Genomic DNA, 115,343 nt, shown 5'->3' on the forward strand with positions numbered 1-115,343 from the left:
GGAATCGCTGGCGCCCGAAGTCACGGCGCGAAACCTCGCGTATGTCATCTACACGTCGGGGAGCACGGGGCGCCCGAAGGGGACGCTGCTGACGCACCGGGGAGCCGCGAATCTGGCTGAGTCCTTCCCCTCGGTGCTCGGTGGCCTTGGCCCGGGCGACAGGACGTTGATGTTCGCGACGGTGAGCTTCGATGCCTCCGTGGCGGAGGTCTTCCCCGCACTGCTGAACGGGGCGACGCTGGTCCTGGCGCGGCGCGCGCAGATGGCACCTGGAAGGCCATTGACGGAGTTGCTCGCGCGCGAGCGAATCTCCGTGGCGACCCTGCCGCCGTCGGTCCTGGCGATGATGCCGGTGGTCGAGCTTCCCAGGCTTCGAGTCCTGCTCTCCGCCGGCGAGTCCTGCACCGCGGAACTGGTGGCACGGTGGAGCCCGGGGCGACGTTTCATCAATGGCTATGGCCCGACGGAAGGAACGGTGGCCGCGACCTGGGGCGAGTGCTTCCCGGGAACACGTCCCACGATTGGCAGGCCGTTGCGCAACGTGGTGGTGCGGGTGATGGATGACGCGGGCAATCTGGCTCCCACGGGAGTCTGGGGCGAGCTGTACCTCGGTGGCGTGGGACTGGCGCGAGGGTACCTGGGGCGTCCGGACCTGACGGCCGAGCGCTTCGTCCCGGACCCGTATGGTGAAGGGGGACGGCTATATCGAACGGGTGACGTGGTGCGGCTGCTCGAAGACGGAAGGTTCGAGTACCTGCGCCGTGCCGATGCCCAGGTGAAGGTGCGCGGTGTGCGCGTCGAGCCCGCGGAGGCGAGTGCCGCGCTCGCGGCGCATCCGGAGGTCCGCTCCGCCGTGGTCATGGGCCGGGAAGACACGCCGGGAGACATGCGGCTGGTGGCGTATGTGGTGCCGACGGAGGAGGCCACGTTGACGGCCGATGTGCTGCGCGCGTGGTTGAAGCGCTCGTTGCCGGAGCCGTGGATTCCGTCGGTGTTCGTGGTGCTGCGCGAGTTGCCGCTCACACCGAATGGGAAGGTGGACTGGAAGGTGCTGCCCTCGCCAGAGGCGCACCGGCCAGAGCTGAGCGGTGGCTACGTCGAGCCTCAAGAAGGCCTGGAGCAGGTGATCGCCCAACTGGTGGCGGAGGTGCTGAAGCTGGACCGCGTGGGCGCGGACGACAACTTCTTCGACCTGGGCGGCAACTCACTCCTGCTCCAGATGTTGCAGATGAAGCTGGAGGAGCGACTGGGGCGCAAGGTGCCGTTGGTGTCGCTGCTCCAGTTCCCCACCGTGCGCACGCTCGCTGCTCAGTTGGGGCCCGCCCCGGAGCCGGAGGCGCCTCGCCAGCCCGCGACTTCCGGAGACAGGCGTGAGGGCCTCCAGCGATTGGCACAGCAGCGGCGGCGGCGACCGGGCTCGGATTAACGCAGCAAGCGCGCCAACTTCGCTCCGAGCACCTCGACATGGGGTGCTTGCAGCATCGTGTGGTGGTCGCCAGGGACGACCTCCACGCGCGCCGCCGCGCCCAGGTCCAACCAGCCGAGTTCCGGGTGAGGTGGGAAGCCGGGAGGTGGCTGTTGGGCGCGGAAGTATTGGAACTCGCCCCCGCTCCAGCGCGGCGGCACGTAGAGACTCAATGCCCGCGTGTTCGCGCGCAGCACGTCCAGTTGTCTGCGGGCCGCTTCGAATTCCGAGAAGGGGGGCTCGATACCGTCCCGCGCCGCTTCCTCCTGGAGCAGGCGGAACTGCTCTTCGACGGACAAGTCCTTCGGCCACTCGGTGGAAGGTGTGAACGTCTTCCCCGCGCGGAAGGTCAGCAGCGAGACCTGGTCCGCGAGCTCCGCGGAGACGTGCCCAGGTGGCGGCGTGTCCAGGAGCGCGCACAGGGGCACGCTCTCGCCTTCAGCCGACAGTCGGCGCGCCATCTCGTAGGCGATGGTTCCACCCAGGGATGCACCCACGAGCAGATAGGGACCTCGGGGCCGTACGGTGCGAAGCGCCGTGAGGTAGTGCTCCGCCATCTGCTCCACGGTGGTGTGGCACGAGGTGCCCGAGTTGAGTCCCGCCGACTCGAAGCCGTACATGGGCCGCTCGGGAGCGAGGTGTCTCGCCAGCTCACGGTAGAAGAGCACCTGTCCACCGGCTGCATGCACGAAGAAGACAGGCACCCCGTAAGTTCCCTCCTGGAGTCGCACGAGGCAACTGGGGGCCGTGGGCGCGGCGTCGCGAGCACCTTCTCCAATGCGCGCGGCGAGTCGCGCGATGGTGGGAGATTCCAGCACGGCCTTCAGTGGAAGCCGCGCTCCAAGTCGGTCCTCGATACGGGCACTCAATCGCAAGGCGAGGAGGGAGTCGCCACCCAGCGCGAAGAAGTCGTCATGGATGCCGATGTTCTCCAGGTGGAACGTGAGCCGGAAGCACTCGAGCAACACCTGCTCCGTGGCATCGCGAGGCGCCGAGGCGCGCGGGCCCTCGTCGCGACCCATGGCGGGCCGCACTTCTTCGCGGGCTTCCACGGCACGAGTGGTCGAGGGCGCCGTGGGAGCCGTGGCGGGCTCAATCCAGTGTCGCTCCCGGTCGAAGCTGTAGCCCGGCAGTGGGACGCGTCGGCGCCGCTCTCCGGCGCGGAAGCGCTCCCAGTCGATGGTGATGCCCGCGAGCCAGGCCTCTCCGAGTGACGCGAGTGGATGCGGGGGCTGCTCGGCGGAGGCGGACGCCAACGTGGAGAGGACGGGCTGCGAGGTGCGGGTCGGATGTCGCCGCGCGAGCGAAGACAGCGCCGTGCCCGGGCCAACTTCGATGAAGGCGCGGTCTCCCGTGGAGAGCAGCAGGTGAAGTCCGTCGGAGAAGCGGACTGTCTCGCGCAGATGGCGGCACCAGTACAGTGGGTCCGCTGCTTCGCGCTCGCCGAGCCAGCGCCCGGTGACGCTCGACACCACGGGCAACTTGGGGGCACGGGGGGAGAAGCGGGAGACCACGCGTGCGAAGTCCGCCAGATGTGGTTCGAGCATCACCGAGTGCGCCGCGCGACTCATACGCAGTCTCCGCGTCTCGACGCCTCGCGTGGCGAGCGCGGTCTCCAGGGCATCGAGCGCCTCCAGCGGGCCCGAGAGGACGCAGTCGGAGGGTGTGTTGATGGCCGCCACGGACAGCAGGGGATTCAGCAGGGGCTCCACCTGGGCCAGCGGCGCGAGGACCGCCGTCATCCCGCCAGGAGGGAGCCGCTCCATGATTCTGCCGCGCGCGGCGACCAGCTCCAACGCCTCTTCGAGCGTGAAGACTCCGGCCAGACAGGCCGCGACGTACTCGCCCAGGGAATGGCCGAACAGCGCCTCGGGCTGGACACCCCGGGACAGCCAGAGCTGCGCCAGCGCCCAGTCACAGGTGAACAGCGCCGCCTGGGTCCACACCGGACGTGCCAGCTCACGAGCCGCAGTGTCGTAGCGCTCCGGGGGCGCGAACATCACCTCGCGCAGGTCACCACCGAGCGGGGCACGCAGCAATGCGGCACATCGGTCCACGGCTTCGCGGAACGCGGGCTCACCGAGCAGCTCCGCGCCCATGTTCACTCGCTGCGTGCCTCCGCCCGGGAACAGGAAGACGGCGCTTCTTCGCTCTGCTTCATCGAAGGCGGTGCGAGGTCGAAGTGGGTCGCCCTGGTGCCTCAAGCGCGCGGAGGTCTCCGAGAGCGTGCTCGCGGTGACGAAGCGTCGCCAGCCGAAGCGATTGCGTCCGACTTGAAGGGTGTGGGCCACGTCCGCGAGCGCGGCCTGGGTGTGGCCCAGGTGCTCGGACAGCTCCGTGGTCATCCGCTCCAGCGCGGTCTCGGACCTGGCCGACAGCAACACCAGTTGTTCTTCCGCACGAGGCGGGTCGCTCGCCGGAGTGGGGGCCTCTTCGAGCACGACGTGTACGTTGGTGCCGCCCATGCCGAACGAACTCACCCCCGCGCGTCGAGGGCCCGCGCTGTTCCAGGGACGAGGCTCGGCCACGACGTAGAAGGGACTGCCCGCCAGCTCCAACAGGGGATTGGGCTGACGGAAGTGGACGGTGGGCGGAAGCTGTCGGTGTTCCAGCGCCAGCACCGCCTTGATGAGTCCGGACACTCCGGCCGCCGCGTCGAGATGGCCCAGGTTGCTCTTCACCGAGCCCAGGCCGATGGTGCCGGGGGCCACGCCTTGGAAGACCTGCTTGAGCGCGGTGACCTCGACAGGGTCTCCCAGCGGCGTGCCCGTGCCGTGGGCTTCGATGAAGGAGATGGAGCGGGGTTCGACTCCGGCCAGGGCCAGCGCATCGCTGATGGCGGCGACCTGCCCGGAGACGGACGGCGCGGTGAAGCCCGCCTTGCTGCTGCCATCGTTGTTGGCGGCGGAGCCGAGGATGACCGCGCGAATCGGGTCTCCATCCGCGAGCGCGTCCTCCAGTCGCTTGAGGAGCACCACGCCGACACCGTTGCCCGGCACGGTGCCCGCCGCCTGGGAGTCGAAGGCGCGGCAGTGTCCATCAGGTGAGGAGATGCCTCCCTCCTGCGTGGGGTAGGCGACGAGCTGAGGAGAGCGCACGGCCGCGCCTCCCGCGAGCGCGAGGTTGCACTCCCCCGCGAGCAGAGCCTGACAGGCGAGGTGCACCGCGGTCAGCGATGTGGAGCACGCCGTCTGCACCGTCATCGCGGGCCCGGTGAGGTTCAGCTTGTACGCCACGCGCGTCGCCAGGAAGTCGCTGTGCGTCCCGAGGATGCTCTCCGTCCAGTCGCTGGAGCGCCGCTCCATGCTCGGCAAGACGTTCGTCAGGAGATAGGTGCTGAGCGAAGCGCCGCCATAGATGCCCACGTGCAGCGGCCGGGACCGCGCGGCATAGCCCGCGGACTCGAGCGCCCCCCAACAGCACTCCATGAAGAGGCGTTGCTGGGGGTCGAGTTGCTCGGCCTCGCGAGGGGAGTAGCCGAAGAAGCGCGCGTCGAAGAGGTCGGCATCCGCGATGACACCCGCCGCCGCGACCCAACCTTCGTCCGAGGGAAGTCCGGCCTTCGCGCGCTGCTCGGCATCCAGCACCGTGACGGATTCAACGCCCGAGATGAGGTTGGACCAGAAGCGCCGTGCGTCCGAAGCGCCCGGAAAGCGCAGCGACAGCCCGACGATGGCGATAGCCGTCGGGCCGGGCGGCTCATGAGACACGTTCTCACCCATCCCCGGACTAGAGCATGGCTGGATGCGCGAGTTGAACGTGGATGGCCTCGTACGCTGATAAAACTGATTTAAGCTGGAATAACAGTCGCTGCGGAGGGTCCGCCATGAGTGCGCCCGAGGTGAAGCGAGAGGTAGTGAAGGTGCGTGGCCTGCCCCCGTTGGTGCCCGTGCCGAGGGACTCGCCTCCGCCGTTGTCCTTCGCCCAGCAGCGCCTGTGGTTCCTCGCGCAGGTGGACGCGGGTGGCTACTCCTACAACGTGCCCTTCTTCGCGCGACTGAAGGGACGGCTCGACGTGGTGGCGCTCGAGCGCGCCCTGTCGGCGCTGGTGATGCGGCATGAAGTCCTGCGCACCACGTTTGGTGAAGAGGCGGGGCGGCCGGTGCAGCGCATCGCGCCCGACGCCGCGGTGACGTTGCTCGTGGAGCCCGTGGCAGGAGAGGACGAGGTCCTGCGCCACGCCGAGGCAGAGGCGCGTCGCCCGTTCGACCTGAGCGCCGGGCCGATGCTGCGCGCGCGGTTGTTGAGGGTGAGCGAAGACGAGCACGTGCTGATGTTGATGCTCCATCACGTCTCGTGTGACGGCTGGTCCATGGGGGTGATGGAGCGCGAGCTGCGAGAGCTGTATGGCGCCTTCACCGAGGGCCGCGCGCCGACGTTGCCCGGGTTGCCGGTGCAGTACGCGGACTATGCGCTGTGGCAGCGCGAGTGGCTGAAGGGGGAAGTGCTGGAGTCGCAGCTCGCGTGGTGGAAGGCGCTGCTGTCGGGAGCCTCGCCCGCGCTGGAGCTGCCCGTGGACCGGCCGAGGCCGCCGGTGCAGACGTTTCAGGGGGCCACTGTGGTGATGCCCCTCTCGCCGTCGCTCTCGCAAGCGGTGAAGACGCGAGGCCGCGCCGAGGGTGTGACGCCGTTCATGCTGTTGCTGGCGGGCTTCCAGGTGTTGCTGTCCCGGTACAGCGGCCAACGGGACGTGGTGGTGGGGATGCCCATCTCCGGGCGGAACCGACGCGAGCTGGAGAGCCTCATCGGCTTCTTCGTCAACACGCTCGCGCCGAGGCTGGACGTGGATGGGGAGGAGTCATTCCGGGCGATGCTCGGACGGGTGCGTCGGATGTGTCTGGGGGCCTACGCGAATCAGGACGTCCCGTTCGAGACGGTGGTCGAGGCGATGCGGCCGGTTCGGGACTTGAGTCGCTCACCGTTGTTCCAGGTGATGTTCGTCATCGAGGGACCGCGCGCCCTGCCGTCCCTGCCCGGGCTCACGGCGAGCCAGGTGGTCTTCGACTCCGGCATGGCGAAGTTCGACCTCACGTTCTTCCTGCGAGAGTCGGCCGAGGGCTGGGTCGGCATCTGGGAGTACAACAAGGCGCTGTTCGACGAGGCGACCCTGCGGCGGATGGCGGGTCACTACGTCACGTTGATGGAGGGACTCCTCGCGGACCCGGGGCGACGCGTCGGCGATGTGTCGTTGCTGGACGATGCGGAGCGGCGGGCGTTGCTGCGTGAGTGGAGTGGACGCGCGGATTCGAGCGCCGTGCCCGGCTTGATGCACGCGTGGGTCGAGGCGCAGGTGATGCGCTCGCCCGACGCGGTGGCCGTGACGGACGGACAGTCGTCGCTGACGTACGCGAGCCTGGAGCGGCGTGCGAATCAGCTCGCGCATCACCTGCTGGCGTTGGGCGTACGGCCCGGAGGCACGGTGGGCCTGTGCCTGGAGCGGGCCTCCCTGGAGATGCCGGTGGCGGTGTTGGCGACGCTGAAGGCCGGCGCGGCCTTCCTCCCGTTGGACCCGAGCTATCCGTCGCAGCGCCTGGAGCAGATGTTGGAGGACACCGGGGCGCCCGTGGTGCTGGTGCAAGGTGCGCTGGAGCGCGCGTTGCCCGAGCGCACGGGGACACGTCGCGTCCGGTTGGAAGAGGAGTCGGGACGGATCGAGGCGAGGCCCGTGCATGCTCCAGCCGTTCCGCTCTCACCGGAGACTCCCTGTTACTTCGTCTACACGTCGGGGAGCACGGGGCGGCCCAAGGGCATCCTCATGTCCCATCGCGCGGTGGGGAACATGCTGCGCTGGTTGCTCGCGCGCACCGTGGACGCGGGAGCGACGACGCTCCAGTTCGCCTCGCTGAACTTCGATGTGTCGTTCCAGGAGTTGTTCGGGACGTGGTGCCTGGGAGGCACCGTGCTGCTCGTGGGGGAGGAGGAGCGAAGGGACCCCGTGGCCTTGCTGCGACGAATGGTGACGCACGGCGTGGGGCGGTTGTACCTGCCCTTCGTGGCGCTCCAGGCGTTGTGCGAGGTGGCGCAACACGAGACCGTGCTGCCGCCGCTGCGCGAAGTGGTGACGGCGGGTGAGCAACTGCAGGTGACTCCCGCGCTGGTGTCCTTCTTCGAGCGGCTGCCGGGGTGCGTGCTGGAGAATCAGTACGGCCCTTCGGAGGCCCACGTCGTCACGGCCTGGAGGGCGCATGGACCGCCCGCGACGTGGCCCGCGCTGCCTCCGGTAGGCGTGCCCATCTCGAACGTGAAGGTGTACGTGCTCGACGAGCGGGGGGCTCCGAGTCCCGTGAGTGTGGTGGGAGAGGTGTACGTCGGGGGCGCGAGTCTCGCGCACGGTTACTGGGAGCGGGCGGAGCTGACGGCGGACCGGTTCATTCCGGATGCGCTGAGTGACGAGCCGGGCGCGAGGCTGTACCGCACGGGGGACAAGGCGCGGTGGTTGGGGGACGGGAATCTGGAGTTCCTGGGGCGGGTGGACGGGCAGGTGAAGGTGCGCGGCTTCCGAGTGGAGCTGGGCGAGGTGGAGGTGGCGCTGAAGGCGCTGCCGGGGGTGAAGGACGCGGTGGTGGTGGTGCGGCAGGAGGAGGGTGGGGAGAAGCGACTGGTGGGCTACGTGGTGCACGCGGAGCCGTGGGACGCGGAGGCGTTGAGGTCGCGACTGGAGCAACGGCTGCCGGAGTACCTGGTGCCGAGTGTCCTGGTGCGCCTGGAGGCCCTGCCGCTGGCTCCCACGGGCAAGGTGGACCGCAAGGCGCTGCCCGCACCGGGACGGCATCAGCTCGCGTCACGAAGGGCGCACGAAGGTCCGCGCGACGAGCTGGAGCGGATGCTGGTGCGCGTGTGGGAAGAGGTGCTGGGCGTGAGCCCCGTGGGGGTGACAGAGGACTTCTTCGCGCTGGGCGGCCACTCGCTGATGGCCATTCGATTGCTCGCACGCATCCGGGGCGCGGTGGGCAGGGTGCTGCCGGTGGCAACGCTCTTCCATCGCGCGACGGTGGAACATGTCGCGTCCGTGTTGCGTCGGGAGTCCGCGATGTCCGCTTGGAGTCCGCTGGTGCGACTCCAGGAAGGGCAGGGACAGCGCCCCTTCTTCTGTGTGCACGCGGTGGGCGGAACGGTCCTGAGTTACGCGGAGCTGGCGAAGTCGTTGGGGCCCGAGCAGCCGTTCTTCGGGCTCCAGTCGCGGGGGCTGGAGGGAGATGTGCCTCCGTGCGAGCTCATCCCGGAGATGGCGAGCCTCTATCTCTCATCGATGAGGGAGGTGCAGCCACGCGGGCCGTATCGGCTCGGAGGTTGGTCGATGGGGGCCAGCATCGCGTGGGAGATGGCGCACCAGCTCCAACAGCAAGGCGAGCGGACAGAGGTGCTCGCGCTCATCGACGGCTTCGTGCGTCCGTTCGATGGAGAGGGCGCGGCGCCTGGGCACGATGAGGCCCGGCGTTTCGGCGCGATGTTCTACACGGACCTGATGCGCGCGGCGGGGAACGCTGTCGCGATGACCGACGAGGAACTCGCCCGAGAGGACCCCGAGACGCTGATGCGCACCCTGGCGGCGGCGAACCCGAGCGGAGTCCAGTCACTCGAAGCCCTGCGCCGGGTCTTCGAGGTGAACCTCCTGGCGGCGTGGAGCTACGTGCCGCCTCCCTACTCGGGGCCTGTCATCTCCATCGAGGCCACGGGCACCACGCGTGTGCACGGCTGGGAGCAGGTGGCGACGGGCGAACTCACCGTCCACGCGATTCCGGGTGACCACTACTCCATCTTGCGCGGCCCCGACGTGACACGGCTGGCGTCACTGCTGCGTGAGCACCTTGGGCGGGCTCGGGGCCTGACGACGCTGTGAGGATGGCGGCACCCCGGAACTGCATCCCAGGCTCGAATGGCACGCCGCTGGATGCTCGAAGCAACCCCAGACTGCTCAGTACCGGCGGACGCTCGGCTCCGGGCCGGAGCCTCGGATGCGCCAGACGGTGAGGCGCTGCGAGTTGGTGTGGCTCACCACCATGCCGTCCTGCTGCATCTGCTCCAGCAGGCGGTTCGTCTTCAGGCGGTCCAGGCCCACGGCCTTCGCCAGCACGTCACCGGGCAGGCCGGTGATGTTGCGGCGCAGCTCGTTGACGATGGCCTTCTTGAACTCGTTCTTCTGCAGGCCGTCCAGGTCCTGCGTCTTCCACGCCTGGAGGACGCCCGCGGTGATGAGCACCAGCGTCAGCACCGCCACCAGCGGGTAGATGATGTGACTGTTCTGCTCCAGAATCTCGAAGTACTTCGGAGACATGGAGGAGACAGGACGGGTGTAGTCCGGAACTATCTGCGCGAGCAGGCCGGAGTGCTGCAAGGACAATGCGGGAAAGGTCGCCACGGCTCCCCAACTCTAGGGGGAGCCGCGCCTGCCCCGCAACTCGCACGCCGCGTCAGATGACGCCCATGGCCTCGGAGGCGCCCTCGGCGAACAGCGTCGTGTCCGCCTTGGCCAACAACGTGGCGAGCCCCTCTCGCGACTGGGCGCTGATGGCCACCCCGCCCCGCGAGCGCAGCAGCGCCTCCACTTCCTCCGCCGGCATCAGGTCCGCCTTGTTCCAGACCATCAACCGGGGCTTCTCCATCAAATCCAGCGACGAGAGGATCTTCTCCACCGCCTCCACCTGTTCGTCCCGCGCCGGGTCCGCCGCGTCCACCACGTGCAGCAGCAGCGTCGCGTCGTACAGCTCTTCCAGCGTGGCGCGGAAGGCCGCCACCAGGTCCTTGGGCAGGTCCCTGATGAAGCCCACCGTGTCGGTGATGATGACCTCGCGCTCCTGAGGGAAGCGCAGCCGGCGGCTCGTCGGGTCCAGCGTGGCGAACAGCTTGTTCTCCGCCAGCACCTGCGCGTTGGTAATCGCGTTGAGCAGCGTGGACTTGCCCGCGTTGGTGTAGCCGACGATGGAGATGACGGGCAGCTCGCGCCGGTTGCGCTGTGCACGCCGCACGCTGCGCTCCTTCCCAATCGCGTCGATGCGCTTCTCCAGATGCGTGATTCGCTCGCGCACCCGGCGTCGGTCGATTTCGAGCTTCGTCTCGCCAGGGCCTCGTCCGCCGATTCCACCCGCGAGCCGGCTGAGCGAGTCGTCGCTCTGCACCAGCCGGGGCAGCCGGTACTTCAGCTGCGCCAGCTCCACCTGGAGCTTGCCCTCCGCGCTCTGTGCCCGCTGCGCGAAGATGTCGAGGATGAGCTGCGTGCGGTCCAGAATCTTGAGGCTGGTGGCCTCGCCGATGTGGCGCCCCTGCGAGGGGGTGAGGTCCTTGTCGAAGATGAGCAGGTCCACCATGGACTGCATGGAGCGCAGGTTGAGGTCTTCCAACTTGCCCCGGCCGATGAGGTAGCGAGGGTCCGCCTCGCGCTTCACCTGGAGCACGCTGTCGACGACCTCCACCCCCGCGGTGCGGGCCAGCTCGCGCAGCTCCGCGAGGCTCGCTTCCGCCCGCCCCCGGTTTCCGTCCAGGCACACCGCGACGAGGATGGCCTTCTCCCTCCCGCCCACCGCGCGCGCCGCCGCCTTGCGGCTGAACTCCTCCTCCAGCGCGCCCAGCGTGTCCGTCAGGTCCGGCTGCTCGCCGTGTACGGAGGGCAGGGTGGAGACGTGCCAGAACTCGCCGGTGCCGTTCTCCGGCACCAGATAGGCGTAGTGCAGCACGCCCGGCAGGCCCTCCTGGCCCACGCCCACGGCGGCCACGCAGTCCAGGCGCAGGAGCGCGAGGTCCGTCAGGTCGTCCTTGGTGAGCGGCTCGCTCTTGAGGTGCGTGTGCACCAGCCGCAGGCCACGCAGACGCACCTGGCCCGCGCGGGCACGGCCAATGTCGGGCAACTCGAGCTTGTGGGCGTTGCCCACCACCACGTGCTCGATTTCACCCTTGCGGTTGATGAGCACGCCCACCTGGCGGTTCGTCTCGTGGGACAGCTCGGTGAGGTGGCGGGCGAGCTCGGGCGACACGATTTCGTGTGGAGACACGCGCCGGCGGAAGGTGTTGCGCAGCCGGTGTTGCTCGTTCGCCTTGAGGCCCAGGGTGTTGCCGAAGATTTCCTTCAAACGCTTGCTCCTCTGACGAGGACCGGCCGTCCTCGTCCTTCCCGGCACTGTATACGGCGCCGCGTCCGGGTGGCTGACACCGCCGTTGCCGGCCGGATTGCCGGAACCGTAGTGAACACACGGCCCTTGCGCGCTGTTTCCATTTCCGTCCTAGGCTGCCGTGCGTGAGTCACTCGGGACGTAACGCCCTGCTCGCCGCGAAGCGCGTGGTCGTGAAGATCGGCACCAACGCCCTCACCCATGCCACCGGCCGCTTCAACCGCGAGCACTTCGTGGCGCTGGGCAGGGATTTGCTGTGGGCGGCCCAGGGCCGCGAGCTGGTGGTGGTGTCCAGCGGCGCCATCGCCCTGGGCGTGGAGCGACTGGGCCTGTCCGCTCGGCCAAGGGACATCCCAGGCAAGCAGGCGTGCGCCGCGGTGGGACAGAGCCGGCTCATGCAGGCCTACGAGGACGTCTTCGGGGGGCAGGGGCAGGTGGTGGCGCAGGTGCTCCTCACCCACGAGGACATGCGCGACAGGCGGCGCTACCTCAACGTGAAGCACACGCTGGAGCGCCTGTTGTCCGCCAGTGTGGTGCCCGTCATCAACGAGAACGACACCGTCTCCGTGGATGAGCTGAAGTTCGGCGACAACGACACGCTCGCGGGGCTGGTCGCGGGCGTGGTGGAGGCCGATGCCCTCGTCCTCCTCTCCGACGTGGATGGCCTGCACACCGCCGACCCGCGACGGGACGCGGGGGCCCGCCTGCTGGAGACGGTGGAGGCGGTGACTCCCGAGGTCCTGGCACTCGCCGGAGGCACCTCCAGCGGCGTGGGCACGGGCGGCATGGCGACCAAGGTCCGCGCCGTCGCGAGCGCCGCGGAGCAGGGCATCCGGGGCGTCATCACCTCCGGCTCCGTGCCCGGTCGCCTGCGCGCCGTGCTGGAGGGCGAGCCCGTGGGCACCCTCTTCGAACCCACGGGAGCGCGCCGGGGTTCGCGTGCCGCGTGGATTGCCCATGCGCTGCGCCCGCTGGGCACACTCACCGTGGATGCCGGGGCACGCGAGGCCATCGTCCAGGGCAAGCGCAGCCTGCTGCCCAGCGGGGTGCGCGGCGTGGAGGGGGACTTCGACCGGGGCGACCCGGTGGATCTGGCGGACGAGTCGGGAGCGGTGTTCGCGCGGGGCCTCGCCTCGTACGACGCCCAGGAGCTGAGGCGCATCGCCGGACGGCGGACGTCCGACATCGAGTCGGTGCTGGGCTACCGCTACCTGGACGAAGCCGTGCACCGCGACGACCTGGCGGTGCTCTAGCGCTGGACGGGAGGGACGCGGGTCAGATGGAGCAGGCGGAGGAGCCGTTGCCGCCATCCGTGCCCAGCTGCATCAGCGCGCGGAACTCCGGAGAGTCCACCTTCATCAGGAGCAGTGACACTTCCAGCTCCCCGGGCACGCGGCCGAGCTGCAGCTTGCGCTGCTGCCCGTGGAGGAGCGCGAGCTCGGAGTGGCCCTTGGCTTCCGGCAGGAGCAGGTCCAACTGGAGGAGGAACGATTCGCCGTCCGCGCGGGGCATCAGCACCAGCCGGTAGTCGGCGAGCGGGGCTCCGGGACGGCGGCGCTCGGCGCGCAGCGTGCGACCCGTCTCTCCCAGGAGCTTGGGCTGGGCCACCAGTCGGCCTTCGCGCCAGACTTCCACGGCGAAGTAGAGAGGCTCGGCTCCAGCGGACGAAGGCATCACCCCACAGGCCAGCCCCAACAGCAGTGCCAGCCCGGCAACCACGTTACGGAAGGTGCGGTACATGGTGAGGTCCCTTCTGAAGCTGGCGCAGGAATATCCCAAGTCGCGCCCGTAGTGCGAGCCCTCCTTGGGAGGTCTTCGGGTTCCTACCCGAATGACAAATATCGCACAGATGAATACCTGCTTGCCTGTTCAGTCAAGGCCAGCTAACTGCCTGCCCCCCTCGCTGACCGGGCCGCTGTTTCCCACTGTCACGTACCCCTTCCTTGACCCCCCGGGGTCCGCCCGGCATCGTCGCCGATCTTCCCGAATGGACCGCACCGAACGCATCCTCGACCTCGTAGCCCTCTTGCTCGACGCCCGCGAGCCCATCTCATGGGCGGAGCTGCGCGAGCACTTCCCCGCTGACTACGGAGGTTCGGACGACGCCGCCGAGCGCAAGTTCGAGCGCGACAAGGCGGAGCTGGTGGAACTGGGCTTTCCGCTCACCTACGTCCAGGGCGATGACGAGCGCCGCGATGGCTACATCGTGGACCGTGACGCCTACTACCTGCCGGAGGCGGACCTGACGAAGGAGGAGCTGGCCGTGCTCTACGCCGCCGGCTCCGCGGCGCTCGCGTCCGGCGTCTTCCCCGGCAGGGATGACCTGGCGCACGCGCTGCGCAAGATTGGCTTCTTCGCGGGCGAGTCGCTGCCCACGCCCAGGGTCCGCATGGAACTGGGCGCCACCCAGGCGGGACAGGAGAAGGAGGTCTCCGCCCGCCTCGAGCAGCTCTGGGACGCCTGCGCCTCGCGCAAGTGGGTGGAGATGTCCTACGCCAGCCCCAAGCACCCGGGCACCACGCAGCGCAAGGTGGACCCCTACGGGCTCGCGTTGCGGCGGGGCGTCTGGACGCTCGTGGGCCACTGCCACCTGCGCGGCGGCCTGCGCACGTTCCATGTCCACCGCGTGCGCGAGCTGAAGGCGAACACCGCGCGTCCTCGCACGCCGGACTTCCAGGTGCCGGAGGACTTCTCGCTCGACAACCACGTGGCGTACTTCCCGTGGCAGCACCGCTTCCACGAGCCGCTGGAGGTCGTGCTGCGGCTGTCGGGTGCGCTGGCGTCGCGCGCCTCGGGCTTGTTCCCGGGCGCGGTGCTGGAGCCGGTGGCGGAGGGCGGTGTCACGCTCGCGCGGCTGAAGGTGAGCTTCCTGGATGGGCTCACGCGCTTCTGCCTCTCGCTGGGGGCGGACTGTGTCGTGGAGGGGCCGGAGAGTGCCCGGTCGCGGCTGCGGGAGATGGCCGCGCGCGTCGCCAACCGTCACGCGGACGCGCTGGAAGACAAGGTGAGCGCATGAGCAACGTCCACGAGCGGCTCCGCCGCCTGCTGTTCCTCGTCCCGTATGTGTCCAAGCACCCCGGCGTCACGGTGGAGGCGCTCGCGCGAGCCCTCAACATCAGCCGCGAGGACCTGCTGGAGGAGCTGGACCTGCTCACGTGCGTGGGCCGGCCACCCTTCAACCCGGACGACTACATCGACATCTACGTGGACAATGACCGCGTCTACGTGGACCTGGACCAGCGCCTGTTCGCGCCGCCCCGGCTGACCGCGGGAGAGGCCGCCGCGCTGGCCGCCTCGGCGGAGCTGTTGCGCCCGGCCTCCGGCGACGCGCTCCAGAGCGCCCTCCAGAAGCTGGAGCATGTGCTCCCACCCCAGGTGCGTGAGCGCTACCGGGAGATGTACCGGAAGATTGACGCCTCCACGGAGGCGCCCGAAGCGCTGGGGCCGCTCACCCGCGCCATTCTCGAAAGACGAGAAGTCACGTTCGGTTATGCCAGCCCGGGCCGGGCCGCCGAGCCGCGCCGGGTGCGTCCGTATGAGCTGCTCAGCCACCGGGGACAGTGGTATCTCCAGGGCTTCTGCCACACCCGGCAGGACGCTCGCCTGTTCCGGCTGGACCGGATGGAAGACCTCACCGTTACTGAAACGCCATTTCTCCCCCCGCCCGACGCCCGGGCGGACGTTCCCAACCCGGCCCGGAGCAGCTCCGAGGCGTCCGTGCGCGTGCGGTTCTCGCCCGTGGCGGCGCCCTATGTGAAGGAGCGCTTCGGCCAGGACGCTCGCCCGCTGGCCGATGGGGGCGTGGAAGTCCTCGTGGCCGGTGATAGCGAGCGCTGGCTCACGCAGTGGGTGCTGTCGTTTGGCGGCGAGGCGGAGGTGATGGAACCGGTCTCCGCGCGAGCGGCCGTTGCCCGAGCGGCGCGTGCCTCGATAGGATTGTAGGGCCCCCATGCCTTTCCAGCTGACGATCTCCGAGGGAAAAGACGCCGGCAAGGAGTTCGTCTTCGACCAGGACTCCGTGCTCATCGGTCGTACGTCCGAATGTGACGTCGTGCTGTACGACCCGGGCGTGTCCCGCAAACATTGCCGCCTGTTCCTCGATGGCGACGCCTACAGCGTCGAGGACCAGGGCAGCGCCAACGGCACCTTGCTCAACGGCACCGCGGTGCAGACGCAGGCCCTGGAGGACGGCGACAAGCTGACCCTGGGGCCGGTGACGTTCGTCTTCGCCCTGATGACGGATGAGCCCTCCACCGGCGAGGAGGAAGTGCCCGCGGGGGCGGAGGACGGCGCGAACAGCACCCGCATCGTCTCCGTGGACGCGCTGAAGCGTCAGCGCAACAAGGGCGTGGCCCTGGCTCCCGAGGGCGCGGACGAGGAGGCCCTGGAGGAGATGCGCCAGGGCGCCACGCGCAACAACCTGAGAGCGCTGCGGCCCGCGGGGCAGAGTGGTGCACGCGCGGCGCTGGCCGCGTCGTCGGAGCCCGCGGCCATCGAGAAGGCACCCTCGTCGGCCCCCGTGCCTCGCCGTCCTCCTGCGACCTCCGCGCCCGTGCGCGCGCGGCCGTCCTCCAATGCCGGTGCGGGCAGCGGCCTGTCCGCCGCCGAGCGCGCCCGCATCCGCCGTGAGTCTCCGGGCCTGGTGGCGAGCGCGAAGCTGTTCTGGGCGGACGCGAGCAACATGGTGCGAGGCGGCCTGGTGGGCGGCGCTGTCACCGTGGTGCTGGGACTCTTCGGCCTGTTGTACTGGCTGGTGCTCAGCGGCGCGGACACGGGACCGGTGGGCGAGGAGCCCTCGGTGCTCACCCAGCAGCCCATCCGCGACTCGTTCGGCCTGGGGCCCGACGTGACGTGGGCCCGGGCGGACATGAAGATTTTCGAGTGGGAGTACACCGCCGCCACCAAGGCCGTGGTCATCCTCCACTACCAGTCGCAGGGCATCTCCAAGGACGAGGTGATGGTCAGCGTCAACGGCGTGGACGTGGGCAAGGTGCCCCCGGACACGCTGGCCAGCCAGGACCGCTCGCTGGAGCTGATGATTCCGTCCCAGCACCTGAAGAAGGGCGAGCCCAACCGCATCGTCTTCGACAACACCAAGAATCCGCCGGGCGAGGACCCCTGGCGTATCTGGAACGTGTGGGTCGAGCGCGCGCTGTTGCCGGACCTGCTGCCCGAGGAGCTGCTGCGTCAGGCCACCGAGTCCTACAAGCGCGGCCGGAAGAACAACGACACGCCGGACATTGGCGCCCGCAACCGCTACGAGGCGTGGAAGTCCTTCCGCGAGGCGTGGCTGATGCTGGAGGCCCACCCGGAGCCCAAGCCGGACCTCTACTACGAGGCCCAGGAGCGCATGAAGGTGGCGCAGCAGGAGCTGGACCGGACCTGCGCCAAGCTGCTGCTGGAGGTGGAGGGCTACTACAACCAGGGCAACTACAAGGCCGCTTCCGCCACCCTGGACCACGTGAAGCAGTACTTCCCGGAGTTTGACCAGCCGTGTGCCACCCGCGCCGAGAACAAGCGCGGAGAGTACGGGCTGTAGCCGCCCCCCAGCTTTCGCGAGCTTGCACCGTCCCGCACCGGACGGTGCATCACCCTGGAGGGCCGTTCAGGCGGCCCTTCGGGTTGCCGCTCCGTGGCGCCGTCCTCACCGTGAGGACCATGCGCGACCTGGAGGTGATGAGCGAGAGGACGGGAGTGTCGGGAGAGGCGCTTCCCGAGCCCGGCTGTGCCCAGAGCCCCCTGCCAGAGCGAGCGCCCGTCTGGAGCCCCGGTGTCTCCGGCCTGCTCCTGGCGCGCTACTACCTGCCGCGCGGCCACGCGGTGACTCGGGGCAACGCGTGCGTGCTCCTGCGCGACGGCGTGGAGGCGTATCCGGCGATGCTGGAGGCCATCCGGCGGGCCCGGCGCTATATCCGCCTGGAGACGTACATGTTCATCACCGACGCCGTCGGTGAGCTGTTCGGCACGGCGCTCGCGGAGGCCGCCGAGCGCGGCGTGCACGTGAAGGTGCTCTACGACGCGGTGGGCTCCTGGACGAGCCGGAAGGGCTACTTCGAGGAGCTGCGCCAGCGCGGCGTGGACATCCGCCCCTTCAAGCCCTTCAACCTGTCGCACGGCTGGCGACACCTGCTGCGCCGGGACCACCGCAAAATCCTCGTCGTGGACGGCGAGGTCGCCTTCACCGGCGGGGTGAACATCTCCGCGCACTGGGCCCCGGAAGGGGAGGGCGCCGGGTGGCGCGACGACGTGCTGCGAATCGAAGGCCCCGCGGTGCACGCCCTGGAGCGGCGCTTCCTGGCCACCTGGCGGATGATGTTCCAGAACCGCATCCACCGCTGGGCGTCCGGGCTGCAGCACCGCCTGCGCCGGCGTCGGGCCGCGTCCCCGCGAGGCGCCACGGGGCTGGCGGTGCTGTCCAGCCGGCGGAGCATCCACCGCGCCTATCTGCACGCCATCCAGCGCTCCCGGCGCAGCGTGCTCATCGCCGCGGCGTACTTCGTGCCGGACCGCAAGCTCGTCGCCGCCCTGCGCGACGCGGCCCGGCGGGGCGTGGAGGTGAGCCTGCTCCTCAACGCCCGCAGCGACCACCCCTTGCTGGAGTTCGTCACCCGGGCCTTCTACGAGAAGCTCCTGGGGGCGGGGGTGCGCATCTTCGAGTGGCAGCGCGGTGTGCTCCACGCGAAGACGGCCGTGGTGGACGGGGCCTGGGGCACCATCGGCTCCTTCAACCTGGAGCGGCTGAGCCTGGCCTTCAACCACGAGGTGAACGCCGTGTTCGCCGACCCCAAGCTGGGCCAGGAACTGGAGGACTCCTTCCGAGCGGACTGCGGTGATTGCCGCGAGGTGACGCTGGCGGAATTCCGCCGCCGGCCCCTCTGGCGCAAGCTGCTGGAGCGCGCCCTGTACAGCCTGCGCAAGGTGTTCTGAGGGACGCGGTCTTGTCCCCGGCCCGCCGCGCCGTTACGGACAGGGTGTCTCAGACGACATTCCCCAGGGGGACGCATGGTTCCGATGAGCGGGGCTGGACTCTTGCTGGGTCAACAGTCCATCGCCGGATGCGCGTGCAGGAACCCTTTGCAACGCGTCAAAGGCGATCCTAGAAGTCCCCACATCCTGCGCACGGAAGGGCACCGCACATGACCGACAGTTTCGGCACGAAGTCCAAGCTCCAGGTGGGCTCGGCCACCTATGACTACTTCAGCCTGAGCAAGCTGGCCAAGGCACATCCCTCGGTGGATCGCCTTCCCTTCTCGTTGAAGGTGCTGCTGGAGAACCTGCTGCGCAACGAGGATGGCCGCGTCGTCAAGCGTGAGCACGTCGAGAAGATGCTGGCGTGGGACCCCAAGGCCACCCCGGACGTGGAGATTTCCTTCCACCCCGCGCGCGTGCTCCTCCAGGACTTCACCGGCGTGCCCGCCGTGGTGGACATGGCGGCGATGCGCGAGGCCCTGGCCACCATGGGTGGCGACCCCGCCAAAATCAATCCGCGCAACCCCGCCGACCTGGTCATCGACCACTCGGTGCAGATCGACTCCTTCGCCACGACGGCGGCCTTCAAGGAGAACGCGGAGCTGGAGTTCGAGCGCAACCGCGAGCGCTACGCCTTCCTGCGCTGGGGACAGAGCGCGTTCAAGGGCTTTGGCGTCGTCCCGCCGGACATCGGCATCTGCCACCAGGTCAATCTGGAGTTCCTGGCGCAGGTGACGTTCCGTCAGGGGACCACGGTGTACCCGGACACGCTGGTGGGCACCGACAGCCACACGACGATGATCAACGGCCTGGGCGTGGTGGGCTGGGGCGTGGGCGGCATCGAGGCGGAGGCCGCGCTGCTCGGCCAGCCGATTACGATGCTCATCCCCCAGGTGGTGGGCTTCAAGCTCACCGGCGCGCTGCCCGCGGGCGCCACCGCGACGGACCTGGTGCTCACCGTCACGCAGATGCTTCGCAAGAAGGGCGTGGTCGGCAAGTTCGTGGAGTTCTTCGGCACCGGCCTCAAGGGCCTGTCCCTCCCGGACCGCGCCACCATCGCGAACATGGCGCCCGAGTACGGGGCGACCATCGGCTTCTTCCCCGTGGACGAGGAGAGCCTCAACTACCTGCGCTTCACCGGCCGTCCCGACGCCGTCGTCGCCCTCACGGAGTCCTACGCCAAGGAGCAGGGCCTGTGGCGCAAGGATGACGCGCCGGAGCCGCTCTTCACCGACACGCTGGAGCTGGACCTGGCCACGGTGGTCCCCAGCCTCGCGGGCCCCAAGCGTCCGCAGGACCGCGTCCCGCTGACGGACATGAAGTCCGGCTACGAGAAGTCGCTCGTGGAGATGCTCGCGGCCGGCAAGAGCAAGGGCGAGGACGACGAGGGTGGCGGCAAGGCCAAGGCCCCCGCGGCCCAGGTCCCTCCGGAGCGGCTGGCGCAGACCGTCACCGTGAAGCAGGGTCGGGAGAGCTACCAGCTGGGCCACGGCGCGGTGGTGATTGCGTCGATTACGTCCTGCACCAACACGTCCAACCCGGCGGTGCTGGTGGGCGCGGGCCTGCTCGCGAAGAAGGCCGTGGAGAAGGGCCTCAACCCCAAGCCCTGGGTGAAGACGAGCCTGGCGCCTGGCAGCCGCGTCGTCACCGAGTACCTGCGTGACTCGGGCCTGTTGCCCTACCTGGAGGCCGTCGGCTTCCACGTGGTGGGCTACGGCTGCACCACGTGCATCGGCAACTCCGGTCCGCTGACGGAGCCCGTCGCCAACGCCGTCGTCGAGGGAGACCTCGTCGTCGCCGCGGTGCTCTCCGGCAACCGCAACTTCGAGGGCCGCATCAACCCGCACGTGCGCATGAACTACCTGGCCAGCCCTCCGCTGGTGGTGGCCTACGCGCTCGCCGGCGAGGTGGGGCTGGACATGGACAAGGAGCCGCTGGGCCTGGACCCCAATGGTCGCCCCGTGTTCCTCAAGGACATCTGGCCCACCAACGAGGAAATCAAGACGGTCATCCGCGCGTCGGTGAAGCCCGAGCAGTTCCGCAGCCAGTACGCCAACGCCATGGACGGCGACGCGCTCTGGCAGCAGCTGCCCGTGGGCAAGGGCTCCACGTTCCAGTGGGACATCAAGTCCACCTACGTGCGCAAGCCGCCCTTCTTCGAGAACCTCCCGAAGGAGCCCAAGGCCACGCAGGACATCAAGGGCGCGCGCGTGCTGGCGCTCCTGGGTGACTCCGTGACGACGGACCACATCTCGCCCGCAGGCAACATCGCCAAGACGAGCCCGGCGGCCAAGTACCTGATGGCGGAGGGCGTGGAGCCCAAGGACTTCAACTCCTACGGCGCGCGTCGCGGCAACCACGAGGTGATGGTGCGCGGCACCTTCGCCAACATCCGCCTGAAGAACCTGCTCGTGCCCGGCGTGGAGGGTGGCGTCACCGTGCACATCCCCACCCGCGAGCGGATGAGCATCTACGACGCCTCCATGAAGTACCAGGCGGACAACACCGCGCTGGTGGTGCTGGCCGGCGCCGAGTACGGCACGGGCTCCAGCCGTGACTGGGCGGCCAAGGGCACGCAGTTGCTCGGCGTGAAGGCCGTCATCGCCAAGAGCTTCGAGCGCATCCACCGCTCCAACCTCGTGGGCATGGGCGTGCTGCCCCTGCAGTTCGAGGCGGGCCAGGACGCGCAGTCGCTCGGCCTCACCGGCCACGAGACGTTCGAAATCACGGGCATCGCGCAGGATTTGGCGCCGCAGAAGAAGCTCACCGTGAAGGCCACGGGTGAGGGCGGCACCAAGGAGTTCACCGCGGTGTGCCGCATCGACACGCCGAACGAGCTCGACTACTACCGGCACGGCGGCATCCTCCAGTACGTGCTGCGCCAGCTCGCGAAGGCGTAGTCCTCCCGGAAGACAGAGACCGGCACCCGCTTTCCTCGGCGGGTGCGGGACTCGCACAGCGGCCCGGAGTGCCCATGTGGCGCTCCGGGCCGTCGTGTCTCAGAGCTCCTTGAGCCGGGCCCAGGCGGCGCGGTAGCGGGCCAGCCGCTCCGTGTCCCTGGCCGTCACCGCGGTGAGCCGGCGCACGTCCATGTTGTCTTCCAGGTCCGCGAGCTTCACCCGCCGCGCCAGCGCGTCCGGACGCAGGCGCTCGATGAAGGCCTCGTACGTCTCGTGCTCCCGCCGCGTGAGGCCCTCCAGCGCGCGCAGCACTTGCTCCGGATAGCCCTGCTCCCGCAGCCGCTCCAGCGTCCAGGGCGTGTCCTCCACCACATCGTGAAGGATTGCGACGGTGCGCTCCTCCTCCGTCTCCAGCCGCATCATCAGCCGCAGCGGGTGCAGGATGTAGGGCTGGCCCGCCTTGTCCCGCTGGCCGCGGTGCGCCTCCACGGCGAGGGCAATCGCGTCTTCGAGGGTGGGCATTCCAGGTGTCCTTCGTGAGGCGCGGCGTCGAGGCCAGCGGAAGTCAGGGCCGCGTCAGTTGTGGTTGCCGGAGCCCGTTCCCGTGGTGCCCTGGGACGTGTTGGCGCCGCCTCCGCCGTTGTAGCTGAGCAGTCCCTCGAGCGCGAGGGTGGTGGGGCTCTGCGTCCCGTCGCTGCGGCGGGGGCGCAGCGTCTTGGAGATGCACACCGCGCCAACGACGACCACCTGGTCATTGTCGCGCCGCCAGTTGGGGGCGACGGGGTCGAACTCGTCCTCGTTGTCGCGGATGTAGAGGTACACGTCGTCCTCGCCGTCACCGTCCACGTCGGCGAAGAGGGCGCGCTTCGCGGTGCGCAGCGCGGTGGAGAACGGGTCCGCGGGCGTCGGGTTGAACGTGGAGCGCACCGGGTCGTGGATGGTCGGCGCGGCGAGATAGGTGTTCCAGTTCGAGTAGTTGCGCCCGTAGTAGCTGCGCGCGAGCTGGAGACCGCTCTCCGCGCAGCTCTGCCGCTGGCCGGTGCGGCTGCTGGCGACGGCGCGCACGCGCTCACCGCCCGCGTACACCATGAGGCTGGCGACCAGGCCCAGCAGCACGGTGACGAGCATGACCACGACAATCAACGTGGCGCCGCGAGCGGCGCGGTGGAAGGGCTTGCGCGACTTGGGGCTCATGGCGCTCACAGGTTGGCGGCCGCCAGGTTGGGCAGCTCCAGACGGCGGGTGTAGAGGCTGCGGTAGAAGCCATCCGCGGCGACGGCGGCCGGCGGCACGTGGTTCTCCGTGGTGATGGGCTTGTCGTCCGCCAGCACCGCGGTGCTCTGCGTGTTGCGGCGCGGGTTGCGGCCGGTGGCCACCACGCTGACGCGCACCGTGCGCAGGCCCGGCTCGAAGCCGGAGCCCAGCCCGTGCCGCCATATGTACTGGGACGGGTCCTCCTGGCCCGAGGCGTCGAAGCCGAAGGCCACCTGCAGGTCCTCCACGTTCTCCTGCACGACGAAGGGCGGGGTCGCCGCCGGCTCCGAGAAGGGCCTGCCCAGCGCATCCGCCACCAGCGTGCCTTCCGTGCGCAAGAGCGACGGCCGGCCCGACGTGGGGTGGGGGCCGATGAAGAAGTGCACCAGCCGCACCGGATAGACGAGGTCCCCGCTCTGGTAGCCGCCCTTCTCCGGCGCGTTGGAGAAGCCGACCGTCCCCGCCTCGGCGTAGTTCACCTGGCCCGGCACTCCTGGAGACGGCGGAGTGACGACGATGTTGGAGATGAGCGCGGCGCTCGTCATGTTGCTGACCAGGTGGAGCGAGGTCGGCTTGAGGCTCTGCGTGCACGTCACCTGGAGCGCGCCCGTACCGGGGCGCACCACGGAGACCGCGGCGCCGGGCGTGACGCAGGGCTCGCCCAGGTAGTCGCGGTCCGGCACCACCAGCCACAAGTCGTCGCTGCCGTTGGCGGTGGGCGTGTTGGGAGTGGTGCCCAGGCCGGTGGTGCCGTCGCGGCCGAAGATGGCGCTGACACGCACGGGCACGCCGGCCTGGCGCACCCAGATGCCGCCGGGCGCGCCCGCGCCGGCCTGGCGCACCATGCTCATGATGGCCTCGCCGGCGAACCGGGAGGCGTCATGGCTGTCGGCCGTGTGCTCCGTGTTGTGGACGATGCGGCTGCCCGCCATCATCAGCGCCGCCGCGGCCGCGATGATGATGGCCGTGAGGGCCAGGGCGACCATCGTCTCCAGCAGGGTCATTCCTCGCCGGGCTCTCATTGGACGAACACCTCGTTGTGGAACTGGGCGCGCTCCGCGGTGTCGCCCTTGCGCACGACGCGGGTCCACACCGTCACGGGCCGCGAGCCCGCGGGAAGGAGCGCGGAGGCCGCGGTGGGCACGTCGAGCGGCAGGCCGGTCGTCACGAGAATCTCCCGGCAGTACGTGCCGTCCGGCAGCGAGGCGTCGTTGCACGCCGTGTTGGCGGGGATGCCCGCGAGCGGCTCCACCTGGCCGGTGGCGGACAGCTTGAAGTACGCCCCGGAGCTGGGGTCACCGGCCACGGGCACGCTCGGGTCCGCCCGCCACGGCGCGGTGCCGGGAGCAATCTTGGTGGGGGCCAGCGTGGGACGCGCCACCGCCTGCGCGAGCAGCGGGCCCTTGGCGGCCAGCCACAGCCGCTGCGTGCTCGCCTCGAGCAGGTGTCGCTTCACCTGGAGCAACTGCCCGTCGTGCACGTCGCGCGAGGCGAACACCATTCCGCCCACCGCGCCGGTGGCGGCGAGCGCCAACACCATCATCGCGATGAGCACTTCGATGAGACTGGAGCCCCGAGGGGCGCGAGGATGTGAGTTCATTCGAAGAACCTCTGGCTCCAGTTGAGCAGCCGGAAGATGAAGCCACCCTGGCCATTGACGCGCAGTTCCTCGTTCGGGCTGGAGGGGCCCTTGGCGCCGGAGTTGTCGATGCGCGTGTTGGTGATGCGGCTGACCTCCAGCCCCACCACGTAGTCTTGCGACGAGGCGCCGTTCTCGCGGTGGTACACCGTGACGCCTCCGAAGTTGGCCAGGTTCAGGCCGGACAGGTTCGTGGCCGCGGCGCTGGCCGAGGTGGCGGTGTTGCCCAAATCCAGCTTCCAGGTGTTGCCGGACATCATCCCGTCGAGCGCCATCAGGTCGCCCAGCTTCCCGTTGGCCGTGCTGAAGTACGCGGTGCGTCCCGCAACGGTGATGTTGCCGTAGATGTGTCGGGGACCCGCGAAGGACAGGGGGAAGGGGGCGGGCTCCTGGAGCACGCCCTGGTTCTCGGCCAGGGTGTGCGCGCTCGAGGCCGTAATCGGGGCGTTGTTCAGCTTGAAGCCGTCCACGCCCATGGGCAGCCGCCGCTTGCGGTCCAGCATCGCCAGGTGCACCTGGCCCGCGGCACCCGGCTGCACCCAGTCCACGCCGCCCGTGCCCACCATGGCGATGAGCTCACCCTCGTAGCCCTTCAGGGCGGTGCCGGTGGTGATGTCCTGCGGCAGCCGCGCCAGCGCCACGTTGGTGGTGATGGGCCGGCGCTCGGTGTCGGTGGAGTCGGTGTCCAGCGCGGAGTACTTGCACGGCGATGTCTCCGAGCACGAGGGGCCCAGGCGCAGCACGTTGGAGTTCTGCCCGGTGGCGCCGTCCAGCTCCCACAGCCGTCCCTCCATGTCGCCCACGTACAGGCGCGAGGCGCCGCCTGTGTCCGTCAGCACGGTGGGCGCGGTGGGCGAGGTGTTGTCCACCCAGCTCTGCGTGTAGTCCTGCTCCCACTGCCACAGCTTCTGGCCGGTGGCGGCGTCGATGGCGAAGACCTCCATGCCGAACGCGGGCGCGCCGGAGGCGCCCGAGCTGCTGGAGGCGACGAACACGGCATAGACGGGCTCCAGGCCCTGGCGCACCACGCCCACGGACAGACCGCGCGTGCCGCCCAGGCCCCCGTAGTTGTAGAGGCCGGAGGGCTCACGGCCCGGGTCCGCCTGGGGCGCCATGAGGAAGCGCGCGTCCTTCTCCTTCCACTTCACCGCCCACTGCGTGCCGCCCGTGTCGCGGTCCGCCAGCTCCACCGGCGCGAACGCCGGGACGGCGCCCGTCTGCGCGTGGCTGCCCACCAGGTGCCACAGCAGCACCGGGCGCAACGGGTTCGTGATGTCCATGGCGAACAAGTCCCGGCCCGGGTTGCCCACGTTGGCCACGAGCACCGTGTGCCACTCGCGCTTGCCGCTGCCCACGAAGTCCGCGAAGACGTCCATCACCACCGGCGCGCTGTTGACGCGCGCGTTGTTGCTGCGCAGCCACGGAATCTGCGTGGCCGGCAGGAAGCTCCACAGCTCCGTGCCCCGAGCCGGCGTCGCGCCGCCGAGGAAGCTCTGGCTCCAGTTCTTCGGGAAGGCGGAGGCCGCGGGGCTGACGTTCGGGAAGGACAGCGTCTCCGCCGGGCCGTCGTAGCCAGCGCCGCCCGACACGTAGAAGGCGTGGAGCTGGCCGTCCAGGCCCGCCGCGTACGCCACGGTGGGGCGGGGCGCGCCCTGGTCCGGGATGTTCGCGCTGGCCTTCACCACCGCGGGCGCGGAGTGGACGAAGCCGCCCAGGTGCGCGCGGTTGTCCGCCTCGTCGTTGTTGCACTGGCTGTCGGAGGGCTCGAGGATGGGCGTGCCCGAGGCGTCGTTCCCCGAGCTGGTGGCGATGCAGAAGCCGCGCACGCGCTGGAGCAGCTGCGCCACCGCGTCGAAGTCCGCGGTGTGCTTCGCCTTGTTGACGGCCTCCGTGCTCTGCCCGAAGTCGGTGCCCGGCAGCTGCGGGGAGTACTGCACCGCCTGCTGCAAGTCGCACACGCCATCGCCCGTCGGGGTGGTGATGAAGTCGAAGCGCGACGTGCCGTCGGGGTTCTGGGCCTCGCCCAGCTTCAGCACGTCCACGCAGCCCGAGTTGGGGGCGGTGCCGTAGTTGGCGTTGATGTCGGTGCCGTCCACGTTTTGCGGCTTCCAGCCCACCTGGAGCACCCCGCGCGGAGCGCGCAGGCCAGCGCCCAGCGAGGGATTGGTCCGCACCTGTCCACCGAAGTAGGTGAAGAGGTTGCGCTCGCCGGGGCGGGGCAGCGCGGTGTCCGCGTCCCACAGGGTGGAGGAGTCCAGGTTGCTCTCGCCCGTGGCGAGCGCGTCGCCGCCGATGAGCGAGTGGGCGCGCAGGTGGCCCGGGAAGTATGGGAACACCCACTGCGAACCCTGGGCGTGCACGTACGTGTCCACGCCGGGCGGATAACCCGACACCGCGTCGTAGGTGGCCGCGAACACCAGGGCGCGAGACCCGTCGGAGTCGCTGCCGTTGGTGTCGTCGAAGGCGACGGGCGCGGAGAGGGCGCGCTCGCTGCTCAGGGGCTCGGAGCCGAGGTTGAGCAGCGTGTTGAGCACGATGCGCGTGCCGGGGACGCTCGACTTGAAGTCGTGGCCCGCGAGATAGACGATGGTCGCCTTCTTCGGGTCATTGTCCTTCTGGTTGAAGCTGAAGAAGTCGTGCCCGCGCCGGTTGTCCTCCGCGACCTGGGCGGCGTTGTCGAAGACGTGCTCGTCCTTGTGGCCGTACCAGCTCACCGCCAGACGGCGCACCCCGTCCTTGTAAGTCACGCGGTAGTTCTCCGTGTGGCCCACCACGCTGTTGAAGCGGAAGTCTCCCATCTGGGAGAACGGGTCTCCGGCGTTGGGGTAGAGGATGCATTCCTGCCGGTTGGCCAGCGGCTGGGCCATGTAGTCCGGGTCCGTGCAGTTGCGCCCGTCCCAGTCATCGCCATCGCTGAGCTTGTTGTACTGGAAGTTGCTCGCCCCCTGGAACCGGGAGCTGAGCACCGGCGTGTTGTCCGGGCGCCTCGTCGTCTCGTAGGACCAGATGCTCGCGCACTCGGCGAACAGGCCGTTGCCGCGCTGGTTGGTGAAGTGCGCGATGTTGTTGAGGGCGTTCTCGCGCTGCGTCGTCGCGCCGTCGCCGTTGGCCACGTACTCATTGCGGGCTTCGTTTCCGATTTCCCAGTGGGGCGCCCAGAACACCTTGTAGCGAGGCTTCTGGGTGACGGGGTCCACCGCGTTGAGCAGCCCCTTGGTGAAGGTGGCCGTGGAGATGAGGTCCACGTTGGCGTGGAGCGCGTCGTAGATGAGGCCGGGCTTCTTGTTGTTGAGCGTGCAGCCCGACGTCGTCCCCTCGGGGCAACCACCGGCTCCCGGGAAGTCCAGGCCCGCGTTGCGCAGGTAGTCGTCCAACATGCCGCCCTTCACCAGGGGGTCTCCGTTGCTGTTCTTGCCGTCGGACAAGTCCAGCAGGGCGATTCTGGGCGGGACGCGGTTGATGCGGCGGGCCACTGGCGCGGTGAACTCGATGGTGGCCTGGTGCATGCGCACGTGGTGGCAGCCGCTGTTGTTCTTGAAGGTGGCGCAGTCGTTCGCGCACGCGGTGCGGAACTTCTCCGGGGACAGGTCGCCGGTGCCGTCGCGGATGAAGTCGATGACGTACTTGGCATCCGCCGCGTCGATGATGAAGGCGCCGCCCATGTACCGCACCGTGCTGAAGCGCGGGCCGGTGACGGTGTTGTTCAGCGTCGCGGCGGTGAAGAACGGGCGGGCGTTGGCGGCCGTGGTGGTGAAGTTCTCGATGGCGCCGTACGGATAGATGCCGGTGGCGGGGAGCGCGCTGCCGTAGTTCACCGGCACCACGGGCTGCTCCGCGGTGTTGGTGATGGTGAAGTCGCAGCCGTCGTTCCACCGCGTGTCGTTGACGGGCGCCGGCGGTGTGTGGCGGTTGGTGGGCACGCACCGGTTGGGCGACGCCTTCAAATCATTGATGGCCAGATACACCGTCACCGGGTGGCTGGCGTTGGCGCCTCCTGGCTGGTTCGACTGGAGGATGCGCCACACCAGTCCGTACGCGGACAGCGAGCCGCAGCCCCGCTGGAAGGTGGCCTGCTCGGGAATGATGAGCGCGCCGCGACTGAAGGTGACGAGGTCCGTCGCCGAGGCGGGCAGTGCCACCAGCAAGGACATGGCGACGAGCGCGCGCCACAGCGTGGAAGAAGGGGGCCGAGGAGTCATGGGGTGCTCCCACCGGGGGTGAACCGACCCAATCCGGGTCAGCTTCGCCACCTCTCTGCACGCCATATGCCCGGGTGCGCCGCGCGCTCGCCCCGAGGACCGCCTCGAAAAATTGCCAGTGCGCCTGTACGCCTGGGAGGTGTGCGGCTATGCAAAGTTTGCGAGTCCGCAATCGTTTGCGTAGCAGCGCCTTCAGGGGTGCGGGGCTGGTTTCACCAGTCCGACTTGCCCCGCAGCGTCTTCTTCTCCGACGTGCGCTTCTTGCCTTCCAGGCGTCGGCGCTTGGCGCCCGCGGTGGGGCGCGTGGCCCTGCGGACCTTGGGCACGAAGGTGAGGGCGCGCAGGCCCTCTCGGAGTCGGTCCAGCGCGACGCCCTTGTTCTGGGTCTGGCTTCGGCGCTCGGTGGCGGTGACGGAGAGCTCCGTGGCGCCGTGGGTGAGGCGCACGCCGCTGGCGGTGGTGTTGCGGTGCTGGCCGCCCGGACCGGAGGCGATGAAGTAGTCCACCTCGCACGCCTTCAGCAGGGCCTCGTCATCGAGCGCCAGGGCGTCCAGCGCGGCTTGTCGGCGTATCGGTGAGGTGGTCATGGCGTCTCTCAAAGTAGCCCTCGACGCCCGTGCCGTGCACCGACTGACTGCTCCCGCCCGGCGCGTACGCGGGCCCTCGGAGGCCCCCTGGTTTCCATCCTTCCGGGGGCGCTCTCTTCTTGAGAGGGTGATTGTATCAAATTGATATGGATGGTGGGCGTTCCCGAGGCGTTCTTAAGTAATTCCAGTGGGTTGGGGTGTGGCCCGGCTGTTGCTCTATGGGTGGCCAGACGCGGTAAGCACAGGAGAAACGAACATGGCCATCAAGACCTGGCAGCTGGATACGACGCACACGACGGTGGGTTTCATGGTTCGCCACATGGTGGTGGCGAAGGTGCACGGCCGCTTCACGCGGTTCGAGGGCAAGGTGGAGGTGAATGGGGATGACCTGGCGCAGGGCTCGGCCGAGGTGAAGATTGACGTGTCGAGCATCGACACGGGCGTGGAGCAGCGTGACAACCACCTGCGCTCGCCGGACTTCTTCGACGCGGCGGCCTTCCCCAAGCTCATCTTCCGCAGCAAGCGCGTGCAGGACGCGGGCAAGGGCCACTACCGCGTGGTGGGTGACCTGACGATTCGGGACGTCACGCGCGAAGTGGTGCTGGAGACGGAGCTGCTCGGGAAGGTGAAGGACCCGTGGGGCAACGAGCGACTGGCCTTCCAGGCGAGCACCAGCATCGACCGCAAGGACTTCGGCCTCTCATGGAACCAGGCGCTGGAGGCAGGCGGGCTGCTGGTGGGTGAGCGTGTGGATATCACCCTGGACGTGCAGGCGGTGGCGGTGGCGGCGGAGAAGGCGGCGTGAAGAAGCCGACGGCGGGACGCCCGCTCACCCGAAGGTCCGTGGCGGGCGGGTTGGTGGTCGGTGCTTCGGGCCTCGTGGGTGGCGGGCTCCTGTCGCGCCCCGCAACGCGGGGTGGGGTTGATGCATCTGAGTTGCAGTTTGAAAGGAAAGGGAGGCAGGCGATGATCTTCGTTCGAAATGCAGAGGAAAGAGGCCATGCCAACCACGGCTGGTTGGACACGCACCACACGTTCTCCTTCGCGGACTACTACGACCCGGACTTCATGGGGTACAGGACGCTGAGGGTCATCAACGAGGACACGGTGGCGCCCAACCGCGGGTTCGGGATGCACCCGCACCGGGACATGGAGATCATCACCTACGTGCTGGGCGGTCAGGTGGAGCACCGCGACAGCATGGGGACCGAGGCGGTCATCAAGCCCGGCGAGGTGCAGCGGATGAGCGCGGGGACAGGCGTGGTGCACAGCGAGATGAACAACTTCTCGGAGCCGCTGCACATGCTGCAGATCTGGGTCGTCCCGAGCGAGAAGGGCCTGAAGCCGGGTTACGAGCAGAAGGCGTTCGACGTGAAGGAGCGCCAGGGCCGCTTCCGGGTGGTGGCGTCGCCGGATGGGCGGGAGGGCTCGCTGACGGTGCACCAGGACCTGGTGCTGCACGGCACGCTGCTGGGCGCGGGTGAGAAGGCGGAGTACGCGCTCGCTCCAGGACGGCACGCGTGGCTGCAGGTGGCGCGGGGCTCGGGCACCCTCAACGGGGTGAAGGTGAAGGCGGGCGACGGGGTGGCGGTGTCGGCCGAGGACAAGCTGGTGCTCACCGCCGAGGCGCCGGTGGAGGCCCTGCTGTTCGACATGGCCTGAGCGTACGAATCGGGGCCGGGTGGCGAGGGCTGAGAGGCCCTGCTCCCCGGCCCTCGTGCGTTTCGAGGGGCGCGCGTGTCGTCCCAACTAGCGGATGTTGAGCGTGAGGCCCGTCTTGGCCTGGCGTCCGTCCTCGCTGGTGGCGATGACGGTGATGGGCACGGGGAGTCGCGTGAGGCTGCTCTGCGTGTAGATGAGGAAGTTGACGGTGGTCTGGTCCGCGGCGACGACCACGGGCTGGGCGGAGATTCTCCGGGTGGGCGACTCGACGGTGAGCGTCACCGGACCGGCGAACGGGGCAATCCGGTTCACCGTGACTCCGACGAACTCGTTCGCGCCCGCGAGCACGGTGATCTGCCGGGGCTCCAGGGTGATGGAGAAATCTGGCTGCGCCACGGTCGGCGGAAGGACGACGACGTAGAACGTGGCGCCCGACGCGAAGTCCTTCACGCTGTCCGTCGCCAGCAGCAGCATCCGCTGGGTGCCGGTGACCTGGATGTCCTGGGCGACGGCGACGGTGACGGGCGTGGTGATGGTCGTCTCGCCCTCGGGGAGCACGACCTCGGGCGTGAGGGTGATGCCGTCGGGTTGGGACTCCAGATTTACCCGGAGCTCTCCGGGCTGGTCTCCCACGCGGTCCAGCGTCAGGTCGAACTGCGCGGACTCACCTGGCATGAGGCTGACCGCTTCAGGCGCGGTGATTTGGACCCGGTAGTAAGGCGAGTTGCTGTTGCAGGAGGCGGCGAACAGGCAGCCGAGGATGAAGAGGCTTCGGCGGATGACGGGCATCATGGTCGTGGGTCTCCCGGGGTCGTCGCAGCATGAAACCCCCGTCTCCGTCGGGCAAGCCGGCTGGAAGGCCAGCGTGCGCGGAGCGACACCGGCCGTGCGCTCTGGAAAAGACGTGAGGGGCTTCGTGGGGAAAGTGACGACGTCCAACCCTCGCTGGGGCCGGACATTCCTTGGGGCGAGGTGTGGGGACCGGAGGCCTCGTGTCGGGGACGTAGAACTTCGGGCGGGGTGGTTCGTTCACTGAGACGAACAGACCCCTTCCATTCCCGGAGTACTTCATGGACCTCAAGTCCCTGTCGCGGGCCGTGCTGTCGGCCGCGCTCGCCACCAGTTTGTCCGCTGCCCCCGCCCTGGCCGAGTCCGCCGTCCCCGTGCGGCCTGGCGCCGTGGCTCCCAAGGCGCCCCCAGCGGTGAAGCCTTCCCAGGAGCAGCCCCCGGCGGTGAAGCCCACCCAGGAGGCTCCGGCCCAGGACGCGAAGGTGAAGGCGCCCCGCCCTGAAATCGAGGTGGTCTTCGTGCTCGACACCACCGGCTCGATGAGCGGCCTGCTGGAGGGCGCGAAGGCGAAAATCTATTCCATCGCGTCTCGCATCGCCCAGGGCCGGCCCACGCCGCACCTGAAGGTCGGCCTGGTGGCCTACCGGGACGTGGGGGACGACTACGTGACGAAGCGGTTCGACCTGAGCGACGACCTGGACACGGTGTTCGCGAACCTGCGGCGCTTCGAGGCGGGCGGCGGAGGCGACACGCCCGAGCACGTGGGCCGGGGGCTGGGCGAGGCGGTGTCGAAGCTGTCGTGGAACCAGGACCGGTCGGTGATGAAGGCCATCTTCCTGGTGGGCGACGCGCCTCCGGCGAAGCACAACGACGACTGGGACTTCAAGCACTGGGCGAAGCGCGCCCGTGAGCAGCACATCGTGGTGAACACCGTGCGCTGCGGCTCGGACGAGGAGACGCAGACGGCGTGGAAGTACGTGGCGAAGCTGACGGACGGCACGTTCGACTCCATCGACCAGTCGGGCGGCATGGTGGCGGTGGCGACGCCGTATGACGCGGAGCTGGCGAAGGTGAACTCGGCGCTGGCGTCGAAGACGCTCTACACCGGCAAGGCGGAGGTACAGACGGCGAACAAGGCCCGCGCCGAGGCCATGGCGGAGCTGGCTCCGGAGGCCGCGGCCGAGCGCATCAGCTACATGCGCAAGACGAGCGGCAGCGGCTCGCCCGGTGCGCCCGCGCCGAGCAGCGCGCCCAAGGCCGTGGGCGGAGCGGTGGACCTGGTCTCAGCGCCCGCGGCGTTGGCGAGTGTGCGTGACGACGAGCTGCCCTCGGAGCTGAAGGGCCTGAGCGTGGAGGGGCGGGCGAAGAAGGTGAAGCAGCTCGCAGACGAGAAGAAGGACCTGGAGACGCAGGCGTCCAAGCTCGCCGCCGAGCGCGAGGCGTGGCTCGCGAAGAACCGTCCGGAGAAGGAGGACGCCTTCGACGCCAACGTGATGAAGGGCGTCAAGGCCCAGGCCGCCAAGCACGGCGTGGCGTACTGAGCCGCGCTTCTCTCGAGACACCCAGGGGCCGTGGTTCGCCTTTCCAGGCGGCCACGGCCCTTTTCGCTATTCGCGCGTCACCGCCTGGAGGATGACTTCGCGGCGCCGGTCCAGCAGGCGCAGCGCCAGGGGCAGCGAGCCCCGGTAGATGACCAGGTTGAGGCCCGCGCACAGGGCAATCATCGCCGCGGACTGCCAGGAAGGGCCGTCCTTCCCCGCCAGCTTCAACGCCCAGCCAAAGGGCATGCAGCCGACGCTCGCCGCGACGATGCCCAGCATGGACGCCGTCAGCGGCACCTTGTCGCGCCGCTTGAGGCTCGCGTGGAACTTCACCGGGAAGTAGAGCGAGAGGAAGTTGCCGGCGGCCATCAGCACCGGCACGACGCCCAGCACCGCGGCCAGGGCGCACGCGATGTCCACCGCCGTCCCGAAGCCGAAGTACACCCGGTAGAAGACGGCCACCATCAGCGCCATGCCGAGCGCCGCCGCCGCCTGAACCTGGTTCTTCGCGCGCAGCACGTCCGCCAGGTCCAACGGTGCCGCGAGGAACGCCGCGAAGCCCTGGCCGTCATAGGCGAAGGTGTTCTGGGAGAACGTCGACGCAATCACCACCGCGCCGTAGATGCACAGGCCGCCCATCAGCCACGCGTCCGCGGAGCGACCCAGCAGGAAGACGAACAAGTCCCGCCCGGACAGGAGCTTCAGGAGGATGGCCAGGATGAAGGGCACCGACGCGAGCAGGCGCGCGCGCGGGTTGCGCCACAAGTCCAGCGCCTCGCGCGTCACCAGCGTGGAGAAGCGCGTGCGCGTGCGCTCGAACGGGTTGCTGTCCTTCGCGTCCTTCATCTGCGGCCCCGCGCGTCCCGACTGCCGGTGGAAGCGCATCAGCAGCGCGTATGCCACCGCCATGCCCACGGCCGCGAAGAACAGCAGGCCCAACGCCTCCGCCATCGCCACGCGCGGGCGGAACCAGGCGAGCTGTCCCAGGCCATCTCCGAAGAAGCCCGGAGGCACGCGGCCCAGCGCCACCGCCGCGTTGATGATGAGCGACATGTCCAGCGCGTCCACGCCGTCCTCGCCCACCGCCGTCAGCCACGAGGTGTCGATGGGCGGAATGAACGACGCGGCGATGAGGAACGCCAGCAGGCCGCCGCCCATGATTTCCGCGCTGCGCTTCTCTCGCAGCACGTTGATGACGGCGTACAGCGCCACGCGGCTCCACGCGGCGCAGAGGAACGCGAACAACACGTAGAGCACCACCGCCAGCCACGGTGCCCACAAGGGATAGACGGACGCGAAGCCCAGCGCGGCGCCCGTGAGCGGTGCGTAGAACACCAGCGCGCGCGGCTCGAAGAGGCTGGCCACCGTGGAGGCGATGAGCAGGCGGAAGGGCGAAATCGGAAACGCCGCGTACCGGCTCAGCTCCGAGTGGTCATCCACGCCGGCGGACAACAGCGGCCAGGTCACCCACACGGAGAAGGTGACGAAGCACAGCAGGTTGAGGATGAAGTACGGCCAGACGTCGCTCTCCACGACGGGCTTGAGCCGCATCAGCGCGAAGAAGAACAGGCCGAAGAACAGGCCCGGCGCGCTCGACGCGACGAACGAGCCCACCGCGAGCAGGCGGCTCTTGCCCGGCCCCTGGTTCAACCCGATGTTGAATCGCAGCCCCCACAACAACCACAGGTGCCGGAAGAAGCCGGGAACGGCGGGGCGGCTCATGCTGGCTCCCGCAGTGGGACGACGGGAGCGGGGGCCTCGCCATAGAACGACAGCCGCGCGTTGCGCGACGAGGGCACGGCGATGAGCTTCTCGAACACCGCCTCCAGCGAAGAACAGTCGTAGCGCTGAAGCAAAGAGGACACCGGTCCCTGGTCCAGCATGCGTCCGGCCTGGATGATGCCCGCGTGGGTGGCCAGCCGGTCCGCGATCTCCAGCACGTGCGTGGTGAGCAGCAGCGTGACGCCGCGCCGGCTCAGCTCGCGCAAGAGTTCGCGGATGACGCCCGCGGCCAGCACGTCGATGCCCTCGAAGGGTTCGTCCAGCAACACCAGCTCCGGTGCGTGGATCAACGCCGCGGCGATGGCGAGCCGCCGCCGCATGCCCTTGGAGTACTCGGAGACGAGCGAGCCCGCCTTGTACGTCAGCTCCGTCAGCTCCAGGAGCTCCGTGGCCCGCGCTCCGGCCTCGTCGCCGTCCAGGCCGTACATGCGCGCGCAGAAGGTGAGGTACTGCCGGCCGGTGAGCCGCTCGAAGAGGCTCAGCTCCTCCGGCACCACGCCCACGCGGCGCTTCACCTCCATGGGCTTTTGCACCGCGTCCACGCCGAGCATGCGGATGGAGCCCGCGTCGGGGCCGTACACGCCTGTCAGGAGCGCGATGCTGGTGGACTTCCCGGCGCCGTTGGGGCCCAGGTACGCATAGAAGGCCCCCTTGGGTATCTGGAGGTCCAGGCCGTTGAGCGCGGTGAAGCCACCAAAGCGCTTGATCAGCCCGCGCGCGTCGACGGCGAGGTCATCGGAAGGGGAGGGCGTCATGAAGTGACGCCATCACACCCGAGCCCGGCCCCCGGCGACAATCCCCACCCGGCGCGCCAGGCACGGAATCCTCAGTGGACGAAGGCCATCTCCGGCGGGCCGACAATCTGCTGCACCGTCATCCGCACCTTGTCCAGGTCCACGGGCTTGGAGATGTAGCCGGCCGCGCCCACCAGCTCCGCCTCCCACTCGAAGCCGTAGCCGGAGATGATGATGATGGGCAGCCCCCGGGCACGCGGCATCTTCTTCAGCGCGTCCAGGAGTCCCCATCCGCTCATCACCGGCATGCGCAGGTCGAGCAACACGGCGGCGGGCATGTCGCCCTCCAGATGGTCCAGCGCTTCGCGGCCGTTGGCGGCCTGAACGGTTCGGTAACCCATCTCCTCGAGGGCATCGCAGATGAGCGTGCGGTGACTCGCGTCGTCATCGACGACCAGGATGTGGGACATGGCAGGGCCTCAGAGGGGAGCTGCGGCGTCTCGGACCGCGGGATTCTATGGGCGGCAAGATGGGAACGGGGAGTTCATTCCGGAAGGGGGCGCCCCACTTTTCAACAGCCAACCACCCTCGCGATGCAACCCGCTTCGCGGCTACTCCTGGGGCTTCTTCTCCAGGTCTCCGGACCCGTCTGCCCCGTGGTCCGTCCGCCGCAGATACGTGTTGTGCGCATAGCCCTGGCGCGACAACCGCTGCGACTCGATGGCGTCCGCGACCTTCGTGCACACCTGTCCCAGCAGGCGCAAGGACTCCGCCAGCAGCTTCTCGGCGTGGTCCTGGGCGTCGGCGGCGGCGATGGTGGTTCGCTCTTTGCGGAACAGCCCTGGCAACTTCATCCCTCCGAATCTAGGAGACCCCGCCGTCAGGCGCCACCGCCCTTGGGGCCCCTTCAGCCCCCCAGGGACCTGTCCCGGCCTCGGACTCGGCGCCACCTCGCTCCCTTGACAGGATTGACCGGCTGGCAAATTTACATTTTTGAGCAGACCTCGCCTGCGACACCCTCTCCAGCCCCGGAACTGTCGTGTAACCCACGGGAATTCATAGGGCTTAACGAATTTTCAAGTGGGGGGATGACATCGAGTTAATTCGTCCCTACATTGCTTCTCGTCTCATTGCTGCGGAGGAGACGCGCATGGCTTACGACGGCGAGCTGGTGAAGATGGAGAACGGTCGCTGGGCGCGGTTCCAGCGGTGCCAGGTGTACCGCCCGGGTGTGGCGGACGCGGGCGAGACGATGCTGCTGATCGCCGTGGAGCTCGAGGAGCGCTACCAGCTCCTCCTCGACGGGGCGGCGGATTCCCTGGCCCAGTACCGCTACCAGGGCGTGCCCGTGCAGGTCCGGTTGGATCCGGACGCGCAGGCCATCACCCTTCAGCCGGAAGTGGCCGCATCCGTACCCGCCGTGCACTGATGCCGCGCTCCCCGTGAGCGCGCCGGTGCGGGTTTGACGGATTCACAACACAAGGGGCCTCGCGATTCACATCGCGGGGCCCTTTGAATTTACAGCCCCCGGCGGGCTGCGTCAGCGACCCTCCAGCCAGCGCGAGTACGCCCCGAAGTCGTAGCCCCGGCCGAGGAAGTCCCGGACCAGGTCCGCGGCGTCCTTGGAGCCCCCCGGCGCCAGCACGGTGTCGCGGTAGCGGTGGGCGGTCTCCACGTCCATCAGCCCGTGCTCCTCGAAGGGCGTGAGCAGGTCCCTCGCGATGACGAGCGACCAGAGGTACGCGTAGTAGAGCGCCGAGTAGTCGCCATCCAACTGGGTGAAGGCGAGGTGGGCGTACGTGCCGTTGACGGCGCGGAAGGGCAGGTAGCGCTCCTGGAGCGCCAGGACGCTCGCGGTGGAGTCGGTGCCCTCGGGGTTGCCGGCGTGCAGGTTGAGGCTGACGGCGGCGTAGAAGAGCTGCTGGCGCACCCAGAGCCCCTTGCCGAAGGAGTCCGCGCGGCGCATGCGGGAGATGAGGTCGGCGGGCAGCGGCGCGTCCGTGTCGACGTGGCGGGCGAAGCGCTGGAGTGACTCCACGCTCCAGGCCCACTCCTCCAGCACCTGCGCGGGGGCCTCCACGAAGTCGACCTCGGTGCGCGTGCCGGACAGCCCGGCCCAGCGGGCGCGGCCGCCCAGCAGGTGGTGCAGCAGGTGGCCGAACTCGTGGAAGAAGGTGCGCACCTCGGAGTGCTGGAGCAGCGCGGGCCGCGTGCCGGGGCGGGGGAAGTTGCACGTCAGCACGCCCTCCGGCAGGGCCTTGCCCGCGCGGCCGATGGCCAGGTCCCACTGCGCGGCGTGGGTGTACTTGCCGGGGCGCGGGTGCATGTCCAGGTAGAAGCGGCCCCGGCGCTCGGTGCCCTCGTAGACGTCCCAGACCTCCACGTCCGGGTGCCAGACGGGGGCGTCCGGCACGCGTCGGTAGGTGAGCCCGAAGAGGCTGGTGGTGAGGTCCAGCACGCCCTGCTTCACGCGCGTGTATTCGAAGTAGGGCCGCAGCTCGCGCGAGTCGAAGCGGTACTGCTCGGCGCGCACGCGGTCCTCCAGCCACGCCTGCTCCCAGGGCTCCACGCGGGTGGCGTCGGGCACCTGCTCGCGCTTGCGCGCGAGCAGCGTGGCGTACTCCCCGCGCATGCGGCCGTCGACGGCGGCGGCCAGCTCCTCGATGAAGTCCGCCGCCACCTGCTGTCGGCGCACCATCTTGTCCTCGGCCGCGTAGGCCGCCCAGCTCGGGTAGCCCAGCAGCGTGGCCAGCGCGTGGCGCGCCTGGAGCATCCGCGCGAGCGTGTCCAGGTTGCGCGGATGGCCCCGGCGCCGTCCCAGGCGCCACAGCGCCTCGCGCGCGGCCGTGTCGCGCGCATACGTCATGAAGGGCCCCAGGTCCGAGGAGTCCGTGGCCAGGCGCACGCGGCCATCAGGGCCGGGCGGGTGGGCGCGGACGTAGTCCTCCGGCAGGCCCGCCAGCGCCGACGGGGCCACGTCCAGGTGTCGCACGTCCTCGTGGATGTGGCGGCTGAACTCCTGGCCCAGGACGATGAGCTCCTCCTGGAGCACGCGCACCCGCTCCCGCGTGGCTTCGTCCCGGTCCACGCCCGCGCGCTGGAAGCCCTTGAGCACCCGCGCCACCCAGCGGCGGGTCAGCGCGTCCTGACCCTCCAACTCCAACGAGGCCAGCACGTCGTAGACGCGGCGGTCCAACGAGATGTCCGTGCGCACCCGCTCCACGGCCTGCTCACACCGCTCCGCGGCGGCCCGGAAGGCGCCGTCCGGGTGCACGTTGGCGCCGATGCCAGACCGGCCGACCGCGTCGTCCAGGAGCGCCACGGCGTCGTCATAGGTGGTGAGCAGGGCAGGGGTCGCCAGGCGCCGGGCGCCGGGCGCCGTCAGTCGCGCCACCGCGCCACGGGCCTCCTGGATGTCGCGCCGACACGCTTCCATGAAGCGCTCGGGTGTGGCGGCGAGCAGGCGGCCGGCTTCCGGCGCGGGCGCCCTCCGCGTGTCGCCCGTGCGAACGGAGGGCCGGGTCGACGCACCCCCGCACCCCACGAGCATGACGGCGGCGACGATGACGAACGTGGAACGCAAAGGGCCCTCCCGAACCGGAGTGTGAAAGCAGCGGCGGAGCCTGGGGCTTCCCCGTATGCGCTCTCGCCAATGAGGACGGATTGGGGTGTCTTTTGTTGCAAAAATTCAACCCGACTGGAGTCAGGAAGTGAATCGACCTGCCCTGAAGTGTGAGTCGGTGTGAAGGGCGGCACGGACGTGTGTGGCTCAGGTGCCCACCTGGAAGAAGCGGGCGGCGTTGTCCCGGGCGACGCGGCGCACGACGCGTTCGGAGAGGCGGGCCTTGGAGAGCAGGTTGGCCACGCGGGCCAGGCCCAGGATGTCACCGGCGCCGTCACCGGCGTCGGAGTTGAGCACCAGTCGTTCGCTGCCCAGCTTGCGCACCAGCGCGACGGCGCGCTCGGCGGCGAGTGCCTCCGGGTGCAGCGTGAGTCCAGCCCAGTGGCCCACTTCCAGGATGGTGCGCACGGTACGCGCGGTGGCGTGGTCCACCAGCACGCGTGAGGGCAGCACGCCGGACTGGCGCAGCAGAATCAGGATGCGGCGCGTGTGGCGCTCCTTGTCCGCCAGGGGCGTGTGCACGACGACGCGCAGCTTGAGGCTTCGCGCCAGCGCGAGCTGCTCCAGGAAGGCCTCTTCTTCTTCCTCTCCGCCCGCGTGCAGCCCCGTCTCGCCCAGGGCGACGACGCGGCCGCCCTGGAAGTAGTCGGGCAGCGCGGAGAGGACCTCCGACAGGCCGCGCCGGGGAATGCAGCGAGGGTGGACACCCAGCGCGGCGTAGGCGCGGATGCCCACCTTCTCCAGCCGGGGAAGCTGCCGCTCCACCACGTCGTCGAAGTGGCGCAGCAGGGCCTTGGATGTGGGCTCCGGGAAGTGGTGCGCCACCACGAGCGCCCGCTCCACTCCGAAGAAACGCATCGACTCGAGGTCCTGATCGCTCAGGCCTTCCGGGTGCAGGTGCGCGTCGAAGATGGGCAGGGGCTCGGGCACGGTCTCAATCCTGTCCCAGGGAGAGGCCCTCGTTGCGCGGGTCGCTCGCGGAGAAGCGCAGTCCTGTCTTCGGGTCGATGAACACCGCCTCCGCGTCGCCCCACTGGTCCACGCGTCGCACCTTGTGCCCCTTGGCCTCCAGCGCCGACAGTGTGGCCGGCTCCAGGCCCCACTTGTCCACCCACAACTCGTCCGGCAGGTACTGGTGGTGGACGCGGCCTTCATTCACCGCGCGCGCCACGTCCATGCCGCTGTCCACCATGTTGCTGATGACCTGGATGACGGTGGTGGGGATGGTGGACCCGCCCGGGCTGCCCACCGCGAGCATGACGCGCTTGGGGTCCTCCTTGGAGAACACCAGTGTGGGCGACATGGAAGACTGGGGCACCTTGCCGGGCTGAATCGCGTTGGGCTCGCCGGTGACGAGTCCGTACGCGTTGGGCACGCCGGGCTGCGCGGCGAAGTCGTCCATCTCGTCGTTCAGCAGCACGCCGGTGCCCTTGGCGACGACGCACGAGCCGAAGCCGTAGTTCACCGTGGCCGTCAGCGCCACCGCGTTGCCCTGCTTGTCCACGACGGAGATGTGCGTGGTGTTCTTGCGCTCCGGCTCCGGCGTCAGCGTCACGGGCTTGTCCGTCAGCGTGGAGCCCTGCGTGCCCGCCGTCTGGGGCAGGAGCGCCAGGCTGGACGTCACCTTCTTCGGGTCGATGGAGCCCGCCAGGTCCGCGATGTGCCCCTTGGAGATGAGCCGCGCGGTGGGCACGTCGGCGAAGTCCGGGTCCCCCAGGTATTTGGCGCGGTCCACGTACGCGCGCCGCAGCGCCTCCACGTACAGGTGCAGGGCCTCCGGGTCCCTGAAGCCGAAGCCCTGGGGCCGCAGTTGCTCCATGGCGCCCAGCACCTGGAGCACCGCCACGCCGCCCGCGCTCGGCGGAGGCATGGTGAGGATGCGGTGGCCGCGGTAGCTGCCCTCCAGCGGCTCGCGCTTGCGCGTCTTGTAGGACGCCAGGTCCTCCAGCGTGAGCACGCCGCCGCCCGCCTGCACCGTGTCGACGATGCCCTTGGCCACCGCGCCCGAGTAGAAGCCCTTGGGGCCGCTCTTGGCGATGCTCGTGAGCGTGCGCGCCAGGTCCGGCTGGCGCAGCAGGTGGCCGATGGGCGGGACGACGTGTTCGCCCTGCTCGTTCTTGACGAGGAAGACGCGGGTCGCCTCCGGGTCCTTGCGCAGACACTCCAGCCGGCCCTCGGCCATGCTGCGGTAGCGCGGCGTCACCCACAGGCCCTTGCGCGCCGCTTCGATGGCCGGCGCCAGGACAACGGACGGGGGCAGAGTGCCGTGCGTCTTGAGCAGCTCCAGATATCCCGCCACCGCGCCCGGCACGGCGACGGCCAGCACGCCGTCCGTGGACAGCCCCGGCACCACCTTGCCGTCCTTCAGGAACATGTCCCGCGTGGCCGCCTTGGGCGCCACCTCGCGGAAGTCCAGCACCCGCGTCGCGCCGGACTTCGCGTCGTGCACCAGCGCGAAGCCGCCGCCGCCCACCCCCGAGTGGTACGGCCCGACGACCGCCGCCACGAAGGCCGCCGCCACCGCCGCGTCCACCGCGTTGCCGCCCTTGTCGAGCATCTTCAAGGCCGCTTCGCTGGCCGGCGGATACGCCGTGGCCACCGCGCCACCCCGGTACGGCCGCGCCGCGTGCGCCACACACGCCATCAATACGAGCGCCACCGCCAGCCCTCGCACCGTCGCCTCCAGCACCCTCGCGCTCGTGCGCGGGGCTTGCTTCTCGAAGCTCGTGTCGTTCACGGGAAAGTCCCCTCCTGGGGGCGCAATCAATACCTTGTGGCTGGCCTTCGTCGCGGATGTTGTGTTACCCGGCGGACACTCACCCACACCTGGGGGCCGGGACTCGGGGGCGCCGCACCGACTACACCTCTCCCGGTATGCACGAACTGTCCGCACCGGACCATGATTTCAACTCAGCAACAATTTTCCTCTTGGATTGTTTTTCAAGAGGGTGCATCCTTCCCCGGTCATGAGTCGCGACTGGGGGAGCAAATGAGCGCACCGGTCACACCTGAGAAACCGACCCGGTCCGGGTCTGTTCCGCCCTCGGGGCGGGTCACGCTCTTTCTCAAGCCGAGCTTCGGAATCACGGTGAAGAGCAACGCGCTGTGCGTGGCCGTGAGCGCGAAGCCGCGACCTGACAACACCTCCGAGACTTCGGAGCCTCGCGCGGTTGACGACTCGATTCCCTGTCCCTAATTCTCCGCCGCATGACAGCTCTGTCGGCGGTGGTGTTGTGTGCGGGCAAGGGCACGCGGATGAAGTCGAAGAAGGCGAAAGTCCTTCACGCCATCCTCGGAAAGCCCCTGTGCGCATATCCCCTCAAGCGAGCGCTCGAGCTTGGCGCCTCCACGGTGGTGCCCGTCGTGGGCCATCAATCGGAGAGCGTGGAGATGGAAGTCCGGGCGTTGTTTCCCGACGCGCCCCTGCGCTTCGCGCTCCAGCGTGAGCAGCGCGGGACGGCGGACGCGGTGCGCTCTGCGGAAGAGGCCCTGAAGGGGTTCTCCGGCCGGGTCCTCATCCTGTACGGGGATGTGCCCCTGCTCCGTCGTGAAACGCTGGCGGCGCTGCTCGCCGCGCACGACGAGGCGGGCGGGGTGCTGGCGATGGTGACGACGAGGCTCGACGACCCCACCGGCTACGGCCGCGTCCTTCGCGAGGGGGGCCGGGTGGTGCGGGTGGTGGAGCAGAAGGACGCCACCGCCGAGCAGCGCGCGGTGAAGGAGTGCAACGCGGGCATCTACTCCGTCGACGCGGCCTTCCTCTGGAAGGCGCTGGCCGAAATCAAACCGAACAATGCGCAGGGTGAGTACTACCTGACGGACCTGGTGGAGCTCGCCTCGAAGCAGGGTCGCGTGGGCACCGTGGACGTGGACGCCACGGAGACCGCGGGCGTGAATGACAAGGTGGAGCTGGCGGCGCGGGCGCGGGTGCTCCAGCGCCGCATCAACGAGGCGCACATGCGCGCCGGCGTTACCTTGTTGGACCCCGACACGACCTTCATCGAAGAGGACGTGGTGGTGGGCGCCGACAGCGAGGTGGGCCCCGGGGTGGTGCTGACGGCGGGCACCGTGGTGGGAGAGAACGTCACCATCGGCCCCGGCTGTGTGGTGAGCGCCTCCACCGTGGCGGACGGCTCCGTGCTCAAGCCCTACTCCGTGTTGGAGGAGGCGAAGGTCGGCGTGCGGAACGTCATTGGCCCGTTCGCTCGCCTGCGTCCCGGGACGGAGCTGGCCGAGGATGTGCATCTGGGTAACTTCGTGGAAACGAAGAAGGCGCAGATCGGCAAGGGGACCAAGGCCAACCACCTGACTTATCTGGGTGACGCCAAGATTGGCGCGGGCTGCAACGTGGGCGCGGGCACCATCACCTGTAACTATGACGGGGTGAACAAGAGCCTCACGGAGCTGGGAGACGGCGTCTTCATCGGCTCCGACACGCAGCTCGTCGCTCCCGTGAAGGTGGGGGACGGCGCCTACGTGGGGGCGGGCACCACGGTGACGAAAAATGTGCCGCCCGGCAGCCTCGCTGTGTCACGCGCGCCACAGGTGACGAAGGAAGGCTGGGTGGCCGCGAAGAAGGCGCGCCGCGCGGCGAAGGGCGGTTGAGCGCGGGCGTGGCTCTTGCTTGGGGAGCGGCCTGACAGCCACTCCCAGAGAAGTATGGGTATCCCTCGGTTTGCTCCGGCGGGCGTGGGCGTGAGAGAGAGGTCTGAATATGTGCGGGATTGTTGGTTACGTCGGTGACAAGGAATCGGCTCCCATCCTGGTGTCCGGGCTCAAGAAGCTCGAGTACCGGGGGTATGACTCGGCGGGCGTCGCGGTGGTCAATCGCAACCAGCTCAACGTGGTGCGCGCCACGGGGAAGCTGCGCAACCTGGAGAACCGGGTGGTGGCGGACCAGCCGCAAGGCAACATCGGCATTGGCCACACCCGTTGGGCCACGCACGGCCGTCCCTCGGACGAGAACGCGCACCCGCACACGTACAAGAACGTCGCGGTGGTCCACAACGGCATCATCGAGAACCACCTGTCACTGAAGGCGCAGCTTCGCGCCAAGGGCCACGTGTTCTCGTCGGAGACGGACACGGAGGTCTTCGCCCACCTCATCTCGGATGAGCTGGAGGCCGGCAAGGAGCTGCCGGACGCGGTGCGCGGGGCCATTGACCAGGTGAAGGGCACGTACGCGCTGGCGGTGGTGAGCGCGACGGACCCCCACCGCATCGTCTGCACGAAGAACGCGTCGCCCATGGTGCTGGGGCTGAGCGAGGGGCAGAACTTCATCGCCAGCGACGTGCCCGCGGTGCTCGAGCACACGCGCGACATCGTCTACATGGAGGAGGGTGACCTGGCCATCGTCACCGCCGCCAAGGTGGACATCTTCAACCGCCAGGGTCAGCCGGTGAACCGCGCCACCCGCCGCATCGACTGGACGCCGATGATGGCGGAGAAGGGCGGCTACAAGCACTTCATGCACAAGGAGATCTGGGAGCAGCCCCGCGCCGTCGCGGACACGCTGCGCGGCCGGATGCTCCTGACCGAGGGCGACGTCCACTTCGAGGGCTGGAACATGACGCCCGAGAAGGTCCGCTCGCTGACGAAAATCACCATCCTGGCGTGCGGCACGTCGTGGCACTCGGGCGTGGCCGGCAAGCACATGATTGAGACGCTGGCGCGGCTCCCGGTGGAAGTGGAGCTGGCGAGCGAGTTCCGCTACCGCGACCCGATTGTCGAGTCCTCGCACCTGGCCATCGCCATCAGCCAGTCGGGTGAGACGGCGGACACGCTGGCGGCGTTCAAGGAGGCCAAGGCGCGCGGGGCCACGGCGATGGCCATCTGCAACGTCATTGGCAGCGCGATGACGCGTGAGGCGGAGTTCTCCGTCCTCACCAACGCCGGTCCGGAGATTGGCGTCGCGTCCACCAAGGCGTTCACCACGCAGTTGGTGGCTCTCTACCTGCTGGCGGTGAAGCTGGGGCGCATGCGCGGCACGCTGTCGGTGGCGGCGGCGCAGGAGCACCTGACGCATCTGACGGAAATCCCGAAGATGATTGAAGAGGTGCTCAAGTGCGAGCCGGCCGTGAAGCGCGTGGCCCGTGAGTTCATGAACTCGCAGGACTTCCTCTTCCTCGGCCGCGGCCCCATGCACCCGGTGGCGCTGGAGGGCGCGCTGAAGCTGAAGGAGATTTCGTACATCCACGCGGAGGGCTACGCGGGTGGCGAGATGAAGCACGGCCCGATTGCGCTCATCGACGAGAAGATGCCGGTGGTGGTCATCGCGCCGAAGAAGCCGCACGTGGCCTACGAGAAGATCATCGGCAACATCGAGGAGGTCCGCGCGCGCGGCGGCAAGGTCATCGCCGTCATCGACGAGGACGACGACCAGGTGGGAGGGCTCGCCGACCACGTCATCCGGGTTCCGGCGGCGTGCGCGCTGCTCGCGCCCGTGATTGCCACCATTCCGCTCCAGCTCCTCGCGTACCACGTGGCGGAGATGCGCGGGAATGACGTGGACCAGCCGCGCAACCTCGCCAAGAGCGTGACGGTGGAGTAGCCGCCGCTCGAGCGTCCCTGACGTACGCGAAGCCCGGGTTCCCCTCGAGGGAACTCGGGCTTTCGTCGTTTTCGAGAGGACTTCGTGCCGCGCGGGGAGCGCTCAGTCCTGCTGGGCCAGCTCCATCAGCAGCTCCAGGTCCTCGGCGGCGTCCATGCTCTCCAGCAGCTCCAGGTTCTCCACCACCTCGCGGTCCTCCTCTGACAGGGCTGTCGCGGGTCGGGTGGGCTCACGCGACGGCGTCCTGGCGGGGGCCGGGGGGAGGGGAGCTTCCTCGGTGGCGGGCGTTTCGGACGGGCTCGCGCCAAGAGCCACCGGGGCCGCCAGGAGCATCATGAACAACACGAGCGGCGAGGCGGGGCTCACCGGCGCCGCCTCTCGCGCACGCGCTCCCGCATCTCCTGGCGCTGCTCGGGCGTCATCTGCCGCCAGCGGCGCATGTTCTCCATGAGCTGCTCGCGCCGCTCCGGGTTCTCCCGCAGGTAGGCCTTCATCCGCTGGCGCATCGCGGCGCGCCGCTCCGGGTCCATCTTCCTCAGCTCGCGCGCCTGCTCACGCAGTGCCTGCCGTTCGGCGACGTTGAGCTTGCGCAGCTCCCGCTGGTTGGCGCGCAGCCGCTCGCGCTCCTCGGGGGGCAGCTTGCGCCAGCGCTCCAGGTTGCCCCGAATGCGCGTCTGCTCGTCCTTCGGCAGCGACTTGAACTCGCGCAGCTTTCCGCGCAGCGCTTGCTTCTGCTCCGGCGTCATCTTCTCGAAGCGCTCGGCGGCCGTCGCCGGACGCTCCGTCTCCGCGCGCGCGGCCGCGCCCGTCAGCAGCGCCACCCCCAGGCCCAGCGCCATCCACGTCCGGCCCGTCATTGCGCCACCTCCAGTTCGTGGAGGCTCGCGACGACCTCCAGGTCCTCGGGACTGTCGAGCCCCAACAGCTCGTAGTCCTCGACCAGCTCCAGGTTCGCCGCCAGCTCCATCACCGCCGGGTCCTCCAGCTCCTCGGGTGCCTCGGGGCCCGGCCCCACCACCACCAGCGCCAGCCCCACCGCCACGGCCAGCCCCGCGGAGGGCACCAGCACCGCCGGGCGCAGCAACGTCCGCAGCCGCTCCCACCACGGCACCGGCAGCGCATCCAGCTTCGCCAGCACCGCGCGCCTCGTGTCCGCCGAGGGCACGAAGTCCGGCAACTCCGCAACCCTTGCCACTGTGTGGCGCAGGAGCGCCTCCGTCGCGCGGCACCCGGTGCAGCCGCCCAGGTGGGCTGCGACTTGCTCGCGGCGGGCCGCGGGCAGCTCGCCGTCCACGTAGGCCGTGAGGTCTTCCTCGAAATGACAGCTCATGCCCTGCTCCTCGCGGGCACGGTGCCCGCCTGCAGCTCTTCAATCCTGCGCGCCACCGCCAGCGTCGCCCGGTGGATGAGGCTCTTCACGGCGGACTCGCTCGCCTCCAGCGCCTCCGCGATGTCCCGGTAGGCCATGCCCTCGAAGCGGCACATGGTGAAGGCCGCGCGCTCCCGGTCACTCATGTCGCGGAGCGCGTCGCCCACCGCCTGCTCCAGCTCCCGTCCCGCCAGCGCCTGGTCCGGCCTGTCGCCGTCCGGCCCCGCCATCTCCACGCCTCCGGTCTCCTCGCCGTCCGGCGCCTCGGTGGACGTGTGGGCCACGCGGTACTCCCCGCGCCGTACTTCGTTGAGGCAGTGATTGGTGGCCACCCGGAACAGGAACGTCTTGAAGCGCGCCGTGGGCTGGTACGCCTTCGCGTTGCGGTAGAGCTTCACGAAGATGTCCTGCGTCAGCTCCTCCGCGCGCTCCCTGTCTCCCACGAAGCGGAAGGCGAAACGCGCCACGCTCGCATGGTAGCGGTCGAACAGCCAGGCGAACGCCCGACGGTCCCCCGCGGCCACCTTCAGCATCGCCTGTGCGTCCGAATCCACGTCCACGGTCGACTTCAACCCCGTTGCCCGCAAGAAGTTGCGGACTCCGTCTCTTTGAACCGCGCGGGCCTCCGTGGATACAGTCTCCCCGTGTCGGACGCCACGCGCACACATCCACCCAGCTCCAGACCCGAGGAGGGCGCGGACGAGGAGCGTCTGGCGGACCTCGCCGCCTGGGCACCTCCTCCGTCAGAGGCGGCCGGACGGCCCACGCCTCCGGTGGAGCTGCCCCTGCCCCTGCTGGTGCGGGTGGAGCAGGCCGTGGGGGCCTCCCAGGCGGAGCGGCCCGAGGCGGCCGCGCGCCTCAATGAAGTCCTGAAGCAGTTGGGGACTGGCGGCGGGGAGCGGCAGGTGGCGGACACCCTGCACCGGCTGCTCGACGGCGGAAGGCTGGACGGACTGGTGGACGCCGACGGGCGCTCCTGCCGCGCGGTGGCGGTGGAGGCGCTCCTGTCCCTGGGCTTTCCCTACGCCCTGGAAGTCGAGCCCGACGACCTCAAGCACCTGCGCGCCAACACCGCGGCCCGGCCCGGCGGCCGCAAGAGCGTCTTCGATTTCGGGGCCGGAGTGCCCGCCACGGTGCTCACCGGCGGGCTGCTGGCCCAGGTCCTCGAGGAGCTGCTGCGGCCGGGCACCGTCGAAGGCACGGTGACCTTGCAGGTGGGCCTGAGCGTGATGGCGATGATGGCCTTGTGGCTTGCCCCGCCTCGCAGTCCCGTGTACCGGCTGGGCCTGGGCCTGCTGGCCCTCGTGTCAGGCTACGGGCTGCTGTTGGCCCTGGGGTCGGCCGGCCACGCCGGGGGGCTGTGGGCAGGTGTGGCAGGCGCGGTCGCCGTCCTCCTGGCTGCCCTCCGCGAGAGCTAGCTGACCGACAGGATGCAACACGGATGTCAGAGGGGTGGACTAGGGTCTACCCATCGCGTACTAAAAGCGCGTTCAGGTGAGCCGGGGTGGCTCGCCAATACAAGGAGCTCAAGTCAAATGGCCGTGAATCAGGAGAAGGAAAAGGCGATCGAGCTGGCGATGTCCGCGGTGGAGCGCCAGTTCGGTAAGGGTTCGATCATGCGGCTCGGCAACGACGAGCCGCTGATGCACGACGTGCAGGCCATTTCGACGGGCTCGATTTCCTTGGACATCGCCTTGGGCGTGGGCGGCGTGCCGAAGGGCCGAATCATCGAGATTTTCGGACCGGAGTCCTCCGGCAAGACGACGCTGTGTCTCCACATCGTCGCGGAGGCGCAGAAGCGCGGTGGCATCTGCGGCTACGTGGACGCGGAGCACGCGCTGGACGTGGGCTATGCGCGCAAGCTGGGCGTGCGCACCGACGACCTGCTCCTGAGCCAGCCGGACACCGGTGAGCAGGCGCTCGAAATCGCGGAGATGCTGGTGCGCTCGGGCGCCATCGACGTGCTGGTGGTGGACTCGGTGGCCGCGCTCGTCCCCAAGGCGGAGCTCGAGGGCGAGATGGGCGATGCGCACATGGGCGTGCAGGCGCGCCTCATGAGCCAGGCGCTGCGCAAGCTCACGGGCACCATCTCCAAGAGCCAGACGTGCGTCATCTTCATCAACCAGATCCGCATGAAGATTGGCGTGATGTTCGGCAACCCGGAGACGACGACGGGCGGCAACGCGCTGAAGTTCTACGCGTCGCAGCGCATGGACATCCGCCGCATCGGCGCCATCAAGAACGGCGATAACGTGGTGGGCAGCCGCACCCGCGTGAAGGTCGTGAAGAACAAGGTGGCCCCTCCGTTCAAGGAGGTCGAGTTCGACATCATGTACGGCTCGGGCATCTCCCGTGAGGGCGACCTCATCGACCTGGCCTCCAACGACAACATCGTGGAGAAGAGCGGCAGTTGGTTCTCCTTCAATGGAGAGCGCATCGGTCAGGGCCGTGAGAACGCGAAGGACTACCTGCGGGAGCACCCGGAGGTGGCGAAGGAGATTGAGGCGCGCGTGCTGGAGAAGTACGGCATCGCGAAGGGCCCGGGCGCCGCCGCCGCTCCCGCCGCGGAGGAGGCTCCCGCCGAGGCCACCACCGAGAAGCGCCCGCGCGTGAAGGCCGTGAAGTGAGTCGGTGACGGCGGCTCCTCGCGAGCCGCCTCTCGACACGCCGTTCGGGGCTGTCCTCTCCAGTCGAGGGCAGCCCCGTCGTGTTTCATGCGGGCCGCGTGAGTCGCATGCGTCGCGGAGTGCTGACACGGTGCGTTGTGTCGGAGGCGTGGCGGGGATGTTTCCGGAGTGATGGACGAGGGCCGTAGACTCGCGCGCGCTGGTCCTTCACCCGCGCTCCATTTCGGGAGTCCCGCCTTGTTCGACAGATTGAAGCGTCGCAGCTTCCTGCAGGCCGTGGTTGCCGTCGCGGCAAGCACCTCATTCGGCTGTTCCGACGACGACACGCAGACCCATGACGGTGCGAAGTACTTCCCTCAGTCCATCTGTTCGGGAGATCCGCGTCCGGACAGCGTGGTGTTGTGGGTGCGCGCGGTGAACCCCGACAACGCGGGCGCGGATGCGCCGGTGCGGCTGGAGGTGTCGACGAGCGAGAGCTTCTCGAGCCTGGTGTTGGACAGGAGCTTCACGGCGCTGGTGGCGAATGACCATGCGCTGAAGGTGAAGGTGACGAACCTGTCGCCGCGCACGACGTACTACTACCGCTTCACCTTCGAGACGGGCGGGCAGAAGTACACGACGGCGACGGGCCGCACCCGCACGGCGCCGGCGGCCGGGGACGACGTGGCGGTGAAGTTCGCCTTCGCCAGCTGCCAGGACTACATCGGCCGTTACTACAACGCGTGGCAGCGGCTGCTGCAGCTCGACGAGGACCTGGACTTCGTCGTGTTCCTCGGCGACTACGTCTACGAGACGACGGGCGACCCGTCCTTCCAGTCGGGCGGCGACACCCGGACGGTGAAGTTCAGCGAGCCGGAGAAGGCGCTGAAGGTGGGCACGGGGCTGAGGGCCTTCTTCGCGGCCAACTCGCTGTCCAACTACCGCGACCTCTACAAGACGCTGCGCACGGACAAAATCATCCAGAAGGTCCACGAGCGCTACCCGTTCATCGTCATCTGGGACGACCACGAGTTCTCCGACGACAGCTGGGGGCCCAACGCGACGTACCTGGATGGGCGCGCGTCGGAGCTGCAGTTGGAGCGCAAGCAGAACTCGGAGCGGGCCTTCTTCGAGTACATCCCGCTGGACAACACGAACTCGGCGGAGGGCGCCATGGACCCGGCGGCCGCGCCGGTGTACCCGAACACGCGCGTCTACCGTGACTTCGAGTTCGGCAAGGCGCTGAAGCTGGCGGTGGCCGACTACCGCACCTTCCGTCCGGACCACCTCATCCCCGAGGACGCGTACCCGGGCCGGGTGGCGGTGCCCGCGCAGTTGCTGGCCGTGGCGCTGCCGAACCTGCCCGCGCCGGTGCAGGCGCTGCTCCAGTCGGAGACGTTCGCCTACGTGGACATCGACGCGGCGGAGCACGCCGTGCAGAAGGCGGTGTTGCAGGGCGCGTACGTGCAGCAGGCGATGGGCGCGGGCCTCACCCAGGCGGAGGCCACGGAGAAGGCCGGGTCATGGGTGAAGGGCGGTCAGTCGCTCTTCTACGTCAACCAGGTGCTGACGGCGGTGAACACCGCGCGCGTGGCGGCGCAGCAGCCGGCGATTCCGCTGCTCTCCGCGACGGGCGCGCCCCGGGGTCTGGCCTACGTGCACATGGGCAAGGCGGGCCTGTTCGGCATCCAGGGCTCGCGCTACATCGTGGTGAAGCCCATCTACGACCTGTTCTCGCGCCTCACCTATGGGGCCTCGCAGGGGGCGACGGAGGACGTGCTCGGCCAGACCCAGCAGGCGTGGCTCCAGACGCAGCTGCAGGCGACCAACACCTGGAAGATTGTCGTCAGCTCCGTGTCGATGACGTCCATGGTGTTCGACCTGTCCGACAAGCCGGACATCGGTGAAGCGACGCTGCGTCAGGCGTTCTACTTCAGCGTGGACCAGTGGGACGGCTTCCCCACGAAGAAGGAGGAGTTGCTGGCGTTCGTCCGGGCGAACCAGGTGAAGAACGCGATGTTCATCTCCGGCGACATCCACGCGTCGTTCGCGTCGGAGGAGTCGGGCGTTCCCACGCTGACGGCGCCCGCGATTACCTCCGGCTCCATCAAGGAGCTGGCGGGTCTGGCCGTCTTCGGCGCGGGCTACGCGCCCAACAGCCCCATCTACAAGTACGTCGTCACGCAGCTGAACGAATCGCTCATGGCCTCCAACCCGGGCATGCGCTACGTCAATGGTGATGAGCACGGCTTCGTGGTGATGGAGCTCAAGGGCACGCAGGCGCTGGCCTCCTACCACCTCATCCCCAGCTCCGAGGTGGCCAAGGACTACTCGTTCAAGACGGACAGCGAGCTCGCGGCGAAGTTCACTCGCGTGGACTTCCGCATCGAGAACGGGACGATTACCAAACTCTGATGACGTGACACTCACTCTCGCCACGCGAGGGGGGTGACGAGGGCCGCGCCGGGAGCCAGGACGCTCCGGTGGCGGCCCTCGCCGCGTCTCGGGCGTGAGTGTCTTCGCACCCAGGTGTGCGGGATTCGGCGTCCGTCTAACCTGACGAATGGCCGAGCCAAGGGGCTCGGTGCGGTGTGTTGCATTCACCAGGACTCGGAGACGCCATGACTGCGCAAAGCATCAAGAAGCTGTCGCTGAAGAAGGAGACCCTTCGCACCCTGGACGTGAATCAGCTGGGGCAGCTCGAGGGGGCGGTGGGCGGGACTACGCCTGCCATCACCATCCCCGTCATCATCATCGCCACCATCATCGCCTCAAACGCCGACTGACGTCGGCGTGACTCCGTAGGGCCCTTCGAGGCACGAGCGCCGCTGGCCTTGAGGTCGGCGGCTCTCCGGCGGAGCGAGGGGCGCTGCCGCGGAGGCAGTCCTCCGAGGTGGAACGCGTTAGAAGTCGGGCCATGACGACTGGCTCCTCGGCTTCGGACCTCCACCTCGTTCCCGCCCGGCCCGAGCATGTGGACTTCTGGATGTCGCTGCGCGCGGAAGCCGCCGCGCGGCGCTACGTGGACACCGAGGAGGACTCGCCGGAGACGCTGGTGAAGCGCATCCTGGAGGCGAGCTCGCTGGAGGAGCCTCGGGCGAAGGGGTTTCGCTGGTTCGTGCGGTACCGGGATGCGTGGGTGGGCACAGTGTCCGCTCGGGACGTGTCCCGGGAGCATGGCCGGGCGCAGCTGGGCTACATGCTGTCGGAGGCGTACCACGGGCGCGGGTTGGGCTCGCGCGCGGTGGGGATGATGCTGGAGCGCCTCTTCACCTTGCCCTTCCTGGAGCGGGTGTGGCTGACGACGCTGTCGGAGAACCTGGCGTCCCAGGGCGTGGCGCGCAAGCTGGGCTTCACGCTGGAGGGGACGATGCGCGGGCACTGCATGCTGCGCGGGGAGCGCAAGGACCAGCAATATTGGGGACTGTTGCGCTCTGAGTGGGAGTCCCGACAGCGCGGGTGACGTGCGCTGGGAGCCGCGTGGGGACCGGGTTATAGAAGGGGCGTCATGCACGCCTACGCCGCTGAGTTGTCGCAGGAGCTGGGGCTCCGGCCCGAGCAGGTGGACCGCACCCTGGCGCTGAACGCCGACGGAGCCACCGTTCCCTTCATCGCGCGCTATCGCAAGGAAGTCACAGGAGGGCTGGACGAGGTTCAAATCCAGACCATCCTCGACAAGGCCTCCGAGCGCACCGAGCTGGACTCGCGCCGCGACACGATTCTGCGCTCCGTGGAGGAGCAGGGGAAGTTGACGCCGGAGCTGGCGAAGGCGCTCAAGGCGGCCAAGACGCGCACCGAGCTGGAGGACCTGTACCTGCCGTACAAGCCCAAGCGCCGCACGCGCGCGGCCATCGCTCGGGAGAAAGGGCTGGAGCCCCTGGCGGACCTCCTGTGGAAGCAGGAGGGGAAGCGGGGCGAGGACGCGGACGCGAAGGTGCGCCCCTTCGTCAACGCGGAGAAAGAGGTGCCGGACCTGGCGGCGGCGCTCGCGGGCGCGCGCGACATCTGCGCGGAGCGGGTGAGCGAGGACGCGGGTCTGCGCCGCGCGACGCGCGAGGTGTGCGCGAAGCGGGGCACGCTGCGCTCGGACGTGGTGCCCGCGAAGAAGAACGAGCCCACCAAGTTCGAGAACTACTACGGCCACGAGGAGCCCCTGTCCCAGGCCCCGTCGCACCGCGTGCTGGCGCTCTTGCGCGGTGAGGAGGAGGGCGTGTTGAAGGTGAAGCTCCACATGCCGGATGACGAGGTGAAGGCGCTGCTCGGTGGGCGCGTGGTGACGAAGCCACAGTCCCTCTTCGCCTCGGAGCTGCGCGCCGCGGTGGATGACAGTTGGGAGCGACTGTTGGGGCCGTCGCTGGAGTCGGAGCTGCGCGCGGAGCTGAAGGAGCGCGCGGACAAGGGCGCCATTGGCGTCTTCGGGGAGAACCTGCGGCACCTGCTGCTCACCGCTCCGGCGGGCGCGCGCGCGGTGCTCGCGTTGGACCCGGGCCTGCGCACGGGAATCAAACTGGCCATGCTGGACAACACGGGCAGCGTGGCGGAGACGGTGACGCTCTACTCGGAGCGCGGCGCGGACGAGCGGGTGCGCGCGGCGAAGCTGCTGTCGGCCGTGGTGCAGAAGCACAAGCCGGAGCTCATCGCGGTAGGCAACGGGACGGGCAGCCGCGAGGCGGAGACCTTCGTTCGCGACACGCTGAAGGCCCTGGGTTCGCAGGTGCCGGTGGTGTCGGTGAGCGAGCAGGGCGCGTCCATCTACTCGGCGTCCGAGGTGGCCCGTGACGAGTTCCCGGAAATGGACGTCAGCCTGCGGGGCGCGGTGTCCATTGGCCGGCGCTTGCAGGACCCGCTCGCGGAGCTGGTGAAGATAGACCCGAAGAGCATCGGCGTCGGGCAGTACCAGCACGACGTGGACCAGGGGCTCCTGAAGAAGAAGCTGGGCGAGGTGGTGGACTCGTGCGTGAACGCGGTGGGCGTGGATGTGAACACCGCCTCACCGCAGTTGCTGGAGCACGTGTCCGGCGTGGGCCCGTCGCTGGCGAAGAAGCTGGTGGCGCACCGGGCCTCGAAGGGGCGCTTCACCACGCGGCGGGAGTTGCTGAAGGTGAGCGGCCTGGGGCCCAAGACGTTCGAACAGGCGGCGGGCTTCCTGCGCGTGCGAGGGCCGGAGCCGCTGGACTCGAGCGCGGTGCATCCGGAGCGCTACTCGGTGGTGGAGCGCATGGCGAAGGACCTGGGCGTGGAGGTGGGCTCGCTCGTGGGGAACGCCGCGCTGGTGCGGAAAATCGACCCCAAGCGCTACCTGGGCCCGGACCTGGGAGAGCTGACGCTGAAGGACATCCTCGCGGAGCTGGAGAAGCCGAGCAGGGACCCTCGCGGCGACTTCACCGCACCGGTGATGCGGGACGACCTGCGCACGCTGGAGGACGTGAAGGAGGGCATGGTGCTCCAGGGTGTGGTGACGAACGTCACCGCGTTCGGCGCCTTCGTGGACGTGGGCGTGCACCAGGATGGCCTTGTCCACGTGTCCCAGATTTCGACGAAGTTCGTGAAGGACCCCTCCGAGGTGGTGAAGGTGGGGGACCGGCTGACGGTGCGTGTGCTCACCGTGGATTTGCAGCGCAAGCGACTGGCGCTGTCGGTGCGCGCGGCGCAGGAGGGCGGCACGCCGCAGCCTTCGGGCCGACCCGCCGTGGGTGGCGCGTCGGGCGCGGGGCGGATGACGGACCGGGGCGGAGAATGGCCCTCGGGCTCGGGTGGCGGAGGGAAGGGGGCTTCCGGTGCGCGTCCGGGCGGGCAGGGCGCGGGCTCGCAGCCTGGAGGTCAGCGGCCGGGTTCGGGCGGGAGCGACAAGGACAAGAAGGGCCCGGAGCCGTTCAACAACCCGTTCAAGAACCTCAAGCGCTGATTGGCAGGGGGCTGTCGAGACGCCTGGAAGTACGCCCCGCCGGTGGACCTTGGCGGGGCGTGACGTCTGTCTATGCGTGTGGCGTCAATGGCTGACGGCTAGGGGTAACCCCAGCAGGCGCCATTGTGGCCGTTGTAGCCAATGGACCTGCAGAAGGCGAACGCCGCCGAGGCGCAGTTGCCGTAGCCGACCGTGGAGACATGTCCAACCACGTACCAGTAGTTGATGGTGTCGTTGCATTCCGCGAAGCAGTAGTTGTTGCCGTCATAGCCACTACAGGCGGCGAACGCGCTGACGTTGTTGCCGTCCTCCGACGTCGTGTCGGGCGACATCTGCTCCTGGGCGGGCGGCGTGACGGGCTCCGTCGTGCCTCCCTCGCCCAACTCCATACCACCACAAGCCGTAGCGACCACTGCGAACACCGTCAGGAGGGAAAGCCTTACGAGATGCATGGTGCGTCCTGTCTGACTTCGAGGGTCCGGCGGAATGGCAAGCATCCGTCGGGGCGCCTGGGATGGGCGCGCGCTATTGATATGTGAAAGTCCATGGGATGGAAGTGCGAAGCCCGCAATGACTCGCAAGGACTGATGCCTTATTCACAGACGCAATGCGGCAAAATCCGGATTTCGGTCAATTCCGGTTCGGGCCGCGTGCGCGTCCGCGGGCCCCCTAAGGGCAGCCCGCGTCACGCCGTGCGTCAATCGAGCGGGTGCTCGCGCACTTCTTCCGCGAGCCGCTGGATTCGCGCGAGCCGCCGCGCGTAGCGGTCCGTGCCGTTGCGCGTGTCGAAGCGCGTGGCGATGTCCTTCGCCTGCTTGAGCATCCACGCGTGCAGCGCCTTCACTTCGTACCCGCCGTCGGCGCGGTGCTCCGGGAATGCCTTGGTCAGCCGCAGGCTCACCACGTCCCGGTCTCCCGTGGCCTTCACGCGCTCCAGGAGGAACGTCGCCGCCACGAGGAAGATGAAGCGGTCATTGAAGCTCCCGTGGTCCAGCGTCCACTCCAGGTGCTTCTCCAGCAGCGCCAGCCCTCGCGCCAGGTTCCCCGTCAGCGTGAGGAACTCGATGTGGTCGCCCACCGTGGCCAGGAAGTCGCGGTTCTTCGACGTCAGGCTGTAGCCCCGGCGATGCATCTCCGCCGCCCGCTCCAGCTCGCCCAGCTTGAACAGCGGATACAAGAGCGTGCCCAGCGTGAGGTGCGGAATCTCCGCGCACTTCACCCGCCCCTCCAGGATGGGCTTCGCCTTGCGCAGCGCCTGCTCCCACTCGCCCTTCTCGACGTGGTGGTCCAGTTCGTCATCCAGCTCGCACGCGCGGCAGTCCGTCAGGTGGTCCCTGGGCGTCGCGAGCCAGGAGGCCCACAACCGGTCCACCTCCGCCGCGTCGTCGCCCATGTCCCGCGCCGTCTGGTAGCGCAGCTTCAGCACCGAGCGCTTGCCGGCGTCCACCTTGGTGAAGCACTGCTCGATGTCGTCCAGCGCGTCGGTAATCTGCTTGCGCGAGATGTGGGGGAACTCCTTGATGCGCCCCACCACCCACTTCTGCTTCCAGAGCAGGCCCTCCGGCTCGAAGCGCTCCGGGTCCTTCTTCTGCTGGCCCCGGCACCACGCGAAGGCCACCAGCGCCTTGTCCGGGTAGCCCCCGAAGGTCGCCGCGTCGATGAGGTCGTCGCGGAGCTGATAGCCCATGTCCACGTCGCCGTGGGAGTCGGCCATCCGCACCGCCTCTTCCAGTAGCTTCACCTTGCTCTCGCTCGACTTCTGCTTGCCCGCCCGGTCCCACAGCGCCTGGGCCTCCTCGCGCCAGTCGCCGGCCATCAGTGCAGCCCTCCCGAGCCCACGCCCCCGTCACCCTCTCCGCCGCCCGAGCCTCCCGTGCCGAGCTGCGCGGAGATGAGCCCCAGCAACCCCTGGTTGAGCAGCGTCATCTCCTGCGCGTTCAACGGGTGCTGACCCAGCAGCAACGCCTGCACGTAGAGCATCTCCACCGACAGCTTCATCATGTTCCGGTCCGTCACCGCCGAAAGCCGCCGCACCACCGGGTTGTGCAGGTTGAAGCACAGCTGCGCCGGCTCGCCGCCCGCCGCCGCCATGACCCCCTCCAGCACGCTCGCGTAGAGGTCGTCGGACTCGTCCCGCGCGCGCTCGGCGTCACGTCGGAAGGAGCCCTCCTCGTCCGCGCTGTAGAGCGTGGGCACCTCCGCCGGGAAGAACTTCTTCACCACCACGCCGCAGTGGAACGGGGCCAGCACCTGCTCGGCCGTGCGCAACAGCGGGAAGACCGCGTCGCGCTCGTCCATCGTCAGTTCCTCGAAGCTCTGCGGCAGGTCCGCCGCGGAGAAGGGCTCCACCTGCGCGCCCTCCACCACGTGCGGCAGCTTCTCCAGGAGCGCCGCGTCGTGCGTGTACGCCGCGTTGATGATGCACAGACCCTGCGCCCCCGCCACGCGCGCCACCTGACGGAATCCGTCCAGCGTCGCAGTGAAGCGCACCACCGGGTAGGCGCGCCGGTACTCCGCCAGCGTCGTCACCCCCAGCGACGTCTCGAAGGGCAGCCAGCCAATCACCAGCCGGTAGAAGTCGTCATCGTCTAGCGCCAGGGCCTTGATGCTCAGCCCGTGCAGGCCAATCAGCCGCTGCAGTGCGCGCGGGTCCTCGTGCGCCAGGTCCACCAGGTACTTGCGCAGCCCGTGGCCCAGGGCCTCGCGCGCCTGGGCGAGCGCGCCGTCCTCGTAGAAGGACTCGCGGCTGGCGGTGGGGCGCAGCGCGTTGGCGTTCACCACGCACTTCACGAAGAACGCCCACTCCGGCAGCAGGTTCTCCGCGCTCTCCGACAAGAGCATGTGCTTCAGGTACACGCGGTGCTTCTGCTTGGAGTTGAAGTGCGGTGAGGCCGGGAGCACGAAGGCCACTCCGTCCACGTCTCCCGCCTGCGAGCGCAGCGGGATGCAGTCGATGAAGTCCGTCTCGAAGACCTCGCGCCCGTACTCCAGCATCGCCTTGCGCCGCTCGCTCGCGCTCTCGTAGTCGCGGCGCCAGGGCGCGCCATCCAGGTCCAGTCGCTCCTGCTCCGCGCCCACGGTGAGCTGGATGGGGAAGGGCAGCAGGCCGCCGTAGTGCCGGCCGAGCTGGCGCAGCCGCTCCGGGGCGAACCACTCCACCATGTCCGCGCGAGCGACGAGGAACACCTGGGTGCCCGGCCGCTCCAGCGGGTGCTCGGATACCCGCACGGCGTACGTGCCGTCGTGCCGGCCGCGCCACTCCAGCGTGCGTCCATCCCCGCGCGCCGAGCGAGTCACCAGCAGCAGCTCGTCGCAGACCATGAAGCACGACAGGAGGCCGATGCCGAACTGGCCGATGAAGTCCTTGCGCCGGTCTTCCAGGGCCTCGCGCTTGGAGGACTCGCCGATGGTGGCCAGGAAGCGGTGGATTTCTTCTTCCGTCAGTCCGACGCCGTCGTCGCTGAAGACGAGGGTGGGAGGCCCGCCATCCTGTTTCTCCACCAGCTCGAGGCGGACGGTGCCTTGGTGTTCCGGTTCCAGGTGCTGCCGGGCGCGGATGGCGTCGGTGGCGTTCTGGAGCAGCTCTCGGAGGTAGACGCCCGGGGAGCTGTAGAGGTGGTGGGACAGGAGGTCGATGACCCCGCGGAGGCTGACTTGGAATCGGTGGTCCACGGCTGTCCCGACGTTAGCCCAGGGGACGGCCTGGGCGGGGAAGGAACCTCCTGCGGTTTTCGAGATTGCGGCGACCCGGCCGCCGAGGCATCTGTCGCCCCAGGGGCAGGCGATTCGCCCAGGCCCTTGAATGGCCGCCCGGACAGTGCCAAGCGGCGGCTCGGCCGGGGCGTGCCGTGAGGGCCCCCGGCGTCACGTCGTGATTTTTCGACCCGAGAGAGGACAACCATGCGGAACGAGCTCGTGGCAGTCGCGGTGGGTGCGCTGGTGACGTTCGCGGGGGTGGCCCATGCACAGGGCGCTCCGGCGCAGGGCACCCCGGCCCAGGGCGCGGCGGCGCCGAAGAAGGCGGAGGCGGTGAAGGCTCCGGCCGTGGCGAAGGGCAAGACGGAGGTGACGTGGTGGGGCCACGCGGCGTTCGTCATCCGCACCCCGGGGGGCGCGGTGATTGCCATCGACCCGTGGCTCACCAACCCCAAGGCGCCCAAGGACACCGCGCAGCCGGAGGCGCTCGACGCCATCCTCGTCAGCCACGGCCATTTCGACCACGTGGGCGAGACGAAGGCGCTGGCGCAGAAGACGGGCGCGAAGGTGTTCGGCTCGTTCGAGCTGGTGAACCTGCTGGGCCTGCCCGAAGCGCAGTCGGTGGGCGCCAACGCGGGCGGGACGTTCCAGGTGAAGGACGCCACCATCCACCTGGTGCAGGCGGTGCACTCCAGCAGCTACCAGTCGGACCCCAAGGGCCCGTCGCACTACGCGGGCGCGCCGCTCGGGTACGTGATTCAAATCGAGAAGGGTCCCACCCTGTACCACGCGGGTGACACCGGTCCCTTCGAGGGCATGTCCCTCATCGCCACCCAGTTCAAGCCCACCGTGGCGATGCTGCCCATCGGCGGGCACTTCACCATGGGCCCCGCGGAGGCGGCGCAGGCGGCGCGGCTGTTGAAGGCGCAGACGATTGTCCCCATGCACTACGGCACCTTCCCGCTGCTCCAGGGCAACCCGGACGCGCTCAAGGGCGAGCTGAAGAAGCTGCGCGGCGCGGCGAAGGTGATGGACCTGGAGCCCGGGAAGTCCACGGCGCTGTAGGCCGGGCTTTTCGTCCGGGGCGGCACTCTTCCGGGACCGTAGAAGTCCCGGTTCTGAGGCCGCTGACTCCGGGCGGTCAATCCCCCGAAGGGTGGGTGGAATCCCGGGGGCGGGTGGGTTACATCCGGCGGACCGTCACGAGGCGGGTCCGGGGGTGTTCCGGTGTTGGATTTCAGCAAGGCGGGGTGGCTCACTCCGCTCCTCAATGAAGCGGTCGCCGCTCACATGGGCACGCCCGCTTCGGAGGAGACCGCCTTGCATCTGGGCTCGGGACGCGCCCGTGCCCGGGCGTACCTGCGGCGCACCCTTCGCGCCAGTGGGCTCTTGTACGGCACGCCGGCGGACCCTCCCGAGTCCCTGGAGGCGGGTCCGGACACGGAGCTGCATGCGCGGGCGCTGGAGGATCAGCTCTTCCACGCGGTGGTGCGGACGCTGGCGACGCTGGCGCTGGAGCTGGCGCGGCACGTGGGTGCGCCGGCCGGGCCTCGGGGCGAGCAGCTGCTGGTCCTCTTCGCGGTGTTGTCCGGCGAGCTGGAGCTGGCGTCGACGCTGGCCGAGCAGCTCGCGGCGGGCAAGCCGGTGACGAAGCGGCAGGTGGCGAAGGTGGAGGTGGCGCTGCGCAAGCGCGAGCCCACGTTGGCCGGAGACCCGGTGTACGGGCTGGTGCTGCACAACGGCGCGCAGTACGCGGACGCGCAGCTGTTCTGCCGGCAGGCCATCGACTACTTCGCGAGCGGGCGGTTGTTGAAGGAGCAGGTGCGGCGGCGCTCCGACTTCGCGGCGAAGCAGAAGGCGCTGCTGGTGGACGTGCTGACGGGGCTGGCGTGTGTGGACCGGCAGCCGGGCACACCCGCGCGGCGGGCCATCCTCAAGCAGGTGGAGGATTTGAAATTGCCGGCGGCGATGGCCTCCGAGCTGAAGGCGGCGGTGAAGCAGTCCTTCGAGCGACGGCGCTCCGTGCGGGACGTGGTGCGCCAGGTGCGCAGCGTGGACATGCGGCACTTCCTGCTGGAGCAGACGCTGTTGGCTGCGCTGGTGGATGGCCGGCGCACGCGGCGCGAGCGGGCCTTCATCGACGAGCTGGCGGACGCGCTGCACGTGCCGAAAGAGGAGCTGCGGCGGCTGGAGCTGGAGATGGCGGAGTTCTATGCGCGCCACCGCTCCATCGTGGATGTGTTCACCGTGAGGGACGCGGCGAGCGCCATGGGCGACGACATGGTCGCCGGCATGCAGGAGACGCTGGAGAAGAACTTCTACCGGCTGATGCAGGAGGTCCGCGAGACGGGCGACCTGGCGGTGCTGGTGGCGAAGCTGGCGCGGCGGCAGAAGCTCACGGAGGACGAGCGGCACCGCATGCGCGCGCAGCTCATCGACGTGGCCAAGGCCATTCCCGCGCTCGCCATCTTCGCGGCGCCTGGAGGCTTCCTGCTCCTGGCCGCGCTGGCCAAGTTGTTGCCGTTCAGCCTGCTGCCCAGCTCGTTCCAGGACGAGGCGCCCGCGCCCTTCCCGGACGACGCGGAGGACTACGGGCCGGAGCGCGAAGCAGGGTAGGGACAGCACCAGGGCGCGAGGTGGCGACGCCCTGGCTGCGGACTCCGTGTTCAACGGTGCGGAGGGCCCGGCCCGCTACAGGTCGATGGTGCAGATGCACATCCCGTTGAAGCAGGTGCCGGTGGCTCCCGACAGGCTGCATTGGTGCTGGCACAAGCTCCTGCTGCAGATGCCCGGGAGGGTCGGTCCCGCGGATTCAGTCGGCAACGGGTTTGCTCCCACGCTGAAGCCTCCGCCCAGTCCCACCATCAGTGCCGCGCTCATCATGATTCGACGCATGTTTCCTCCCATGCGCGGAGGGTTCCGCGCGGGAGGGCTACCCGGTTGACCGGGGGCTCATTTCCGGCCGGATACAGGCGGTCAGGGATGTTTGTCTTTTCGATGCCATCCGAGCCGCTCGGGAATGGTTGTCGCGAGACCTCGGGGAACGGCCGTTCACCTTGTCGGGGCCTGGGACACGTCGAGCGCCCGCCCGCCGGGCTGCCCTGTTTCTTCGAGAGAGGGTGCTGCCAGAAGCGCGGACGGGTCCCAGCTTTACCGGGCGGACCCGGGCCCATGCGGTGGCCTGCTTTTCGCGGGAGGCGTGTCGATGCGCGTACACCAGCGTGACGTGGAGGTGGGCGTGGGCGGACGTCTGCTCTCGGGGCGGCTCATCGTTCCCGAGCGAGCGAGCGGGCTCGTCATCCTCGCGGGAGATGCGGACTCGCCGCGAGCCGACGCGAACGGCGGCGGCAGTGGTCTCCAGGGTGTCCTGCATGCGGCGGGGCTCGCGACGCTGTGGCTGGAGTTGCGCACCGCGGACGAGGAGCTGGCCGAGGACTGGACGCTGCGACAGGGCTCTCACGTGGAGCTCATCGCGCACCGGTTGGAGGTGGCTCGCGACTGGCTCCAGCGTGACGAGAGCCTCTCGTTGCTTCCGGTGGGCTACCTCGGCACGGGTCTGGGGTCGGCCGCCGTGTTCGTGGCCGCCGCGCATCAGCCCGGAGGCGTGCAGGCCGTGGTGACGTTGGGCGGCCGACCCGACAAGGCCGGTGCGCTCCTCGCGGACGTGCGGGTGCCCACGTTGCTCATCGGTGCGGGCGACGACGCGGACCGGGTGTCGCTGGTCCGGGGTGTGTTCGACAGGCTCCCTCCGAAGACACGCAAGGCGCTCCAGTTGCTCGACGGCGCCTCGCGGGGTTTTCCCGAGCCAGTCCCGCTCGCCTCCGCTGGGCGCATGGCCACGGCCTGGTTCTCCGACTGCTTCCGCGCCGCGGCGGGCCCCGGAGTTCTGGAGTGGACGGGCGAACAGGACGGAGCCGTGTGACGACGGGGACCTTCTTCGCTCCATGAACTCGCTCAGGCGTCACGTCGAGTCGTTCGTCCGACTGGAGCCCGCGCGTCCCGCGTTGGGAGCGGGCCTTCGCGCCGCGCTCGCCGTCGGCGTGCCCATGGTGGTCGCCGCGACGCAGCACCTGCCCGCCGCGACCTGGGTGGGCATGGCGGGCCTCTTCGTCACGCTCGTGGACCGGGGTGGCCCCTATCGCGACAGGGCGGTCACCATGGGGGCCATGACGCTGTTGGGCGCGGTGATGGGACTCGTCTCCGCCTGGCCACTGCCGTCATGGGCCGCCGTGTTGTTCACCTTCGCCTGGGTGACGGCTTGCGGCTTCGCGCGCTCGTATGGAGACACCCCCGGGTTGATGGGCGTGGTGCTCGCCAACTACACGGTGGTGTCGCTGGCGCTGCCGGCGCATGACTTCGCCGCCGCTCTGTCCCGCTCCGGATTGTTCATCCTGGGGGGCTTGTGGGCGATGATGCTGGCGCTGGTGCTGTGGCCGCTGCGGCCCTATCGCCCCGCGCGCTTCGCCATCGCCCGCTGTTATCGCGACCTGGCGGACCGCGCGGAGGCGGTCGGAAAGTGGCCGCTCGAGGGCCCCACCGCGCCCCCCAATCTGGTGGAGGTCGTCGACTGGGAGTCGCGCGTGCGCCAGTCGCTGGAGGAGGCCCGAGGCGTGCTGGCGTCCACCCGTCGCGAGCGAGCAGGGGAGAGCGACCGGGGTGAACACCTGCTGGTGCTGCTGGAAGGCGCGGACGCGGTGCTCACGTTGCTGGTGGCGCTGCCAGAGACGCTGGAGGTGGCGCCTCGCGAGTCGCGCTACCACGCCCTGCGCGCGGAGGTGCAGCGCGCGCTCTCGGAGCACTCGCGGGACTTGCGGCACATCGCTCGCGCCCTGGAGCAGGAGAAGGGGGAGTCGGAGCCCTCGACGTGGAATGCCGAGCGCGTGCGGCGCGCCCTGGCGGCGCAGGTGGCCGAGGGCGGTCTGCCCGACTCGGCTCGCGCGGCGTACTCGCATGCGGAGGCGTTGCTGGTCCGGTTGCGGGAGTACACCGAGGCCCTGCTGGAGGTGGCCAACCACCTGGAGGACGGTCGCCCCGTCGAGTCGGACCTGCCCATGGGGCCTCATCCCGCCTCGCTGAAGGGCCGTCCCTTGCTGGAGCCGCTGCGGGACAATCTGGGCACGGACTCCGTCATCTTCCGCCATGCGCTGAGGCTGGGCGTCACAGCCGCGCTCGCCACCGCGCTCGTGCGGGGGCTGGGGTTGGACCATGGCTATTGGGTCATCATCACCGTCATCGTCGTGCTCCAGCCCTATTCGGGGATGACGTTCCAGAGAGGGTTGCAGCGCGCGGCGGGGACGTTGTTGGGTGGTGCGCTGGCGGCGGGGCTCGTCGCATTGGTCAGGGACCCGGCCGTGCTGCTGGGGGCCATCATGGTGTTCTTCGCCGTGGCCATCGCGGTGAAGCCGATGAGTCTCTCCTTCTTCCAGGTGTTGCTCGCCCCCGCGCTGGTGCTGCTGGCTGAAATCCAGACGGGCGACTGGGAGCTGGCGGGGGTGCGCATCGCCAACACGATGATTGGCGGTGCCATCGCGCTCGTGGGCGCGCGGCTGTTGTGGCCCAGTCCGGAGCATGTTCGCTTCCCGGAGCAGGTGGCGAACGCGCTGCGCGCCGACCGCGAGTATCTGTTGAGCGTGGCCTCCGCGCGCTCGGACGCGGAGCCGGAGGTGCGCGAGGCACGGCGCAAGCTGGGCTTGCAGTTGCTGTCCGCCGAGGCGTCGTTCCAGCGGCTGCTCACCGAGTACCAGGGCTCATCGAGGCAACTGGAGCCAGCGATGGCCCTGCTCGCGTATGCGCGCCGCTTCGGCGCCGCCGTGACGGCGCTGGCCGCGAGCCGTCAGTGGCACGAGAAGCAGGACTTGTCCCCCGTGGCGAGCTACGCGGGGAGCGTGTTGGAGGACCTGGCGCTCGCGGTGGAGCACCGCCGCGCGCCGTCCCCGTTGCCTCGGACCGCGTCGACGCACGAGAGCACGGATGTGCTGTCTCGCACCCAGATGGACCGACTGGTGCGCCAGCTCACCGTGCTCCACCACGCCACGGTGCGCGCGGCGCCCCAGTTGTCTCCGTAGCGCGGCGCCTGTTGCGGGGAGCGCCGCTTGGTGATGCGTGGCGTCGAGTGGGCTCCGTCGAGCGACGCCTCATCGCGGAGAGCGCCGCCTGGTGATGTGTGGCGTCGAGTGTGCTCCGTCGAGCGACGCCTCATCGCGGAGAGCGCCGCTCGATGGCCCTGCTCATGACCTCTCAGGTGCGCTCGATGCGCATCAGCAGGCGACGGAGGTCCTCGTTGACGCTGGCGAGCTGCGTGACGCCTTGCTCCTCCTGGAGCTGCTTGCGCAGGTCCGGCAGCGTGGTGTCACGCACCTTCTTCGCCGCGTCCTTCGAGCCGTCCAGCAGCCACCCCGTCGCGAGGATGAAGGCCAGCCGCACCTCCGTGTCGCGCTCTCCCAGCTTCGCGGCGAGCGCGGGCACGTGCTCGCCCGAGCCCGTGCGGCCCACTTCCAGCGCGGCCCGCTCCAGCATCGGCTTGCTCGCCTTGTCCATGCGCTGCACCCAGCAGCCCGCGTTGCCCGAACAGGCCTGCCCCGCCTCCAGCAGCGCCGCGTGCCCCGTCACGATGTCCGCGCGCTTCTTGCCCAGCGCCGCCGCGTCGTCGCAGCCTTCCTCGCCCGTCGCCTTGCAGTCGGCCGCGGTGCGCGCCGGCTCCCCAGCGGCGATCTTCTGGAGCAGCGGCAGTTCGCGCGCATCGCCGAGCATGGCCAGGCCCTTCACCGCGATTTCACGCGAGTACCAGTCGCCGGTGCCCGCGGCCTTCTCCAGCGCGGGCAGCGCGTCGCGTCCGCCCAGGCGCACCAGCGCGCGCACGTACGCGTCACGCACCGTCGGGTCCGTCTCCAGCACCAGCGTGGACAGCGGCTTCACCGCCTCCGGCGCCCGCAGCCGGCCCAGCGCATCCGCCGCCTGCATCCGCACCAGCGACTGAATCTGCACGTCCGAGTGCGAGAACGTCAGCAGCTTGAGCAGCGGCTCCACCGCGCGCTTCTCGCGCAAGTCGCCCAGCACCGTCGCCGCCTTCATGGGATAGCTGGCCGGGTTGACGCCGTTCGTCTTCGCCCAGGCGAGCAGCTCCGAGTCACGCCCCTCCAGCGCAGGCAGCAGCGCGTCCGCCGCGGGCTGGCCCAGTTGGTACAGCGCGAAGCTGCTCTCCACGTAGAAGGACTTGCCCTTGCGCTCCTTCGTCAGCATCCGGATGAGCGCGGGCGCCGCGCGGCCGTCGCCGATGTGGCCCAGCGCCTCGATGGCCTTCTTGTTGAGGAAGGGCTCCACGCCCTCGTCCGTGGCCAGGACGATGAGCGGCTCCACCGCCTCCTTCGCCTTCATCGTCCCCAGCACCTGGATGGCTTCGATGCGCGCATAGGTGTCCTTCGCGCGCAGCAGCGGCACCAGCGCGGGCACCGCGCGCACGTCACCGATGGCACCCAGCGCCGTCACCATCGCCTTGTTGGCCAATTGCGCGGACATGTCTCCCGCCGCCGGGTCGATGGCCGCCGACAGCGGCTCCACCGACGAGGCGTGATGCACGTCGCCAATCGCCCGGGCCAGCGCCGCCTTCACCTCCGGCTTGCGCTCCTGCGACAGCGCTTCGTGCAGCATGGGCAGGAAGGTTTCAGTGACCTTCGTCTTCGAACGCATCGCCTCGATGAGGCGTACCCGATCTTCAGCGCGCCGCGTTTGCTGCAGCGTCCCTTCCCAGTACTCGGGCGTGTTGGGGTCCGATTTGCACCCTGTGAGACAGAGGATTGCTGCGGCAACACACCACGCTGCGATGGGGCGGCTCATGCAGGCTCCTGGACGTCTGCGGGGTTGTCCTGTCCGCCGTCGTAAACCTCCTGTCACGAAGGAAGCAAATCAGCCGCGGCACCTGGGGTACGCTGGTCAACGACATGTCCGACGACATTCACAACGCGTCGCGCCCGGGCTACACCCGCCGGACGTACCTGCTCGACCGGGAGTTCCAGCTCAAGTACATCCTTCTACTGGCCGGCATGGGCGCGGGCAGCCTGGGGGTGTTCGGAGCGCTGGCCTACCGGCTCCACGTGTCCTCCGTGAGCGCGGGAGTGGACGGCGGGCCGTCGCTTCTATGGCTCACCGCGTTGGGCTCCGCGGGGCTCGGCGTGCTGCTGGGCCTGTTCGGTCTGCTGTTCACCCACCGGGTCGCCGGCCCCGTGCATGTGATGAGTCTCTATGTCGCGGCCCTGGCCGCCGGGCGCTACCCCCGGCTGCGCCCGCTGCGGAAGAAGGATGAGCTGAAGCGCTTCTTCGACCGGTTCAGCGAGGCGGTGGACCGCATCCGCCAGCGCGAGGCCGACGAGGCGCATGCCCTGGAGGTGGCGCTGGCCGCGCTCAAGCCCGTGGCCACCACCCCCGAGGCCCGCGAGGCGCTGGAGACGCTGAACCAGCTGCACACGCGCAAACGTCAAGCAGTGGACAATCCCACCGGGGGCACCTTCAAGTCCGTGGCTTGAAGCGTCGCCGCAGGAGAACCGCAACACCATGAGCCGACCCCGCATCATCTTCATGGGCACGCCCGACTTCGCCGTGTCCTCGCTCGAAGCCTGCTTCGACCTGGGCGAAGTCGTCGCTGTCGTCACCCAGCCGGACAAGCCCAAGGGCCGGGGCAACACGCTGACGGCGCCGCCCGTGAAGGAGCTGGCGCTGGCGCGAGGTGTGCCCGTGTTCCAGCCCGTCAAGCTGCGCACGCCCCCGTTCGCCGAGGAGCTGCGCCGCTTCGAGGCCGACGTGTGCGTGGTGACGGCCTACGGTCGCATCCTCCCGAAGGACATCCTCGACCTGCCCAGGATGGGCTGCGTCAACGTGCACGGCTCGCTGCTGCCGCGCTTCCGGGGCGCCGCGCCGATTCAGTGGTCGATTGCCTACGGCGACACCGAGACGGGCGTCACGCTGATGGTGATGGACGAGGGCCTGGACACCGGCCCCATGCTCGCGATGAAGCGGCTGCCCATTGGCCCGGAGGACACGAGCGCGACCATGTACCCGAAGCTCGCGGCGCTCGGGGGAGCGCTGCTGCGCGAGTCGCTGCCGGCGTACCTGAGCGGTGAGCTGAAGCCCGTGCCCCAGCCCTCGGAGGGCATGGTGCTGGCGCCCATCATCGAGAAGGACGAGGGGAAGCTGGACTTCAACCGTCCCGCCATCGCGCTGGAGCGGCGGTTGCGCGCCTTCACGCCGTGGCCGGGGGCGTTCACCACGCTGGGCGGCAAGCTGGTGAAGATTCACCGCGTGCGCGTGGCGGAGGGGCAGGGCGCGCCGGGCACGGTGCTGGCGGCGGGGCCGGAGGGGCTGGAGGTGGCGTGCGGCGAGGGCTCGCTCGTGCTGCTGGACATCCAGCCGGAGGGCAAGCGGGTGATGAAGGCGGCGGAGTTCCTCATGGGCCACAAGCTGGCCGTGGGCAGCCAGCCGTTCGGCACCTAGGGGATATGTCGCGGACGGGACGCGCTTTTTCGAGTACAGGCGGATGGGCATGAGACTGCTGGTGTTGCATGGGCCGAACCTGAACCTGCTGGGTGTGCGCGATGGCACGCGCGGGCTGTCGGACCTGGATACCGCGCTGCGCGCGCGGGCCAGGGAACTGGGACTGACGCTGAAAATCGTCCAGTCCAACCACGAGGGCGTGCTGCTGGACACGCTCGCCGCCGAGCGCGAGGCGGTGGAGGGCATCCTCATCAACCCCGCGAGCCTCTTCGGCTCGTACGCCCTCAAGGAAGGGCTGGAGGCGGTGGGCCTGCCCGCCATCGAGGTGCTGCTGCGTCCCCCCGCCCGCGAGTCCGTCGTCGGGGAGGCATGTGTCCTCCAGGTGCACGGCGCCGGCGGTGGCTTCGAGCCCTACCTGGAAGCGCTGGACACCTTCGCCAGCGGCGTCTTCACCCCTGGCAAGCCGGAGCCGAAGAAGTCCCTGGGCCGCAAGCAGGAGGGCGAAAGCCCGGCGGCGGCGAAGTCCGCCCCCTCCGGTGCTGGCAAGTCGATGGGCCGCAAGGGGGCCTCGGAGACGACGGGGGGCGCGCTCGTGCGAGTCCCCGCGAAGCCGCTGGCGCTCCCGTCGGGGCAGGGTGCTTCCGGTTCTGGCAAGTCGATTGGACGCAAGCCGTCCGCCGCGAAGTCCGACGCCGCGGAGTCCTCCAAGTCCGGCAAGACGCTGGGACGCGGGTCGAAGTCGGTGGCGTCGACGACGGACCTGCTCACGCGGGTGCTGGTGCGCCAGAAGATTTCGGACCGGCTCTCCGGAAAGCTCACCGCCTCGGAGCTGTCCACCTGGGCGCGCTCGCGATACGAGGCCATCCAAGGCGGCTCGCCCGCCGAGCATGGCCAGAGGGACTTGCTGGAAGACAGTCTCCAGCGCCTCACGCTGTCCCACCTCCCCTCGACGAAGCTCTCGGATGAGCAGCTCGTGGACTTGATGACTCGGCTCGACGAAGGATGAATCCCCGCGCACTCGCCATCCTCGTGTTGGCGCGCGTCCGAGCAACGGACGCCTATCTCAATGTGGTGCTCGACACGATGTTGTCGGAGTCACCCCCCAAGGACCCGCGTGACGCGGGGCTCGCCACGGAGCTGGCGTATGGCACCACGCGCCGGCAGCTCGCGCTGGACTACGCCATCACCCGCTTCGCCGACCGCAAGCTGGAAGCCATGGAGGACCGCGTGCTGGCGGCCCTGCGCATTGGCGCGTACCAGATATTCCACACCCGCGTGCCCGCGCGCGCCGCCGTGGCGGAGACGGTGCAGGCCCTGAAGGAAGTGGGACTCACCCGCGCCGCGGGCTTCACCAACGCCATCCTCCGAAAGCTCGCGGAGCTGCCCGCGCCGCCGCTGCCCTCGCCCACGGACGTCGCCCACCACCTGTCGGTGCGTGAGAGTCATCCCCAGTGGCTGGTGGAGCGCTGGCTGCGCCAGTTCGGCCGCGAGCGCGCCGAGTCCATGCTGGTGGCGGACAACCAGTCCCCACCGGTGGTGATTCGCGCCAACACGTCCAAGGTGACGCGCGACGCGCTGCTCACGCAGTTGCAGGAAGTGGGCGTCGAAGCGAAGGCCGCGACGATTTCACCCGTGGGCATCATCCTGCCGCCGGTGGGCCGCATCGAGGATGTGTACGGCTACTCGGAGGGGCTGTGGCAGGTGCAGGACGAGGCCGCCCAGCTCGTCGGCGTGTACGGCGCCATTCCCGACAACGCGCGCGTGCTCGACGTGTGCGCGGCCCCGGGCGGCAAGTCCTGCCACCAGGCGCAGTCGCACGACGTCGTCGCCGTGGACCTGCACGCCCACAAGCTGCGCAAGATTGAGTCGGAGGTGAAGCGCCTGGGCCTGACGTCGCGCCTGAAGGCCTACGCGCACGACGCCTCGGAGCCCTTCCCGGAAGCCTGGGGCGAGTTCCACGCGATGTTGGTGGATGCGCCGTGCTCGGGGCTGGGCACGCTGCGCAGACACCCGGAGCTGCGCTACCGCCGCAAGGAGGAGGACGTCTCGCGACTGGCGGCGCTCCAGCGGCGCATCCTGGAGAACTGCCAGGAGGCGGTGCCGGCCGGCGGACTGCTCGTCTACGCGGTGTGCACGCTGGAACCGCAGGAGGGGCAGGACCAGGTGGAGATGTTCCTGCGCAGCCACCCGGAGTGGACGGCCGAGCCGCCCGTGCTGCCGGGCCTCAAGTTGCCGCTCACCCAGGCGTACTTGAGGACCCTGCCAGGTCCGGAGGGCTTCGACGGGTTCTTCGCCGCGCGCCTCCGGAAGATGTACTAGCGACTACGTGTCCTCGGCGACCGGCAGGTTGGCGGCGGCCTTGAACGCCTCCAACACCGCCGCCGAGGCGCGGTCCAGGTACTTGCCCTTGCGGATGAGCAGGCCGATGGGGCGCGACACGGGGCCTTCCGCGAAGGGCTTGGCCACCAGCGAGCCGCCCTTCACCTCGCCCTGCGCGGTGGACACGGGGAGGATGGCGACGCCCAGGCCCATCTCCACCGCCCGCTTGATGGTCTCCACGTTGTCCATCTCCATCACCGGGTTGATGTCGATGTTCTTCTCGCGGAAGAGCCGGTCCAACGCCTTGCGCGTGGGCGCCTCGCGGTCGAACGCGATGAAGGGCACGCCGGACAGCGCCGTGAGGCTCACCTTCTGCTTGGAGGCGAAGGGGTGGTTGGGGGCGCAGACGATGGCGAGCTTGTCGTCGCGGAACGGGAGGATGTCCACGCCCGCGCGCGGCTGCGGATAGGCGACGATGCCAATCTCCGCCGCGCCCAGAATCACGTCGTCGTAGACCTGGTCATTGCGCCGGTAGTTCAGGCGCATGTTCACCTTGGGGTGCGCCTTGAGCAGCTGCTTCTGCACGGCGTTCAGCTCGTGCAGGCCCACCGAGTAGATGGTGGACACGGTGCTGGTGCCGGCCACCTCCGTGGCCTGCTCGCGAATCTCCTGCTCCACCTCCGCGAAGCGCGCGAGGATTTCCTTGCACCCACGAAACAGCCGCTCGCCCGCGGGCGTCGGCGTCACCTGCCGGGCACTGCGCGACAGGAGCTTCTGCTCGTAGCGGTTCTCCAACGCGCGAATCTGCTGACTGACCGCCGACTGCGTCACGTGGTTGAGCTGGGCCGCTCGCGAAAAGGAACCCGTCTCCACCACGTCACAGAACATTTTCAGGGACTCGAGCTGCATGGGCCGCTCCCTACTCCCAAACCTAATGGCCAGGCCACTATTAATTAGTCAGCCTACGTCACGCCGCCAAATGCTCTAACCCCTCGGCCAGGCCGGTTGCCCGGCGGAGGACGGAAGAGGGCCTCGCGCCGAGTGGCCGTCCGAGGGCTTCAGGGCGCGTCGGGAGGGGTGGGCGGGCGCCGACGCAGCAGGACGAAGAGGGCAGCGGCCAGGGCCACCAGCGCGCCGCCAAAGCGGGTCTGGAAGCGGCCCATCTCATGGGCGGCCTGCTGGAGCAGCTCGCACTCGGGGCCGGACAGCTGGGTGCAGTCCAGGGTGCCGAAGACCCCCTTCACTCCGGCGGCGAGCAGCCCGAGTCCTCCCAGGAACATGCCGCCCGCGAGTCCCAGCGCGGCGGCGCGCGGGAGGGAGGGCTTCGGGGGCGGAGGTGGGGAGGAGGGCATGGTGGGTGGGTAGCTATAGCCGCGGGGGCAGGGCGGGCTCAACGGTGGCGGGCGGGGGCGCGTATGCTTCCGCGCATGCGAATCCTCTACGGTGTCGTCGGCGAAGGCATGGGCCATGCGACGCGCTCCCGGGTGCTGCTCGAGGCGCTCACGAAGGAGCACGAGGTCCACATCGTCGTCTCCGGCCGGGCCCAGGACTACCTGGCCAAGCGCTTCCAGAACGTGCACGGCATCTGGGGCCTGACGCTGGCGTACGAAGGCAACTCCGTGAAGAAGTGGCAGACGGTGTTGCAGAACCTGACGGGCGCGGTGAAGGGCTTTCCGCAGAACGTGCGCCAGTACTTCGAGCTGGTGGACGACTTCAAGCCGGACGTCGTCGTCAGCGACTTCGAGACGTTCAGCTACCTGTTCGCGAAGACGCACCGGTTGCCCGTCATCAGCGTGGACAACATGCAGGTCATCAACCGCTGCCAGCACGAGCCCGCGCTCCTGGCCGGATATGAGGACAGCTATGAGACGTCGCGCGCCATCGTGAAGGCGAAGCTGCCGGGCGCGTTCCACTACCTCGTCACGACGTTCTTCTATCCGCCCTTGCGCAAGCGGCGCACCACGCTGGCCCCGTCGATTCTGCGCCCGGAAATCATCGAGGCGAAGTCGGAGCCGGGAGAGCACCTGCTGGTGTACCAGACGTCCACGACGAACACGGCGCTGCCGGACATCCTCAAGGCGGCGGGCATCCCCTGCCGGGTGTACGGCCTGCGTCGGGATATCACCGAGGACCTGGTGGACGGCAACCTCACGTACCGGCCGTTCAGCGAGAAGGGCTTCATCGACGACTTGCGCACGTCGCGCGGCGTGGTGGCCAGCGGCGGCTTCACGCTGATGAGCGAGGCCGTCTACTTGAAGAAGCCCATGCTCAGCATCCCGCTGGAGGGCCAGTTCGAGCAGATCATCAACGCCCTGTATCTGGAGAAGCTGGGGTACGGGATGTACGTGAAGGCGCTGACGGTGGACGCGCTCAAGGAGTTCCTCTCGCGGGTGCCGCGCTGCGAGGAGGCGCTCAAGGGCTACGAGCAGGAGGGCAACACGAAGATGATTGCCGCCCTGCGCGAGCAGCTGGCCCTGGCGTACGAGCACCGGGGCCACTGGGCCATGGAGATGGCGCAGGACTGAGGTGCCCGTCTAGTGGAGCGGGACGTCCATCTCGTTGTTCCGCTCCGCCGCGCGGCGTGACAGCTCCGTGAGCCAGGAGCGGGTGAGGGGCGTTTCGCTGTCCGCGCCGGTGTGCGAATCCTGGCCGCTGCTCTGGGGCAGCCGCCGGTTGGTCCAGGCCAGGAGCGCCGCGGTCAATTCGGGCGCGAGCACCCGTCCCACCGCGCCCAGCTTCGCGGCCAGGCCCACCAGCAGCTCCGCGTCGCCCCGGCGGCAGGCATCCAGAATCAGTCGCGCGGCGCGCTCGGCGCTCACCGACAGCCCGGGCAGCGAGTCGCCCACGGCGAACCACGCGTACTCCGCCTCGTTCTGGCCCTTGAAGCGCGCGTTGCGCGGGCTGCCCGTGCGCATCAGCCCCGGGCACACGGTGGTGACGAAGATGCCGTCCTGACGCAGCTCCGCGCGCAGGCCGTCCGACAGGCCCACCAGCGCGAACTTGCTCGCCGAGTAGGGCATGAGGTGCGGGACGCTGAGCCTGCCGCCCACGGAGGCGATGTTGACGATGCGCCCCTCGCCTCGCTGCTTCATCTCCGGCAGCACCGCCAGCGTCGTGTACAGCGCGCCCCACAGGTGCGTGTCCATGGCGTCCTGGAAGTCCTCCACCGTCATGGACTCCAGCGGCCCCACCTGGATGACGCCCGCGTTGTTGATGAGCACGTCCACCGCGCCCCAGCGCTCGTGCACCGCGCTCACCGTGGCCTCCACCTGCACCGGGTCCCTCACGTCACAGGGCAGGGCGAGCACCTGCGCGCCGCCGCGCTCCAGCTCCTCCCGCGCCCGCTCCAGCGACGCCTCATCCCTGCCGCACAGGGCCACGCGCGCCCCTGCCTTCACCAGCCTGCGCGCGAGCACCAGGCCCAGGCCGCGCGAGCCGCCGGTGATGAGCACCGTGCGCCCGTTGAACGAGTAGCGGATGCGCAGCAGTGCCTTGCGCAGCCCGAGCGCCGCGCCGATGCCCGCCGCCGCCAGCGTGCCCGGGGTGAAGCGGGGGGCCTGCCTGTCCTTGCGCCAGTCAGCCATGTGGGAGCCCTCCGGAAGGCCTCAGGGCGCGGGAGCGCCGGCCGAGGTGTCGTACTGGGTGAAGCGGTCCAGCACGGGGCGCACCTTGCGTGCCGCGTCCTTGCCGGCGAAGTGGTGGCGGAGCCGGCGGTCCGCGTCGAAGACGAGCCACGCGGGGGTCTGCTTCACGCCGTACGCCTGGGCCATGGAGCCGTCATCCACGGCGATGGGATAGACGAGCCCGTGCTCGCGCGCGAACGCCTCCACCGCGTTGGTGTCGCGCAGCTCCCTGGCGGAGTGGGTGACGTCCACGCCGATGACCTTGAGGCCCCGAGGACCGAACTCCGCGAGGAAGCGCTTGAGCGCCGCGAAGTCATTGGCGTGGGCGTCCGAGGCCATGGAGAAGAAGTGGAGGAGCACGGGCAGTTCGTCGAGCTCCGAGACATGGACGGGGGCGTTGATCCACCCTCCATCCGGGTCCAGCAGCGTGAGGGGGATGTCGTGCGTTGGCGTGGGCATTCGGGCTCCCGCGATAGGGCCTGCGTCTGAAGGTCGCCCCTCAAGCTATGCATCCAGGGGAGTCCTCCAGGGCTTGCACCGGGGTGTCGACTGCCTGGCCGGAGGAGGGCGCGCGAGGCGGGTGGCGCTGGACGGACGGCGGCCAAGAGGGCAGACAGTCGCTTCATGCGCATCCCCGACTTCAAGCTGGAGCGGTACTTCGCGCGCTGGGAGTTCGCCGCGCCCTACACCCTGTGCTCCTCGGACATCGAGGGCTGGAAGATGCGGGAGCTGTTGGCGCTCGCCGAGCCGGACGCCCTGGCCCGCTGGGAGGAGCTGACGCTCGGCTACACCGAGGCCCCGGGCCTGCCCGCGCTGCGGCTGGAAATCGCCGCGCTCTACCAGGGCGTGGCGCCCGAACAGGTGCTGACCTTCGCCGGCGCCCAGGAGGCTGTCTTCATCCTGATGAACGTGCTGCTGGGCCCGGGAGACCACGCCGTCGTCACCTGGCCCGGCTACCAGTCCCTGCACGAAGTGGCGCGCGCCACCGGCGCGGACGTGACGCTGCTGCCGCTGCGCGAGGAGGACGGTTGGGCGTTGGATGTGGACGCCCTGCGCCGCGCGCTCAAGCCCCAGACGCGAATCGTCGTGGTGAACTTCCCCCACAATCCGACGGGCGCGCTGCCGGACCGGAAGACCTTCCAGGCGCTGTGCGCGTTGTGCGACGAGCGCGGCATCTACCTCTTGTCCGACGAGGTGTACCGGCTGCTGGAGCATGACCCGAAGGACCTGCTGCCCGCCGCCGTCGAGCTGTCGCCGCGCGCCTTCAGCCTGGGCGTCATGTCCAAGGCGTTCGGGCTGGCGGGGCTGCGCGTGGGGTGGCTTGTCTGTCGCGACGAGGACGTGCTGCGCCGGTGCATGGCGTACAAGGACTACACCACCATCTGCAACAGCGCCCCCAGCGAGGTGCTCGCCCTCATCGCCCTGCGCTCGAAGGAGCGGGTGCTGGCGCGAAGCCGCGCGTTGCTCGCCTCCAACCTGGCCCTGCTGGACGCGTTCTTCGCGCGCCACGCGGACACCTTCCACTGGGTGCGTCCGCGCGCCGGAAGCGTGGCCTTTCCGCGCCTGCTGCGAGAGCAACACGTGGCCCGGTTCACCGATGCGCTCGTGCAACGAGAAGGCGTGCTGTTGCTACCCGGTAACGTCTACGACTTCCCCGGCAATCACTTCCGTCTGGGGTTGGGTCGCACCAGCCTGCCGGAAGCCCTGACACGCCTGGAGCGCTTCGTCACCGACACCCGGTGAGGCGATGACGCGATGGGTCAGAGTGGCTGACGCCTTACGCCAGAGGGCGACGCATTGCGTCAGGTTTTGCGTCAGCTTCCTGGTTTCCGTGTTCTCGACCTTTTACACCCTGAGACTCTAGAGTGAGCGCTTCCCCGTCGGGTCCCCCACCTGGCGAGAGCTGTTCCCCCTACTCCCGAGCGGAGGCGTTCACGATGAAGAAGCTGATGGGTACGGCGATTGCCGCGGCCACGCTGTTGGTTGGCACGCAGGCTGCCGCCACCAATTACACGCTGTGGATTCACGGTCGGAACGGCGGCGGTACGCAGGCCGGGAACTACGGCGACTTCAGCTACTGGGGCCCTGCGGGTACCGCGGCGGGCGTGAACAAGAAGGCCGTGAATTGGAACGGCAAGGAGCGCATCGGCGGGCAGAACGCGCGCGTGCGTGACGCGCTGGACTGTTACTGCACGGGGAACAACTGGTGCTACATCGCCTCGCACAGCGCGGGCAATCTCCAGATTGGCTATGCGCTGTCGCTGTATGGCGGCTCGGCGCGGAGCAAGAAGAACGCGACGCCCAACGCGAGCGGCGTGTGTGGCAACACGGATGGCAGCACGCAGACGGGCTGGAACATCAAGTGGGTGAACGTGGCGTCCGGCGCTGGCGGCGGCAGCGAGCTGGCGGACGTGGGTGAGTGGGCGGTGAGCGAGCCGCTGGTGAGTGACCTGGTCACCACCACGTCGCGGGCCATGTACAACCACAACACCACGCGCAGCGTCTGGTTCTACATGTTCGCCGGTGCGAAGGGCACGCTCTACTCGGGCATCCTCCCCGGGCAGGACGACGAGGCGGTGTCGTACCACTCCACGGGCGGCGTGTCGGGCAGCTCCGGCAGCTCGCAGTGCAACCCGGGCGACTGGTTCTGTGGCGGCACGCTGAACACCGGCACCGCGAACACGAGCGACGGCCGCGCGAAGTGGAGCTTCCACACCGTGTCCCTGCGCGATGACGGCGAGTCGTTCAACCACTACGCCAACGGCAACTGGGGTGGCATCGTCGCCAAGGTCCGCGAGGACGTGGTGAAGTACGCGTACTGAGTCTGTCGCCCTGATGCAGCCATGACGCCCAACAGCCCTGCTCCTGCTCCTGTCTCCCGCCCGCGCCGTCTCGGGTGGGTCTTCCTGGTGATGACCCTGGCCGTGGGTGGGCTGGGGTGGTGGAGCTGGAGCCGGGAGGCTGGCGAGGAGGAGGCTCCGAGCGAGCCTCCTGTCCTGGCGGAGGGCCAGAATCGCGAGGCTGGAGAAGCCCCGCCGAAGTCGGGGTTCGTCGGGCGCGGCGCGGCGTTGGAGCGACGCTCGTCGCCGGGCACGGAGGACATGCGGGTCTCCGTGCTGAGCCCCGAGCAGCGCGAGCGCCTGGAGCGGCGGGAGCTGTGGACGGCTCGGCTGGAGCGGGCGAAGCAGACGCTGGAGTCCTACGTGTCCGCGACGCGTTATCCGCCGCAGTCCCGCTCCATCCGGGAGCATCCGGACCAGGTGGTGCTCGCGGAGCCGGAGCGCACGCGCCCGTTGAGTCGCGAGCACGCGGACGTGCAGCTCCGGTTGAAGCAGGACCGGGTCTTCGTGGTGAGCGACGAGGCGGTGCACTTCTTCGTCTCGTGTGAGGACGCGCAGCGCGCGCCCAGGCCCTGTCAGGTGTTGTCCGCGTCCGCGCACGAGGCCGAACACGTGCAAGGCGCGGGGGGTGTGCCCGCCGTGCCCGTGGCCTTCACGGACGATGGCGCCGCGGGTGACGCGCTCGCGGGCGACGGCATCTTCACGGGGCGGTTCCAGCCGTCGAAGCAGGGCTTCCCGCTGTATTCGGGCACGCTGCGCGTGGACGTGCGGGTGCGCTCGGACAAGGCCGAGGGCATGGCGTTCCTGGACATCCTGTACACGCCTTCTCCGCCGGCGACCTTCACGGGCAGGGTGCGTGAGGCGCTGGCGGACGGCTCGCTGCTGCTCTACCTGGGCATCCACGTGCGCAAGGCGGGGCGATATGTCGTGGCCGGACGCATCGACAACGAGAGCGGCGAGCCCTTCGCGCATGTCTCCTTCAACGAGGAGCTGAAGGAGGGGGTGCAGGAGGTGAAGCTCACCGTCTTCGGCAAGCTCGTCCTCGACGAGGCGCCGACCTTCCCCCTGCAGTTGCGCGACGTGGAGGGCTTCCTGCTCAAGGAGTCGGGGGACCCGGACCGCGAGCTGATGACCACGATGCGTGGCTATGTCCACACCACGAAGGAATATCCGGCGACGTCCTTCTCGCCCGATGAGTGGCAGAGCGAGGAGCGCAGTCGCAACCGGAACGAATTCATCCGCGACGTCGAGGAGGCGCAGCGGCAACTCGACGCGACGCTCGGCGAGGAAAAGCGTCCCTGAGTCGCGGGTGGGTCCTCCGACGTGACGGTGACGCCTGTTGGGGCCGTCGTGGAGCGGCACGGCTCGCCCTTCAGGCGACGCCCGGCTCGTGAGAGTCCACCGGCGTGGGCTCCGTGGAGACAGCGGAGACCTCGGGCTCGATGGACGTCGCGCCCCGCTGCTCCGCCAGCAGTTGCGCCTGCGGCGCGGCCTGCTCCGCGAAGGTCTCACCCGGAGCCGAGGCCTGCTCCGTGTTGGACGGGGCGACCGCCACCGACTCCTCGAAGCTGTCGCCCACCATCGCGCTCTGCTCCGTGAGGAACTGCCCGAGCACCGAGGCCGGCTCCGCCGGTTGTGCGTCGGGCTGGAGCTCCACGGCGTCCGCCACCACGTCCACACCCTGCGCTCCGAGCGCGGAGACCACGGGGACACTGGCCGCGACGGGGTTGGCCGCGAGCGAGCCGAGCACCCCCGCGAGGGCCGCGTCCGCCGGGCCAAACTCCTCCTCCGGAACCAGGTCGCCCAGGTCGCTCAGGTCCGCGAGGAACTCCTCCGGTCCCGCGGGCCGCACGGACGCCCCCATCAACTCCCCGGACGCATACCGCGCCGCCGACAGGCCCTCCACCGCGCTTCCACCCGGCATCACGCCGCCGATGGCCGAGGGGCTGTCCTCGAACGAGTCCAGGTCCAGGTTCAGGTCCAGCATGGGGTCCGCCCGCCCAGAGGAGCCCGGAGGGTCCATCATGAACAGCAGATCCTCCGGCGCATCCACGCTGGGCGAGGAGGTGTCCAGGTTGTGGAGCTCCCACGCCGCCTCGTCGGGCGAGAGGATGTCGGAAGCATCCGGCGCGTCCGCGCCCCCGCGCCTCGACGCCCGCCCCACTGCGCCGCCCGTGTCACGCGGCGCACCCAGCGCGGAAGGCAGCTGGGAGCCAAGCACCTGCGCGTAGCGGGGCGCGGCGGGCTCGAACGAACTCTCGCCGGAGAACACGCGCAGCGACGCATGATCCAGGTTGCGCGCCGAGCCGGTTTCCTCCGCCTCGTCCAGGTCGAACGAAGACAAGAGGGCATCGGCGCCATCCGCGCCGTCCGCCTGGAAGTCGCTCTCGTCGGAGTAGCCCCGGCGGATCTTCGACACGGGGTCCAGGGACTCGCTCTGGGTGAGCGGGGACACGCTGGTGTCCACGTCGAGCGAGGTGCGCCGCAGCGAGGACAGGATGCTCGAGGACAAACGGCGGATGGAAGTCATCGGACACCTCCCGGGGCGCACACGTCGGACATCATCGTCATTGTCGTCGTCCCCGGGTGAAAGTTGCCAGGGGCCCCGCGTGGGGTCCCCACCCACCCTGAAAGAGGGGAGTCCGCACCCATCACCTGTGGGGTCGCCACCCCTCCCACTGGACAACGTTTCCGGATGCAGGGCGCTTGCAACGTCCGCCACCGAACGAGTGCGGGGCGGGCGCCGAGGTCGGCTGGCACTCACGCTCCAGACACCGCAAAAAGAGAGGTATCCGTAGTGGGCGCTCGCCTGGGGATGGGCGCTGGCCTCCCGCTTGCTGGGGAGAGGCTCGAGGAGGCGGTGTCATGCTGCGTATCGAAAGCGCGGGACAGACCCATATCGGTCGCCGGCCCCACAACGAGGACTCCTACTGTGTCCTGCCGGAGCTGGGGCTGTACGTGGTCGCGGATGGGCTGGGTGGGCAGGAGGGCGGCGAGGTGGCGAGCCGCTGTGTCGTGGACACCTTCGCGGGCCTGGGGCATCGATGGGAGCGCGAGCGGGAGGCGGTGTGGCCGGAAGTCGCCGACCCCCGCCGCACGCGCGAGGAGAACCTGCTGGCGGCGTGCTCGCAGCTGGCCCAGCGAAACCTCCAGGCCCAGCGCGTGGGCCGGCTGAGCGAGATGGCCTCCACGGTGGTGGCGCTGGCGTTGGGGCAGGAGGGCGCGGCGGTGGCCCATGTAGGGGACAGCCGGCTGTACCGGCTGCGGGGCGGCAGGTTGGAGTCGCTGACCCGGGACCACTCGTTCATCGAGGAGCTGAAGGACGTGGGCATGGAGCCTCCGGGGGGAGCGTCCAACTGGCGGCACCTCATCACCCGTGCGCTCGGGACGGACAACGCGGAGCCCACGCTGCAGCGACTTCACGCGGAGCCTGGGGACGTCTTCCTGTTGTGTTCGGACGGCCTCTACGAGCCGCTGGGGATGGACGGGCTGGCGCGGCGCCTGTCGCTGTCCTCCGCGCGTGAGGTCTGCGATGCGTTGGTGGCGGATGCCTTCGAGGCCGGAGGCAAGGACAACATCACCGCCGTGGTGTTGCGCGTCGCCGACGCTTGAGGCGCAGGTCAGTGGAGGTGGGAGGGTCAGCCGGAGGGCGCCGGGTCATCCACGCCTTACTGCTCAAGCCTGGAAGCTTGGGGTAGGGTGTGGCTTCTGGGGTTCCCCCACCCTGGTCATTTCCCCTCACGTCCGACACCGCAGCGCATGACGCACAGCCTCGCCGCTCGTCTGACCATCGCCATCACCCTGGTCATCCTGGCCCTCACCGCGCTCTGCGTGACGTTCACGGGCGTCGTGCTGCGCTCCCGGATGGACACGGAGCTGGCCCAGGCGCTTACCCATGACGAGTCCGCCTGGAGCCGGTTGGTGGCCCAGGAGGCTCGGACGCTGAAGGTCCTGCTGCGCAGCGCCGCGGCGAATGCCCAGCTTCGCGCGCTGCTCTCCGGCGCGACGGTGGACGCGAAGGCGCTCCAGACGTTCTCCGAGGAGCAGAAGGCCCTGGTGTCGGTGGAGCTGTTGCTCATCACCACGCCGGAGGGCGGGCTGCTCGCGGGTTCGTACCGGGAGCCGCTGCCCGCGCTCGCGCAACTGGTGCGGAGCGGTGCGCCTGGGGTGCTCTTCGTGGGCGAGGCGGCCTACTGGACGGTGTCCCGGCCGGTGGAGGTGGACGGACGCGCGGTGGGGCACCTCGTGTTGGGGAGTCGGTTCGACGATGCGCCGCTGAAGGACTTGAGGAATCAGCGGGGTGTGGAGCTGCTGCTGCGCGTGGGCCCGAGGTTGGTGGCCCGGTCCGTGGACGTCGTGGCCCCGGAGGCCTTGCTGGCGGCGGTGGACGCGGACGTGGAAGAGGGGCGCGTGGACGTGGAGGACTCGTCGTTCCGCGTGGCGCGCCTGCCGGTGGGGCAGGGGTTGGAGCTGGTGCTCGCGCGGGACGAGAAGACGGAGGCGTCGCGTTTCGGCACGGCGGTGCTGCTCATCGTCGGGTTGGGGCTGTTCACGGCGCTGGCGGCGGGCGGTGTGATTTTCCTGCTCGTGCGACGGATGACGAGCCCCCTGCGGGAGCTGACGGCGGCGGCGGCGCGGGTGGTGGCGGAGGGCGACTTCCGGGGCACGCTGGAGGTTCACTCGCGGGACGAGATTGGCCGGCTGGCCGCGTCGTTCGCGGAGATGATGGTGCAGCTGCGTTCGCTGCTGATGGCGCTGAAGGGCTCGGCCGAGCAGCTCGAGTCCGCCGCCGCGCAGCTCACCGATTCCGCGTCGATACAGAACGAGGCGGTGTCCCAGCAGGCGGTGGCGCTGCACGAGACGCAGATGGCGGCGCAGCAGCTCCAGGAGTCCTCCCGGGCTGCGGCCAGGCGCGTGGAGACCATCCAGCGCGAGGCGGAGAAGGCGAGCGGCTTCGGTCAGGCCGGCGAGGCGGCGGTGTCTGGCAGCGTGGGGGGACTCACGCACATCCGCTCGCACGTCGAGCAGATTGGCCGCACCATCACCGTGTTGCATCAGCGCACGCGACTGGTGGGCGACATCACCCGCACGGTGAAGGACCTGGCGGACCAGTCCAACGTGCTGGCATTGAACGCCTCCATCGAGGCGGCGCGCAGTGGAGACCAGGGGCGGGCCTTTTCCGTGGTGGCGCGGCAGATGCGCTCACTGGCGGACCAGTCCGCGGGAGCGACGACGCGCGTGCAGGGCATCCTGGGCGACATCGGCCGGGCCATCTCCGAAGCCGTGCGCATCAGTGAGGGTGGGGCGCGCGAAGTGGAGGGAGGGCTGGAGCAGGTGCAGGCGGCGGGTGAGAGCCTGCGCTCGCTGGCCGGCATCATCCAGAGCAACGGCCAGACGGTGCGGAGCATCTCCGATGCCGTGCGCCAGCAGGACGCGGGCATCGCGGAGCTGTTCGCCGCGCTCAGCTCCATGGCGGACGTGGCGGACCAGATTGTCGACCGCATGGCGGCCAGTGAACAGGCCGCCATCCAGCTCTCCGCCGCTTCGGGCGAGCTGAGCGCCATCGTCGGCCGCTACCAGCTCTGAGGTTTCACGTCCGTCGAGGCGCGCTTCAGCCCAGCTCACCACCGTCGATGGCGTGAGCGGCACCCGTGATGGCGCCCGCCGCGTCCGACGCGAGGAAGAGGCACAGCGCCGCCACCTCCTCCGGCTGGACGATGCGGCCCATGGCGTTCATCGATGCCAGGGCCTCGCGCGCCTGCTCTCCGGTGCGACCCGTCGTGTGTGAAATCGCCGCCGTCGCGTTGGAGAACATGTCCGTCTCCACCCAGCCCGGGTTCACCGCGTTCACCGTCACCTGCTTCTTCGCGTACTCCACAGCCAGCGCGCGCGTCAGGCCCAGCAGCGCGTGCTTGGAGGCGCAGTAGGCGGACGTGTATTTCATCCCGCGCACGGCGGCCATGGAGCCGATGTTGATGACCCGGCCACCTCCCGCCTGTGCCATCGCGGGCATCAGCTCGCGGCAAAGCAGGAAGGGGGCCGTCACATTGATGGCCATTACCCGCGCCAGGTCTGCGGTGCTCGTCTTCGTCAGCGGTGCGGACACGGTGATGCCCGCGTTGTTCACGAGCACGCCCGGGGCGCCTTCCGCGAGAATCGTCTTCGTCGCCGCGACCAGCGCGGCCTCGTCCGCCACGTCCACGACGAGGGGCCGGATGCTGTCTCCGCCCTCCTTCACGAGCACCGCGAGCGCATCCGCGGCGCGGGCCAAAGCCCAGACGCGATAGCCCTCACGCGCGAAGGTCAACGCCACGGCGCGGCCAATGCCTCGGCTCGCGCCCGTCACCACCACGGTCTTCTGGATCGTCGTCATGCGCGGCAGCCTAGCGCCCCAGGCCGGCACGGGCACGCCCGACGACACGACTCACGCGGTGGGGGCGAGCACCGCGACGGGCGCCTGGGGCCGCAGCCGCTCCCCCACGCGCTCCAGTCCCTCGCCGGCCCGCGCGCGGGCATGCACCTGGGGATAGTCGTCGAACGCCGTGCCCAGCCACCGGTCCAGCACCGTGGTGTACAGGCCGTAGTGGCCCTGGTGCCGGGCGTGGTGCATGGCGTGGAAGGTGGGCGTGAGGACCTGTCGCCCGAGCCAGGTGGACACGAAGCGCTCCGGCAGCCACTCGGTGTTCCCATGGCCCACCACGTTGAGCACGTAGTTGGCGAGGATGTAGAGCATCACCCCCGCCTGGGTGACGGGCATCACCTCCATCGCCAGGATGACGAGGCCGAAGTTGCCCGCCAGCAGCACCGCGCGCTCCATCAACGAGAAGGACAGCGAGGTCAGCGGATTCGTCACCTGCGCCACATGGTGCTGCGCGTGGAACCAGTAGAGCGCGCGGGTGTGCAGCAGGCGGTGCGTGGCGTAGAACCACACCTCGAAGCCCACGAAGAGAAAGGCGAAGGTCGCCACCGTGGCGCCCACGCTGAAGGGCGCCAGTCGCGACTGGTACACGACGCGGAACGCGGCGACGAGCACCGCGTCGAAGACCAACACCCGCACCGCCGCCCACGCCTCGCTGCGAAGCTGTCCCGGCGCCAGCGGCTTGCGGTAGACGCGCCGCCGCGCCCCGGCCTGGAGCCCGGCCGCCCACCATCCCAGGCCCACCATCGACACCTTCAGCGTCCCCGACACGCCCAGGACGAAGGGAAACAGCGCCATGAATGCGTGCACCATCGTGCTCCACCTCCGGCCCTTGCCGCCGACACCCCATGTTAACCCCCCGGAGGCAGGCGCGGTTGCGGGGGCGTTTGACGCTCCTGGAGGCGGGCGTTAGGACGGCGCCATGGCACGCGCGGACATCACTGACTTGTTCCGGCTGGACGACCTGCTGTCCCCCGAGGAGAAGGCCGCTCGCGACACGGTGGCCGCCTTCGTGGACCGCGAAGTGCTGCCCATCATCGGCGGGCACTTTCGCGATGGCACCTTCCCATTCCACCTGGTCCCCCAGCTCGCGGAGATGGGCGTGCTGGGCGCCAACCTCCAGGGATACGGCTGCGCGGGGATGAACACCGTCAGCTACGGCCTCATCCTCCAGGAGCTGGAGCGGGGAGACTCGGGGCTGCGCTCCTTCGCCTCCGTGCAGGGCTCGCTCTGCATGTTTCCCATCCATGCGTATGGCAGCGATGAGCAGAAGGAGCGCTTCCTGCCGGGCATGGCCAAAGGGCGCGTCATCGGGTGCTTCGGCCTCACCGAGCCGGACTTCGGCTCCAACCCTGGAGGCATGCGCACCCGCGCGCGCAAGGACGGCGACGACTACGTCCTCAACGGCACCAAGACGTGGATTACCAACGGCGCCATCGCCGACGTCGCGGTGGTGTGGGCGAAGACGGACGACGGCGGCCCCGAGTCCGTCCGAGGCTTCCTGGTGGAGAAGGGCATGCCCGGCTTCACCGCGCGGGACATCCCCGGCAAGTTCTCCCTGCGCGCGTCCATCACCAGCGAGCTGTCCTTCCAGGACGTGCGTGTGCCCGCGCGCAACATGCTGCCCGGCGTGGTGGGCCTGCGAGGCCCCTTGTCCTGTCTCAACAACGCGCGGTTGGGCATCGCCTTCGCTGTCACCGGCGCGGCCATCGCCTGCTTCGAGGGCGCGCGTGAGTACTCCCTGTCCCGCGCGTCGTTCAACGGCAAGCCCGTGGCCGGCTACCAGCTCACGCAGGAGAAGCTGGCGGACATGCTCCAGGACATCGTCAAGGCGCAGCTCGTGGGCCTGCGCGTGGCGCGGCTCAAGGACGAGGGCAAGGTGACGCCCGTCATGGTGAGCCTGGCCAAGCGCAACAACGTGAAGAGCGCGCTCGACATCGCCCGCGTGGCGCGGAGCATCTACGGCGCCAATGGCATCACCGATGCGTACCCACCGGTGCGCCACATGCTGAATCTCGAATCGGTCTTCACCTACGAGGGCACCCACGAGGTGCACACGCTGGTGCTCGGCAAGGCCATCACCGGAATCGACGCCTTCGACTGACGTCCGCGTGACGCCTCCCCTCATCCCAGTCGAGCGGGAGAGGGGAGGGCCATCACGGGTGAAGCCGAGGTCAGCCCTGGCTCTCGCCGCCCTCGGCCTTCGGGGTTTCTTCGGCCGTCGTCGCCTCGGCTTCGGTCGGAGCGGACGTTTCGGCGCCTTCCTCCGAGGCGGTCTCCGTGCCTTCCGCCGAGGCCTCGTCGGACAGCTCCGGCGCGGTGCCAGCGGCTTCCGCCGCCTGCTGCGCCTTGAGCTCCTCGTCGTTCATGAAGCCGACGGGGTTGTCCTTCCGGTTGAAGAAGCGCACCGCCTTCTTCGAGAGCGCGAACATCTGCTCGGCCGCCGCGGCGGGCACCAGCGAGTGCTCGATTTGCGCGGGGTCCGGACGCTCCACCACGCCGAGCTCGCCGTCCTCCAGCCGCTTGGCCTGCTCCGGCGTCAACTCCATCCGCCGCAGCTTGCCCTTGCGGGTCATGAAGTAGAACGCCGTCTCCCCGGGCTCCAGCGGCACCTGCGAGCCCAGCACGAGCTCGCGCAGCGCCTTGTCCAGCTCCACCTGGCGCTTGGATTCGGCGCGCTGGTAGGCCTTGGAGCCGGGCATGGGGGGCAGCTTGGGAATGGGCTTCTCGGCCACGGCGGCGGGACGCCCGTGCTGGGGCGCTCCACCTCCGCCACCGCCACCGGGCCGGAACGAGCCACCATGACGGGGCGCACCGCCACCACCAGGGCGGCCACCACCGGGACGTCCGCCACCCTCTCGGGGGCCGGGGCCACGGTCCTCGCTCCGGGGTGACGGGCCACCGGATGTCCGGTTCTCGTCACGCCGGGGCGGAGGACGGTTGCCGCCTGGACGTCCGCCCTCCTGGGGCTGGGGCCTCCGGGCTTCCGTCTGGCTGGTTGCCGCATCAGCCTTCTTGGACTGTTCCTCGGTGACGAGGCCCGCCTTCAACAACTTGTCGCGCAGGTTCTGCATGAGAAGGGCGTTCTATCCCTTGCACGGCCGCACGCAAGCCGCTGCTTGCCGCTCTTGTATGCGCCACGTAACTTGCCGCCCCCGTGGTACCCCCTCCGGAGGAGTCGTGAGCCGTCTGAAGAAGTCCGCCGTCACCCTCGCCTTGGCGCTGGCCGCCGCCAGTTGCTCGGACCCGGTCGACAAGGCGGCCAAGGCGCGCATCTTCTCGCCGGAGGACCCTCCCAAGGTGGTTGCCTCCGCCCAGCAGAAGCTCCCGCCGGAGGATGTCGCGGAAAACCCTCAGGTGGCCCGCCGAATCCTCGGCATGGACGCCGCCGAAATCACCGAGCGGCTGGGTCCCCACCGCTACCAGGCCACCCTCGGCTACGAGTGGACCTCCGCCGAGTCCAACCCCGTGAAGCTCACCGAGACGCGCACGTTCCGCGCGGGGCCCGGGGGTGTCAGCGGCGACTTCCACGGCGTGCTGGAGAACTCGAGGGACCAGGGCCTGGAGGTCATGCGCGTGGGGGGACAGGTGTTCGCCCGCAACCGGTATGGCCCGTTCCGTCAGCGCCTTCGTGACCGCGGCATGGCCGAGCGCACCCGCACGGAGTTGACCGGCGCCATCCGCGACTTCGACATCCTCTTCCAGGGGCGGCTCAAGCTCGCCCCGCAGGGCACCGTCACCTATGAAGGGCGCACGGCGTGGCGCTACGTGGTGACGCTGGCCCCGGCCACGGAGGGCGATGCGTCCCGACCGCTGCCGGCGCTGTTCCAGTCCAAGGGGGGCTCGGACGAGACGACGCGTCGGCGCGCGAACTTCTTCGCCCACCGGCTGCCGCGCTCGCTGGATGGCGAGGTGCTGGTGGACGCGGCCACCTCCGTGGTCCTCAAGGCGCGGCTGGACGGGCGCGTCGGGGTGCCGTCGGAGAAGACGCCCGAGGCGGCGGAGTTGCGGCTGACCTTGGAGGCGTCCCTGTCGGAGCTGGGCAAGGACCCGAGGCTCGCGCCGCCCGAGGAGTTCCTCCCCGACGCGGACAAGCCCCAGGGCATCGCCGACGCGCTGGACCGCTTCGGCATCGAGCGCGCGAAGCCCGAGGGTGCCAAGAGCACGACGCCGGGTGAGGCGCCGCCCGAGCCCGAGGACGAGGCCGCGCCGGAGTAGTTCGTCGAGCGGGTGGGGCGCCCGGGTGGGCGCCCTACTGATGCCGCCGCGCCGGAGTCGTTCGTCGAGCAGGTGGGGTGCCTGGGTGAGCGCCCTCCCGGAGCGGTCCCGGCGGAGCCGTCCGTTGAACGAGTGGGCCTCCTCCCGAGGAGGCCTCCTTCGAGCCGGACAAGCGAGTCATGGGAGCCAGGCGCGCGGGTCGTCCGAGCCAGGTCGCCTGCCCTGACCGCATCGCCCGGACACCCGTGGCAGGGGCGCCATTGCGCCTCTCAAGCCCCTGGATTTACGTGGGATTCCGGGTGGCGTGTGCCTTGCTCTCCCTGGGCCCATGCGCTGTCTCCGCCTCCTGCTCCTGTGCCTGTGCGGGCTCGTCACGCCGCTCGCGAGGGCGGAGCCTCCCTCTCGCAGTCTGGGCGTCACCGTGTTCCCGGTGGGGGCGTTCGTCCTGAAGGACCCGGACGGGCGGCGGGAGGTGGGCTACAGCGCCGGGCTGGCGTGGAGCTATCGCCGGGAGCAGTCCCTCCTGGAGGTGGGCGGACATGTGGCCTCCAACCGCCGGCTCACCGAGGCGACCCCCATGTCCCTGCGAATCACGATTCCCGAAGCACGCCGGGTCCGCCCGTACCTGGGGCTGGGGGTGAGCCTCCTGGTGTCCCACGGCCGGGAAGGGGAGGAGCCGCCGCGTGTTCTCCAATTGGGGCCGGAGCTGTGCGGGGGAATGGACGTGGAGCTGGGACGCCGGCTTTTCCTGTCCGCCCAGGCCCGCTACCAGAACTTCTCCGCCAGCGGGTCTCCCTTTTCCGGGCGGCGCCAGGCGCTCTCCACCGCGTTCCTGGGACTGGGAATGCACCTGTAGGCACCCTCTGGCGCTACAGGGCGGGAGCGACCTGTTGGAAGAAAATTTGCGCCAACTCTTGCGTCCTCTACAATCCCCGACGGTTGCGGCTCGGACGCGTCCGACATGCTCGGATGTTCAGCGGACTGCACAACAAGGGAGCGGAGATGGAGCGCAAGGTCGGGAGTAGCACGGTGACGGCCAAGGAGGTCAAGGCGGCGCTGGAGAAGACGCGCACGCTCACGGCCGAGGAGGAGAAGGCGCTGCGCATGCGGCATGGCGCCGGCGCTTCCAGCACGCGAGCCCCGCTTCCGCGCGCTGCCGGTGACAACGAAGAGCTGGGCGACGAGCTGCTCGTCATCGAGATGCAGTTGATGAAGGCCATGCGCGCTCGCGCCGCGGCCAAGACGCCGGCCACCAAGGCGGCGGCGCCCGAAGCACCCCGTGCTCGCGAGACGGCCGCCAACCCGACGAAGGACAAGATCGTCCGGGCGCTGCGCAAGAAGAAGTAGTCGCTCGCGCAGCCACCACTACCGGTTGAGGATGGCCACGAGGCGCTCCCCCGCCTCGGGCAATGCCAGCGGCGTGCCCGACACCTCCGTGGCCAGTCCTTCCGCGTCATCCGTTCCACCCCGAGCGTACAGCCCCTTCAGCCAGGTGGCGGCGTTCGGGTTCCTCCAGAAGTCCTCGTTGAAGCGCTCGGTGAGGCGCGTGGTGAGTCGGGCCTCCAGGGCCCAGGCTCGCAGGTAGTGCGCCACGTAGAGCTGGGGGTCCACGTCGTACAGGTAGAACCCGGGATGTGGCTCCGCGAAGAGGGCGCGGCGCTGGCCGTCGGCGTACTCGTCGGCGCGCTCGGTGGACGGGCCCTTCCTGCAGAGTGACAGCTCGTAGGACAGCTTCGCGCAGTGGCGGCGCAGCACGCTGAGCGACTGGAACGCGGCCATCCGCGCCGTGTCGCGCGCGAGCATCGTGGCGAGGCCCAGGTAGCGCTTGAGCCAATCGGAGGACAGCAGCAGTCGCTCGAAGACGGCGGCGTGCGCTTCCGTCACGGCCGCGTCGCCCAGGCGGCGCAGCTCCATGGGCAGGTCCTCCGAGACATGCGCGCGGTGGTGGGCGTGGCCCAGCTCGTGGAGCAGGCTGCCCACGGCATCAAGTCCGCCGCGCGGCTGGAGCACCAGCCGGATGTCGTCCGGCACGCGGATGGTGACGACGAAGGGGCGGGGGGACTTGCCGGGGCGGTCCTCCTCGTCCAGGTGGATGCGGCCTCCGGCGTTGGGCGTGAAGCCCCACTCGCCCATCCACTGGCGCACCGCGGGCCACGCATCCTCGCGGCGGAAGTGCTCGTCCAGCCATGGCGCCTGAAGCGCGGCCTGGACGTCATGCCGACGCGCATCACCACCAGGCAGGGGCCGCAGTTGCGGGTCCGTCTTCCTGAGCACGTAGGCGAACACGTCGCGGTAGGCGTCCTCGGTGCGCTTCAGCGTCTGCTCGGCGGCCTCGGCGAGCTTCGCGTAGGCGATGCCGGTGACGTCCTCGCGCAGGGACGGATAGTCCTGGGCGCCCAGTCGCTCGGCGGTGAGCAGGGCGGCTTCGCGGCGGTCGCCATAGGGGCTTCGGTGTTCCCAGAGGTAGTTGCCGACGGCGCGCTCCAGGCCGGCGCGGCGGGCACGATTCGGTTCGTGGGGGAGTCGCCCCATGGCCCCGGTGAAGTTGAAGGACTCGTCGTCGACGTTGAGCACCGCGTTGGCTTCCACGGTGGCCATGGCCTGGGCGGCACGGGCGGCGAGGGCCTCTTCCACCTGGGTGGCCACCAGCTCGCGCACGAGTTGGATGCGGCGGGCGGCGAGGACGTCGTTCTTGGCTCGGGCCTTGGCGAGCGCCTCGCTGGCGGCGACGAAGGTGTCCGGGGCGGACAGCTCCGGGAAGGAGGCGTGGAGGCTCGCGATGGGAAGCTCTCGCGCGAGGCCGGCACCATGCCGGTACTGAAGGGTGGCCAGCTCGGCGAGGAAATCGTCCAGCCGTGTGCGGACGGCGTGTAGGGGGCGGTCCATGGGGCGCGGACCGTACCAGGGCTGGCGAGCACAAAGGGCCGAGGGTGGGATGCTCCGTCGCTTGTTGGCCCCTGGAGGACAGGTGAATCCCAGCGAGCGAGCAGGCTCCGGCTTGTGGTTCGCCGTGCCTTTCTGTAGCGAGCAGCCCGGCATTGGAAGTGTGTGAGGTGGGCCGTGAAGCGTCGGACATTCCGGGCGGAAGGCGCGCGGGCGGTGGTGGAGGCGGTGGCCGCGGAGCTCGGCTTGCCCGTGGAGCAGGCGCGTGGGCTGGTGGAGGTGGGCGCCGTGTACGTGGCCGGGCGGCGCTGCCGGGATGTGAAGGCGCGGCTGGCCCCCGGGCAGGTGGTGGCGGTGGTGCTGGAGGAGGGAGGGCAGAGCCCGCTGGAGAAGGCCCCCGACGCCCCCACGTTCCGCGTGTTGCATGAGGACGCGGAGGTCCTCGCCGTGGACAAGCCGCCGGGGCTCCCCGCGCAGCCCACGGAGGCGCGCGTGGGAGGCAGCCTGGTGGACCAGGTGAGTGGCTACCTGGGACGCGAGGCGGGACTGGTGCACCGGTTGGACCGGGAGACCTCGGGGGTGACGGTGTTCGGCAAGACGCCCCAGGCGACGTCGGCGCTGGCGGCGGAGTTCCGGGAGGGTCGGGCGCGCAAGCGCTACGTGGCGGCCACTGGCCCTGGGCTGCCCGCATCGGGGACGGTGGACCTGCCGTTGTCGAAGGACCCGTCGCGTCCGGGGCGCTGGCGAGCGACTCGCGCGGCGAACGGCGTGCCCGCGCTGACGCACTTCCGCACGCTGTACGCGGGGCCGGAGTTCTGTGTGGTGGAGCTGTTGCCCCAGACGGGACGCACGCACCAGCTGCGGGCGCACCTGACGGCGCTTGGCGCGCCCATTCTCGGGGACTCGCGCTATGGCGGCGCGGAGCGGGCGGGAGGCGTCGACGCGGCCCGCTGCCTGTTGCATGCGCAGGCGCTGGAGCTGGCGCATCCGCGCACGGGAACGCCGCTGCGAGTGGAGGCTCCGGCGCCCGAGGACCTGCTGCGCTTCTTCACCCTCGTGGGCGTCGCGGTTCCCCAGGGGACCGTGCCCGAGAAGTGAAGGGGCTCACCGGGGTTTCGTCCGGCCGGGCCACACGGGGCAGGTCGGGCTCGGCCTCCAGGGCGGCCACACCTGGCATGAGGCGGTGGGGGAGGGCGTCGTCGTCCGCATCCATCCGGGCGAGGTCGAGGGCTTCCCGGAGCGCCCGGTTCAGGTCCGCCACCAGACCTGGGCCGCCGCCGTCAAGTTGCTCCATCCCTGGGTCGTGGGCGGCCAGTCCCGCCAGGACGGTGAGGGTGCCCGCCGAGCCACCGTCGACAGCAGGCAGCCGAAGGTCCTGGAGAGTGCCTTTCAGGAGGCTCGCCGTCGCTCGGGCCACGGGGGCCTCGGCATTTCGAGCGGGAAGAATGACGGTGACAACCGGGATGGCCGTCGTTGTGTAGACTGCCGCACCCATGGGTGGCGTGAGAAACGGCAAGGACGCCGGCACGCCGGAGCCCGCGGCCGTCCGACAGGAGGTGCCGCGAACCGGCATGCTCGAGGTCGGGTCGACGGACGATGCGGAAGTCGGGGTGGCTCGCCACCTTGGTGCCGCTGTGCGCTGGCTGCGCGAAGGTGCGCCCTCGCGGGCCTTCGAGGAGCTGGAGAAAGCCGGCCGGACCCTTCCCATGTCGCCGCGCCTGGCCGCGGGGCTCGTTCGCTTCGCGCGACTCGCGGGTGTCGAGGCTGTTGCCATCGGGTTGCTGGATTCCGTTCCCGCCACCGCATCCGCCGAGGTGCGTCGCGCTGTACGGCGTCAGCTCGCGCGGGTGTTGCGCAAGACAAACCAGGCACCCCGAGCAGTCTTGGTGCTGGAGGCCCTGGTGGGAGAGTTCCCCGAGGAGCGCCGCGCGCGGCGGGTCCTCGATGTGCTCCGCGCCAGGGGTGGGGTGAGCGGAGGGCGCGCACCGTCGCCGACGAGCGCGGTGCTGGAGAAGCTGCCCACGAAGAAGTCGGGCGTGCAGGCCATGGCGGTCTGGGAAGAGGACGAGGTCGACTACCACGCGGCGACGGTGGTCGACGTCACGGGTGCGACGTCGGGTCCGCCTGCCGTGGTTTCGGTGCCGCGTACGCTCACGATGGAGCTGGCGCGGGTGCAGTTCCAGGTGGAGGGCCCGCCCCTCGGGTTGTCGATGGTGGGGGCGTCGCCTGGAGTGGGCTCCGGTCGGGGAGAGCCTCCCGAGGTTGGAAGCATGTCGGAGGCTCCGACCACCGTGGTGCCGCGCGCGGCGGAGGCCGTGTCGCTGGAGGATGCGTCTTCAGCGCGTTCCGTGCAGGCGCCCACGTCGTCGGCGAGTGCGCCGGTGGTGCCGTGGGATGTGGACCCGACCGAGTCGGTGCCGAGCGCGGGGGCCTCGTCGGGGCAAGAGTCCTCGGAGCAGGGGTTGCGCGACAGCGGCTTGTTGTCCGTGGACTCCGCGCCATCACGCGCGAAGTCGGAGGCTGCGGCGAGTGGGGTGGTTCATGCTCCCGCCACGGAGGCTTCGGCGGAGCTGTCGTTGTCGAGGGACGCAGGTCCCGGAGCTGTGCGAGGCGTGGCGGGGAGTGATGCGCCGGGTGCGTTGCGGAATGCGGCTCCGGCGATGGAGCGGCTCGACAAAGAGGCTTCTCCGACCGAGGCGGATTCAATCGCGGGGGGGAGCCGCACGGGGACGTTGCCGACCGAACAGGCTCCTCGTGCTGGGCAAGGTGACGAGGCGGCTACATCGAGCAATGCAGTCCCGCGTGCTGCGGCAGACTTCTCGAAGGACCCGTCGAACAACGGAGCCCTGAGTGGACCGGGTGACGCGGAAGTTTTGCCGAGCGACGTAGCGTCAACTGGGCTCAGCGACGCAGAGGTCTCGCGCAACAAGGCGGCTTCAACAGCACCCAGCGACATAGCGGCTACGCCCAGCAAGCAGGCTTCAACAGGGGCCAGCGACGCAGCGGCGACGCCCAACAAGCAGGCTTCAACAGGGACCAGCGACGCAGCGGCTTCGCCCAATAAGTTGGTTTCACCTGGGCCGAGTGGCGCAGCGACTCTGACGAGCGAAGTGGCTTCAGCCGGGCCGAGTGGCGCAGCGCCCCTGGCGAGCGAGCTGGCTTCACCTGGGCAGAGAGGCGCAGCGCCTCTATCGAGCGACGTGGCTTCAGCCGGACAGAGTGGTGCGGCGCCTCTACCGAGCGAGATGGCTTTAACTGGGCCCAGCGGCGTGGATGCCTCGCCCAACAAAGCTGCTGCAACTGGGCCTCTCGATGAGGAGGCCCTTCCCAACAAGGCGGCATCAACCAGGCAGAGTGGCGCAGAGGCTCTTCCGAGCGAGTCGGCTTCAACTGGAACTCGCGATTCGGGGGCTCCGCCCAACAAGGCGGCTTCAACCAGTCAGAGTGGCGCGGACGCCTTGCCGACCGGAGCCGCATCGAGTGCCGGGCTGAGTGAAGTGGAAGCCTCTCTGTCCGAGGTGGCTTCCTCAACCTCATCGAGTAGTGCGGCCGTCGGAACGAAGGCACGCGCCGGGGTAGGGCAATCCGAGCATCAGGTCGTGGCCGGTGCGAAGCCGACGGACTCAGTCGCTTCGCCAGCCCGTACTGCATCAAGCGCTGCCCATCCTCGCCTGGGGCACGCCTCGACACAGGTCGCGTCGAGCTTGGAGTTGACCGTTCCGACGGCTTCGCCCATCGGAGCCGAGCCGAGCGTGAGTCGGACCGATGCGTTGGCTCTGCCTCTCGATGCCGAGTCCATCGCGGGCCGCGCTGACACGGGGGCTTCCTCAAGTCCGTCCCCGGCAAGCACGAACCTGACTGACGAGATGGCTTCGTCGTCTCGTGCCGCGTCGAGCGATGAGGCTGCTCCTTTGGCGGATTCGGCCCCTGGGTCCACTCGGGCCCTGGCGGACGAGTCCCCGACCGAAGCCGACCTCCGCGCGAAGACCCAGGTGGAGATGCCGGCGGTCAGGGTCGAAGACCTGTCTTTCCCCTGGGATGTTCCCCCGCAGGAAGCGCCACCACCGGCGCGCGCCGCTGCTGGAAGCCCAGGCCGCTCCTCGAAGGGGAAGCCTGTCTTCGCGAGCCCGCCCCCCGTGCTGCACCCGGTGGGCACGGAGCCCGCTCGCTCCAGGACGCAGCCAGCGCCATCCATCACGAGAGCTGAAGAGGCTCCGCGTTCGGAGACGATGGAGGTTCCTCTCGCCGACCTCTTCGCCGCACTGGGCGGTGCACCGCCCGGTATGTCGGCACCGGTCCGCGCGGAGCCCGTGCCCCGGAACATGGGCAGCCCCGCCACGGTGCCGCCGTCCCGAACGGGGCGACCTGGGCCCGTGGAGTCCACTCCTGGCGAGGACGCGGAGGAACTGGCGCGTTCGCAGAAGCTGGAGGCGCAGTTCGTCGCGCGTCGGGCCTGGCGTGAACTGGCCCAGCTGTACCTCAAGCGCGCGGACCGCGCGAAGGACCCCGTGGCGCGGGCGGAGGCGCTGACGCGGCTCGCGGAGGTGATGGAGACCGAGCTCCAGGACCCCGCTGGCGCGGCGCGCATGTACCGGGAGATTGTCGAACTGACCGGTGACCGGGCCGCGCTGCGTGAGCAGGTCCGGTTGCTGGCCTCGCGTGACGACGCCTCGCTGGTTCGGCGTGCGCTCGATGAGGCGATTCAGCATGCGAAGACGGGCCGCGCGCGCGCCACGGCCCTTCTGACCCGAGGAGAGCGCTGGCTCCACATGGGGGAGCCGCAGAAGGCCCGCGCGGATTTCGAGGCCTCGGAGGCGCTTGTGCCGGGGCTGATTCCCGCGCTCGCAGGCCTTCTGCTGTGCGTCGAGGACGCGGAGCGCTCAGTCATCGCGACACGCCTTCGCTCGGTGCTCGCCACCACGCCACGTCGGGCGGCCGACCGCGCGGAGGCGCTCCGGGTGCTCGCGCGTACGGCGGAGGAACAGCTCGATGATTCGCGCCTGGCTCAGTGGGCCTGGGGCGAGGTGCTCATCGAGAGTCCCGACAGTGAGCAGGCCCGTGAGCGGCTCCTGTGGCTCGCGCGAGAGCTGGGGGACATGGCGGCGCTCGGGCAGCTTCTTCGCGCCCAGATTGCGCGCGAGTCGCGGGGGCCCGTCGCGCGGCAGTCCCGCCTGGAGTTGGTGGCCACGCTGGAGTCGTCGGGAGACAGCGAGGCCGCGCTGAACGAGCTGCGTCAGGCAGTGCGCTTCGAGCCAGGGCACAAGGAAGCGTGGCTGCTGCTCGTGGAGCGCCTGCTGGCGCGCGACAACAAGGGTGAGGCGGCCTGGGCGCTTGAGAATGCGGCCACCGCGACGGAGGACGAACTCGAACGCGAGCAGACCTGGGACAGGCTGGCGCGGATGTGGCGTGAGTCGCTCCGGAATCCCGAGCGCGCTCAGGTCTATGCAAGGCGCGCGGAAGGGCTGAGGCTCGCGCGTGAGGAGCGGGAGGCGGCTCCCCCCGAGCCTCCTCGCAGCGCGACACCTCGCCGTGAGCCGAGCGGACCCAAGTCACCGCTCGTTCCGTTGCCCGTGGCGACGACGTCTCTTGTCGCGGCAGGGCGCGATGACTTGTCCGAAGAGATTACGTCGACCTCCGACCCCAGTGTTTCTCCTGGTGGGGCCGCGGTCGAAGGCTCGGAGCGTTCATCGGGGCCGCGTGGCGAGAAGGGCGGCGCCGCACAAGCCTCCGTGGCTGCGAGTGTTTCGGCGGCGCGCGGGGACAAGGGACCGGGCGCGGCTCAGCGGCTAGAGAGGGCGACGATTCCTCAGGGGGCCGTTTCTGCTCGAGGTGGCGCGTCTGACGCTCGCGAGGAGTGGGGCGGATCGCCATCGGGAGGGCAAGGCGCTTCGGTCGCGCGCGGTGAGAAGGGGTCCGTGCTCGCTGGCGGAGCCACCGCGCAGGGCAGTGGCGGAGGAGCGCGCGCGGAGAAGTCGGCGCCGCCTTCTGGCACTTCCTCCGCGTCGGGGGCTGTCGCTGCGCAAGGCGCGAGATTGGCGGCGCCTGTGAGTGCAGCTGCCGCGCAAAGTGATGCAGCGAGCGCCCATGGTGAGAGGGCAGCACCAGCCCGGGCCGAGGGTGTTCGCGCCGAGAAGCCCGCCGCGTCTGGTGCACGCGTCGAGCAGCCTGTCGCGTCCGGCGCACGCGCCGAGAAGCCCGTCGTGTCCGGCGAACGCGCCGAGCAGCTCGTTGCGTCCAGTGCCCGCGCCGAGAGGCCCGCGTCTCCTCGGGCCGATGGCGTACGCGCCGAGCATCCGGCACCTGCCGGGGCCACGGGAGCGCGCGCCGAGAAGCCCGCCGCGCGCGCCGAGAAGCCCGCCGCGCGCACCGAGAAACCCGCGCGCCCACCGGGTCGCGCGCAAGAGTCGCGCGAGGACCCGCTGGGTTCATTGGGCCCGGAGCTCGACAGACCCGCGCCGTCGGGGTCGACGGTGGCCTTCGGCGCGAATGTCCCCGTGCGCGCGGACAAGCCCGCCGAAGCAAAAGCCCCCGCCGCCCCACCACCGCGCGCCCCCGCTCCTCGCGCCGAACGTCCCCCCGCGCCCCCGGCCCCTCCGGCCGACAGTGCCCCTCCCGCGCGCGCCCAGGGCACCGCGCGTCCCGCGAGCCCTCCAGAATCCCCCCGAGGCGGCAAGGCCATCGACCTCATGAGCGGCAAGCCCATGGACCTCGATGCCGCGTCCGTCCCCGAAACGCGCGTCATCTCCTGGGAAGCCCCGCCGGGACGCATGGACCCCGTGCGCCGCGTCCTCCGTGGCTCTCGCCCCGAGGGCACCTCGGCCGGTCCCGCGCCGGGCCGCACCTTCATCTCGAAGCCCGCCGCGCAATCCGAGCGTCCCTCCGTGGGCGCCGCCGAGACGCGCGAGAACCCCATCGTCGTCCCCGAGCCCGCTCCACCGGCCGACACCGAGCCCGAGGTCTTCCGCCAGCTCCGCGAGCGCCCCCTCGACACCGTCTCCTACGCGAACCTCGCCGACTTCTTCGACACCCGAGGCGACGCTCCGCGCGCCGCCCTCATGCGCGAAATCGTCGAGGCCCTCGCCGGCCGCGACGTCCCCGTGCCCCGGCTCCAGCGGCCCGCCCTCACCGTCGACGAGCGCGCGGGCCTGCGTCACCCCGGACTGCGGACCTCCTCGGGTGAACTGCTCGCGTGCTCGGGCATCGCCCTCTGTCGCCTCTTCCCTGCCCAGGGCCGCGCCGCCGACGCCTCCGAACCCCTGCGCGCCGTCGCGGGCCCGGGCGCTCCCGCCGTCCTCGACGCCCTGCACACCTCCGCGCGAGTGCTCGCGGTGAACCTGCCGGAGCTCGTGCTCGCCGAGGACGATGGTCCGCCCTTCACCGCCGTCCACACCGACAAGCCTCGCCTGCTCGTGGGCCGCGCGGTGATTCGCCAGGCCCTGCCCGCCGCCGAGCTGCGCTTCCACGCAGGCCGTGCCCTGCTGTCGCTGTCACCCGATCTGCTCGCCCTGCGCGCGCTCAAGGGCGCCCAGCTCCTGCGCGCCCTGGCCCTGCTGTCCACCGTCCTCAAGAACCCGAAGGACTCCAGCGCGGACGCCCGGCTCGTGCGCGAAACGCTGTCCCCGCGCGCCCTGGAGCGCACCCTCGAGCTGCTGGATTCCGGCACCCGGGACTTCAACGCCTCGTCCCTCGCGGACGCCGCGCGAGACTCCGCCAACCGCGCGGGCCTGGTGGCCTGCGGTGGTGTGGGGCCGGCGGTGACGGTGATTCGCTCCCGTCGCTCGCAGGACTCGGAGCTGGTGGAGCTGCTGCGCTTCGCCGCGTCCGAGCGCTACCTCGCCCTGCGCGCTCCCCGCTGAAGCTCAGTTCATCTGCATGCGGATGGTGAGCGCCAGCATGCGGCTCTTCTCGCCACCCATCTCGTACCGGTACGCCAGGTCCAGACCGCCGCCCGTCTCGGTCATGAAGCCCAGGCCCGTGCTCAGCCGCGACGTGCGCGTGAAGCCGTCATACGAATAGCCCGCACGCAGCGGAACCTGCATCCCGAGGATGTACTCCAGGCCACCGCTGTACGTGAGCGTCGTCTTGTCGTTCGTCTCGAAGTCCGCGCGCACGTCACCGGCCACCGTCAACATCCCCGAGTTGATGCCGAGATGACCCGTGTAGTACCGCGTCAGCTCCACGTTGTTGGTGTTGATGAGGTTGTGCCCGGACACCCCGGCCACCAGTGACTGGGACAGCCGGAACAACAGGCCCGTGTCAACTGTCACCGAGTTGGCATATCGGTCCATGCCACTCATCCGGAGGTAGCGCGCCGCGGCACCAATCAGGATGCCCGGGGTCAATGGAAACCCCACGCCCAGCGAGCTGAGATGGGCGGTGGTGCGAGCGCCGCCGCGTCCCAGGCTGACCCAGTGGTAGTCCATCCCCATGGCCAGTTTGCTGGTGGCGCCGTCGATGACGGAGACGCCGAGCACGCCCTCCTTGATGCGGTGGTCCCAGGCCGCTGTCCCCTCGACGCGGTAGGCCGGATACAGGGCCATGGCGGCGGGGTTGCCCAGGATGGCCTCCGTGCCCAGGCCGAGGGCGCGGTAGGCGCCGCCCATGCCATAGGCGCGTGCGCTCATGACGTCCCTCAGGTCCTCCGAGGGCTGGGCCAGGGCGGCGGTGGAGACACACACGGCGAACAGCAGCACGACGGGGCGGAGCGACATGGGGCCATCATCCTAACCAGCTTGATGGGGTGGGTGGGCGCCAATAGATTCCCTGGCCCCATGTCCGCCAACGCACCGAAGGCAGAGCCCCTTATCCGTAAGTGTGTCATCCCGGCAGCCGGGCTGGGCACGCGCTTTCTTCCCGCCACGAAGTCCGTGCCCAAGGAGATGTTGCCCATCGTCGACACTCCCACCCTCCAGTACATCGTGGAGGAGGCGGTGTCCGCCGGCATCGAGGATGTCGTCCTCATCAATGGCCGCGGCAAGGGCGCCATCGAGGACCACTTCGACATCGCCTTCGAACTGGAGACCACGCTGCGCGCCCGGGGCAAGACGGCGGACGCGGACAAGCTGCGCGCCATCGCCGACCTGGTCCGGGTCGTCAGCATCCGCCAGAAGGAGCCCAAGGGCCTGGGCCACGCGGTGCTGTGCGCCAAGAGCGCCATCGGCAACGAGCCCTTCGGCGTGCTGCTGGGCGACGACATGATTGACGCCGAGGAGCCGGGCATCCGCCAGCTCGCTCGCGTGTTCCGCCAGTACAACCAGGCCGTCATCGCGCTGATGGAAGTGCCCGATGACGAGACGCACATGTACGGCATCGCCGCCGGCACGGACCTGGGCGACGGCGTCATCCGCATCGACCGCGTCGTGGAGAAGCCGAAGAAGGGCACCGCGCCCTCCAACCTCGCCGTCATCGGCCGCTATGTGCTGCCCCCGGAAATCTTCCCCATCCTGGAGCAGCAGACGCCGGGCGTGGGCGGGGAAATCCAGCTCACCGACGGCCTGGCCACGCTCCAGCAGTCGCACGGTCTGTTGGGGTACAAATTCAAGGGTCAGCGCTATGACGCGGGCGACAAGGTGGGATACCTGAAGGCGAACATCGCCTACGCCCTCAAGCGCCCCGAGCTGCGGGGCGGGTTGCTCGAGTACATGCGTGAGGTCGTGAAGACGGAGAAGCCGTGAAGCGCATCGTCGCACTCGTCGCAGTCCTGCTGTCCTTCACCGCTGCCGCCTACGTGCTGCCGGGAGGCTCCATCCTCCGGCGCATGGTGGGGGAGCGGGACGAACTGAAGCTCTCCGGGCTGCGAGTGGAAGGCTCGCTGAGCTTCAGTGGCCCCGGGGTGAAGGAGGCGGGCTCGGCGCTGGGCACCGCGACGGACCGTCCCGACGTGCAGGGCGACGGCGTGCTGTACCTGCGCATGCCGGGCCGCTGCCGCTTCGAGGCCTCGGTGCCGGACGGCAACGCGCGCACCGCCGTGGTGCAGGTGGCGGGGCGTCGCCGGCTGGAGGGCAATGACATCCCGTCGCTCTCCGTGCTCGTCGCGCAGGTGTGCCCGCTCTTCGCCGCGGGCGGCGGGCCGGTGCAGCAGCTCAAGGAGTCGGTGCAGCAGTACCTTCAGGGGCTGGGTGTCGACACGTCCCGCACGGGCCTGGCGCGCTTCAGTGGAGAGGTCGCGTATGTGCTCGGCGACCAGGCCGAGGGGCGTCCCCAGTTCTGGGTGTACAAGGACTCCTTCCGCCCCGCGCGGCTGCGTTACACGGACTCCGCCAAGGTCGCGTGGGACGTGCGCTTCCTGGACTACAACTCGCCCGCGGTGGGTGAGGCGATGCCGCGCAGCATCGAGGTGTGGCGCGGTGACCAGCGCGTCGTGCGCTTCACCGCGCTGAAGGGCGACACCCGGGCCACGGTGCCCGACAAGCTCTTCACGCCGTAGTCACCGGGACACCGCCGACACTTCCGCCGGGGCGTTGACGCGTCACGGTGGTGGAGCGGCGGTGTTCACGGCGCGGACCTTCCTTCCTGATTCGCTTGCGACGTCCGGGGGCGCGATGAAGAGTCGCGCCGCCCGGCCGGGGCCTTCGCGGCCCTGGACGCCGACAGAGGGAGAACGGACATGAAGGTCTACGGCCACCCGATGAGCATCTGTACGCGCAAGGTCCTCACCACGCTGCTGGAGAAGGGGCAGGAGGCCCAGTTCGTCCTCGTGGACCTGGGCAAGGGTGAGCAGAAGCACCCCTCGCACCTGGCGCGCCATCCCTTCGGTGTCGTGCCCGCCTTCGAGGACGACGGCTTCATCCTCTACGAGTCGCGCGCCATCATCCGCTATCTGGACCGCAAGCTGCCGGGGGTCTCTCTCACGCCATCCCAGCCGCATGCCTATGGGCTGATGGAGCAGTTCATCGGCGTGGAGCAGAGCTACTTCAGCCCCGCGGCCTTCAAGGTCATCTGGGAGCGCGTCTTCAAGCCGCACATGGGTGGCGGCGCCGCGGATGAGTCCCGGGTGCAGGAGGGCCGCGCGGGCGTGGACAAGGTGTTCGGCATCCTCGAGCCGATGCTGGCGAAGCAGCCCTATCTCGCGGGAGACAGCTTCTCGCTCGCGGACGTGTCGTGGATGCCGGAGCTGGAGTTCCTGGTCGCGGCCGGTGAGCAGGGCCTGTTCGACAAGCACCCGAGCGTGGCCGCGTGGTGGAAGCGCATCAGCAGCCGGCCCTCGTGGAAGAAGGTCGCCCACGGATAGGTCTCGTCCGGGGCGGTGAGGGGCAAGCCCGCACGCGCTCGTCGTGCGCGGGCCCGTGCTCCGACGGCCTACGCCGTGCGCGCCGTCTCCTCGGGCCCCATGCCGGAGCGCGCCTCTGGGGGACGCCACATGAACCACTGGGGCGGTCCTCCGTCGAAGCACGGCTCGGTGCGCTGCAGGTCGAAGCCGAAGCCCAGGTACCAGTCGCGGTTGGCCGCCTTGGCCGTCTCCAGGAAGCAAGGCGCGTGGGTCTCCTCGGCCAGCGCCAGGCCCGCGCGCATCAAGCGAACGCCCAGCCCGCGTCCCTGATGCGCCGGGTCCACCGCGATGGTGGCCAGATACCAGTGGGTGGGCGTGTGCGGGTGGTAGCGCTCCAGCCTCGCCAGCGCCTGGAGTGCCAGCCGCGCGCGTCCCGGAAAGTGACGCAGGCCCGCCCAGACAGTGGGCAGGAAGCCCGCCTGTCTGCCGAGTGACTGGGGGAAAGCCCCCGGCCGCAGCCACGCGGCCACGCCCGTCAGCCGTCCGTCCTCGACGGTGGCATGCACCACGCCATGCTCCAGACAGTCGCGCACCGTGGCGACGTAGAAGGCCGAGGCCACCTGTGCGCGCTTCTCCGAGGGGCCCGGAAACAGCTCCGCGAGGAAGGGGTAGTCATCGAAGGCCCGTGCGCACAGCGGCCCCACCTGCTCCAGCAACTCCGGTCCGAGGTTCTGGATGCTCACCGTCATGATGGAGCAACTGTAGACCGACCCTGGGCACGCCCGCCCGTGTCGCGGACAATGACCCGCGCGAGTCGCGCCTCGCTGAACTCCGACCGATGTCCTGCCGTCGGGCGCGCGCCGTCGAGCCGATGCCCATGTCTTCCTCCGACTCCCACTCCCGCGTCGCCATCCTCCCCGCCACGCTGGAGGACGGCGCGTGGTTCGCCGCGCTCGAACGGGCCTCTGGTGAGTTGTTCCGTCAGCTCGACGACCTGGCTTGGATTGCCGACGACGACGTCATGGAGGAGGCCGACCACCGCCCGTTCATTCTGGCGCGCACGGTGTGGGTGGCCCGGGACGCGGAAGCGGGCGTCGTGGGCTTCCTCACCGCGCAGGCGGTGGGCTCCGCGCTGCATGTCTGGCAGATGGCGGTGCACCCCTCTCATCAGCGGCGGGGCCTCGGCCGCGCGTTGCTTCGGGCCGCCGCCGCGCATGCCCGCGAGGCGGGCCTGTCCACCCTCACCTTGACCACATTCCTCGACGTGCCCTGGAACGAGCCCTTCTATGTCGGGCTCGGGTTCACCCGCATTCCGGACGACGCGCTGGATGACCGGCTTCGGGAAGTGTTGGAGCACGAAGCGAGGGCCGGCCTGCCGCGAGAGCGGCGCTGTGCGCTGTGGCTCGACCCGCGAGTGATGGTGGACTGAGGACTCGTGCGCCGCGCTGCGTGGACGCGCGCGTGCTCGCCTGCTCGATGTGGCCGGAACTCGTTCTATGGTGGCCCGCGAGATGTGCGTTCGAACGTGTCAAGGGCGAGGACAGGCCATCCGGGGCCTGGTCGGAAGTGGAAGTCGGATGGGATTGATGTGCGGCCTGCTGCTCGCGCTCGTGCTGGGCGGACCCGGAATCGCGTCCGCCGAGCCTCCTGCCCGGATGACGACGCTCCGGGATTTCCACCACACCGCGTGGACGCAGAAGGATGGAGCCCCCTCCGGAATCTGGGCCATGGCCCAGACGGTCGACGGCTGGCTGTGGCTGGGGACGGCGTCGGGCCTGTACCGCTTCGACGGTGTCCGGTTCGAACGTCAGGACGTGTTGCCCCCGGACAGCACCGCGTCGCGCTCCATCAGCGTGCTGCAAGCCACCACGAACGGGGACCTCTGGGTCGCGTACTCCTTCGGCGGCGCCAGTGTCCGCAAGGCGTCCGGGGAAATTCTCCAGTTCTTCCCGGGGGGCTTGCCCCAGGGCTCGCCCGTGGAGTCCTTCGAGGAGGATGGGGACGGGCGTCCGTGGGCCATCACCCCTCAGGGGCTCTACGTCTTCGAGCAGGGCGCGTGGTCACCCGGGGACCTCGGCTGGGGGCTGGCCCGGATTTATTGGAACGCGCTCACGCGGGACCGGAGCGGCGGACTGTGGGTGACGGGCGACGGTGGCACGTACGTGCTTCGTCCGGGTGCTCGCCGCTTCGAGCGGGTGGAGACGCCTGGGCTCACCCTGTGGGGAATGTGGCTGGTTCATGACGGCACCTTCTGGAAGGCCGACGACCAGGGGTTCAGTCCCCTGCGCGGCCCGGGTCTGCCCGAGCCCTTGGGCTCCGCTCCCGTCAGTCCCTTCCAGGGGGCGACCTCCCAGGACACGCTGTTCGACCGGGACGGCGCCATGTGGCTGTGTGGCTGCGTCAATTCCGGCATCTGTCGCGACGCGAAGCCCCATGCGGTCGGCAAGCCGTTCCAGCGCCGGGTGGTGACGGGCGATGTCTTCGGCGCGAGAGACGGACTCTCATCCGACTCGGCGATGACGCTGCTCGAGGACCGCGAGGGCAACATCTGGGTGGGTTCCCAGTTGGGGCTGGACCGCTTCCGCCGGAACGATGTGACGGCTGTCCGCTTCCCCACCCACGTCAACTACTTCGCGCTCATCGCCGACCGCGACGGCGGGATGTGGACGGGCAGCGCGACGCGCCTGAAGACCCTGGACAAGTGGTGGCGGCTGGACGCCGAGCCGGTCCTGGTTCCCGGCATCGAAGGTGAAATCACCGCGACCGCGCTGGACACGGACGGCAGCCTCCTCCTGGGCGGCTCCGAGGGCTTCTGGCGCTTCAACCCGGGCCGCATCGATTCCCTGTCCCGCCCCGCGAAGGAGCAGGAGCAGCGCATCCAGGCCATCGTGCGCGACGCGGCGGGGAAGCTGTGGGTGTCGTTCCGTGCCTCGACGGTGTACCGGCTGGACGGCGACACGTGGACTCCGAAGGGCGGCATCGGGGCGCTCCCCGACCTGCCGCCTGCTCGCGCGGTGCTCGATGGCCAGGGGCGTGTCTGGTTCGGCTACAGCGCCAACCAGCTCGCCATCATGGAGGGCCCGCGGGTCCGCACGTTCACGGAAGCGCACGGCCTGCGCACGGGCACGGTGACCGCCATCCTCCCGGGGGAGACCACGCTGGTGGGCGGCGCGTTGGGGCTGGCCGCGTTCGACGGTGAGCGGTTCCGGCCGTTGCAGGCGACCCGGCCGGAGGCGCTGACGGGCATCACCGGCTTGCTGGAGACGACGGACGGCACGCTGTGGCTCAACGGCCATGCGGGCGGCGTGCGCATCGCGGCGGAAGACCTGCGGCGGGCGCTGAAGGACTCGGCGTATCCGATGCCCGTCGAACTCTTCGACATGAACGACGGCATGCCGGGCGGCGCGCAGCAGGTCCGTCCACTGCCCACCCTGGTGGAGGGTGGAGACGGCAGGCTCTGGTTCGCCGCCGCCAACGGATTGGGCTGGATTGATCCGAGCCACATCCAACGCAACTCCGTGGCGCCTCCCGTCGTGATTCGCTCGGTGGCGACAGGAGATTCGACGTACGCGTTGGCGCCCATGCTCCATCTGCCGCCGCGCACGCGGGAGTTGCGCATCGCCTACAGCGCGCTGGCGTTGGGGATGCCGGAGCGCGTGGTGTTCCGCTATCGGCTCCACGGCGTGGATGACGGCTGGAAGGACGCGGGCCAACGACGGGAGGCCACCTATACGAACCTGGGCCCCGGCCCGTATCGCTTCCAGGTGATGGCCGCCAACGAGGACGGCGTCTGGAACGAGCAGGGCGCCACGCTCGACTTCGAAATCGAGCCGACCTTCTTCCAGACGGGTGCGTTCATCGCGCTGTGTGTCCTGGGCGCCCTGGTGGCCCTGTGGCTCCTGTATGCCTTGCGGCTGTGGCAGGTGACGCGGCGGCTGCGGATGCGACTGGAGGAACGGCACGCGGAGCGCGAGCGCATCGCCCGGGAGCTGCACGACACGCTGTTGCAGGGCATCCAGGCGCTCGTGCTCAACGTCCACGTGGTGACGTCGCGGTTGCCGGCGGGAGAGATGCGCCTTGGGCTCCAGAGCGCGTTGGACCGGGCGGACGACATGCTGACGGAGGGACGCGACAGGGTCAGCGCGTTGCGCGACACCCGTCAGGGCCAGGACGACCTGGCCGCGGCCTTCGCTTCGTTGATGCGTGACTTCGACGAACGGGAAGGGCCCCAACTGCGCATGGTGGTCAAGGGAGCCGCGCGCACGCTGGAACCGCTGGTCGCCGATGAGCTCTACCGCATCGGCCGCGAGGCCATTGGCAACGCCTTCGTGCATTCCCGCGCGCGCGAGGTGGAGGTCAGCCTGCTGTTCGAGCCCCCGGAGTTGCGGCTGTGCGTGCGCGATGACGGCAGTGGCATCGACTCCGCCACCCTGGACCAGGGAGGCCGGGCGGGCCACTGGGGTTTGCGCGGCATGAGGGAGCGGGCCGCGAAGGTGGGCGGTCGGCTGGACATCGTCAGCCGCGAAGGCGCCGGCACGGAAATCGTCGTCGCGGTGCGCGCGGACCGTGCCTACCTGCGCCACCCGCTGGAGGGTTGGCGTCGCCTGTTGCGCCCGTGGTCGGGCCGTCGCTGACGGACTTCGTTCGGAAGCGGTGCTTTGCGTTCGTCCTTCGCACGCCCGGGCGGGTGGCGTGCGAGCAGGCCTCCCCAGGGAGTGGCGCCGTGGCCTCGCGAGCCCCACGCGCGGAGCCGTGGACCTGGGGGCCGGGCCATGTCAGACAGCCCTGGCACTGTGGTTCCCGGTAGCAGGACGGACGGGGCAGGGGCGGTGGTTGAAGGGAGTGCCATGGAGCAGCGACCCTTGTGGGAAGTGCCGACGGAGAGCGCGGCGGAGGCACCCTCCACCACGGGTTCCATGGCGGTGCGTACCTCGGGTGCGAGGCGTCGCCGGGAACTGTCCCAACCGGAACAGGCCGCTACAGTGCCGCCCGCAGTGAGCGAGAGTCCTCCCGTCCTGGCGTCCGTCGCCGTTGCTCGCCCCGTCCGGGGTGAATTCACGTACTCCGTGCCGGAGGCGCTCACGGGCCAGCTCGCGCCCGGGCAGCGCGTGCTGGTGCCCTTCGGCCGAGGCACCGCGCTGGGCTTCTACCTGGGGCCCGCGAACAAGCCCCTGGGGGAGAAGGTCCGGCTCAAGCCCATCCAGCGCGTGCTGGAGGACTCGCCCTCGTTGCCGAAGGACCTCATCGCGCTGTTGCGCTTCGCGGCCGAGCACTACCGCTATCCGCTGGGCGAGGTCATCCGCGGCGCCCTGCCTCCCGGACTGTCGAAGCCCCTGGACGAGAAGGAAGCGAAGCCGGACGTGCAGCAGTTCGCGGTGGCGCTCGTGAGCGAGGTGCCGCCGGCGCTCGCTCGCGCGCATGCGCAGTCCGCGGTGCTCGCGTATCTGCTGGCCGTGGGGGGCAGTGCTCCGTTGGAGGAGGTGAGCCACGCCATCCCGGGCGCACGAGAACTCTTGAAGAGCCTGGCCAAGAAGGGGCTGGCTCGCATCGACGAGAAGAAGCTGGAGGCGGGGGTGAAGGAAGGCCTGATTCAGGGCCGGCCGGACCGCCTCACGCTGGAGCAGGACGCGGCGGGGGTCGAGCTGCGTGGGGCGCTGGACACAGGGGTGTTCCAGCCGTTCCTGCTCCACGGCGTCACGGGCAGCGGGAAGACGGAGGTGTACCTGCGCGCGGCGGAGCATGCGCTGTCCCTGGGCAAGGGCAGCCTCATCCTCGTGCCGGAAATCGCGCTGACGCCGCAGTTGGTGGGGCGCTTCCGCAGCCGCTTCGGCGCGGAGGTGGCGGTGCTGCACTCGGCGCTGAAGGACCGGGAGCGGCTGTTCCACTGGCAGGCGCTGCGCCGGGGCGACGTGAAGATTGCCGTCGGCGTGCGCTCGGCGGTGTTCGCCCCGGTGGAGAACCTGGGGCTCATCGTCGTGGACGAGGAGCATGACCCGTCCTTCAAGCAGGACGACAGCCTTCGCTACCAGGCGCGCGACCTGGCGGTGGTGCGCGGCAAGCAGGCCGGGGCGGTGGTGGTGCTGGGCTCGGCCACGCCGGCGCTGGAGACGCTGGAGAACGTGAAGCGCGGGCGCTACCGGCTCCTGGAGCTCAAGCGCCGCGTGGATGACCGGCCCATGCCCACCATCGAACTGGTGGACCTGCGTCAGGAGCGGCCCCGCGAGGGCATGGTGACGGAGGAGGCGCCCATCCTGAGTCCGCCGCTGCTGGCGGCGATGGAGGAGACGCTGGGGCGAGGGCAGCAGGTCATCCTCTTCCTGAACCGCCGGGGGCACAGCACGGTGCTCCTGTGCGAGGTGTGTGGGCTGTCGCTCAAGTGCAGTGCGTGCGACGTGTGCCTCACGCATCACCGCTCCCAGAACCGGGTGGTGTGCCACTACTGCGGGCTGGCGATGCCGGTGCCGGAGCGGTGCCTGGAGTGTACGGGCCCCATGCTGAAGCTGGGCATCGGCACCGAGCGGGTAGAGGCGGAGGTGCTGGAGCGCATGCCCACGGCGCGGGTGGCGCGGTTGGACAGGGACTCGGCGACGAGCGCGGAGCGGCTGACGGAGATGCTGGCGTCGTTCGCCCGGCGGGAGCTGGACGTGCTGGTGGGCACGCAGATGGTGGCCAAGGGGCACGACTTCCCGGGCGTGACGCTGGTGTGTGTCGTCATGGCGGATACGTCCCTGGCGATTCCCGACTTTCGAGCCTCCGAGCGGACCTTCCACCTGTTGACCCAGGTGTCGGGGCGGGCGGGGCGGGGCAAGGACCCGGGTCGGGTGCTGGTGCAGACGTACAACCCGGACGCGGAGCCGGTGAAGCGGGTGCTGGCCCATGACTTCGATGGGTTTGCCCAGCAGGAGCTGGAGTGGCGCAAGGCGCTGGCGTATCCGCCCTTCGCGCGCATGGCGTCCATCCGGTTGGAGGGGGAGCACCCGGAGCAGACGGCCAGCGTGGCCCGGCACCTGGGGAACCTCGTCACCAAGAACATGCCTCCGGCGTCGGTGGGGGTGCGGCTTCTGGGGCCGGCCCTGGCGCCCATCGCCAAAATCCGGGGCAAGACGCGCTGGCAGTTGCTCCTGAAGGGGCCGACGCATGTGGCGCTTGCCCCGCTGCTCGCCAGGGTGGAGGCGGCCCTGGTTGACGTTCCTTCGGCGGTGAAGGTCGTGATCGACGTGGATCCGGGGGCCATGCTGTAGACTCGGTGCCCCCCCATGGGCGCACCGGTCCTCCTCGTCCACGACGACATCGCCACCATCGCCGCAGTGCGGCGTCTGCTCACCCGTGACGGGCACGAGGTCATCCTCGCCACGTCCGCCGCGGATGCGCTCATTGCCTACGGGCATCACCTGCCGGCGCTCATCGTGCTGGCCCCTGGCGTGGAGAGTGGCCGGGGTCGGCTGGTGTTGGAGGAATTGCTCCAGCATCCGGATGGGAAGGGCGCCCGGGTGTTGCTCCTGGGCGAGGCCATCGAGGGGTTCAGTGCGCCGGTGGCGCCGTTGCCCCTGGATGGGACGAGCTTCGTGGCGCAGGTGGACACGCTCATCCGCGCGCCGTCGGAGGCGGACGCGTGGCATGTGCTGGAGAACCGGAGTCTGCCGGGAGTCCGAGGGGATGGGGTGGGAGGCGGGGAGGGCTCGGAGGCGTGGCACGCGACGGGGCCGGGGTCGGTGGGTGGGGACCCCACGCTGGCGAATGCGCTGTTCGGGGACCTGGCGCCACTGCACCAGACGGACTGGGAGCTGGCGGCGATGACGCGCGAGGAGCGGACGGCGCGCGCCGAGGAGCGTGAGCATCGCTCGCCGCTCGACGTGCAGGCGACGCTGGAGCAGGCGCACCAGGAGGTGGAGGCCGCGGCGATGGCGTCCATCCAATCCGCGCGAGGAGGCGAGGACTGGGGCGCGGCCGTGGCGGGCGGCGAGGGCGAGGCTTTTGATGAGGGTGCGCTGTCCGCGGGCGAGATGTTCCGGGCGGAAGGGGATGACGCGGGCGCCGGGGCCGTGGCGAGCGCCGACGCAGGTGCTGCCGCTGATGCGTATGCAACTGGCGCTGATGGCGGGGCTTCCGCCGAGGGCTACGGTGGTGCTTCACCCGAGGGGCATGACGCAGGGGCGTACGGTGGTGGTGCCGCTCCCGAGGGCCATGACCCCGGTGCGTACGGAGAGGGTGCTTCTCCCGAGGGTTATGACCCCGGTGTGAACGGTGGTGGTGCCGCTCCCGAGGGCTATGACCCCGGTGCGTCCGGTGGTGCTTCTCCCGAGGGGTATGACGCAGGAGCGTACGGAGGTGGTGCCTCTCCCGAGGGTCATGACCTCGGTGCATACGAAGGTGAGTCCTCTCCCGAGGGGCATGACCTCGGTGCGTACGGTGGTGCTTCTCCCGAGGGTTATGACGCAGGAGCGTATGGAGGTGGTGCCTCTCCCGAGGGTCATGACCTCGGTGCGTACGAAGGAGAGGCCTCTCCTGAGGGTCATGACCCCAGCACATACGGTGGTGCCTCACCTGATGGTCATGACGCAGGTGCGTACGGTGGTGCCTCCCCTGAGGGATATGACCCGGGGGCTGTCTCTCCCGAGGGTCATGACGCAGGTGCGTACGGTGGTGCTACCCCCGAGGGATATGACCCCGAGGCTGCCTCCCCCGAGGGGTATGACTCCGGTGCATACGGTGGTGCTTCTCCCGAGGGCTACGACCCTCGTGCGTACGGTGGTGCTACCCCCGAGGGATATGACCTCGGGGCTGCCTCCCCCGAGGGGCATGACTCCGGTGCATACGGTGGTGCTTCCCCCGAGGGCTACGGCCCAGGTGATGCCTCCTCGGAGGTTCATGCCGCCGGCGCGTACGAGGCGGGCACGGCGACCGGCTACGACTCCCCGACGCATGGAACAAGCTCGGAGCCCTACGGCGCGGAGGGATACGAGGCGGGCGCGTATGGCGGAGACTCGCTGACGGGATACGACTCCACCGAGCCAGCCGGGGCCTCGGAGTCCTACGGCGCGGATGGCTCGACGGCGAGTGCCTACGAGCACGGAGGCGCGGGTTTCGCGGAGGGCACGCTGGGCCCGGACGCGTTGGCCGCGGCCGGCGGGCAGGACCTGGATGGTGCCGCGACGGATGCGCTGGATGAAGCGGCGATGGACGCGGCGTACGGGACCGACGAAGCGTCGACTGCTCCGAGCGCGGACATTGCTCCGGCGAGCGAAGGCGCATCATCGCTGGGACTCGAAGGGTGGGGCGGGCAGTCCGGGCAGGGAAATGTCGCGACCCCCGGGAGCTTGGATGATGCGTTCTCCGAGGGCTTCGCAAGCGCGGTGACGGGTGACGGGAGCCCGGGTGGAGTGAGTGGTCCTCCCACGGTCCTGTATGGCGTGAGTACTCCAGAAGCTGGGGCACTGACGGACTGGACGGCTGCACAGCCGGATGCGGGAGGTGAGGTCGAAGCCTCTCCGCCACTGGGGAGACTCGCCTGGACAGAGGAGGCCGTTTCCGCGCCGGCGTCACGGCCGGTGGCGGTGGCGCCTCGGCTCGGGGACGAGGGGTTCTTCGACGTCGACACTCCAGCGTCCTCGCAGGGAGATGCGCTCTCCGCGGCCGAAGCAGAGCTGGCCGCCATGCGCGATGTGGGAGCACGGCCGTCCGTGCCGCTCGAGGCCTCACCGTGGACGGAGTTGCCACCGGACCCCGAGGTCGAGAACTCCGCGAAGGAATTCGCCGAAGCCGACGATGTGTCTCAGGCGCCGAAGGGAGAGCCAGTCGCGGAGGCGTCGACCGAAATCGAATCCGCGCCGACCGACGGAGCGGAAGAGGAGAGCCTGCCCGCCTCGCCGTGGGACGTATTGGAGGCGGAGCTTCAGGCCAAGGTTCGACAGGATGACCCGACAGGTGCTCCCGTTGAGCCCCCGGCCGCAAGTGTTGGCGCGGACTGGTTTGACTCGGAGCCGGCTGGTGCGGAGGCTGCGGCGGTAGCGAGTGCTCCCACTGACGCAGCTTCGGTGGACGCATCGGCGAGCGAGCCCGAAGGGCAATCACGGGCCGAGGCCACCGATGAATCGGCGGACGGGTCTGGCGCGGAGCCAGGAGCCGAGGCCGCCGGAGCGAACGAGGCGACGGACTGGTCTGGCGCGGAGCCAGAGGCCGCCGGAGCGAACGAGGCGACGGACTGGTCTGGCGCGGAGCCAGAGGCCGCCAGAGCGAACGAAGCGACGGACTGGTCTGGCGCGGAGCCCGGAGCCGAGGCGTCTGGCGCAAACGAGGCGACGGACTGGTCCGGAGCAGAGCCCGGAGTCGAGGCCTCTGGCGCGAACGACTCGACGGACTGGTCCGGAGCGGAGCCCGGAGCCGAGGCAGCCAGAGCAAACGAGTCGACGGACTGGTCCGGAGCGGAGCCCGAGGCTGCCGGAGCAAACGAGTCGACGGACTGGTCCGGAGCGGAGCCCGGATCGGAGCCTTCCAGCGCGGATGTGGCCGGGGGCTGGTTCGATTCTGAAACAGGTGACGTGCAGTCTCCGACGGGCACTGTCTCCGATTCGCTCCCCACGGAAGTCGAAGGCGTCGCGTCGCTCGATGCGAGCCATCACGCCACGGATGCGGCTGTCCTCGCGGCCGACGGTGTCACGGCGACGGCGTCGGACGCCTCGGCGGGATGGTTCGACTCCGAGCCGGAGGGCGCCGCGCCAGTCGACTCGTCCCCTGGCTCTGTGTGGTTCGACTCGAACACGGCAGACACCGCCTCGGACGTGTCTGGCCAGGCAAGCCAGCACACGACGGCGCCGGGGGCTGAGTACTGGCCCGCGTCCACCGAATCGGAGTCGGTACACAGGGCGGACACGGAGCCTGAAGGCGCCGTGGAGGACACGTCCCTTCCCGAGTCGAACGCCCGGCCGGAGGAGTTCGAGAAGCAACTGGAGGAAGCGCATGAGCGCGTCCGCTCACTGAGGGCCTCGCTGGAGCAGGAGCTCGCGTTTCGTCAGGACGCCGAGCGTCGAATCGAGGAGTCGCGCGAGCTCAGCGAGTCCCTGCGAGGTGTCCTGGATCGCGAAGCGGCCCTGCGCGTGGAAGCCGAGGCCGTGCGCGACCGGAACGGAGAGCTGTTCCAGTCGTTTCAGGCGCGTCTCGCCGAATTGGAAGAGGAGCACGCGCGAGAGGCCACGCTGCGTGCGGAAGTGGAGCAGCAGCTCGACGAGGCTCGTGCGCGGGAGTCGGAGTTCGCGACGGCCCAGGCTCGAGAAGAGAGCCAGCGGCGAGAGCTCGAAGCGGAGCTGGAGCTGTCGCGGCGGCGAGAGTCCGAGCAGGACGTTCGGAGTGGCTCCGAGGTGGAGTCCCTCCGCACGGAGCTCGCGGACCTCCAGGAGCGTCTGGACGCGGCGGAGGCTCGAGCGGAAGCCGAGGCCCAGGCGCGTGCGACGGTGGACGCCGCCGCGAAGGCGGCCTTGGCGCGCATCGAGACGCGCGAGCAGGACTTCATCGAGCTGCGGGGCCTGCTGGATGCCGCGGCGACGGAAGCCCGAGAGCTCACGCGGTTGAGGGTGGAAGACCTCGCGCGAGTGGAGGCCAGGGCGAAGGAGGCGCTCCTCGCGAGGGACGATGCGCAGGAGCGTGCCGACCAGGAATCCCTGGCACGAGCCGATGTCCAGTCGCGTCTCGTGGAGTTGGAGGCGAGGCTTCAGGAGACGGAGACGCGAGAGGCGGCGGCGGCGCAGGCGCTGAAGGAAATCGAGATTCGGCTCGAATCCGAGGCGGCGGGACGGGTCGAGTCCGAGTCGCGTGCCGAGACGGAGGCGCAGTCACGTCGGAGCCTGGAAGCGCGCGTGAAGTCCGCGGAGGTGGCCCTGGTCGAAGCGGAGGCCCGGGCGGGAGCAGAGGCCCTGGCGCGAGCGGAGGCAGAGGCCCGCGCGGCGACGGCGGATGCGGAGCGAATCGAAGCGGAGACGCGCGCGAAGATGGAATCGCGTGCGCGCGCGGAGGCGGAGGCCCAGGCGGAGCTGGATTCCAGGGCGCGGAACGAAGCCGAGGTGAGAGCGGAGTCCGAGACCCGTGCTCGCGAGGAACTGGAGTCCCGGACGAAGGCGGAGGTCCTCGCGCTCGCGGAGCTGGAGTCCCAGGCTTCGACCGAGGCGAGGGAGCGTCTCGAACAAGAGGTCCAGGCCCGAGCCGAGGCGGAAGCCCGAGCGAAATCCGAGGCCAAGCACCGCGCGGAGGCTGAGGCACGCGCGGAGATTGAAGCCCAGAACCGAGCGGAAGCCGAGGCACGAGCAGAGTCCGAGGCGAAGCAGCGCGAGGAAGCCGAGGCACGGGCGGAGTCCGAGGCGAAGCAGCGCGAGGAAGCCGAGGAGCGGGCGGAGTCCGAAGCGAAGCAGCGCAAGGAAGCCGAGGCGCGTGCCGAGTCCGAAGTGAAGCGGCGCGAGGAATCCGAAGCGCGGGCGGAGTCCGAAGCGAAGCAGCGTGAGGAGGCCGAGGCCCGAGCCGAAGCCGAGGCGAAGCAGGGCGAGGCCGCCGAGGCCCATGCGGAGGCCGAAGCCAGGCAGCGCACGGAGCTCGAGACGCGAGCGGAGTCCGAGGCGAAGCAGCGCGAGGAAGCCGAGGCGCGGGCGGAGTCCGAGGCCAGACAGCGAGCGGAGTCCGAGGCGCGCGCGGAGTCGGAAGCACGGCAGCGAGCGGAAGCCGAGGCCCGCGCGGAGACGGAAGCACGCCTGCGCGCCGAAGCCGAGGCCCGCGCGGAGACGGAAGCACGCCTGCGCGCCGAAGCCGAGGCGCGAGCGGAGTCCGATGCGAAGCAACGTGTCGTCGCGGAGACGCGAGCGGAGTCGGAGGCGAGGCAGCGCGCGGAGGCGGAGTCCCGCGCCGCGGCCGAAGCCGAGGTCCGAGCGGAGGCCGAGCTTCGCGCCCAGAAGGCCGCACAGGCGCTGACCGATGCGGAAGCGCGCGCCAAGACCGAGG

86 protein-coding genes (2 of these 86 running past the window's edge) are annotated in these 115,343 nt (G+C 69.7%); 47 read left to right on the forward strand and 39 right to left on the reverse strand.

What is annotated here, in order from left to right; all coding sequences use genetic code 11:
- Positions 1-1,426, forward strand: partial view of a non-ribosomal peptide synthetase gene (locus tag HUA74_RS12740; RefSeq protein WP_174454755.1) — the 3' portion only. Its footprint begins 13,280 nt before the window's first position; 1,426 of the gene's 14,706 nt are visible here — the last part of the coding sequence; its start codon lies off the left edge, out of view; its stop codon occupies positions 1,424-1,426.
- Here HUA74_RS12740 and HUA74_RS12745 read toward each other — a convergent pair.
- Positions 1,423-5,187, reverse strand: coding sequence for a type I polyketide synthase (locus tag HUA74_RS12745; RefSeq protein WP_174454756.1), 3,765 nt, complete (start codon positions 5,185-5,187; stop codon positions 1,423-1,425). The two genes, HUA74_RS12740 and HUA74_RS12745, sit on opposite strands and share 4 nt — an antisense overlap.
- A gap of 104 nt (positions 5,188-5,291) precedes the next feature.
- Between HUA74_RS12745 and HUA74_RS12750 the strand changes: the two genes are divergently transcribed.
- Positions 5,292-9,305: a non-ribosomal peptide synthetase gene (locus tag HUA74_RS12750; protein ID WP_174454757.1), complete on the forward strand. Its 4,014-nt coding sequence runs from the start codon at positions 5,292-5,294 to the stop codon at positions 9,303-9,305.
- 75 nt (positions 9,306-9,380) lie between these two features.
- Here the strand turns inward: HUA74_RS12750 and HUA74_RS12755 are convergent, their stop codons facing one another.
- Positions 9,381-9,824 (reverse strand): hypothetical protein, encoded by a 444-nt coding sequence (locus tag HUA74_RS12755; protein ID WP_246137170.1) that lies wholly within the window; start codon positions 9,822-9,824, stop codon positions 9,381-9,383.
- Positions 9,825-9,876: 52 nt separating this feature from the next.
- The gene (hflX, locus tag HUA74_RS12760) at positions 9,877-11,529 is read right to left on the reverse strand and encodes a GTPase HflX (RefSeq protein ID WP_174454758.1); all 1,653 of its coding nucleotides are present in this window, start codon (positions 11,527-11,529) and stop codon (positions 9,877-9,879) included.
- Positions 11,530-11,693: 164 nt separating this feature from the next.
- Between hflX and proB the strand changes: the two genes are divergently transcribed.
- Complete coding sequence (gene proB / locus HUA74_RS12765; protein ID WP_371817230.1) at positions 11,694-12,821, forward strand: glutamate 5-kinase; 1,128 nt, start codon at positions 11,694-11,696, stop codon at positions 12,819-12,821.
- A gap of 22 nt (positions 12,822-12,843) precedes the next feature.
- Here proB and HUA74_RS12770 read toward each other — a convergent pair whose 3' ends face one another.
- Positions 12,844-13,308, reverse strand: coding sequence for a hypothetical protein (locus HUA74_RS12770; protein ID WP_141642701.1), 465 nt, complete (start codon positions 13,306-13,308; stop codon positions 12,844-12,846).
- 247 nt (positions 13,309-13,555) lie between these two features.
- Between HUA74_RS12770 and HUA74_RS12775 the strand changes: the two genes are divergently transcribed.
- The 5 genes from HUA74_RS12775 (at position 13,556) to acnA (ending at position 21,437) form a co-directional block, all read left to right on the forward strand.
- Complete coding sequence (locus HUA74_RS12775) at positions 13,556-14,584, forward strand: YafY family protein (protein ID WP_174454759.1); 1,029 nt, start codon at positions 13,556-13,558, stop codon at positions 14,582-14,584.
- The gene (locus HUA74_RS12780) at positions 14,581-15,510 is read left to right on the forward strand and encodes a WYL domain-containing protein (protein ID WP_141642699.1); all 930 of its coding nucleotides are present in this window, start codon (positions 14,581-14,583) and stop codon (positions 15,508-15,510) included. Before HUA74_RS12775 ends, HUA74_RS12780 begins: the two co-directional genes overlap by 4 nt.
- Positions 15,511-15,517: 7 nt before the next feature.
- On the forward strand, positions 15,518-17,107 hold the full coding sequence (locus tag HUA74_RS12785) for an FHA domain-containing protein (protein WP_174454760.1): 1,590 nt from the start codon (positions 15,518-15,520) through the stop codon (positions 17,105-17,107).
- 137 nt (positions 17,108-17,244) lie between these two features.
- Complete coding sequence (locus tag HUA74_RS12790) at positions 17,245-18,495, forward strand: phosphatidylserine/phosphatidylglycerophosphate/cardiolipin synthase family protein (protein ID WP_246137169.1); 1,251 nt, start codon at positions 17,245-17,247, stop codon at positions 18,493-18,495.
- A 209-nt stretch (positions 18,496-18,704) separates the two neighbouring features.
- Positions 18,705-21,437: an aconitate hydratase AcnA gene (gene acnA, locus HUA74_RS12795; RefSeq protein WP_141642697.1), complete on the forward strand. Its 2,733-nt coding sequence runs from the start codon at positions 18,705-18,707 to the stop codon at positions 21,435-21,437.
- A 99-nt stretch (positions 21,438-21,536) separates the two neighbouring features.
- On the opposite strand, the gene HUA74_RS12800 is transcribed toward acnA, so the two are convergent.
- The 6 genes from HUA74_RS12800 to HUA74_RS12825 all read right to left on the reverse strand — a co-directional run bounded on the left by HUA74_RS12800 (position 21,537) and on the right by HUA74_RS12825 (position 29,116).
- The gene (locus HUA74_RS12800; protein ID WP_141642696.1) at positions 21,537-21,959 is read right to left on the reverse strand and encodes an HD domain-containing protein; all 423 of its coding nucleotides are present in this window, start codon (positions 21,957-21,959) and stop codon (positions 21,537-21,539) included.
- Between the two features lie 54 nt (positions 21,960-22,013).
- Positions 22,014-22,631, reverse strand: coding sequence for a hypothetical protein (locus HUA74_RS12805; protein ID WP_174454761.1), 618 nt, complete (start codon positions 22,629-22,631; stop codon positions 22,014-22,016).
- Positions 22,632-22,636: 5 nt separating this feature from the next.
- The gene (locus HUA74_RS12810) at positions 22,637-23,695 is read right to left on the reverse strand and encodes a PilW family protein (RefSeq protein WP_254625030.1); all 1,059 of its coding nucleotides are present in this window, start codon (positions 23,693-23,695) and stop codon (positions 22,637-22,639) included.
- A gap of 14 nt (positions 23,696-23,709) precedes the next feature.
- Complete coding sequence (locus HUA74_RS12815) at positions 23,710-24,291, reverse strand: type II secretion system protein J (RefSeq protein WP_174454763.1); 582 nt, start codon at positions 24,289-24,291, stop codon at positions 23,710-23,712.
- Positions 24,288-28,529: a hypothetical protein gene (locus HUA74_RS12820; RefSeq protein WP_174454764.1), complete on the reverse strand. Its 4,242-nt coding sequence runs from the start codon at positions 28,527-28,529 to the stop codon at positions 24,288-24,290. Before HUA74_RS12820 ends, HUA74_RS12815 begins: the two co-directional genes overlap by 4 nt.
- 212 nt (positions 28,530-28,741) lie before the next feature.
- Positions 28,742-29,116 carry a peptide chain release factor-like protein gene (locus HUA74_RS12825; RefSeq protein WP_141642691.1) on the reverse strand — a complete coding sequence of 125 codons (375 nt, stop codon included), beginning with the start codon at positions 29,114-29,116 and terminating at the stop codon, positions 28,742-28,744.
- 256 nt (positions 29,117-29,372) lie between these two features.
- On the opposite strand from HUA74_RS12825, the gene HUA74_RS12830 reads away from it, so the two are divergent.
- The gene (locus HUA74_RS12830) at positions 29,373-29,921 is read left to right on the forward strand and encodes a YceI family protein (protein ID WP_141642690.1); all 549 of its coding nucleotides are present in this window, start codon (positions 29,373-29,375) and stop codon (positions 29,919-29,921) included.
- A gap of 161 nt (positions 29,922-30,082) precedes the next feature.
- Complete coding sequence (locus HUA74_RS12835) at positions 30,083-30,778, forward strand: pirin family protein (RefSeq protein ID WP_174454765.1); 696 nt, start codon at positions 30,083-30,085, stop codon at positions 30,776-30,778.
- Positions 30,779-30,865: 87 nt separating this feature from the next.
- Here the strand turns inward: HUA74_RS12835 and HUA74_RS12840 are convergent, their stop codons facing one another.
- Positions 30,866-31,570: a hypothetical protein gene (locus HUA74_RS12840; RefSeq protein WP_174466611.1), complete on the reverse strand. Its 705-nt coding sequence runs from the start codon at positions 31,568-31,570 to the stop codon at positions 30,866-30,868.
- 278 nt (positions 31,571-31,848) lie between these two features.
- Here HUA74_RS12840 and HUA74_RS12845 point away from each other — a divergent pair, with 278 nt between their 5' ends.
- A complete protein-coding gene (locus HUA74_RS12845; RefSeq protein WP_174454766.1) occupies positions 31,849-33,108 on the forward strand; it encodes a VWA domain-containing protein in 1,260 nt (419 codons plus the stop codon).
- A 66-nt stretch (positions 33,109-33,174) separates the two neighbouring features.
- Here HUA74_RS12845 and HUA74_RS12850 read toward each other — a convergent pair whose 3' ends face one another.
- The 4 genes from HUA74_RS12850 to HUA74_RS12865 all read right to left on the reverse strand — a co-directional run bounded on the left by HUA74_RS12850 (position 33,175) and on the right by HUA74_RS12865 (position 36,478).
- Positions 33,175-34,830, reverse strand: a complete 1,656-nt coding sequence (locus HUA74_RS12850; RefSeq protein WP_174454767.1) for a hypothetical protein — start codon at positions 34,828-34,830, stop codon at positions 33,175-33,177.
- Entirely contained in the window at positions 34,827-35,645 is an 819-nt protein-coding gene (locus tag HUA74_RS12855; protein WP_141642686.1) for an ABC transporter ATP-binding protein, read from the reverse strand. Before HUA74_RS12855 ends, HUA74_RS12850 begins: the two co-directional genes overlap by 4 nt.
- A gap of 71 nt (positions 35,646-35,716) precedes the next feature.
- On the reverse strand, positions 35,717-36,094 hold the full coding sequence (locus HUA74_RS12860) for a response regulator (RefSeq protein WP_141642685.1): 378 nt from the start codon (positions 36,092-36,094) through the stop codon (positions 35,717-35,719).
- 141 nt (positions 36,095-36,235) lie between these two features.
- Positions 36,236-36,478, reverse strand: a complete 243-nt coding sequence (locus HUA74_RS12865; protein ID WP_141642684.1) for a hypothetical protein — start codon at positions 36,476-36,478, stop codon at positions 36,236-36,238.
- A 296-nt stretch (positions 36,479-36,774) separates the two neighbouring features.
- Between HUA74_RS12865 and HUA74_RS12870 the strand changes: the two genes are divergently transcribed.
- Positions 36,775-37,053, forward strand: coding sequence for a hypothetical protein (locus tag HUA74_RS12870; RefSeq protein WP_141642683.1), 279 nt, complete (start codon positions 36,775-36,777; stop codon positions 37,051-37,053).
- 111 nt (positions 37,054-37,164) lie between these two features.
- On the opposite strand, the gene HUA74_RS12875 is transcribed toward HUA74_RS12870, so the two are convergent.
- The 3 genes from HUA74_RS12875 to ggt all read right to left on the reverse strand — a co-directional run bounded on the left by HUA74_RS12875 (position 37,165) and on the right by ggt (position 41,890).
- Positions 37,165-39,060: a M3 family metallopeptidase gene (locus tag HUA74_RS12875; protein WP_371817234.1), complete on the reverse strand. Its 1,896-nt coding sequence runs from the start codon at positions 39,058-39,060 to the stop codon at positions 37,165-37,167.
- A 333-nt stretch (positions 39,061-39,393) separates the two neighbouring features.
- Positions 39,394-40,176 (reverse strand): TatD family hydrolase, encoded by a 783-nt coding sequence (locus HUA74_RS12880; RefSeq protein ID WP_174454768.1) that lies wholly within the window; start codon positions 40,174-40,176, stop codon positions 39,394-39,396.
- 4 nt (positions 40,177-40,180) lie between these two features.
- A complete protein-coding gene (ggt, locus tag HUA74_RS12885; RefSeq protein WP_174454875.1) occupies positions 40,181-41,890 on the reverse strand; it encodes a gamma-glutamyltransferase in 1,710 nt (569 codons plus the stop codon).
- A gap of 551 nt (positions 41,891-42,441) precedes the next feature.
- On the opposite strand from ggt, the gene glmU reads away from it, so the two are divergent.
- Together glmU and glmS are read left to right on the forward strand one after the other, a co-directional pair.
- On the forward strand, positions 42,442-43,851 hold the full coding sequence (glmU, locus tag HUA74_RS12890; RefSeq protein WP_371817235.1) for a bifunctional UDP-N-acetylglucosamine diphosphorylase/glucosamine-1-phosphate N-acetyltransferase GlmU: 1,410 nt from the start codon (positions 42,442-42,444) through the stop codon (positions 43,849-43,851).
- A 109-nt stretch (positions 43,852-43,960) separates the two neighbouring features.
- Positions 43,961-45,796 (forward strand): glutamine--fructose-6-phosphate transaminase (isomerizing), encoded by a 1,836-nt coding sequence (gene glmS / locus HUA74_RS12895; RefSeq protein WP_141649119.1) that lies wholly within the window; start codon positions 43,961-43,963, stop codon positions 45,794-45,796.
- 102 nt (positions 45,797-45,898) lie between these two features.
- Here glmS and HUA74_RS12900 read toward each other — a convergent pair whose 3' ends face one another.
- Genes HUA74_RS12900 through HUA74_RS12915 form a run of 4 tightly spaced genes read right to left on the reverse strand, consistent with a single transcriptional unit; the run spans position 45,899 to position 47,725 of the window.
- Positions 45,899-46,162, reverse strand: coding sequence for a hypothetical protein (locus HUA74_RS12900; protein WP_371817231.1), 264 nt, complete (start codon positions 46,160-46,162; stop codon positions 45,899-45,901).
- A complete protein-coding gene (locus tag HUA74_RS12905; protein WP_141648873.1) occupies positions 46,159-46,653 on the reverse strand; it encodes a DUF3106 domain-containing protein in 495 nt (164 codons plus the stop codon). The genes HUA74_RS12900 and HUA74_RS12905 overlap by 4 nt, the downstream gene beginning before the upstream one ends.
- Positions 46,650-47,126 (reverse strand): anti-sigma factor, encoded by a 477-nt coding sequence (locus tag HUA74_RS12910; protein WP_174454770.1) that lies wholly within the window; start codon positions 47,124-47,126, stop codon positions 46,650-46,652. Before HUA74_RS12910 ends, HUA74_RS12905 begins: the two co-directional genes overlap by 4 nt.
- Complete coding sequence (locus HUA74_RS12915; RefSeq protein ID WP_246137821.1) at positions 47,123-47,725, reverse strand: RNA polymerase sigma factor; 603 nt, start codon at positions 47,723-47,725, stop codon at positions 47,123-47,125. The genes HUA74_RS12910 and HUA74_RS12915 overlap by 4 nt, the downstream gene beginning before the upstream one ends.
- An 84-nt stretch (positions 47,726-47,809) precedes the next feature.
- Between HUA74_RS12915 and HUA74_RS12920 the strand changes: the two genes are divergently transcribed.
- From HUA74_RS12920 to HUA74_RS12945, 6 genes are all read left to right on the forward strand, one after another.
- Positions 47,810-48,583, forward strand: a complete 774-nt coding sequence (locus HUA74_RS12920) for a hypothetical protein (RefSeq protein ID WP_174454772.1) — start codon at positions 47,810-47,812, stop codon at positions 48,581-48,583.
- A gap of 117 nt (positions 48,584-48,700) precedes the next feature.
- Positions 48,701-49,792: a recombinase RecA gene (recA, locus tag HUA74_RS12925; protein ID WP_141648877.1), complete on the forward strand. Its 1,092-nt coding sequence runs from the start codon at positions 48,701-48,703 to the stop codon at positions 49,790-49,792.
- A gap of 237 nt (positions 49,793-50,029) precedes the next feature.
- Complete coding sequence (locus tag HUA74_RS12930) at positions 50,030-52,186, forward strand: alkaline phosphatase (protein WP_174454773.1); 2,157 nt, start codon at positions 50,030-50,032, stop codon at positions 52,184-52,186.
- Positions 52,187-52,392: 206 nt separating this feature from the next.
- A complete protein-coding gene (locus HUA74_RS12935; protein ID WP_174454774.1) occupies positions 52,393-52,557 on the forward strand; it encodes a class I lanthipeptide in 165 nt (54 codons plus the stop codon).
- Positions 52,558-52,688: 131 nt separating this feature from the next.
- Positions 52,689-53,234: a GNAT family N-acetyltransferase gene (locus HUA74_RS12940; protein WP_174454775.1), complete on the forward strand. Its 546-nt coding sequence runs from the start codon at positions 52,689-52,691 to the stop codon at positions 53,232-53,234.
- Positions 53,235-53,279: 45 nt separating this feature from the next.
- On the forward strand, positions 53,280-55,676 hold the full coding sequence (locus tag HUA74_RS12945; protein WP_174454776.1) for a Tex family protein: 2,397 nt from the start codon (positions 53,280-53,282) through the stop codon (positions 55,674-55,676).
- 98 nt (positions 55,677-55,774) lie between these two features.
- Here HUA74_RS12945 and HUA74_RS12950 read toward each other — a convergent pair whose 3' ends face one another.
- From HUA74_RS12950 to HUA74_RS12960, 3 genes are all read right to left on the reverse strand, one after another.
- Positions 55,775-56,065 carry a hypothetical protein gene (locus HUA74_RS12950; RefSeq protein ID WP_174454777.1) on the reverse strand — a complete coding sequence of 97 codons (291 nt, stop codon included), beginning with the start codon at positions 56,063-56,065 and terminating at the stop codon, positions 55,775-55,777.
- Positions 56,066-56,373: 308 nt separating this feature from the next.
- Positions 56,374-57,492 carry a hypothetical protein gene (locus HUA74_RS12955; RefSeq protein WP_174454778.1) on the reverse strand — a complete coding sequence of 373 codons (1,119 nt, stop codon included), beginning with the start codon at positions 57,490-57,492 and terminating at the stop codon, positions 56,374-56,376.
- The gene (locus HUA74_RS12960; RefSeq protein ID WP_174454779.1) at positions 57,492-59,348 is read right to left on the reverse strand and encodes an HSP90 family protein; all 1,857 of its coding nucleotides are present in this window, start codon (positions 59,346-59,348) and stop codon (positions 57,492-57,494) included. The genes HUA74_RS12955 and HUA74_RS12960 overlap by 1 nt, the downstream gene beginning before the upstream one ends.
- Before the next feature lie 228 nt (positions 59,349-59,576).
- On the opposite strand from HUA74_RS12960, the gene HUA74_RS12965 reads away from it, so the two are divergent.
- Both HUA74_RS12965 and HUA74_RS12970 read left to right on the forward strand, forming a co-directional pair.
- A complete protein-coding gene (locus tag HUA74_RS12965; protein ID WP_174454780.1) occupies positions 59,577-60,437 on the forward strand; it encodes a metal-dependent hydrolase in 861 nt (286 codons plus the stop codon).
- Positions 60,438-60,662: 225 nt separating this feature from the next.
- Positions 60,663-61,988, forward strand: coding sequence for a TerB family tellurite resistance protein (locus HUA74_RS12970; protein ID WP_254625031.1), 1,326 nt, complete (start codon positions 60,663-60,665; stop codon positions 61,986-61,988).
- A gap of 75 nt (positions 61,989-62,063) precedes the next feature.
- Here HUA74_RS12970 and HUA74_RS12975 read toward each other — a convergent pair whose 3' ends face one another.
- Complete coding sequence (locus HUA74_RS12975) at positions 62,064-62,267, reverse strand: hypothetical protein (RefSeq protein WP_141648459.1); 204 nt, start codon at positions 62,265-62,267, stop codon at positions 62,064-62,066.
- A 310-nt stretch (positions 62,268-62,577) separates the two neighbouring features.
- Here HUA74_RS12975 and HUA74_RS12980 point away from each other — a divergent pair, with 310 nt between their 5' ends.
- Positions 62,578-63,294 carry an alpha/beta hydrolase gene (locus tag HUA74_RS12980; RefSeq protein WP_174454781.1) on the forward strand — a complete coding sequence of 239 codons (717 nt, stop codon included), beginning with the start codon at positions 62,578-62,580 and terminating at the stop codon, positions 63,292-63,294.
- 22 nt (positions 63,295-63,316) lie between these two features.
- Positions 63,317-65,437 (forward strand): FUSC family protein, encoded by a 2,121-nt coding sequence (locus HUA74_RS12985; protein WP_174454782.1) that lies wholly within the window; start codon positions 63,317-63,319, stop codon positions 65,435-65,437.
- Between the two features lie 172 nt (positions 65,438-65,609).
- Here the strand turns inward: HUA74_RS12985 and HUA74_RS12990 are convergent, their stop codons facing one another.
- Positions 65,610-67,058, reverse strand: a complete 1,449-nt coding sequence (locus HUA74_RS12990; protein ID WP_305794685.1) for a HEAT repeat domain-containing protein — start codon at positions 67,056-67,058, stop codon at positions 65,610-65,612.
- A gap of 251 nt (positions 67,059-67,309) precedes the next feature.
- Here HUA74_RS12990 and HUA74_RS12995 point away from each other — a divergent pair, with 251 nt between their 5' ends.
- The 4 genes from HUA74_RS12995 to rsmB are packed head-to-tail and all read left to right on the forward strand — an operon-like array spanning position 67,310 to position 71,174.
- Positions 67,310-67,891: a signal protein gene (locus HUA74_RS12995; RefSeq protein WP_141648463.1), complete on the forward strand. Its 582-nt coding sequence runs from the start codon at positions 67,310-67,312 to the stop codon at positions 67,889-67,891.
- A 28-nt stretch (positions 67,892-67,919) separates the two neighbouring features.
- Positions 67,920-68,855, forward strand: a complete 936-nt coding sequence (gene fmt / locus HUA74_RS13000; RefSeq protein ID WP_174454784.1) for a methionyl-tRNA formyltransferase — start codon at positions 67,920-67,922, stop codon at positions 68,853-68,855.
- 43 nt (positions 68,856-68,898) lie between these two features.
- Positions 68,899-69,861 (forward strand): type II 3-dehydroquinate dehydratase, encoded by a 963-nt coding sequence (locus HUA74_RS13005; protein WP_254625032.1) that lies wholly within the window; start codon positions 68,899-68,901, stop codon positions 69,859-69,861.
- A complete protein-coding gene (rsmB, locus tag HUA74_RS13010) occupies positions 69,858-71,174 on the forward strand; it encodes a 16S rRNA (cytosine(967)-C(5))-methyltransferase RsmB (protein ID WP_141648465.1) in 1,317 nt (438 codons plus the stop codon). The genes HUA74_RS13005 and rsmB overlap by 4 nt, the downstream gene beginning before the upstream one ends.
- Before the next feature lie 3 nt (positions 71,175-71,177).
- Here rsmB and HUA74_RS13015 read toward each other — a convergent pair whose 3' ends face one another.
- Positions 71,178-72,083 carry a LysR family transcriptional regulator gene (locus HUA74_RS13015; RefSeq protein WP_141648466.1) on the reverse strand — a complete coding sequence of 302 codons (906 nt, stop codon included), beginning with the start codon at positions 72,081-72,083 and terminating at the stop codon, positions 71,178-71,180.
- A 149-nt stretch (positions 72,084-72,232) separates the two neighbouring features.
- Positions 72,233-72,526 (reverse strand): hypothetical protein, encoded by a 294-nt coding sequence (locus HUA74_RS13020; protein WP_174454785.1) that lies wholly within the window; start codon positions 72,524-72,526, stop codon positions 72,233-72,235.
- A 63-nt stretch (positions 72,527-72,589) separates the two neighbouring features.
- Here HUA74_RS13020 and HUA74_RS13025 point away from each other — a divergent pair, with 63 nt between their 5' ends.
- A complete protein-coding gene (locus HUA74_RS13025; protein WP_174454786.1) occupies positions 72,590-73,699 on the forward strand; it encodes an MJ1255/VC2487 family glycosyltransferase in 1,110 nt (369 codons plus the stop codon).
- A 9-nt stretch (positions 73,700-73,708) separates the two neighbouring features.
- Here the strand turns inward: HUA74_RS13025 and HUA74_RS13030 are convergent, their stop codons facing one another.
- Together HUA74_RS13030 and HUA74_RS13035 are read right to left on the reverse strand one after the other, a co-directional pair.
- The gene (locus HUA74_RS13030) at positions 73,709-74,758 is read right to left on the reverse strand and encodes an SDR family oxidoreductase (protein WP_141646501.1); all 1,050 of its coding nucleotides are present in this window, start codon (positions 74,756-74,758) and stop codon (positions 73,709-73,711) included.
- Between the two features lie 21 nt (positions 74,759-74,779).
- Positions 74,780-75,256 (reverse strand): peroxiredoxin, encoded by a 477-nt coding sequence (locus HUA74_RS13035; protein WP_174454787.1) that lies wholly within the window; start codon positions 75,254-75,256, stop codon positions 74,780-74,782.
- Between the two features lie 165 nt (positions 75,257-75,421).
- Between HUA74_RS13035 and HUA74_RS13040 the strand changes: the two genes are divergently transcribed.
- From HUA74_RS13040 to HUA74_RS13050, 3 genes are all read left to right on the forward strand, one after another.
- On the forward strand, positions 75,422-76,540 hold the full coding sequence (locus HUA74_RS13040) for an aminotransferase class I/II-fold pyridoxal phosphate-dependent enzyme (protein WP_174454788.1): 1,119 nt from the start codon (positions 75,422-75,424) through the stop codon (positions 76,538-76,540).
- Positions 76,541-76,734: 194 nt separating this feature from the next.
- Positions 76,735-77,619, forward strand: a complete 885-nt coding sequence (locus tag HUA74_RS13045) for a hypothetical protein (RefSeq protein ID WP_174454789.1) — start codon at positions 76,735-76,737, stop codon at positions 77,617-77,619.
- Between the two features lie 21 nt (positions 77,620-77,640).
- Positions 77,641-78,939 carry a choice-of-anchor X domain-containing protein gene (locus HUA74_RS13050; protein ID WP_174454790.1) on the forward strand — a complete coding sequence of 433 codons (1,299 nt, stop codon included), beginning with the start codon at positions 77,641-77,643 and terminating at the stop codon, positions 78,937-78,939.
- A gap of 70 nt (positions 78,940-79,009) precedes the next feature.
- Here the strand turns inward: HUA74_RS13050 and HUA74_RS13055 are convergent, their stop codons facing one another.
- Positions 79,010-80,167: a hypothetical protein gene (locus HUA74_RS13055; RefSeq protein WP_174454791.1), complete on the reverse strand. Its 1,158-nt coding sequence runs from the start codon at positions 80,165-80,167 to the stop codon at positions 79,010-79,012.
- Between the two features lie 335 nt (positions 80,168-80,502).
- Between HUA74_RS13055 and HUA74_RS13060 the strand changes: the two genes are divergently transcribed.
- Positions 80,503-81,249, forward strand: coding sequence for a PP2C family serine/threonine-protein phosphatase (locus HUA74_RS13060; RefSeq protein WP_174454792.1), 747 nt, complete (start codon positions 80,503-80,505; stop codon positions 81,247-81,249).
- Between the two features lie 147 nt (positions 81,250-81,396).
- On the forward strand, positions 81,397-83,223 hold the full coding sequence (locus HUA74_RS13065; protein ID WP_174454793.1) for a methyl-accepting chemotaxis protein: 1,827 nt from the start codon (positions 81,397-81,399) through the stop codon (positions 83,221-83,223).
- Positions 83,224-83,248: 25 nt separating this feature from the next.
- Here HUA74_RS13065 and HUA74_RS13070 read toward each other — a convergent pair whose 3' ends face one another.
- Together HUA74_RS13070 and HUA74_RS13075 are read right to left on the reverse strand one after the other, a co-directional pair.
- A complete protein-coding gene (locus HUA74_RS13070) occupies positions 83,249-84,010 on the reverse strand; it encodes an SDR family NAD(P)-dependent oxidoreductase (RefSeq protein ID WP_141646495.1) in 762 nt (253 codons plus the stop codon).
- Between the two features lie 51 nt (positions 84,011-84,061).
- Positions 84,062-84,868 carry a sterol desaturase family protein gene (locus tag HUA74_RS13075; protein ID WP_174454794.1) on the reverse strand — a complete coding sequence of 269 codons (807 nt, stop codon included), beginning with the start codon at positions 84,866-84,868 and terminating at the stop codon, positions 84,062-84,064.
- Positions 84,869-84,977: 109 nt separating this feature from the next.
- Here HUA74_RS13075 and HUA74_RS13080 point away from each other — a divergent pair, with 109 nt between their 5' ends.
- Entirely contained in the window at positions 84,978-86,159 is a 1,182-nt protein-coding gene (locus tag HUA74_RS13080) for an acyl-CoA dehydrogenase family protein (protein ID WP_141646493.1), read from the forward strand.
- Positions 86,160-86,229: 70 nt separating this feature from the next.
- Here the strand turns inward: HUA74_RS13080 and HUA74_RS13085 are convergent, their stop codons facing one another.
- Positions 86,230-87,129: a DUF2058 family protein gene (locus HUA74_RS13085; RefSeq protein ID WP_174454795.1), complete on the reverse strand. Its 900-nt coding sequence runs from the start codon at positions 87,127-87,129 to the stop codon at positions 86,230-86,232.
- 106 nt (positions 87,130-87,235) lie between these two features.
- Between HUA74_RS13085 and HUA74_RS13090 the strand changes: the two genes are divergently transcribed.
- From HUA74_RS13090 to HUA74_RS13100, 3 genes are all read left to right on the forward strand, one after another.
- A complete protein-coding gene (locus HUA74_RS13090) occupies positions 87,236-88,273 on the forward strand; it encodes a hypothetical protein (protein ID WP_141646491.1) in 1,038 nt (345 codons plus the stop codon).
- A gap of 328 nt (positions 88,274-88,601) precedes the next feature.
- Positions 88,602-89,129 carry a hypothetical protein gene (locus HUA74_RS13095; protein ID WP_141646490.1) on the forward strand — a complete coding sequence of 176 codons (528 nt, stop codon included), beginning with the start codon at positions 88,602-88,604 and terminating at the stop codon, positions 89,127-89,129.
- A gap of 146 nt (positions 89,130-89,275) precedes the next feature.
- Positions 89,276-89,620, forward strand: coding sequence for a hypothetical protein (locus HUA74_RS13100; RefSeq protein WP_141646503.1), 345 nt, complete (start codon positions 89,276-89,278; stop codon positions 89,618-89,620).
- Between the two features lie 18 nt (positions 89,621-89,638).
- On the opposite strand, the gene HUA74_RS13105 is transcribed toward HUA74_RS13100, so the two are convergent.
- Positions 89,639-91,159, reverse strand: coding sequence for a peptidase M3 (locus HUA74_RS13105; RefSeq protein WP_141646489.1), 1,521 nt, complete (start codon positions 91,157-91,159; stop codon positions 89,639-89,641).
- Between the two features lie 174 nt (positions 91,160-91,333).
- On the opposite strand from HUA74_RS13105, the gene HUA74_RS13110 reads away from it, so the two are divergent.
- Entirely contained in the window at positions 91,334-92,254 is a 921-nt protein-coding gene (locus HUA74_RS13110; RefSeq protein ID WP_174454796.1) for an RluA family pseudouridine synthase, read from the forward strand.
- Here HUA74_RS13110 and HUA74_RS46795 read toward each other — a convergent pair.
- Positions 92,205-92,930, reverse strand: coding sequence for a glycosyltransferase family 2 protein (locus HUA74_RS46795; RefSeq protein ID WP_371745664.1), 726 nt, complete (start codon positions 92,928-92,930; stop codon positions 92,205-92,207). The genes HUA74_RS13110 and HUA74_RS46795 overlap by 50 nt on opposite strands.
- Before the next feature lie 2,455 nt (positions 92,931-95,385).
- Between HUA74_RS46795 and HUA74_RS13120 the strand changes: the two genes are divergently transcribed.
- A complete protein-coding gene (locus HUA74_RS13120) occupies positions 95,386-99,012 on the forward strand; it encodes a hypothetical protein (RefSeq protein ID WP_174454388.1) in 3,627 nt (1,208 codons plus the stop codon).
- Between the two features lie 3 nt (positions 99,013-99,015).
- Here HUA74_RS13120 and HUA74_RS13125 read toward each other — a convergent pair whose 3' ends face one another.
- Entirely contained in the window at positions 99,016-99,867 is an 852-nt protein-coding gene (locus tag HUA74_RS13125; RefSeq protein ID WP_141648657.1) for a hypothetical protein, read from the reverse strand.
- Positions 99,868-99,927: 60 nt separating this feature from the next.
- Between HUA74_RS13125 and galU the strand changes: the two genes are divergently transcribed.
- The 3 genes from galU (at position 99,928) to HUA74_RS13140 (ending at position 102,386) form a co-directional block, all read left to right on the forward strand.
- A complete protein-coding gene (gene galU, locus HUA74_RS13130; protein WP_174454797.1) occupies positions 99,928-100,830 on the forward strand; it encodes a UTP--glucose-1-phosphate uridylyltransferase GalU in 903 nt (300 codons plus the stop codon).
- The gene (locus HUA74_RS13135; RefSeq protein ID WP_141648655.1) at positions 100,827-101,582 is read left to right on the forward strand and encodes a hypothetical protein; all 756 of its coding nucleotides are present in this window, start codon (positions 100,827-100,829) and stop codon (positions 101,580-101,582) included. Before galU ends, HUA74_RS13135 begins: the two co-directional genes overlap by 4 nt.
- 180 nt (positions 101,583-101,762) lie before the next feature.
- The gene (locus HUA74_RS13140; RefSeq protein WP_174454798.1) at positions 101,763-102,386 is read left to right on the forward strand and encodes a glutathione S-transferase family protein; all 624 of its coding nucleotides are present in this window, start codon (positions 101,763-101,765) and stop codon (positions 102,384-102,386) included.
- A gap of 68 nt (positions 102,387-102,454) precedes the next feature.
- On the opposite strand, the gene HUA74_RS13145 is transcribed toward HUA74_RS13140, so the two are convergent.
- Positions 102,455-103,114: an N-acetyltransferase gene (locus HUA74_RS13145; protein ID WP_174454799.1), complete on the reverse strand. Its 660-nt coding sequence runs from the start codon at positions 103,112-103,114 to the stop codon at positions 102,455-102,457.
- A gap of 128 nt (positions 103,115-103,242) precedes the next feature.
- On the opposite strand from HUA74_RS13145, the gene HUA74_RS13150 reads away from it, so the two are divergent.
- From HUA74_RS13150 to HUA74_RS13165, 4 genes are all read left to right on the forward strand, one after another.
- Complete coding sequence (locus HUA74_RS13150; protein ID WP_174454800.1) at positions 103,243-103,794, forward strand: GNAT family N-acetyltransferase; 552 nt, start codon at positions 103,243-103,245, stop codon at positions 103,792-103,794.
- 148 nt (positions 103,795-103,942) lie between these two features.
- Positions 103,943-106,999, forward strand: a complete 3,057-nt coding sequence (locus HUA74_RS13155) for a sensor histidine kinase (RefSeq protein ID WP_174454801.1) — start codon at positions 103,943-103,945, stop codon at positions 106,997-106,999.
- A 213-nt stretch (positions 107,000-107,212) separates the two neighbouring features.
- Positions 107,213-109,606 carry a primosomal protein N' gene (gene priA / locus HUA74_RS13160; RefSeq protein WP_174454802.1) on the forward strand — a complete coding sequence of 798 codons (2,394 nt, stop codon included), beginning with the start codon at positions 107,213-107,215 and terminating at the stop codon, positions 109,604-109,606.
- A 15-nt stretch (positions 109,607-109,621) separates the two neighbouring features.
- Positions 109,622-115,343, forward strand: partial view of a response regulator gene (locus HUA74_RS13165; RefSeq protein WP_174454389.1) — the 5' portion only. The gene runs 1,415 nt beyond the window's last position; 5,722 of the gene's 7,137 nt are visible here — the first part of the coding sequence; it begins with the start codon at positions 109,622-109,624; its stop codon lies off the right edge, out of view.

It is taken from the genome of Myxococcus sp. CA051A, from assembly GCF_013336705.1.
Lineage (GTDB): Bacteria > Myxococcota > Myxococcia > Myxococcales > Myxococcaceae > Myxococcus > Myxococcus llanfairpwllgwyngyllgogerychwyrndrobwllllantysiliogogogochensis.

Coding starts and splice junctions, on each gene's coding strand:
- HUA74_RS12745 (WP_174454756.1), bottom strand. CDS start 5,187: ATGGGTGAGAACGTGTCTCATGAGCCGCCCGGCCCGACGGCTATCGCC.
- HUA74_RS12750 (WP_174454757.1), top strand. CDS start 5,292: ATGAGTGCGCCCGAGGTGAAGCGAGAGGTAGTGAAGGTGCGTGGCCTG.
- HUA74_RS12770 (WP_141642701.1), bottom strand. CDS start 13,308: ATGTACCGCACCTTCCGTAACGTGGTTGCCGGGCTGGCACTGCTGTTG.
- HUA74_RS12775 (WP_174454759.1), top strand. CDS start 13,556: ATGGACCGCACCGAACGCATCCTCGACCTCGTAGCCCTCTTGCTCGAC.
- HUA74_RS12780 (WP_141642699.1), top strand. CDS start 14,581: ATGAGCAACGTCCACGAGCGGCTCCGCCGCCTGCTGTTCCTCGTCCCG.
- HUA74_RS12785 (WP_174454760.1), top strand. CDS start 15,518: ATGCCTTTCCAGCTGACGATCTCCGAGGGAAAAGACGCCGGCAAGGAG.
- HUA74_RS12790 (WP_246137169.1), top strand. CDS start 17,245: ATGAGCGAGAGGACGGGAGTGTCGGGAGAGGCGCTTCCCGAGCCCGGC.
- acnA (WP_141642697.1), top strand. CDS start 18,705: ATGACCGACAGTTTCGGCACGAAGTCCAAGCTCCAGGTGGGCTCGGCC.
- HUA74_RS12800 (WP_141642696.1), bottom strand. CDS start 21,959: ATGCCCACCCTCGAAGACGCGATTGCCCTCGCCGTGGAGGCGCACCGC.
- HUA74_RS12805 (WP_174454761.1), bottom strand. CDS start 22,631: ATGAGCCCCAAGTCGCGCAAGCCCTTCCACCGCGCCGCTCGCGGCGCC.
- HUA74_RS12810 (WP_254625030.1), bottom strand. CDS start 23,695: ATGACCCTGCTGGAGACGATGGTCGCCCTGGCCCTCACGGCCATCATC.
- HUA74_RS12815 (WP_174454763.1), bottom strand. CDS start 24,291: ATGAACTCACATCCTCGCGCCCCTCGGGGCTCCAGTCTCATCGAAGTG.
- HUA74_RS12820 (WP_174454764.1), bottom strand. CDS start 28,529: ATGACTCCTCGGCCCCCTTCTTCCACGCTGTGGCGCGCGCTCGTCGCC.
- HUA74_RS12825 (WP_141642691.1), bottom strand. CDS start 29,116: ATGACCACCTCACCGATACGCCGACAAGCCGCGCTGGACGCCCTGGCG.
- HUA74_RS12830 (WP_141642690.1), top strand. CDS start 29,373: ATGGCCATCAAGACCTGGCAGCTGGATACGACGCACACGACGGTGGGT.
- HUA74_RS12835 (WP_174454765.1), top strand. CDS start 30,083: ATGATCTTCGTTCGAAATGCAGAGGAAAGAGGCCATGCCAACCACGGC.
- HUA74_RS12840 (WP_174466611.1), bottom strand. CDS start 31,570: ATGATGCCCGTCATCCGCCGAAGCCTCTTCATCCTCGGCTGCCTGTTC.
- HUA74_RS12845 (WP_174454766.1), top strand. CDS start 31,849: ATGGACCTCAAGTCCCTGTCGCGGGCCGTGCTGTCGGCCGCGCTCGCC.
- HUA74_RS12850 (WP_174454767.1), bottom strand. CDS start 34,830: ATGAGCCGCCCCGCCGTTCCCGGCTTCTTCCGGCACCTGTGGTTGTTG.
- HUA74_RS12855 (WP_141642686.1), bottom strand. CDS start 35,645: ATGACGCCCTCCCCTTCCGATGACCTCGCCGTCGACGCGCGCGGGCTG.
- HUA74_RS12860 (WP_141642685.1), bottom strand. CDS start 36,094: ATGTCCCACATCCTGGTCGTCGATGACGACGCGAGTCACCGCACGCTC.
- HUA74_RS12865 (WP_141642684.1), bottom strand. CDS start 36,478: ATGAAGTTGCCAGGGCTGTTCCGCAAAGAGCGAACCACCATCGCCGCC.
- HUA74_RS12870 (WP_141642683.1), top strand. CDS start 36,775: ATGGCTTACGACGGCGAGCTGGTGAAGATGGAGAACGGTCGCTGGGCG.
- HUA74_RS12875 (WP_371817234.1), bottom strand. CDS start 39,060: ATGGAAGCGTGTCGGCGCGACATCCAGGAGGCCCGTGGCGCGGTGGCG.
- ggt (WP_174454875.1), bottom strand. CDS start 41,890: ATGGCGTGTGTGGCGCACGCGGCGCGGCCGTACCGGGGTGGCGCGGTG.
- glmS (WP_141649119.1), top strand. CDS start 43,961: ATGTGCGGGATTGTTGGTTACGTCGGTGACAAGGAATCGGCTCCCATC.
- HUA74_RS12905 (WP_141648873.1), bottom strand. CDS start 46,653: ATGACGGGCCGGACGTGGATGGCGCTGGGCCTGGGGGTGGCGCTGCTG.
- HUA74_RS12910 (WP_174454770.1), bottom strand. CDS start 47,126: ATGAGCTGTCATTTCGAGGAAGACCTCACGGCCTACGTGGACGGCGAG.
- recA (WP_141648877.1), top strand. CDS start 48,701: ATGGCCGTGAATCAGGAGAAGGAAAAGGCGATCGAGCTGGCGATGTCC.
- HUA74_RS12935 (WP_174454774.1), top strand. CDS start 52,393: ATGACTGCGCAAAGCATCAAGAAGCTGTCGCTGAAGAAGGAGACCCTT.
- HUA74_RS12940 (WP_174454775.1), top strand. CDS start 52,689: ATGACGACTGGCTCCTCGGCTTCGGACCTCCACCTCGTTCCCGCCCGG.
- HUA74_RS12945 (WP_174454776.1), top strand. CDS start 53,280: ATGCACGCCTACGCCGCTGAGTTGTCGCAGGAGCTGGGGCTCCGGCCC.
- HUA74_RS12950 (WP_174454777.1), bottom strand. CDS start 56,065: ATGGAGTTGGGCGAGGGAGGCACGACGGAGCCCGTCACGCCGCCCGCC.
- HUA74_RS12955 (WP_174454778.1), bottom strand. CDS start 57,492: ATGGCCGGCGACTGGCGCGAGGAGGCCCAGGCGCTGTGGGACCGGGCG.
- HUA74_RS12965 (WP_174454780.1), top strand. CDS start 59,577: ATGCGGAACGAGCTCGTGGCAGTCGCGGTGGGTGCGCTGGTGACGTTC.
- HUA74_RS12970 (WP_254625031.1), top strand. CDS start 60,663: ATGGGCACGCCCGCTTCGGAGGAGACCGCCTTGCATCTGGGCTCGGGA.
- HUA74_RS12975 (WP_141648459.1), bottom strand. CDS start 62,267: ATGCGTCGAATCATGATGAGCGCGGCACTGATGGTGGGACTGGGCGGA.
- HUA74_RS12980 (WP_174454781.1), top strand. CDS start 62,578: ATGCGCGTACACCAGCGTGACGTGGAGGTGGGCGTGGGCGGACGTCTG.
- HUA74_RS12985 (WP_174454782.1), top strand. CDS start 63,317: ATGAACTCGCTCAGGCGTCACGTCGAGTCGTTCGTCCGACTGGAGCCC.
- HUA74_RS12990 (WP_305794685.1), bottom strand. CDS start 67,058: ATGCGTTCGAAGACGAAGGTCACTGAAACCTTCCTGCCCATGCTGCAC.
- HUA74_RS12995 (WP_141648463.1), top strand. CDS start 67,310: ATGTCCGACGACATTCACAACGCGTCGCGCCCGGGCTACACCCGCCGG.
- fmt (WP_174454784.1), top strand. CDS start 67,920: ATGAGCCGACCCCGCATCATCTTCATGGGCACGCCCGACTTCGCCGTG.
- HUA74_RS13005 (WP_254625032.1), top strand. CDS start 68,899: ATGGGCATGAGACTGCTGGTGTTGCATGGGCCGAACCTGAACCTGCTG.
- rsmB (WP_141648465.1), top strand. CDS start 69,858: ATGAATCCCCGCGCACTCGCCATCCTCGTGTTGGCGCGCGTCCGAGCA.
- HUA74_RS13015 (WP_141648466.1), bottom strand. CDS start 72,083: ATGCAGCTCGAGTCCCTGAAAATGTTCTGTGACGTGGTGGAGACGGGT.
- HUA74_RS13020 (WP_174454785.1), bottom strand. CDS start 72,526: ATGCCCTCCTCCCCACCTCCGCCCCCGAAGCCCTCCCTCCCGCGCGCC.
- HUA74_RS13025 (WP_174454786.1), top strand. CDS start 72,590: ATGCTTCCGCGCATGCGAATCCTCTACGGTGTCGTCGGCGAAGGCATG.
- HUA74_RS13030 (WP_141646501.1), bottom strand. CDS start 74,758: ATGGCTGACTGGCGCAAGGACAGGCAGGCCCCCCGCTTCACCCCGGGC.
- HUA74_RS13035 (WP_174454787.1), bottom strand. CDS start 75,256: ATGCCCACGCCAACGCACGACATCCCCCTCACGCTGCTGGACCCGGAT.
- HUA74_RS13040 (WP_174454788.1), top strand. CDS start 75,422: ATGCGCATCCCCGACTTCAAGCTGGAGCGGTACTTCGCGCGCTGGGAG.
- HUA74_RS13045 (WP_174454789.1), top strand. CDS start 76,735: ATGAAGAAGCTGATGGGTACGGCGATTGCCGCGGCCACGCTGTTGGTT.
- HUA74_RS13050 (WP_174454790.1), top strand. CDS start 77,641: ATGACGCCCAACAGCCCTGCTCCTGCTCCTGTCTCCCGCCCGCGCCGT.
- HUA74_RS13055 (WP_174454791.1), bottom strand. CDS start 80,167: ATGACTTCCATCCGCCGTTTGTCCTCGAGCATCCTGTCCTCGCTGCGG.
- HUA74_RS13060 (WP_174454792.1), top strand. CDS start 80,503: ATGCTGCGTATCGAAAGCGCGGGACAGACCCATATCGGTCGCCGGCCC.
- HUA74_RS13065 (WP_174454793.1), top strand. CDS start 81,397: ATGACGCACAGCCTCGCCGCTCGTCTGACCATCGCCATCACCCTGGTC.
- HUA74_RS13070 (WP_141646495.1), bottom strand. CDS start 84,010: ATGACGACGATCCAGAAGACCGTGGTGGTGACGGGCGCGAGCCGAGGC.
- HUA74_RS13075 (WP_174454794.1), bottom strand. CDS start 84,868: ATGGTGCACGCATTCATGGCGCTGTTTCCCTTCGTCCTGGGCGTGTCG.
- HUA74_RS13080 (WP_141646493.1), top strand. CDS start 84,978: ATGGCACGCGCGGACATCACTGACTTGTTCCGGCTGGACGACCTGCTG.
- HUA74_RS13085 (WP_174454795.1), bottom strand. CDS start 87,129: ATGCAGAACCTGCGCGACAAGTTGTTGAAGGCGGGCCTCGTCACCGAG.
- HUA74_RS13095 (WP_141646490.1), top strand. CDS start 88,602: ATGCGCTGTCTCCGCCTCCTGCTCCTGTGCCTGTGCGGGCTCGTCACG.
- HUA74_RS13100 (WP_141646503.1), top strand. CDS start 89,276: ATGGAGCGCAAGGTCGGGAGTAGCACGGTGACGGCCAAGGAGGTCAAG.
- HUA74_RS13105 (WP_141646489.1), bottom strand. CDS start 91,159: ATGGACCGCCCCCTACACGCCGTCCGCACACGGCTGGACGATTTCCTC.
- HUA74_RS46795 (WP_371745664.1), bottom strand. CDS start 92,930: ATGGCAACAGCCTCGACACCCGCGAGTCGCGCGAAGCGAACGAGCCCC.
- HUA74_RS13120 (WP_174454388.1), top strand. CDS start 95,386: ATGGAGGTTCCTCTCGCCGACCTCTTCGCCGCACTGGGCGGTGCACCG.
- HUA74_RS13125 (WP_141648657.1), bottom strand. CDS start 99,867: ATGTCGCTCCGCCCCGTCGTGCTGCTGTTCGCCGTGTGTGTCTCCACC.
- galU (WP_174454797.1), top strand. CDS start 99,928: ATGTCCGCCAACGCACCGAAGGCAGAGCCCCTTATCCGTAAGTGTGTC.
- HUA74_RS13140 (WP_174454798.1), top strand. CDS start 101,763: ATGAAGGTCTACGGCCACCCGATGAGCATCTGTACGCGCAAGGTCCTC.
- HUA74_RS13145 (WP_174454799.1), bottom strand. CDS start 103,114: ATGACGGTGAGCATCCAGAACCTCGGACCGGAGTTGCTGGAGCAGGTG.
- HUA74_RS13150 (WP_174454800.1), top strand. CDS start 103,243: ATGTCTTCCTCCGACTCCCACTCCCGCGTCGCCATCCTCCCCGCCACG.
- HUA74_RS13155 (WP_174454801.1), top strand. CDS start 103,943: ATGGGATTGATGTGCGGCCTGCTGCTCGCGCTCGTGCTGGGCGGACCC.
- priA (WP_174454802.1), top strand. CDS start 107,213: ATGGAGCAGCGACCCTTGTGGGAAGTGCCGACGGAGAGCGCGGCGGAG.